111 protein-coding genes and 7 tRNA genes (2 of these 118 only partly in view) are annotated in these 115343 nt (G+C 55.8%); 59 read left to right on the top strand and 59 right to left on the bottom strand.

Annotated elements, in window-relative coordinates; genetic code table 11:
- Nucleotides 1-516, bottom strand: the 5' end (the start) of a protein-coding gene (locus KSY55_RS04325; RefSeq protein ID WP_270201604.1) for an MFS transporter. Its footprint begins 789 nt before the window's first position; 516 of the gene's 1305 nt are visible here — the first part of the coding sequence; it begins with the start codon at nucleotides 514-516; the stop codon falls past the left edge of the window.
- Between the two features lie 121 nt (nucleotides 517-637).
- Nucleotides 638-2125, bottom strand: a complete 1488-nt coding sequence (gene thrC / locus KSY55_RS04320; protein WP_034879619.1) for a threonine synthase — start codon at nucleotides 2123-2125, stop codon at nucleotides 638-640.
- Between the two features lie 261 nt (nucleotides 2126-2386).
- Here thrC and glyA point away from each other — a divergent pair, with 261 nt between their 5' ends.
- The 41 genes from glyA (at nucleotide 2387) to KSY55_RS04115 (ending at nucleotide 41924) form a co-directional block, all read left to right on the top strand.
- Nucleotides 2387-3694, top strand: a complete 1308-nt coding sequence (gene glyA, locus KSY55_RS04315; protein WP_217749507.1) for a serine hydroxymethyltransferase — start codon at nucleotides 2387-2389, stop codon at nucleotides 3692-3694.
- A 153-nt stretch (nucleotides 3695-3847) separates the two neighbouring features.
- Nucleotides 3848-5161 (top strand): glutamate-5-semialdehyde dehydrogenase, encoded by a 1314-nt coding sequence (locus tag KSY55_RS04310; protein ID WP_117661177.1) that lies wholly within the window; start codon nucleotides 3848-3850, stop codon nucleotides 5159-5161.
- 38 nt (nucleotides 5162-5199) lie between these two features.
- The gene (locus KSY55_RS04305; protein WP_254881843.1) at nucleotides 5200-5739 is read left to right on the top strand and encodes a phosphoribosylglycinamide synthetase; all 540 of its coding nucleotides are present in this window, start codon (nucleotides 5200-5202) and stop codon (nucleotides 5737-5739) included.
- Nucleotides 5740-5753: 14 nt separating this feature from the next.
- On the top strand, nucleotides 5754-6482 hold the full coding sequence (gene nadD, locus KSY55_RS04300; RefSeq protein ID WP_047749747.1) for a nicotinate-nucleotide adenylyltransferase: 729 nt from the start codon (nucleotides 5754-5756) through the stop codon (nucleotides 6480-6482).
- Between the two features lie 90 nt (nucleotides 6483-6572).
- Entirely contained in the window at nucleotides 6573-7595 is a 1023-nt protein-coding gene (locus KSY55_RS04295; protein ID WP_033524032.1) for a ribose-phosphate diphosphokinase, read from the top strand.
- Between the two features lie 212 nt (nucleotides 7596-7807).
- Nucleotides 7808-7878: transfer RNA gene (locus KSY55_RS04290), tRNA-Gln, on the top strand.
- 423 nt (nucleotides 7879-8301) lie between these two features.
- Nucleotides 8302-8955 (top strand): hypothetical protein, encoded by a 654-nt coding sequence (locus KSY55_RS04285; RefSeq protein WP_004222253.1) that lies wholly within the window; start codon nucleotides 8302-8304, stop codon nucleotides 8953-8955.
- Nucleotides 8956-9058: 103 nt separating this feature from the next.
- Nucleotides 9059-11104, top strand: coding sequence for a long-chain fatty acid--CoA ligase (locus tag KSY55_RS04280; protein WP_055063427.1), 2046 nt, complete (start codon nucleotides 9059-9061; stop codon nucleotides 11102-11104).
- Between the two features lie 2 nt (nucleotides 11105-11106).
- Nucleotides 11107-11592, top strand: a complete 486-nt coding sequence (def, locus tag KSY55_RS04275) for a peptide deformylase (RefSeq protein WP_022244823.1) — start codon at nucleotides 11107-11109, stop codon at nucleotides 11590-11592.
- Nucleotides 11593-11853: 261 nt separating this feature from the next.
- Nucleotides 11854-12678 (top strand): 30S ribosomal protein S2, encoded by an 825-nt coding sequence (gene rpsB / locus KSY55_RS04270; protein ID WP_080789383.1) that lies wholly within the window; start codon nucleotides 11854-11856, stop codon nucleotides 12676-12678.
- 75 nt (nucleotides 12679-12753) lie between these two features.
- Nucleotides 12754-13605: a translation elongation factor Ts gene (gene tsf, locus KSY55_RS04265; RefSeq protein WP_004222246.1), complete on the top strand. Its 852-nt coding sequence runs from the start codon at nucleotides 12754-12756 to the stop codon at nucleotides 13603-13605.
- Between the two features lie 185 nt (nucleotides 13606-13790).
- Nucleotides 13791-14540 (top strand): UMP kinase, encoded by a 750-nt coding sequence (gene pyrH, locus KSY55_RS04260; protein ID WP_004222244.1) that lies wholly within the window; start codon nucleotides 13791-13793, stop codon nucleotides 14538-14540.
- Between the two features lie 50 nt (nucleotides 14541-14590).
- Nucleotides 14591-15145, top strand: coding sequence for a ribosome recycling factor (gene frr, locus KSY55_RS04255; RefSeq protein WP_022244820.1), 555 nt, complete (start codon nucleotides 14591-14593; stop codon nucleotides 15143-15145).
- 51 nt (nucleotides 15146-15196) lie between these two features.
- Nucleotides 15197-16183 carry a phosphatidate cytidylyltransferase gene (locus KSY55_RS04250; RefSeq protein WP_022244819.1) on the top strand — a complete coding sequence of 329 codons (987 nt, stop codon included), beginning with the start codon at nucleotides 15197-15199 and terminating at the stop codon, nucleotides 16181-16183.
- A gap of 17 nt (nucleotides 16184-16200) precedes the next feature.
- The gene (gene rlmN / locus KSY55_RS04245; RefSeq protein ID WP_004222239.1) at nucleotides 16201-17382 is read left to right on the top strand and encodes a 23S rRNA (adenine(2503)-C(2))-methyltransferase RlmN; all 1182 of its coding nucleotides are present in this window, start codon (nucleotides 16201-16203) and stop codon (nucleotides 17380-17382) included.
- Nucleotides 17383-17501: 119 nt separating this feature from the next.
- The gene (hisF, locus tag KSY55_RS04240) at nucleotides 17502-18272 is read left to right on the top strand and encodes an imidazole glycerol phosphate synthase subunit HisF (RefSeq protein WP_004222237.1); all 771 of its coding nucleotides are present in this window, start codon (nucleotides 17502-17504) and stop codon (nucleotides 18270-18272) included.
- 68 nt (nucleotides 18273-18340) lie between these two features.
- Nucleotides 18341-18748, top strand: a complete 408-nt coding sequence (hisI, locus tag KSY55_RS04235) for a phosphoribosyl-AMP cyclohydrolase (protein ID WP_117658938.1) — start codon at nucleotides 18341-18343, stop codon at nucleotides 18746-18748.
- A complete protein-coding gene (gene trpE / locus KSY55_RS04230; protein ID WP_065437793.1) occupies nucleotides 18745-20301 on the top strand; it encodes an anthranilate synthase component I in 1557 nt (518 codons plus the stop codon). The genes hisI and trpE overlap by 4 nt, the downstream gene beginning before the upstream one ends.
- Before the next feature lie 45 nt (nucleotides 20302-20346).
- Nucleotides 20347-22440: a bifunctional indole-3-glycerol phosphate synthase/tryptophan synthase subunit beta gene (locus KSY55_RS04225; RefSeq protein ID WP_004222232.1), complete on the top strand. Its 2094-nt coding sequence runs from the start codon at nucleotides 20347-20349 to the stop codon at nucleotides 22438-22440.
- 17 nt (nucleotides 22441-22457) lie between these two features.
- Nucleotides 22458-23339 (top strand): tryptophan synthase subunit alpha, encoded by an 882-nt coding sequence (trpA, locus tag KSY55_RS04220; RefSeq protein ID WP_065437794.1) that lies wholly within the window; start codon nucleotides 22458-22460, stop codon nucleotides 23337-23339.
- A gap of 64 nt (nucleotides 23340-23403) precedes the next feature.
- A complete protein-coding gene (lgt, locus tag KSY55_RS04215) occupies nucleotides 23404-24417 on the top strand; it encodes a prolipoprotein diacylglyceryl transferase (RefSeq protein ID WP_022244818.1) in 1014 nt (337 codons plus the stop codon).
- A gap of 34 nt (nucleotides 24418-24451) precedes the next feature.
- Nucleotides 24452-25117, top strand: a complete 666-nt coding sequence (rpe, locus tag KSY55_RS04210; RefSeq protein WP_022244817.1) for a ribulose-phosphate 3-epimerase — start codon at nucleotides 24452-24454, stop codon at nucleotides 25115-25117.
- Nucleotides 25118-25149: 32 nt separating this feature from the next.
- Nucleotides 25150-25413 (top strand): phosphoribosyl-ATP diphosphatase, encoded by a 264-nt coding sequence (locus tag KSY55_RS04205; protein WP_004222214.1) that lies wholly within the window; start codon nucleotides 25150-25152, stop codon nucleotides 25411-25413.
- A gap of 45 nt (nucleotides 25414-25458) precedes the next feature.
- Complete coding sequence (gene hisG / locus KSY55_RS04200; RefSeq protein WP_004222211.1) at nucleotides 25459-26310, top strand: ATP phosphoribosyltransferase; 852 nt, start codon at nucleotides 25459-25461, stop codon at nucleotides 26308-26310.
- A gap of 13 nt (nucleotides 26311-26323) precedes the next feature.
- Nucleotides 26324-26926: a CDP-alcohol phosphatidyltransferase family protein gene (locus KSY55_RS04195; RefSeq protein WP_055063422.1), complete on the top strand. Its 603-nt coding sequence runs from the start codon at nucleotides 26324-26326 to the stop codon at nucleotides 26924-26926.
- A gap of 5 nt (nucleotides 26927-26931) precedes the next feature.
- Nucleotides 26932-27903, top strand: a complete 972-nt coding sequence (locus tag KSY55_RS04190; protein ID WP_117611969.1) for a DUF881 domain-containing protein — start codon at nucleotides 26932-26934, stop codon at nucleotides 27901-27903.
- The gene (locus KSY55_RS04185; RefSeq protein WP_004222200.1) at nucleotides 27903-28235 is read left to right on the top strand and encodes a small basic family protein; all 333 of its coding nucleotides are present in this window, start codon (nucleotides 27903-27905) and stop codon (nucleotides 28233-28235) included. Before KSY55_RS04190 ends, KSY55_RS04185 begins: the two co-directional genes overlap by 1 nt.
- 6 nt (nucleotides 28236-28241) lie before the next feature.
- Nucleotides 28242-29069 carry a DUF881 domain-containing protein gene (locus KSY55_RS04180; protein WP_004222198.1) on the top strand — a complete coding sequence of 276 codons (828 nt, stop codon included), beginning with the start codon at nucleotides 28242-28244 and terminating at the stop codon, nucleotides 29067-29069.
- A 156-nt stretch (nucleotides 29070-29225) separates the two neighbouring features.
- Nucleotides 29226-31259: a threonine--tRNA ligase gene (gene thrS / locus KSY55_RS04175; protein ID WP_004222196.1), complete on the top strand. Its 2034-nt coding sequence runs from the start codon at nucleotides 29226-29228 to the stop codon at nucleotides 31257-31259.
- A 108-nt stretch (nucleotides 31260-31367) separates the two neighbouring features.
- Nucleotides 31368-32030, top strand: coding sequence for a phosphatidylinositol phosphate synthase (pgsA, locus tag KSY55_RS04170; protein ID WP_004222193.1), 663 nt, complete (start codon nucleotides 31368-31370; stop codon nucleotides 32028-32030).
- Nucleotides 32031-32145: 115 nt separating this feature from the next.
- Nucleotides 32146-32901, top strand: coding sequence for a YebC/PmpR family DNA-binding transcriptional regulator (locus tag KSY55_RS04165; RefSeq protein ID WP_004222191.1), 756 nt, complete (start codon nucleotides 32146-32148; stop codon nucleotides 32899-32901).
- 6 nt (nucleotides 32902-32907) lie between these two features.
- Nucleotides 32908-33489, top strand: a complete 582-nt coding sequence (gene ruvC / locus KSY55_RS04160) for a crossover junction endodeoxyribonuclease RuvC (RefSeq protein WP_022244816.1) — start codon at nucleotides 32908-32910, stop codon at nucleotides 33487-33489.
- A gap of 44 nt (nucleotides 33490-33533) precedes the next feature.
- Nucleotides 33534-34151 (top strand): Holliday junction branch migration protein RuvA, encoded by a 618-nt coding sequence (ruvA, locus tag KSY55_RS04155; protein ID WP_004222187.1) that lies wholly within the window; start codon nucleotides 33534-33536, stop codon nucleotides 34149-34151.
- An 11-nt stretch (nucleotides 34152-34162) separates the two neighbouring features.
- Nucleotides 34163-35236 (top strand): Holliday junction branch migration DNA helicase RuvB, encoded by a 1074-nt coding sequence (gene ruvB, locus KSY55_RS04150; protein ID WP_022244815.1) that lies wholly within the window; start codon nucleotides 34163-34165, stop codon nucleotides 35234-35236.
- A 65-nt stretch (nucleotides 35237-35301) separates the two neighbouring features.
- Nucleotides 35302-35694: a preprotein translocase subunit YajC gene (yajC, locus tag KSY55_RS04145; RefSeq protein ID WP_004222184.1), complete on the top strand. Its 393-nt coding sequence runs from the start codon at nucleotides 35302-35304 to the stop codon at nucleotides 35692-35694.
- A 116-nt stretch (nucleotides 35695-35810) separates the two neighbouring features.
- Nucleotides 35811-36392: an adenine phosphoribosyltransferase gene (locus KSY55_RS04140; protein ID WP_022244813.1), complete on the top strand. Its 582-nt coding sequence runs from the start codon at nucleotides 35811-35813 to the stop codon at nucleotides 36390-36392.
- A gap of 50 nt (nucleotides 36393-36442) precedes the next feature.
- A complete protein-coding gene (sucC, locus tag KSY55_RS04135) occupies nucleotides 36443-37636 on the top strand; it encodes an ADP-forming succinate--CoA ligase subunit beta (protein ID WP_117649180.1) in 1194 nt (397 codons plus the stop codon).
- A 1-nt stretch (nucleotide 37637) separates the two neighbouring features.
- Nucleotides 37638-38561: a succinate--CoA ligase subunit alpha gene (gene sucD / locus KSY55_RS04130; RefSeq protein WP_022244812.1), complete on the top strand. Its 924-nt coding sequence runs from the start codon at nucleotides 37638-37640 to the stop codon at nucleotides 38559-38561.
- Complete coding sequence (locus KSY55_RS04125; protein WP_004222174.1) at nucleotides 38558-39946, top strand: DUF6350 family protein; 1389 nt, start codon at nucleotides 38558-38560, stop codon at nucleotides 39944-39946. The genes sucD and KSY55_RS04125 overlap by 4 nt, the downstream gene beginning before the upstream one ends.
- The gene (purH, locus tag KSY55_RS04120; protein ID WP_022244810.1) at nucleotides 39894-41522 is read left to right on the top strand and encodes a bifunctional phosphoribosylaminoimidazolecarboxamide formyltransferase/IMP cyclohydrolase; all 1629 of its coding nucleotides are present in this window, start codon (nucleotides 39894-39896) and stop codon (nucleotides 41520-41522) included. The genes KSY55_RS04125 and purH overlap by 53 nt, the downstream gene beginning before the upstream one ends.
- A 120-nt stretch (nucleotides 41523-41642) precedes the next feature.
- Complete coding sequence (locus tag KSY55_RS04115; RefSeq protein ID WP_022244809.1) at nucleotides 41643-41924, top strand: hypothetical protein; 282 nt, start codon at nucleotides 41643-41645, stop codon at nucleotides 41922-41924.
- On the opposite strand, the gene KSY55_RS04110 is transcribed toward KSY55_RS04115, so the two are convergent.
- A complete protein-coding gene (locus KSY55_RS04110) occupies nucleotides 41841-42779 on the bottom strand; it encodes an MIP/aquaporin family protein (protein WP_065434648.1) in 939 nt (312 codons plus the stop codon). The two genes, KSY55_RS04115 and KSY55_RS04110, sit on opposite strands and share 84 nt — an antisense overlap.
- Before the next feature lie 110 nt (nucleotides 42780-42889).
- On the opposite strand from KSY55_RS04110, the gene KSY55_RS04105 reads away from it, so the two are divergent.
- Together KSY55_RS04105 and der are read left to right on the top strand one after the other, a co-directional pair.
- The gene (locus tag KSY55_RS04105; RefSeq protein WP_004222165.1) at nucleotides 42890-43663 is read left to right on the top strand and encodes a pseudouridine synthase; all 774 of its coding nucleotides are present in this window, start codon (nucleotides 42890-42892) and stop codon (nucleotides 43661-43663) included.
- Nucleotides 43660-45789 (top strand): bifunctional cytidylate kinase/GTPase Der, encoded by a 2130-nt coding sequence (gene der / locus KSY55_RS04100; protein ID WP_004222162.1) that lies wholly within the window; start codon nucleotides 43660-43662, stop codon nucleotides 45787-45789. Before KSY55_RS04105 ends, der begins: the two co-directional genes overlap by 4 nt.
- 103 nt (nucleotides 45790-45892) lie before the next feature.
- Here der and KSY55_RS04095 read toward each other — a convergent pair whose 3' ends face one another.
- Together KSY55_RS04095 and KSY55_RS04090 are read right to left on the bottom strand one after the other, a co-directional pair.
- On the bottom strand, nucleotides 45893-46297 hold the full coding sequence (locus tag KSY55_RS04095) for a hypothetical protein (protein ID WP_004222161.1): 405 nt from the start codon (nucleotides 46295-46297) through the stop codon (nucleotides 45893-45895).
- Between the two features lie 87 nt (nucleotides 46298-46384).
- Nucleotides 46385-46461, bottom strand: a tRNA-Pro gene (locus tag KSY55_RS04090).
- Nucleotides 46462-46718: 257 nt separating this feature from the next.
- On the opposite strand from KSY55_RS04090, the gene KSY55_RS04085 reads away from it, so the two are divergent.
- The 6 genes from KSY55_RS04085 to KSY55_RS04060 all read left to right on the top strand — a co-directional run bounded on the left by KSY55_RS04085 (nucleotide 46719) and on the right by KSY55_RS04060 (nucleotide 54399).
- A complete protein-coding gene (locus tag KSY55_RS04085) occupies nucleotides 46719-48113 on the top strand; it encodes a UTP--glucose-1-phosphate uridylyltransferase (protein WP_182281510.1) in 1395 nt (464 codons plus the stop codon).
- 146 nt (nucleotides 48114-48259) lie between these two features.
- Nucleotides 48260-50170 (top strand): YafY family protein, encoded by a 1911-nt coding sequence (locus KSY55_RS04080; protein WP_004222154.1) that lies wholly within the window; start codon nucleotides 48260-48262, stop codon nucleotides 50168-50170.
- A 13-nt stretch (nucleotides 50171-50183) separates the two neighbouring features.
- Nucleotides 50184-50501, top strand: a complete 318-nt coding sequence (locus KSY55_RS04075; RefSeq protein ID WP_022244805.1) for a hypothetical protein — start codon at nucleotides 50184-50186, stop codon at nucleotides 50499-50501.
- Between the two features lie 20 nt (nucleotides 50502-50521).
- On the top strand, nucleotides 50522-53122 hold the full coding sequence (locus KSY55_RS04070; RefSeq protein ID WP_004222150.1) for an RNA helicase: 2601 nt from the start codon (nucleotides 50522-50524) through the stop codon (nucleotides 53120-53122).
- Between the two features lie 95 nt (nucleotides 53123-53217).
- On the top strand, nucleotides 53218-53565 hold the full coding sequence (locus KSY55_RS04065) for an RNA polymerase-binding protein RbpA (RefSeq protein ID WP_004222148.1): 348 nt from the start codon (nucleotides 53218-53220) through the stop codon (nucleotides 53563-53565).
- 111 nt (nucleotides 53566-53676) lie between these two features.
- Nucleotides 53677-54399: an HAD hydrolase-like protein gene (locus KSY55_RS04060; protein WP_004222146.1), complete on the top strand. Its 723-nt coding sequence runs from the start codon at nucleotides 53677-53679 to the stop codon at nucleotides 54397-54399.
- Between the two features lie 351 nt (nucleotides 54400-54750).
- Here the strand turns inward: KSY55_RS04060 and KSY55_RS04055 are convergent, their stop codons facing one another.
- From KSY55_RS04055 to KSY55_RS04005, 11 genes are all read right to left on the bottom strand, one after another.
- Nucleotides 54751-55119, bottom strand: a complete 369-nt coding sequence (locus tag KSY55_RS04055; protein WP_004222143.1) for a hypothetical protein — start codon at nucleotides 55117-55119, stop codon at nucleotides 54751-54753.
- Nucleotides 55120-55224: 105 nt separating this feature from the next.
- The gene (locus KSY55_RS04050; RefSeq protein ID WP_004222140.1) at nucleotides 55225-55848 is read right to left on the bottom strand and encodes a MerR family transcriptional regulator; all 624 of its coding nucleotides are present in this window, start codon (nucleotides 55846-55848) and stop codon (nucleotides 55225-55227) included.
- A 98-nt stretch (nucleotides 55849-55946) separates the two neighbouring features.
- Nucleotides 55947-56387, bottom strand: coding sequence for an FHA domain-containing protein (locus tag KSY55_RS04045; RefSeq protein ID WP_033524029.1), 441 nt, complete (start codon nucleotides 56385-56387; stop codon nucleotides 55947-55949).
- Nucleotides 56388-56469: 82 nt separating this feature from the next.
- Nucleotides 56470-56661, bottom strand: coding sequence for a hypothetical protein (locus KSY55_RS04040; RefSeq protein ID WP_033524028.1), 192 nt, complete (start codon nucleotides 56659-56661; stop codon nucleotides 56470-56472).
- A 106-nt stretch (nucleotides 56662-56767) separates the two neighbouring features.
- Nucleotides 56768-56932: a hypothetical protein gene (locus KSY55_RS04035; protein WP_004222131.1), complete on the bottom strand. Its 165-nt coding sequence runs from the start codon at nucleotides 56930-56932 to the stop codon at nucleotides 56768-56770.
- A 107-nt stretch (nucleotides 56933-57039) separates the two neighbouring features.
- Nucleotides 57040-57204: a hypothetical protein gene (locus KSY55_RS04030; RefSeq protein WP_155114913.1), complete on the bottom strand. Its 165-nt coding sequence runs from the start codon at nucleotides 57202-57204 to the stop codon at nucleotides 57040-57042.
- Between the two features lie 76 nt (nucleotides 57205-57280).
- Nucleotides 57281-57559, bottom strand: coding sequence for a hypothetical protein (locus tag KSY55_RS04025; RefSeq protein WP_118270106.1), 279 nt, complete (start codon nucleotides 57557-57559; stop codon nucleotides 57281-57283).
- A 14-nt stretch (nucleotides 57560-57573) separates the two neighbouring features.
- Nucleotides 57574-57649, bottom strand: a tRNA-Val gene (locus KSY55_RS04020).
- Between the two features lie 32 nt (nucleotides 57650-57681).
- A tRNA-Val gene (locus KSY55_RS04015) sits at nucleotides 57682-57753 on the bottom strand.
- A 39-nt stretch (nucleotides 57754-57792) separates the two neighbouring features.
- Nucleotides 57793-57863: transfer RNA gene (locus KSY55_RS04010), tRNA-Cys, on the bottom strand.
- 30 nt (nucleotides 57864-57893) lie between these two features.
- Nucleotides 57894-57966, bottom strand: a tRNA-Gly gene (locus KSY55_RS04005).
- 251 nt (nucleotides 57967-58217) lie between these two features.
- Between KSY55_RS04005 and KSY55_RS04000 the strand changes: the two genes are divergently transcribed.
- The gene (locus KSY55_RS04000) at nucleotides 58218-59042 is read left to right on the top strand and encodes a PAC2 family protein (protein WP_117501763.1); all 825 of its coding nucleotides are present in this window, start codon (nucleotides 58218-58220) and stop codon (nucleotides 59040-59042) included.
- Between the two features lie 95 nt (nucleotides 59043-59137).
- Here KSY55_RS04000 and uppP read toward each other — a convergent pair whose 3' ends face one another.
- Nucleotides 59138-60022: an undecaprenyl-diphosphatase UppP gene (gene uppP / locus KSY55_RS03995; protein ID WP_004222120.1), complete on the bottom strand. Its 885-nt coding sequence runs from the start codon at nucleotides 60020-60022 to the stop codon at nucleotides 59138-59140.
- Nucleotides 60023-60221: 199 nt separating this feature from the next.
- Here uppP and KSY55_RS03990 point away from each other — a divergent pair, with 199 nt between their 5' ends.
- On the top strand, nucleotides 60222-61013 hold the full coding sequence (locus tag KSY55_RS03990; RefSeq protein WP_004222119.1) for a fructosamine kinase family protein: 792 nt from the start codon (nucleotides 60222-60224) through the stop codon (nucleotides 61011-61013).
- A gap of 166 nt (nucleotides 61014-61179) precedes the next feature.
- Here the strand turns inward: KSY55_RS03990 and dnaJ are convergent, their stop codons facing one another.
- Nucleotides 61180-62328 carry a molecular chaperone DnaJ gene (dnaJ, locus tag KSY55_RS03985; RefSeq protein ID WP_217749508.1) on the bottom strand — a complete coding sequence of 383 codons (1149 nt, stop codon included), beginning with the start codon at nucleotides 62326-62328 and terminating at the stop codon, nucleotides 61180-61182.
- A 53-nt stretch (nucleotides 62329-62381) separates the two neighbouring features.
- A complete protein-coding gene (hrcA, locus tag KSY55_RS03980) occupies nucleotides 62382-63515 on the bottom strand; it encodes a heat-inducible transcriptional repressor HrcA (protein WP_217749509.1) in 1134 nt (377 codons plus the stop codon).
- A 392-nt stretch (nucleotides 63516-63907) separates the two neighbouring features.
- Here hrcA and tkt point away from each other — a divergent pair, with 392 nt between their 5' ends.
- Nucleotides 63908-66016, top strand: a complete 2109-nt coding sequence (gene tkt / locus KSY55_RS03975; protein ID WP_004222111.1) for a transketolase — start codon at nucleotides 63908-63910, stop codon at nucleotides 66014-66016.
- Between the two features lie 92 nt (nucleotides 66017-66108).
- A complete protein-coding gene (gene tal / locus KSY55_RS03970; RefSeq protein WP_004222108.1) occupies nucleotides 66109-67212 on the top strand; it encodes a transaldolase in 1104 nt (367 codons plus the stop codon).
- A 90-nt stretch (nucleotides 67213-67302) separates the two neighbouring features.
- On the opposite strand, the gene KSY55_RS03965 is transcribed toward tal, so the two are convergent.
- The 22 genes from KSY55_RS03965 to KSY55_RS03865 form a co-directional block, all read right to left on the bottom strand.
- The gene (locus KSY55_RS03965) at nucleotides 67303-67563 is read right to left on the bottom strand and encodes a hypothetical protein (RefSeq protein WP_022245507.1); all 261 of its coding nucleotides are present in this window, start codon (nucleotides 67561-67563) and stop codon (nucleotides 67303-67305) included.
- Nucleotides 67553-67873 (bottom strand): AAA family ATPase, encoded by a 321-nt coding sequence (locus tag KSY55_RS03960; protein ID WP_055063413.1) that lies wholly within the window; start codon nucleotides 67871-67873, stop codon nucleotides 67553-67555. The genes KSY55_RS03965 and KSY55_RS03960 overlap by 11 nt, the downstream gene beginning before the upstream one ends.
- A gap of 38 nt (nucleotides 67874-67911) precedes the next feature.
- Entirely contained in the window at nucleotides 67912-68529 is a 618-nt protein-coding gene (pnuC, locus tag KSY55_RS03955) for a nicotinamide riboside transporter PnuC (protein WP_004222097.1), read from the bottom strand.
- Between the two features lie 17 nt (nucleotides 68530-68546).
- Nucleotides 68547-68717: a hypothetical protein gene (locus tag KSY55_RS03950; RefSeq protein ID WP_155114912.1), complete on the bottom strand. Its 171-nt coding sequence runs from the start codon at nucleotides 68715-68717 to the stop codon at nucleotides 68547-68549.
- 155 nt (nucleotides 68718-68872) lie between these two features.
- A complete protein-coding gene (locus KSY55_RS03945; protein ID WP_004222092.1) occupies nucleotides 68873-70408 on the bottom strand; it encodes an aminotransferase class I/II-fold pyridoxal phosphate-dependent enzyme in 1536 nt (511 codons plus the stop codon).
- Nucleotides 70409-70576: 168 nt separating this feature from the next.
- Entirely contained in the window at nucleotides 70577-71389 is an 813-nt protein-coding gene (locus KSY55_RS03940) for an HAD family hydrolase (protein WP_047749610.1), read from the bottom strand.
- 134 nt (nucleotides 71390-71523) lie between these two features.
- On the bottom strand, nucleotides 71524-71772 hold the full coding sequence (gene secG, locus KSY55_RS03935) for a preprotein translocase subunit SecG (protein ID WP_004222089.1): 249 nt from the start codon (nucleotides 71770-71772) through the stop codon (nucleotides 71524-71526).
- A 124-nt stretch (nucleotides 71773-71896) separates the two neighbouring features.
- Nucleotides 71897-72691: a triose-phosphate isomerase gene (gene tpiA / locus KSY55_RS03930; protein ID WP_004222087.1), complete on the bottom strand. Its 795-nt coding sequence runs from the start codon at nucleotides 72689-72691 to the stop codon at nucleotides 71897-71899.
- Nucleotides 72692-72819: 128 nt separating this feature from the next.
- Nucleotides 72820-74025 carry a phosphoglycerate kinase gene (pgk, locus tag KSY55_RS03925; RefSeq protein WP_004222084.1) on the bottom strand — a complete coding sequence of 402 codons (1206 nt, stop codon included), beginning with the start codon at nucleotides 74023-74025 and terminating at the stop codon, nucleotides 72820-72822.
- A gap of 129 nt (nucleotides 74026-74154) precedes the next feature.
- Entirely contained in the window at nucleotides 74155-75105 is a 951-nt protein-coding gene (gene whiA, locus KSY55_RS03920) for a DNA-binding protein WhiA (protein ID WP_004222082.1), read from the bottom strand.
- Nucleotides 75106-75254: 149 nt separating this feature from the next.
- Nucleotides 75255-76187 carry an RNase adapter RapZ gene (gene rapZ, locus KSY55_RS03915; protein ID WP_004222080.1) on the bottom strand — a complete coding sequence of 311 codons (933 nt, stop codon included), beginning with the start codon at nucleotides 76185-76187 and terminating at the stop codon, nucleotides 75255-75257.
- Complete coding sequence (locus KSY55_RS03910; protein WP_004222076.1) at nucleotides 76187-77131, bottom strand: shikimate dehydrogenase; 945 nt, start codon at nucleotides 77129-77131, stop codon at nucleotides 76187-76189. Before KSY55_RS03910 ends, rapZ begins: the two co-directional genes overlap by 1 nt.
- Before the next feature lie 66 nt (nucleotides 77132-77197).
- Complete coding sequence (gene uvrC / locus KSY55_RS03905) at nucleotides 77198-79507, bottom strand: excinuclease ABC subunit UvrC (RefSeq protein WP_072043412.1); 2310 nt, start codon at nucleotides 79505-79507, stop codon at nucleotides 77198-77200.
- Nucleotides 79504-82491: an excinuclease ABC subunit UvrA gene (uvrA, locus tag KSY55_RS03900; RefSeq protein ID WP_217749510.1), complete on the bottom strand. Its 2988-nt coding sequence runs from the start codon at nucleotides 82489-82491 to the stop codon at nucleotides 79504-79506. The genes uvrC and uvrA overlap by 4 nt, the downstream gene beginning before the upstream one ends.
- A gap of 79 nt (nucleotides 82492-82570) precedes the next feature.
- Nucleotides 82571-83266, bottom strand: coding sequence for a DUF2220 domain-containing protein (locus tag KSY55_RS09080; protein WP_333491351.1), 696 nt, complete (start codon nucleotides 83264-83266; stop codon nucleotides 82571-82573).
- Nucleotides 83267-83330: 64 nt separating this feature from the next.
- Entirely contained in the window at nucleotides 83331-83774 is a 444-nt protein-coding gene (locus tag KSY55_RS09075; RefSeq protein ID WP_254881844.1) for a DUF3322 domain-containing protein, read from the bottom strand.
- A gap of 3 nt (nucleotides 83775-83777) precedes the next feature.
- Complete coding sequence (locus KSY55_RS03890) at nucleotides 83778-87236, bottom strand: ATP-binding protein (protein ID WP_217749511.1); 3459 nt, start codon at nucleotides 87234-87236, stop codon at nucleotides 83778-83780.
- Entirely contained in the window at nucleotides 87236-88018 is a 783-nt protein-coding gene (locus KSY55_RS03885; RefSeq protein WP_118249971.1) for a DUF4194 domain-containing protein, read from the bottom strand. Before KSY55_RS03885 ends, KSY55_RS03890 begins: the two co-directional genes overlap by 1 nt.
- Before the next feature lie 2 nt (nucleotides 88019-88020).
- Nucleotides 88021-89517, bottom strand: coding sequence for a DUF3375 domain-containing protein (locus KSY55_RS03880; RefSeq protein WP_055063408.1), 1497 nt, complete (start codon nucleotides 89515-89517; stop codon nucleotides 88021-88023).
- Nucleotides 89518-90031: 514 nt separating this feature from the next.
- Nucleotides 90032-90107, bottom strand: a tRNA-Gly gene (locus KSY55_RS03875).
- 315 nt (nucleotides 90108-90422) lie between these two features.
- Nucleotides 90423-90800 (bottom strand): MGMT family protein, encoded by a 378-nt coding sequence (locus KSY55_RS03870; RefSeq protein WP_004222051.1) that lies wholly within the window; start codon nucleotides 90798-90800, stop codon nucleotides 90423-90425.
- A gap of 23 nt (nucleotides 90801-90823) precedes the next feature.
- A complete protein-coding gene (locus KSY55_RS03865; RefSeq protein ID WP_034879635.1) occupies nucleotides 90824-91429 on the bottom strand; it encodes an isochorismatase family protein in 606 nt (201 codons plus the stop codon).
- A gap of 226 nt (nucleotides 91430-91655) precedes the next feature.
- On the opposite strand from KSY55_RS03865, the gene KSY55_RS03860 reads away from it, so the two are divergent.
- Both KSY55_RS03860 and KSY55_RS03855 read left to right on the top strand, forming a co-directional pair.
- Entirely contained in the window at nucleotides 91656-93257 is a 1602-nt protein-coding gene (locus KSY55_RS03860; protein WP_004222045.1) for an ABC-F family ATP-binding cassette domain-containing protein, read from the top strand.
- A gap of 349 nt (nucleotides 93258-93606) precedes the next feature.
- Entirely contained in the window at nucleotides 93607-94557 is a 951-nt protein-coding gene (locus KSY55_RS03855) for a CBS domain-containing protein (RefSeq protein ID WP_217749512.1), read from the top strand.
- 124 nt (nucleotides 94558-94681) lie between these two features.
- On the opposite strand, the gene KSY55_RS03850 is transcribed toward KSY55_RS03855, so the two are convergent.
- The 5 genes from KSY55_RS03850 to KSY55_RS03830 all read right to left on the bottom strand — a co-directional run bounded on the left by KSY55_RS03850 (nucleotide 94682) and on the right by KSY55_RS03830 (nucleotide 99927).
- On the bottom strand, nucleotides 94682-96100 hold the full coding sequence (locus KSY55_RS03850; RefSeq protein WP_217749513.1) for an aminopeptidase C: 1419 nt from the start codon (nucleotides 96098-96100) through the stop codon (nucleotides 94682-94684).
- The gene (locus tag KSY55_RS03845; protein WP_217749514.1) at nucleotides 96093-96869 is read right to left on the bottom strand and encodes a MazG nucleotide pyrophosphohydrolase domain-containing protein; all 777 of its coding nucleotides are present in this window, start codon (nucleotides 96867-96869) and stop codon (nucleotides 96093-96095) included. Before KSY55_RS03845 ends, KSY55_RS03850 begins: the two co-directional genes overlap by 8 nt.
- Nucleotides 96870-97014: 145 nt before the next feature.
- Nucleotides 97015-97935 (bottom strand): hypothetical protein, encoded by a 921-nt coding sequence (locus KSY55_RS03840; RefSeq protein ID WP_118284324.1) that lies wholly within the window; start codon nucleotides 97933-97935, stop codon nucleotides 97015-97017.
- Entirely contained in the window at nucleotides 97916-99019 is a 1104-nt protein-coding gene (locus tag KSY55_RS03835; protein WP_118284325.1) for a hypothetical protein, read from the bottom strand. The genes KSY55_RS03840 and KSY55_RS03835 overlap by 20 nt, the downstream gene beginning before the upstream one ends.
- A gap of 200 nt (nucleotides 99020-99219) precedes the next feature.
- Nucleotides 99220-99927: a hypothetical protein gene (locus KSY55_RS03830; protein WP_118284326.1), complete on the bottom strand. Its 708-nt coding sequence runs from the start codon at nucleotides 99925-99927 to the stop codon at nucleotides 99220-99222.
- A gap of 236 nt (nucleotides 99928-100163) precedes the next feature.
- Here KSY55_RS03830 and KSY55_RS03825 point away from each other — a divergent pair, with 236 nt between their 5' ends.
- Entirely contained in the window at nucleotides 100164-100346 is a 183-nt protein-coding gene (locus KSY55_RS03825; RefSeq protein ID WP_004222028.1) for a hypothetical protein, read from the top strand.
- Nucleotides 100347-100403: 57 nt separating this feature from the next.
- Here the strand turns inward: KSY55_RS03825 and KSY55_RS03820 are convergent, their stop codons facing one another.
- Nucleotides 100404-101432: a cation diffusion facilitator family transporter gene (locus KSY55_RS03820; RefSeq protein WP_118284327.1), complete on the bottom strand. Its 1029-nt coding sequence runs from the start codon at nucleotides 101430-101432 to the stop codon at nucleotides 100404-100406.
- Between the two features lie 96 nt (nucleotides 101433-101528).
- Complete coding sequence (locus tag KSY55_RS03815) at nucleotides 101529-101981, bottom strand: GtrA family protein (RefSeq protein ID WP_117662445.1); 453 nt, start codon at nucleotides 101979-101981, stop codon at nucleotides 101529-101531.
- Between the two features lie 148 nt (nucleotides 101982-102129).
- Between KSY55_RS03815 and KSY55_RS03810 the strand changes: the two genes are divergently transcribed.
- Nucleotides 102130-103260: a 5-methyltetrahydropteroyltriglutamate--homocysteine S-methyltransferase gene (locus KSY55_RS03810; protein WP_217749515.1), complete on the top strand. Its 1131-nt coding sequence runs from the start codon at nucleotides 102130-102132 to the stop codon at nucleotides 103258-103260.
- Nucleotides 103261-103373: 113 nt separating this feature from the next.
- Here the strand turns inward: KSY55_RS03810 and KSY55_RS03805 are convergent, their stop codons facing one another.
- From KSY55_RS03805 to KSY55_RS03795, 3 genes are read right to left on the bottom strand one after another with little or no spacing between them, the layout of a single operon-like run.
- Nucleotides 103374-104141 (bottom strand): carboxymuconolactone decarboxylase family protein, encoded by a 768-nt coding sequence (locus tag KSY55_RS03805; protein WP_065437811.1) that lies wholly within the window; start codon nucleotides 104139-104141, stop codon nucleotides 103374-103376.
- Between the two features lie 51 nt (nucleotides 104142-104192).
- On the bottom strand, nucleotides 104193-105239 hold the full coding sequence (locus KSY55_RS03800) for a zinc-dependent alcohol dehydrogenase family protein (protein ID WP_004222018.1): 1047 nt from the start codon (nucleotides 105237-105239) through the stop codon (nucleotides 104193-104195).
- Nucleotides 105240-105297: 58 nt separating this feature from the next.
- A complete protein-coding gene (locus tag KSY55_RS03795; protein ID WP_118269815.1) occupies nucleotides 105298-105762 on the bottom strand; it encodes a MerR family transcriptional regulator in 465 nt (154 codons plus the stop codon).
- A 440-nt stretch (nucleotides 105763-106202) separates the two neighbouring features.
- Here KSY55_RS03795 and KSY55_RS03790 point away from each other — a divergent pair, with 440 nt between their 5' ends.
- Entirely contained in the window at nucleotides 106203-106892 is a 690-nt protein-coding gene (locus KSY55_RS03790; RefSeq protein WP_004222014.1) for an ECF transporter S component, read from the top strand.
- 162 nt (nucleotides 106893-107054) lie between these two features.
- Here the strand turns inward: KSY55_RS03790 and bsh are convergent, their stop codons facing one another.
- Both bsh and KSY55_RS09070 read right to left on the bottom strand, forming a co-directional pair.
- Nucleotides 107055-108005, bottom strand: coding sequence for a choloylglycine hydrolase (bsh, locus tag KSY55_RS03785; protein ID WP_117656592.1), 951 nt, complete (start codon nucleotides 108003-108005; stop codon nucleotides 107055-107057).
- Nucleotides 108006-108324: 319 nt separating this feature from the next.
- Complete coding sequence (locus KSY55_RS09070) at nucleotides 108325-109065, bottom strand: YoaP domain-containing protein (protein ID WP_055063396.1); 741 nt, start codon at nucleotides 109063-109065, stop codon at nucleotides 108325-108327.
- Nucleotides 109066-109402: 337 nt separating this feature from the next.
- Here KSY55_RS09070 and KSY55_RS03775 point away from each other — a divergent pair, with 337 nt between their 5' ends.
- Nucleotides 109403-110338 carry a tyrosine-type recombinase/integrase gene (locus tag KSY55_RS03775; RefSeq protein ID WP_007056118.1) on the top strand — a complete coding sequence of 312 codons (936 nt, stop codon included), beginning with the start codon at nucleotides 109403-109405 and terminating at the stop codon, nucleotides 110336-110338.
- Nucleotides 110339-110394: 56 nt separating this feature from the next.
- Here the strand turns inward: KSY55_RS03775 and KSY55_RS03770 are convergent, their stop codons facing one another.
- The 6 genes from KSY55_RS03770 to KSY55_RS03745 form a co-directional block, all read right to left on the bottom strand.
- The gene (locus KSY55_RS03770; protein WP_007052694.1) at nucleotides 110395-110721 is read right to left on the bottom strand and encodes a hypothetical protein; all 327 of its coding nucleotides are present in this window, start codon (nucleotides 110719-110721) and stop codon (nucleotides 110395-110397) included.
- Nucleotides 110722-110739: 18 nt separating this feature from the next.
- A complete protein-coding gene (locus tag KSY55_RS03765) occupies nucleotides 110740-111696 on the bottom strand; it encodes a nucleotidyl transferase AbiEii/AbiGii toxin family protein (protein ID WP_007054360.1) in 957 nt (318 codons plus the stop codon).
- Nucleotides 111680-112231 (bottom strand): type IV toxin-antitoxin system AbiEi family antitoxin, encoded by a 552-nt coding sequence (locus KSY55_RS03760; RefSeq protein WP_007052696.1) that lies wholly within the window; start codon nucleotides 112229-112231, stop codon nucleotides 111680-111682. The genes KSY55_RS03765 and KSY55_RS03760 overlap by 17 nt, the downstream gene beginning before the upstream one ends.
- Before the next feature lie 73 nt (nucleotides 112232-112304).
- Nucleotides 112305-113210 (bottom strand): Fic family protein, encoded by a 906-nt coding sequence (locus KSY55_RS03755; RefSeq protein ID WP_007057623.1) that lies wholly within the window; start codon nucleotides 113208-113210, stop codon nucleotides 112305-112307.
- Between the two features lie 161 nt (nucleotides 113211-113371).
- Nucleotides 113372-114406, bottom strand: a complete 1035-nt coding sequence (locus KSY55_RS03750; RefSeq protein WP_117726563.1) for a hypothetical protein — start codon at nucleotides 114404-114406, stop codon at nucleotides 113372-113374.
- A 39-nt stretch (nucleotides 114407-114445) separates the two neighbouring features.
- Nucleotides 114446-115343, bottom strand: the 3' end of a protein-coding gene (locus tag KSY55_RS03745; protein WP_065438643.1) for a hypothetical protein. The gene runs 920 nt beyond the window's last position; the window shows 898 of its 1818 coding nt (coding positions 921-1818); its start codon lies beyond the right edge, outside the window — the gene reads right to left on this strand; its stop codon occupies nucleotides 114446-114448.

The raw sequence follows: 115343 nt of genomic DNA, 5'->3' as shown, positions 1-115343 counted from the left end.
CAGCGCGTTCATCGTGCCATACAATCCCATGCCGGCACCCATATGCCGGATCGGCAGCAAAAGCGACATCCACGTGGCCAGGCAGACCGAGCAGCATGCGAAACCAACGCCGTTGATCACGCGAGCCATGATGAGCATGATGGGGGAGTTTGCGAAATAGTACAGCAGTCCGGCGGCGAAATAGAGCACCGTGCCAACCGCCACAAGTGTGCGCTTGCTGGTTTTGTCGGAAAGATTGCCTGCGATAGGGCGGCAGAACAGTGAGATGAAACTCATCGACCCGGCCACCGCACCCATCAGCATGCCGTCCGCGCCCAACGATTCCGCATATCCGGCAACGATCGGATTGGCAAGCATATTGCTCGACATGAAACAGAACGTCGCAAGCATGACCAACGCCATATCACGGGTGATGAGACGATCATGCTTACGCCGGGGCTGTTCGGGCTGGTTCGATTGTTGTGCCGGTTGCTTCTGTCGTACCGATTCAGATGCGGGTATCGTTGGTGCTGTCATGCTCGTTCGCCTCCGAGCATGCAACTGTAGCAGCCTTGACGAAAAACGGCCGTCCACATATTGCGGACGGCCGATGGAGATGGCTTTAACGATGTGAAAGTATGCTTCGCTTACAGAGTTTTTACAGAGCTTTGGCGGCCTGCTCGACAAAACCTTCCATACCGTCGATGTCAACGACATGGTCGAAACGCACGTCGGCGGTCTCCAAACCGCGCAACGCGGCCGGAGCGGTAGTGCCGGTCGCCTCGGCAAGCACGTCCATGCATTCGAAATCCGTGCCGGAAGCATCCAAACCCAAGGACTCGTTGACCACGCGCGGGAACTTGTACGGGCTGGCGGTGCTCAGCAGCACGCGCGGCGTCAGCGGATCGCGAGGCATCTGCTGCATCACGTAATAACCGCACGCGGTATGCGGGTCGATCACATAATGGTTCTTGTTCCAGCAATCCGCGATCATCTCACGCACCTGATCCTCATCGGCCCAGCCGGTGCCGAACAGGGAACGAATCTTGGCCAGCATCGGTTCGGGAACCTCATAGGCGCCCCACTGGTTCAAATCGTTCATCAGCATGGCGATCAGACGAGTGTCCTTGTCGGACATGTAATACAGCATGCGTTCCAGATTCGAGGAGATAAGAATGTCCATCGACGGGGAAATCGTCTGATAGAACGGACGCTGACGGTTATACGTGCCGGAAGTCAGGAAATCGAACAGCACATTGTTCTTATCGGACGCAACAACCAGATGCTTGACCGGCAAGCCTAACAGCTTCGCATAATATCCGGCGAGAATATCGCCGAAATTACCGGTCGGCACCACAAACTCGACCTCATCACCGACATTGATGACCTGCTGTTCGAGCAGCTGCGCGTAAGCGGAGAAATAATAGACGACCTGCGGCACCAAACGTCCCACATTGATCGAATTTGCGGAAGACAGTACCACATGCGAATCGGAAGCCAAACGATTGGCAAGCTCACGATCACCGAAAATGCGTTTGACAGCGGACTGAGCGTCATCGAAATTGCCCTTCACCGCGCAGACATTCACATTCGAACCAGCCTGCGTGCTCATCTGCAGTTCCTGTACCTGGCTAACCTTGCCTTCCGGATAGAACACGGTGATGCCTGTGCCCTCGGCATCCGCGAAACCAGCGAGCGCCGCCTTGCCGGTGTCTCCGGAGGTGGCTGTCACGATCATGATTTTCTCGTTGCCGTCGCCGCCGGCCGGGGTGGTGCGTGCCATGAAACGCGGCAGGATCTGCAATGCGACATCTTTGAATGCGGAGGTCGGGCCGTTAAACAGTTCCATCACGTAGTCATCGCCGAGCGGCTTGACCGGGGTGATCTTTTCGTCGGACCATTGCGCGCCGTACGCTTCATCGATGCATGCCTTGAGTTCGGTTTCGGAGAAGTCGGGCAGCAGCACGCTCAGCACGTCGAATGCGATCTGCTGGTAGGACTTGCCTGCGAGAGATGCGACGTCTACGTGGGTTTCGCCCAGTGAGTCGGTTACGAACAGGCCGCCGTCGTCGGCGATGCCTTTGCGTATGGCTTGCTTGGAGGTGAGTGAATCGGTGGTGCTGCGAGTGCTGTGGAACGTGGTCACTGGATTTCCTTAGCAATAGAACGGACAATGAACGTCAAACAATATTGAGTGTAGCGTTATGGGCGGGAAGAAGCGTGTTTGGCGTCCGTGGAATGGGACGATGCGTGTTTATGGGTGGTGATTGTTTCCTGCTTGTTTCGTGATTGCTTCCATGTTTCGAAACGCCCTATTCCCTCATGCGATTTGTGCACGTACACTTCATCGTTAAGCCTGCACGTTCGTACGGGCAACGTATTTATCCTCCAAGCCAAGGAGAGCTCAATGACCGCATCGCCTCTCGCGCAAACTCCGAACGACATGTTCAACGCGCCTATCGCCGAAGCAGACCCCGAAATCGCCGAGGTACTCAACGCTGAGTTGTCTCGACAGCAGAACGGCTTGGAGATGATCGCCTCCGAAAACTTCGTGCCGCGTGCCGTGCTTCAGGCTCAGGGTTCCGTGCTGACCAACAAGTATGCCGAAGGCTATCCGGGACGCCGCTACTATGGTGGCTGCGAGCAGGTTGACAAGATCGAAACCATTGCCCGTGAGCGTGCCAAGAGCCTGTTTGGCGCCGAATACGTCAACGTGCAGCCTCACTCCGGCGCACAGGCCAATGCAGCCGTCTACCAGGCGCTCGTCAAGCCGGGCGACACCGTGCTCGGTCTTGCCCTCGACCATGGCGGACATCTCACCCACGGCATGAAAATCAACTTCTCCGGACGTTTCTACCATGCCGAAGCCTACGGAGTCAATCCTGAAACCTTCCGCATCGATCCTGAAATCATCCGCCAGCGCGCGCTTGAAACCCACCCGGCCATGATCATCGGCGGCTGGAGCGCCTACCCGCGTATCGAAGACTTCAAGGCCATGAAGGAAATCGCCGACGAAGTCGGAGCCAAGTTCTGGGTTGATATGGCACACTTCGCGGGCCTTGTCGCAGCCGGACTGCACCCGAGCCCGGTCCCGTACGCCGATGTCGTATCCTCCACGGCTCACAAGACTCTTGGCGGTCCGCGTTCCGGTTTCATTCTCGCCAAGCAGGACTATGCCAAGAAGCTCAACTCCGCGGTCTTCCCGGGTCAGCAGGGCGGTCCGCTCATGCACGTCATCGCAGGCAAGGCCGTCGCGTTCAAGGTCGCAGCCTCTCCGGAGTTCAAGGACCGCATGCAGCGCACCCTCGACGGTGCCAAGATCCTCGCCGAACGCCTCATGTCCGACGATGTCAAGAACAACGGCATCAGCGTCCTCACCGGCGGCACCGACGTCCACCTCGTCATGGTTGATCTGCGCAACAGCGAAATGGACGGCCAGCAGGGCGAAGACCTCCTCGCCCAGTGCGGCATCACCATCAACCGCAACACCGTTCCGTTCGATCCGCGTCCGGCAAGCGTGGCTTCCGGTCTGCGCATCGGCACCAGCGCCCTCGCCACCCGCGGCTTCGGCAACAAGGAATACGAAGAGGTCGCCGACATCATCGGAACCGCACTCGCAGCAGGCAAGGATGCCGACGTGGAAGCCCTCAGGGCTCGCGTCGACAAGTTCGCCGAAGACTTCCCGCTGTATCCGGGTCTCGATCAGATCCACTGATTCCATGTCGAAGAACGGTTGATCGAGAACGGTTTCGGATATAAATCTCTGAGGACACGTGACGTGCGAAATCGCGCCCTGTTTCCGATGCTACGACGAAATAATGGTCGAAGCTACGGAACAAGGCGCGATTTCGCGCTAATCTAGGAAACTATGACGAACCCACAGACCCAATCCAACGCCATGGAGCCCGATGTGCTCAACGAGGTGTGCGCCAAAGCCGACGCCGCCCGAATCGCGCAAGCGCAACTTGCCCAAACCAACACGCAGCGTAAAAACGAACTTCTCAACGCCATCGCTGACGCACTCGACGCGCGCGCCAATGAAATCGCGGAAGCCAACGCCATCGACATGCAGAAATCCGCCGAACATGGCATGGACGCAGGCAAACTCGACCGGCTCAAATTTGACGTACCCCGCGTCAACGCAGCCGCACAAGGTGTGCGCCACGTAGCCACCCTACAGGATCCGATCGGTGAAATCGTGCGCGGATACCACCTCGACAACGGTCTGCGACTCGAACAAACCCGCGTGCCCATCGGCGTGCTCGGCATGATCTACGAAGCACGACCCAACGTCACCGTCGACGTCGCGTCACTCTGCATCAAATCAGGCAACGCGGCACTCCTCAGAGGAGGACACGCGGCCGAACGCACCAACGCAGCCACCCTCAACATCATCGCCGACGTATTGCACGAACACGGATATGATGCCGCACTCATCGCTTCCGTCGACGAATACGGGCGTCAAGGCGCCAACGCCATGATGCAGGCCCAAGGCCACATCGACCTGCTTATTCCACGAGGGGGAGCGGGCCTCATCCAAGCCGTCGTGCAAAACTCCAAAGTACCCGTCATCGAAACCGGAGCGGGCAACGTACACATCTACGTCGACCGAACCGGCGACCAAAACAAAGCCATCCCCATCATTCTCAACGCCAAAACGCAACGCGTCGGTGTCTGCAACGCCACTGAAAAACTCCTCGTGCACAGTGACATCGCCGAAGCGTTCCTTCCGCAAATCGCCACAGCGCTTGCCACAGCCGACGTCGAAGTGCATGCCGACGAACAGGCCTACGAGATCATCGACAAAACCGGTATTGACGGGGTGAAACTGATACATGCCACTGAGGAAGACTGGGATACCGAGTATCTCGCGTTGAAGATCGGTGTCAAAGTGGTCGACTCACTCGACGAGGCCATCAGCCACATTAACCGCCACTCCACAGGGCATACCGAATCCATTATCGCCGAAGACTATTCGGCCATTGAGGAATTCACCTCACGCATCGACTCGGCGGTGGTGATGGTCAACGCGTCCACGCGTTTCACAGATGGGGGAGTGTTCGGCTTCGGCGCGGAACTTGGTATCTCCACGCAAAAAATGCATGCACGCGGGCCCATGGGACTACGCGAAATGACCACGACCAAGTGGATCGGCTACGGAACAGGCCAGGTACGGGCATGAACGAACACAACAATAATGACGGCCAGATGGAGGAAACAATGACTGACGCTAAGGACCCATGGAATGCGGATCTCAATGACCCCTATCTGGGATTGAAGCTCGCATCCGAACGATTAAGCATCGTGCGATACGTGTTTCTCGTGCAGATCGAGGACGGCATCGCATCGGCGGCACAGCGTGCTTCACTCGAATACGCCGACGCGGTGCTGATCGGTTGGCCGGAAGTCGATGCCGAAGACGTGGTGGAACTCGACGAAGAGAAGCTTAAAAGCGTCGATGAGCAGATGCGGCTCATGGAACAGTACATCGCCAAATTCAGCGCCATGGAGCGCGAACAGGATATTGACGGCATGACCGATACGCTGATTCGCGTCACCGAACGTGTGGCGGAAGTGCGTCGCGCCTATCAGCCGGACTTCCCTCTGCCGACTTTCGCGGAGATCAGGCGCGTCGTGCAGGACGAGTGGGATGAGGATATGGGCAAAATCGACCCGGACAACGCATCGCCAACGGCAGACAGCATCGGCCGTGAGACCGCGGACGCCGATCAGGAACAAAAAAACGAGGATGCCTCATGACCGGCCCGAAACGCATGCGGCCCGAATCCGCCGAAGCCGATTCCGAACTTGCCATCAGCTATGTGGTGGAACCGGAACGGCGCATGTCCGACCTTTCCGTGGAATCAGCAGGTTCCGCGGTGGCCACAGGCCGACGTTCAGCACGCGGCAACTGGCATAGCAGGCCTCGCATCGGCATCATGGGCGGCACGTTCGACCCCATCCACAACGGCCACTTGGTGGCGGCCTCAGAAGTGTCGTGGGTGTACGACCTCGACGAAGTGATCTTCGTGCCGACGGGACGCCCCGTATTCAAACTCGACAAGAACGTCACCAACGCGGAAGACCGGTATCTCATGACGGTCATCGCCACCGCGTCCAATCCGAAATTCACCGTATCACGCGTGGACATCGACCGTCCGGGAGTCACCTATACCATCGACACGTTGCGAGACATCCGTGCGCAACATCCCGACGCGGAACTCTTCTTCATCACCGGAGCTGACGCGGTCGCGGAAATCATGCAATGGAAAGACGCCGACAAAATGTGGGATCTGGCCCACTTCGTGGCCGTGACCCGCCCCGGGTACTCATCGCCGGAAGGGGTGAAACTGCCGGAAGGCAAGGTCGATACGTTGGAAATACCGGCACTGGCGATTTCCTCGACCGATGTGCGGCGACGTGCGGAGCATGGGGAGCCTGTTTGGTACCTCGTACCGGACGGCGTGGTGCAATATATTGGCAAGCACGGACTGTACCGGTAAATTTCAGGTGAACACGCGCGGGTGAGACGGTCTGCGCAGATGGTTAATATGGGTCACGTCCACTTGACGCGAAAACAGACGTTTGGAGACATGGTGAGCGCAATCCTTGAAGGAAAGCCGGATAAAAACCTTATCCTTGTCACAGGCAGAACACATCCGAAACTGGCGGCGGAAGTCGCCGAACAACTTGGCATTGATGTTCTGGAAACCACAGCATACGACTTCGCCAACGGCGAAATGTACGTGCGCTACACCGAATCCGTGCGTGGCGCGGACGTGTTCGTACTGCAAAGCCACGCAGCCCCGATCAACCAATCGATTATGGAACAGCTCATCATGATTGATGCGCTCAAGCGTGCATCCGCGCGTTCCATCACCGCGGTCTGCCCACTGCTTGGCTACTCGCGCCAAGACAAGAAGCATCGCGGCCGCGAGCCCATTTCCTGCCGTCTCATGTTCGACCTGCTGAAGACCGCAGGTGCCGACCGCATCATGAGTGTCGACCTGCATGCGGCGCAGTCCCAAGGCTTCTTCGACGGTCCTGTCGACCACCTTATCGCTATGCCGGTGCTGGTCGACTACATTCGCGACCGTTTCTCCAACCAGCTTGACAATGTTGCCGTCGTCTCTCCGGATGCGGGCCGCATTCGTGTTGCGGAGCAGTGGGCGCAGCGTCTTGGCGGTGGTCCGCTCGCATTCGTCCACAAGACGCGTGACATCACCCGTCCGAACCAAGCGGTCGCCAACCGAGTCGTGGGCGATGTCGAAGGTAAGGACTGCGTGCTCGTCGACGATCTCATCGATACCGCCGGAACCATTGCCGGTGCATGCAGCGTGCTTAAGGATGCCGGTGCCAAGTCGGTGACTGTCGTCGCCACACATGGCGTGCTGTCTGGTCCCGCCGTCGAACGTTTGAAGAACAGCGGAGCCCGCGAAGTCGTGCTTACCGACACCGTGCCGATTCCTGAAGAGAAGCGTTGGGACGGTTTGACCGTGCTGTCGATCGCGCCGCTGCTGGCCAGCGCCATCCGTGCTGTGTTCGAAGACGGCTCTGTGGCTGAGTTGTTCGACACATATCCGGAGCATCACGGACAGGGCTTCTTGTTCGCCTGATGACGCGTTGCGCGGGCATGCTTAGCGTACGTTCCGCATGTTTGTGGGGTAACTCCCATATCAGTGAAGCGAGTACCGTTGTTTAAGGTGCGCATAACACTTTTTGTGCGCCTTAAACAACGTTTTTTATTAGTGCGACACGTCGAGACACGCGGTGTTGGCGACATGTGGCATAATAGACACTTGGCGGTAACCGCAAGGTTTTCCGCCATTCCCCCATGGTGTAATGGCAGCACACGGGTCTTTGGAACCCTTTGTCTTGGTTCGAGTCCAGGTGGGGGAGCCCATTCTCAGACGGCTCTGCGGCGAATGCCGCAGAGCCAATTTTTTTTATTTTTCTTGAGCGCACTTAGAGGAGTGTATGCCCGGTAACATAACTTTATGTGAGCATATACGAACAAACATGATCATTATCTTTCAGTGAAGGCTAATGCCGTTCATTTTTACTAAGCGTTTTTGAGACGAACTTAGGGTTTTTCGCCAAAGAAGGATTCTCTTTGCTTTTTCAACGATATGCCACCTTTTTTGTAATGTTTTAGGGGTATAAAATTTATCTTTAGGGTGTTCTAAAGTGTTTGAAATATCTGAAGTTATCCACTTATCCACAAGAATCAAATGTCAACTTGACGGGGGATGGCTTTTGTGCCTTAATGGTTCTTACACCCCCTCTCAACGATGAGTCGGGCGAATAAGAAAGGGATTCATCATGGATGATTCATGTGAAAATGATGTTCCGCCGCCGGAGGCTAACGAGCCCTTCTCGGAGGTTCCACCTTCTGACCAGGGATCAGCGGCCAATGCGAAGCGCGCTGATAAAAGTGGGAAGAAACGCGAGGGAGAAAACCTGACAGAGTGGGAAAGGATATCTCTTGAGCTTGGCAGAAAGCCGGTTTTCGATTACGATAAAACGCTTCCCTCGTATGATGGGTTTCTTAATTCAGATCTTTTCGGCAGGAAAATACCATTCCATTACATCCAGATAATGCCTGGGCCGTGCGATGCTGAATTTGCCTACTCCATGAACATGTTCGCGGCGCAGTTGATCTGCAATGTTGTCGATATCTTCCGTGGCAGGCAGAAAGAAGCACGCGTGGAAAGGGTATTGAGCGAGGCCTGCATGAGAAAGCTGAGAAATGCCTCCGCTCAGATCGCAGCACAGATGAAGAAGGATGTGAGGATATACGCGCAGTTGGGTCTGCTTCCGATCACCGTATATTACGTTGACAGCTGGTTGGTCTCTCCGACATGCTTCGAAAGCACCGTGCTGATGGGCATTGGAGGACGAAGGCTGTGCAGCAATTTGAAGTGCGTCCTCAAGGGATCTGCTTGGAAGTGCGAAGTCGCTGATTTCGGCGTGTGACGTATAACAAGTAACCATTCAAAACCCTTGGAATTGGCTGAATTCAGCCGTTTTCAAGGGTTTTCAGCGTGCCTTGAGCATACTGCAACTACTATAGGGACTCATGTTGAGAGAATTTGTACCGGAACCTGCGTATAGCACTACGGATGAGGATACCGTTTTCGCACTGCTCTCCAGACGCGCTAAACGTGATCCTGATGATCTCATCGCCCAATGGCAGGACGACGAGACTCGTCGATGGCATGACGTTACGGCGGGGGAGATGCTTGAGCGTGTGCGCGCGGTTGCGAAAGGTCTTCTTGGCCTAGGGGTCAAGGCCGGAAGCATGGTAGTCATCTATTCGCCTACCTGCTACGAATGGGGAGTCATCGATTTTGCCTGCGCCGCAATCGGCGCGGTAAGCGTGCCCGTGTATGAAACCGATTCCGCCAGGCAGGCCGCGTCCATCATCGAAGAGGTGGATCCGATCATCGCCTTTGCCGGTGATTTCGCGCATACACAAACGCTTGAACAGATTCGCGATGAGCACAGCAGCCTGCGCTACGTCTTCAACTTCAAGGCGGATGGTCTTGATGCCGTTGCTGATTTTGGAGAAGGTGTCGGCGAGGACACGCTCGATCAGGTGATTTCCAGGGTCAAGGCCGATGACATGCTCACCATTGTGTACACGTCTGGTTCCACTGGCAAGCCCAAGGGAGCGATGCTGTCTCACCGGAATTTCACGCATATCGTGCTGAACGGCTACATCATTCTCGATGAAATGCTATATCAGCCGAATCGTCTGATGTTGTTCCTGCCGTTGGCGCACTGCTTCGCTCGCTATATTCAGTATGTTGCGATTGGCGGGCAGGGGGTGGTCGGCTATCTGCCCGGAGCCAAGCATCTGCTTGCCGATCTGCGTAGCTTCAAGCCGACCTATCTGCTGGGAGTTCCCCGTGTGTTCGAGAAAGTGTATAACGCGGCTTCGCAAAAGGCCGGAGCGGGTATTCGTGGAAGAGTGTTCGCCAAGGCTTTCGATCATTTTGTGCAATGGTCGAAGGACGAGCAGGAAACCGGACGCCATTCCATTGTGGCTCGTGCCGAACATTCGTTCTTTATGTCTGTCGTAGGCAAATCCATTCGTTCTGCTTTGGGTCCGAACATGAGATATCTGGCTTGTGGCGGCGCTCCTTTGAACGTCGATCTCGCCCATTTCTTCAACGGTATGGATGGCATTACCTTCATTCAGGGCTATGGCATGACGGAAACCGCCGCTCCCATGATTGTCAACTGGCAGGACGCCAACCGCGTCGGTTCCGTAGGCAAGCCCGGGCCGGGCATGGGCGTGCGCACCGATGACGACGGCGAACTGCAGGTGATGGGCCCCAACGTGTTCCTTGGCTACTACAAGAAGCCGGAGCTGACAGCCGATGTCAAGATGGCTGATGGCTGGCTGAAGACCGGCGATTTGGGAACCATCGACGACGACGGATTCGTGTACATTACGGGTCGCAAGAAGGATATCATCATTACGGCCGGCGGTAAGAACGTCAGTCCGGCACCTATGGAAGATGTCATCAACACTTGCCCGATCGTGTCGCATGGTGTGGTGGTCGGTGATGGCAAGCCGTTCATCGGAGCTTTGATTGAGCTTGATCAGGAGATGGTTCGTTCCTGGCTTGCACAGCAGGGACTTGATAGCAACATGCCCATGGAGCAGATCGCGAAGAACGATGCCGTGCGCGCATTCATTCAGCAGTATGTCGAAAAGGCGAATGCGAATGTCTCTCGTGCTGAATCCGTTCGCAAGTTCGAAATCCTCGACGAGGAGTTCAGCCAGGAGAAGGGCACTCTGACGGCGAGCCTGAAAGTTGTCAGGCCGAAGGTGCTTAAGCGGTACGAAAATGTCATCGACAATGTGCTGTATGCGCCGAAGCCATCCAACAAACCGCTGCCAAAGACGGTGCAGATTCTTGACCGAACCACCGAAACGGTCAAGCAGGCTTCCGAATCCATGCGTCAGGCTTCCGAATCCGTAAGTCCGAAGGTTCGGCAGGCATTTGATACCATGCAGGAGAAAATTAAGAAGCAGACCGAAGACGCTGGCGAGTTCCAAACGCCGGAAGACTCATCGGAAACTGAGGAAACAACCATGAACGAGGAGCGATAATCTTGGCAATTCGTGAGATTCGAGTCGTACCTGATCCGGTGCTACGTACCCCCTGTGATCCTATCAAGGAAATTACGCCGGCCGTGCGTCATCTGGTACAGGATCTGCTTGATACCGTTGACGATCCAGGAAGGGCTGGCTTGTCAGCTAATCAGATTGGCGTGAATCTGAGGGCATTTTCCTATAACATCAACGGCAAGATCGGGTATGTGCTCAACCCTGTCCTCGAAGAGACCAGCGGTGAACAATACGGAGATGAGGGATGCCTGTCTGTGCCGGGATTGTGGTACAAGACCCGTCGCGCTGATTACGCTCGTGTGCGTGGCATCGATTTGGAAGGCAAGACGGTCGTGCTGGAAGGTCGTGGCATTATGGGCCGCATGTTGCAGCATGAAACCGATCACTTGAACGGTCATGTCTATCTTGATCGTTTGGAGAAAGAGGAACGCCGAGAGGCGATGCGCTACATGCGCAATCACCACAAGTGATTGTTCGCATCTCACCGATATGACGACTTGGGGTCACGTCTTTGCGAAAAGACGTGACCCCATGGTATTTTATGCCTTGTGTGCCATCCGGCGAAGGGCTTTGTCGTGAAAGTCCTGAGCCACCCAATATTGTCAACCGGCATACAACCAATTCGCGTCATGTTCGCGACGACCTGTGTCGGTCGGCCGACGCCGCAAGGCTTTGGCTGCACGCAGGAACGCATGACCAGGCAAGAACCGACAGAAAGAGGTAGTAATACCATGGCTCAGATCAATATGAGCGACATGCTGAAGGCAGGCCTGCACTTCGGCCACCAGACCCGTCGTTGGAATCCGAAGATGAAGCAGTTCATCCTCACCCAGCGCAACGGCATCCACATCATCAACCTGTTCAAGTCGCTCGACATGATCGACAAGGCCTACGACTTCATCAAGGCTACCGTCGCTCACAACGGCACCGTGCTGTTCGTCGGCACCAAGAAGCAGGCTCAGGAAGCCGTTTCCAATCAGGCTGTCCGCGTGAACATGCCGTACGTTTCCGAGCGTTGGCTCGGCGGTATGCTGACCAACTTCCAGACCGTGTCCAAGCGCGTCTCCCGTCTCAAGGAACTCGAAGAGATGGACTTCACCGACGTGCGTGGTTCCGGTCTGACCAAGAAGGAACTGCTGCTTCTCGAGCGCGAGAAGGACAAGCTGGCTAAGCAGCTGGGCGGTATCCGCAACATGAACCGTACTCCGTCCGCCATGTTCGTGGTTGACGTTAACAAGGAAGCTTTGGCCGTTGAGGAAGCTCACAAGCTGGGCATTCCGGTCGTTGCCATCGTCGACACCAACGCTGATCCGGAGTCCGTCGAGTACCCGATCGCAGCCAACGATGACGCCATCCGCGGCATCGAACTGCTGACCAGCCTCATGGCTGACGCAGTGGCCGAAGGCCTGCTGGAGCGTTCCGGCAAGGCCGCTAAGGCTGAGGGCGAGACCGAGCAGCCGATGGCCGCTTGGGAGAAGGAGCTCCTCACTGAGGGCGCTCCGGCCGCCGATGCACCGGCTGAAGCCGAAGCTGAAGGCGAAGCCAAGGCTGAGTGAAAATATCCACTATGATGGGAGGTGTTGTGCCTCCCATCATATGGGGCATCACTATTTTTCAGAGGAGACAAATCAATGGCAGCAATCACTGCAGCTCTGATCAAGCAGGTGCGCGAGGAAACTGGCGCCGGCATGATGGACGTTAAGAAGGCTCTGACCGAGGCTGAGGGTGACGTGGCTCGCGCCAAGGAAATCATCCGCGCCAAGGGCATCCAGGCCGCTGGCAAGCGCGAAGGTCGCAAGGCTCAGGAAGGCACCATCGCCTCCCAGGTCGTGGAATCCGCCAATGGCCAGACCGGTTACGCCGTCGAACTGAATTCCGAGACCGACTTCGTGGCCAAGACTCCGAAGTTCGTGGAGTTCGCTGACAGCGTGCTCGAAGACGCCGTCAAAGCCGAGGCCGCTTCTGTGGACGAAGTGCTGGCAGCCGCTTCCGGCGAAGCCACCGTGAAGGAAGCCGTCGAAGAGGCGGCCGCTCTGTTCGGTGAGCACGTCAAGGTCGGCCAGTTCGCCAAGGTCGAGGGTCCACACGTTGAGATCTACGCCCACAAGAAGTCCGCTGAGATGCCGCCGAGCATCGTGGCCATGATCGCCACCGATGAGGCCGGCGCTGCTGTGGCTCACGAAGCCGCTCTGCAGATTTCCGCAATGGGTGCCCAGTGGCTGACCCGCGAGGACGTTCCGGCCGATGTGGTCGAGTCCGAGCGCCGCGTGGCCACCGAGAAGTCCTTGGCCGAAGGCAAGCCGGAGAAGATCGTTCCGAAGATCGTGGAAGGCCGTCTCAATGCCTTCTACAAGGAGAACGTCCTGCTCGAGCAGTCCTATGTCAAGGATCCGTCCAAGACCGTTGGCGACCTGTTCAAGGAAGTCGGCGGCGCAGCCGTGGCTTTCGCTCGTGTCGAGGTCGGCAAGGGCGAGGCTGAGTGAATTCGGCTTCAATGGTGAATCCGTGCGTTAGACGCTAGAGATTCCATGAGGTTGGCCATCATCCACAGGGTGATGGCCAACTTTGTTTTCTTCTCGACGCTGTGTCGTTGCGGTGTGGTGTCTGTGTTTGCCGATACTCTTGAGAGCGGTAAATTTCGTGAGTTCTCGGGCAAGAAAGGCTTTTCATGACTGGCGAAAACACTGGTGATAATCCACGCAGAGTGCTGCTCAAACTATCCGGAGAGGCGTTTGGCGGCGGCAAAGTCGGCATTGACACGTCCGTCATCCGCCGTATCGCTGAGGAAATCGTTCCCGCGGTGCAGCAGGGCGTTCAGGTCGCCATCGTCGTCGGAGGCGGCAACTTCTTCCGCGGCGCGGAACTTCAACAGGCTGGAATCGACCGCTCCCGCGGCGATTATATGGGCATGCTGGGCACGGTGATGAATTGCCTCGCTCTGCAGGACTTCTTGGAGCAGGAGGGACAGGCCACGCGCGTGCAGACCGCCATCACCATGGGTCAGGTCGCCGAGCCGTACATTCCGCTCAAGGCCATTCGTCATCTGGAGAAGGGCCGTGTCGTGATTTTCGGCGCTGGTGCCGGTATGCCGTATTTCTCCACTGACACTGTGTCCATTCAGCGTTCTTTGGAAATCCATTGCGATGAGGTGCTGATGGGCAAGAACGGCGTGGACGGCGTTTATACCGCCGATCCTCGTAAGGACGAGAACGCCAAGCGTTTCGCCACATTGAGCTATAATCGTGCCCTCGTCGACAATCTCGCCGTTATGGATGCATCCGCGCTTTCCATGGCCCGCGACAACAAGCAGCGCATCCGTGTTTTCGGGCTCGAAGGCAATGGCAATGTGACCCGCGCCCTTCTCGGTGAGGAAATCGGAACTATGGTTTCCACCGCGGAGTCCACACTCGCTGAATAACGACATTCAACGTCGAATATCGATCAAACAACCAACAACAAGGAGTACAAATGGCAACTATTGTCGAACAGGCCAAGGCACAGATGGCCAAGTCCGTGGAATCCACCAAGGAGAACTTCTCCGGCATTCGTACCGGCCGCGCAAATCCGGCGCTGCTCAACGGTATCACCGTTGATTATTATGGAGCTCCGACCCCGCTGAAGGCCATCGCCACCATCGGCGTGCCGGAACCGCGTACCCTGTCCGTCACTCCGTTTGACGCGTCCCAGGCCAATGCCGTCGAGAAGGCGTTGCGTGATTCCGATCTGGGCGCCAGCCCGCGTCGCGACGGCAACGTCATTCGCCTGACCATGCCGGAGCTGACCGAGGAACGTCGCAAGGAATATGTCAAACTCGCCAAGGGCAAGGCGGAAGATGGCAAGGTCGCAGTGCGCAACATCCGACGCAAGGCCAAGGAATCCCTTGACAAGGCCATCAAGGACGGCGAGATGGGTGAGGACGAGGGCGATCGTCTGCTCAAGGAGCTCGACAAGATCACCAAGCAGACCACTGATGAACTTGATACCCTGCTCGAAGCCAAGCAGAAGGAGATCATGGAGGTCTGAGAGACCTTCATCTCCTGAAAAGAATCGACGCACAGCCAGACAGGGAACATGATGGAACATCAGGAACAGCTCGAAAAAGAAACCGAAGAGGCCATCAACGCCATCAACAAGAAGACGGGGCGTAATATGCCGCAGGCCATCGCCACAGGGGCGGTGCTCGTCATCCTCATCTTGGCGTGTCTGCTGATCAGCATTGACTTGTTCGTCTATCTGGTTGTGCTGTTCATGGTGCTTGCCCTTTGGGAGCTGCGCGTCGATTTCGCCACTGCGGGACTTCATATTCCCGTGGCGGTGTTGTGGGTATGTTCGGCGGCGACGTTGCTGTCCACCTATTACAGCGAACGTCATATCGTCGCCATGACGGTATGCGTGCTGGTGTCTTTGGTGGTCGTAGCGATCGCCGCCAGCGCTAAAGTGACGTTCGGCAGCCGCATCTCTCTGGCCGTGGCGGATAAGCTTTCCCACACCGATGCAGGCGCAAGACTTGAATCCTCCTTCAACCATGAGCAGGGAGAGGTAAGCCATAGCAGGCTGAGCCATGTCGCGGTCTCCATGTTCACCGTGCTGTACATTCCGCTTCTGGCTTCCTGCCTCATCATGCCGTTGACATTCAATGATCATCCCGTCGCGCATGCTATTATGATGGTATTCATGCCCGCGTTGAGCGATACCGGTGGTTTGTTCGCCGGGGCATGGCTGGGCAAGCACAAGCTAAGCCCCCGCATTTCGCCGAAGAAATCGTGGGAGGGTCTTGCAGGTTCCATTCTGTTCTCCATGATCGGATCTTTTGCCGTGATGTTCTGCACGTACGGGTCGGATGTGTGGATTTCCCGCTGGTGGGTCCCTGTCGTGGCCGGTTTCATGATCGGCATCGCCGGAACGTTTGGCGATTTGTGCGCATCCATGTTGAAGCGAGATATCGGCATCAAGGACATGGGACACCTGCTTAAGGGACACGGTGGCGTGATGGATCGTGTGGATTCCATTCTGCTGTGCGCGCCGTTCGTGTGCGTGCTGCTGTGGGCAACTGGAATGTGAGAAAGGCAAACACAAGCATGAGCGACTCCGTGAATTCCACGAAGGATTTGCCGGAAACCGGTATTACTCCAGGAGGCACTACCGGTGCCTTCCGCGACGTGCTTTCCAAAGATCATGCGCGTCGAGGCAAGCCGCCGCTGCATTTTGCTGATATGACTGAAGACGAACGTATCGCGAAAGCCAAGGATCTTGGACTTCCGAAATTCAGAGTCAAGCAGCTTGCCAATCATTACTATGGGCATTTCGACGTCGCTGCCGAAGAGTTCTCTGACTTTCCTGCAGCGAAACGAGCCGAAGCCGCAGAGGCGTTTTTCCCAACGCTCATTACCGAAGTGACCCGTCAAGTGGCCGATGAGGGCACTACTATCAAAACGCTATGGCGTCTGTTCGACGGTTCTCTTATTGAGTCCGTGCTCATGCGGTATCCCACCCGCACCACCTTATGCATTTCCAGCCAGGTAGGCTGTGGAATGGGCTGCCCGTTCTGTGCCACAGGTCAATTGGGTCTGACGAGAAACATGTCGGCAGGCGAAATTCTGGAACAGGTTCGTGTGGCCGCGAAAGCCATGCACGACGGCGAAGTCGCTGGTGGTCTCGGGCGCCTGAGCAACATCGTGTTCATGGGCATGGGCGAACCTATGGGCAATTACAAGTCCGTATTGAGCGCTGTACGCCAAATCAGCGCCATGCCACCTGAAGGTTTCGGCATTTCGGCACGCAACATCACCGTCTCCACGGTCGGTGTGGTACCAGGTATCAAGAAACTCACGGCAGAAGGCATTCCGGTGCGTTTGGCCGTGTCCTTGCACGCTCCGAGCGATGAGTTGCGAGACGAGCTCGTTCCAATGAACAAGCGTTTCAATACTACGCAGGTGCTTGATGCGGCACATGACTATTACTTGGCTTCGAAACGTCGCGTAAGCATCGAATATGCTCTGATGCGCGGTATCAATGATCAAGCCGAGCATGCCAAATTACTTGCTAAGCGATTGAACCATTACGGTGACAATTGGGCTCATGTCAATCCGATTCCGCTCAATCCCATCGAAGGATCGAAATGGACCGCTTCGAAGCCTGAGGATGAACAGCAGTTCCTTGATATCCTTCATAAAGCAGGCATTACTGCGACGTTGCGAGACACACGCGGGCAGGATATCGATGGTGCATGCGGGCAGCTCGCAGCTAAGGAACAAGATTAGATTTCAAGGAAAGATGCTTGTTCTGTCCGCTACTCGGACTTCCGACGAACATGCGTAACGTAAAACGGTTACTCTTGCATTCGTTGCACACATGATTATGCGCGAAGGAGTAAAACAGCATGTCACTGGCAGTCCGAGTCATTCCATGTCTTGATGTTGATGCGGGACGAGTAGTCAAGGGCGTGCATTTCGAGAATCTTCGCGATGCCGGCGATCCGGTTGAACTTGCCGCGGAATACTACCGTCAGGGTGCCGACGAACTGACTTTCCTCGATGTGACCGCTTCGAGCTCGCATCGGCAGACCATGGTCGATGTGGTGAGTCGAACTGCCGAACAGATTTTCATCCCATTGACCGTGGGTGGAGGCGTACGTGCCCCTGAAGATGTGGATTCTCTGCTGCGTTGCGGAGCTGACAAGGTAGGAGTCAACACTGCGGCCATCAATGATCCGACGCTGATTGGCCGTGTCGCAGAACGATTCGGCAACCAAGTGCTCGTATTATCCGTCGATGCACGCCGTGAGCAGGGCGAGCGACACACTCAGTCGGGCTTTGAAGTAACCACCATGGGAGGCCGCAAATCCACCGGCATTGACGCTATCTGGTGGGTCAAGCGTGCTCAGGAGTTGGGCGCGGGGGAGATCCTGCTGAATTCCATGGACGCGGATGGTACCCAACAGGGTTTTGACTTGGAAATGATTAAAGCCGTGCGTAAGGAAGTGAAGATTCCGATCATCGCTTCCGGAGGTGCGGGCAAGGCTGCCGATTTCCCCCCGGCGATCGAAGCCGGAGCGGATGCCGTGTTGGCCGCGTCGATCTTCCATTACGGCAAAGTCACCATCGGCGAAGTCAAGGATGCCATCAAGGCCGCCGGCTATACCGTGCGATGAAAGCCGAAAACCGCAAAACAGGCGAATAACGTAATCAATAATCGAAGAAACAAATCAATAACACCATCATGACCAACGAAGCATACGACAACAGCACTATTCTTGACCCACGAATCGCAGAACGTCTCAAGAGGGACGATAAAGGACTGGTGGCAGCCGTCATCCAGCAATTCGACACCAAAGAAGTGCTGATGGTCGGCTACATGAACGACGAAGCCATACGACGCACCCTGACGACCGGTCGCGTCACGTTCTGGTCGAGGTCCAGGCAGGAGTACTGGCGCAAGGGAGACACTTCCGGACATGCCCAGTATGTGAAGTCCTTCGCACTGGATTGCGATGGGGATGCCATTCTGGTTGAAGTCGATCAAGTGGGAGCGGCCTGCCATACCGGCAAACGATCCTGCTTCGAAGAAGGCGGGCAACTGCCCGTGGTCGTAGGATACCGTACCAAGGAACAGGAGGGCCAGCGATGAGTGAATGCAGCGTACAAGCACTCAAGTGGGGCGCCACCTGGCCGAGTCGCGAACAATTCCACGAATTGGCTGATCAGGGATATCGTGTGATTCCGATTGTGCGCCGACTTCTGGCTGATTCGTTGACTCCTGTCGGATTCTATGAACGCCTTGCTGCAGGACGTTCCGGCACATTCATTCTTGAATCCGCGGAATTTGGCGGCACGTGGAACAGATACAGCTTCATCGGTGTGAATTCCATGGCTCAGTTGCGTTCCAACAACGGCAAGGCCGATTGGTTGGGTCAGGTTCCCGCAGGCGTGCCTACCGAAGGCGATGTGATGGAAGTCGCGCATGCTGCGCTGAAAACACTGAAAGCGCCGCATGTCGAAGGACTGCCGAACCTGACCAGTGGTCTGGTCGGTACCGTCGGTTGGGATGCGATTCGCCATTGGGAACCGACCTTGCGTGCCGAGGCGCCGAACGAGACCGGGCAGCCGGAAACAGTTCTGGCATTGGCCACGGATATTGCTGTGGTCGACCATGTGTCCGGATCGGTATGGATGATCGCCAATGCGGTGAACGTAGACGATCGATCCACCCGTGCCGATGCGGCATACGACGAGGCGGTGGCGCGATTGGATGATATGCAGCGTAAGGCCGCCACGCCTGTCGAAGGTGAAGCTCGCGTCAATGTGTTGGATGAGACCATTAGCCAGCCCGAGCTTCGTTTCCGTACGGAGAAGAGCGATTATGAGCGTTCCGTTGAAATCGCCAAGCAGCACATCATCGATGGTGACGTGTTCCAGGTGGTCATTTCCCAGCGTCTTGACATTGATTCGCCAGCCGATCCATTCGACGTGTACCGCGTGCTTCGTACGCTCAACCCCAGCCCATACATGTATTTCATGTCGTTGACCGATGCGCAGGGGCGTGACTTCAACGTTATTGGATCCAGCCCGGAAACGCTGATCAAAGTGGACAATGGCCATGCCATGACCTTCCCGATTGCCGGTTCGAGGCCTCGTGGCACCACTATTGAGGAAGACGAGCAACTTGCCAAGGATCTGCTTGCCGATCCAAAAGAACGTAGCGAACACATCATGCTCGTTGATCTTTCCCGCAATGATCTGAGCCGTGTATGTCTTCCGGAAAGCGTGGAAGTCGTATCCTTGATGGATATCAAACGATTCAGCCACATTATGCACATCTGTTCGACCGTTACCGGGCGAGTTAACCCCGACATGACGTCGTTCGATGTGTTCACGTCGGCATTCCCAGCCGGAACGCTTTCCGGTGCGCCAAAACCACGTGCCATTGAAATCATCGACGAGCTTGAGCCCGCAGATCGTGGCATTTATGGCGGCACTGTCGGCTATTTCGATTTTTCAGGCAACCTCGATATGGCAATCGCCATTCGAACGGCATTCATCCGCGACCATGAAGCGAGCGTGCAGGCCGGAGCCGGAATCGTACTTGATTCCGTGCCGGCCAGTGAGTGGCAGGAGACTCGCAACAAGGCCGAGGCCAGCGTCGAAGCGGTGCAGATCGCCTCGCAGCTTCGCCAGTTGTGAGTCAAATCAAGCTAACCAATCGAGTAAAATGCTGAAAGGAACACCATGTCTGTACTCGATGAACTGGTGGCGGGAGCTGTCGAAGACCAACGAGCACGTGAACAGAACATTTCCCTTGATGAGGTGAAGCGTCAGACATTCGAAGCGCCGGCCCCTATTGATGCGCGACAGTGGCTGAAAAAAGCGGATGGCATTCCGGTGATCGCGGAGATTAAAAGGGCTTCGCCATCGAAAGGGCACCTTAGCGACATTCCTGATCCTGCCGCATTGGCCAGGGAATACGAAAAAGGAGGTGCCAGCGCGATTTCCGTGCTGACCGAAGGTCGTCGATTCCTTGGATCGCTTGATGATTTCGATAAGGTCCGTGCAGCCGTGAAAATTCCAGTGTTGCGCAAGGATTTCATTGTCACGGAATACCAGATTTGGGAGGCACGGGCGCATGGCGCCGATTTGGTGCTGCTGATTGTTGCCGCGTTGGATGACGACAAGCTCAAGTCTTTGCTTGAACTGGCGCATAGCCTCAATATGACGGTGCTGGTCGAAACGCACACTCGCGAGGAGATTCAGCGCGCGATCAATGCCGGAGCGCGAGTCATCGGCATCAATGCACGAAATCTCAAGGATCTCAAGGTCGATGTGAACAAATACAACGAGCTTGCCGCCGATTTGCCGGACGATGTGATCCGCGTAGCGGAATCTGGAGTGTTCGGATCGGTGGAACTTGAGGATTATGCCCGCGCCGGAGCCGACGCGGTGCTGGTTGGCGAAGGTGTCGCAACCGCATCCAACCATGAACAGGCTGTGGAGCGACTAGTAAAGGCAGGAGCAAGAGTGAAAGCATCCGAACAAACCCCGTTGGCAAGTCATGAAGGACCGTATTTCGGTCAGTTCGGTGGACGCTATGTGCCGGAAGCGCTGATTACAGCGCTTGACGAGCTTGAACGTGTCTACGAGGAAGCCAAGGCTGATCCGGAATTTCATAAGGAACTGGCTCGATTGAACCAGCAGTATGTCGGTCGTCCGTCACCGTTGACCGATGCGCCGCGCTTTGCCGAGCGTCTGAGGGAAAAGACTGGTCTTGACGCCCGCGTGTTCCTCAAGCGTGAGGATTTGAACCACACTGGCGCGCACAAGATCAACAATGCACTCGGTCAGGCCCTGCTGGTCAAGCGCATGGGCAAGACTCGGGTCATTGCTGAAACCGGTGCAGGTCAGCACGGTGTCGCCACCGCTACGGTGTGCGCCATGCTTGGACTGAAGTGCCGTATCTACATGGGCCAAATCGATGCGCGTCGTCAGGCCCTGAACGTTGCACGTATGCGCATGCTTGGTGCGGAAGTCGTGGAAGTCACCTTGGGCGATCACATCCTTAAGGACGCCATCAACGAGGCTCTTCGTGACTGGGTTACCAATGTAAAAGACACTCACTACCTGCTGGGCACTGTTGCCGGTCCGCATCCATTCCCGGCTATGGTGCGCGATTTCCAGAAGATCATCGGCGAGGAAGCTAAGCAGCAGCTTCAGGATTGGTATGGTATCGATCACCCGGATGCGGTTTGTGCATGCGTCGGTGGCGGTTCCAATGCCATCGGCATCATGAATGCGTTCCTTGATGACGAACGCGTGAACCTGTACGGCTATGAGGCAGGCGGCAATGGTCCGGAATCCGGACGCCATGCCATTCGCTTCGCACCGGGAACCGGTGAACTGGGTATGTTCCAAGGTGCCAAGAGCTATCTTCTTGAGAATTCCGAAGGCCAGACCCTCGATACGTATTCCATCTCCGCTGGTTTGGACTACGCCTCTGTGGGCCCGGAGCACGCATGGCTCAAGGAAATCGGACGTGTCAATTATTCTTGGGCGACCGATGAGGAAGCCATGAGCGCTTTCAAGGATCTCTGCGAGACCGAAGGCATTATTCCGGCGATCGAAAGTTCCCATGCCGTTGCAGGCGCATACAAGGCGGCTGAGGATCTCAAGGCCAAGGGATATGAGCATCCGGTCATGATCATCAACATTTCCGGTCGTGGGGACAAGGATATGAACACTGCCGGCAAATGGTTCGGTTATCTGACCGACGAGCAAGCCAAAGCGCTCGAAGCCAATGGAGCCCAGGGCAATAACGCGGACGGCGAGTGAAAGAAGGAGTATCCATTATGACGAACGCAACAGTAACCACGCCGTCCGGGCAGCCTCTCGGCATCAGCCATAAGCCGAGTCCGACGGAAGCCATGTTCGATGAATTCAAAGCGGCGAACAAGCCTGCATTCATCGGTTATCTTCCATATGGATTCCCTGATTCTGACTATTCGTTGAAAGCATTCCGCACCATGGTTGAGCATGGCGTCGATGCCGTCGAGATTGGTCTGCCGTATTCCGATCCGGTTATGGATGGTCCCGTCATCCAAGCGGCTTCGCAGATCGCCATTGACAACGGCGAGAAAATCGCGAACGTGTTCAAAGCCGTCGAAACCGTGGCCAACGCCGGGGGAGTCCCTCTGGTGATGAGCTATTGGAACCTCATCTACCATTACGGCGTGGAACGTTTCGCACGCGATTTTGAAAATGCCGGTGGCGCCGGCCTGATTACTCCGGATCTCATTCCAGACGAGGCAGGTGAATGGATCGAAGCTTCGGACCGTCATGGACTTGACCGAATCTTCCTCGTGTCCCCGGACTCCACCGACAGCCGTTTGAAGGTCGTGGCAGGCAACGCTCGCGGCTTCGTCTATGCGGCAGCCCGTATGGGCGTCACTGGCGAACGCTCCACCATCGATGCTTCTCCGGAAGAGTTGGTGGCACGCACGCGCAATGCCGGCGCGAAGAACGTCTGCGTTGGCATCGGCGTTTCCACCGCCGAACAAGGCGCGAGAGTCGGCTCATACGCTGATGGCGTCATCGTCGGATCCGCATTGGTGCACACCATGCTTGACGAATCCGGGAAAAACGCAGTCGATGAGGCCACGGGTCTCAAGGCGTTGGCCGCCAAAGCCGAAGAGCTTGCGGACGGCGTCCATAACGCGCGTGTCGCAAAGTAAACCATTCTGACGATTTCGGTGGTCCACGCACCATATCGGATGCGTGGACTACCATCAGGAAACCATGACACTTGCATACATTCCATCGCCAACGATTTCGCAGTTTTCCATCGGTCCAGTAACGATTCATATCTATGCGTTGTGCATTTTGATGGGAATCGTCCTTGCAGTATGGATAACCACCACACGTTGGAAAAAGTTGGGTGGCAATTTCGACCAAGTGCTTGATATCACTCTGGTCAGCGTGCCTGCGGGCATTATCGGCGCACGACTTTATCACATCATCACCACGCCTGAACGTTTCTTCGGACCGGATGGCGACTGGGCGGAAATGTTCCGCATTTGGAATGGCGGACTTGGCATCTGGGGCGGCGTGCTGTTCGGAGCGCTGGCCGCATGGGCATGGTGCCGTCATAAGCACTATCCAATGGCCTTGCTGGCTGACGCCATCGCTCCGGGCCTGTTGGTAGCGCAGGCTGTTGGGCGTTTGGGCAACTGGTTCAACCAGGAACTGTATGGCGCTCCGACAACGCTTCCATGGGGTTTGAAACTCAACATGGAAGGCACTGCCATCGGGCATAGCGAACAGTGCTATGACGGAGCCACATGCCCGAGTGGCACGCTGTTCCATCCGACGTTCTTGTACGAGATGATCTGGAACCTCATCGGCGCCGCGATTATCGTATACATCGGTTCCAAAGCCATGAAGAAACTCAAGGCAGGTTCCCTGTTTGCCGTGTACATCATGTGGTACACCCTGGGACGCACTTGGATTGAATCCCTGCGTATCGATTATGCGCACGAATTCTTGGGCGTGCGCATCAATGTGTGGGTCTCCATGGCGGTGTTCGTGCTCGGCGCGGTGTCATTCATCGTCGTGCAGCAAATGGGCAAAGACACTGACCTGTTGGCGGAGAAGCTTCGTACCGTCACCGAAATCGAGCAGCGTCTTGAAAACGGTGAATCGGAGGATTCTTCGGATTCCGTGGTGTCTTTCCCCGAGCAAACGGTTGATGAAATCAAAACCAACGATGCCGAAACTGTCTCGAATACCGACAAGCAGCCCGGCATCAAATAACAGCAAGTCGATTACCTTTCATAGAATAAGAGCCATGACTATTCAAATCGCACCAAGCATCCTGTCCGCTGATTTCTGCAACCTTGAGCGCGACCTCAAGGCCATCTCCAATGCAGATCTCGTTCACGTCGACGTGATGGATCATCATTTCGTTCCGAATCTGACCTTGGGCGAGCCGATTGTGGCTCGTATCTGCGAAGTCACCGATCTTCCGGTCGACGTGCATCTGATGATCGAGGACCCGGATCGTTGGGCACCCGAATATGCCAAGTTGGGCGCTGCATCCGTAAGCTTCCACATGGGGGCAACCCACGCTCCGGTGCGTCTGGCGCGCCAGCTGCGCGAGATGGGTTGCAAGGCTTGCTTCGCGGTGCGTCCGGCCGAACCTGTCGAGCCGATTTTCGATATTCTCGACGAATTCGACATGATTCTTATCATGACCGTCGAGCCCGGCTTCGGTGGCCAGAAGTTCCTTGACAACCAGATGGCCAAGGTACGTCGTCTGCGTGACGAGATTACCCGTCGCGGCCTCGCCACCAAGATTCAGGTCGATGGCGGTGTCAGCCCGAAGACCGCGCACATTGTAGCCGAGGCCGGTGCCGACGTACTGGTCGCAGGTTCCGCCGTGTATGGTGCCGAGGATCCTGCGGAAGCCATTGATTCCATCCGTGAGAAGGCTGAAGCCGCATTCAAGGCCTGAACCTACCAATATTTCGAGGATAGATACGAATAATGAAGACTTTTGAATCCCTCTTTGCTGAATTGAGCGAGAAGGCCGCAGCCAAGCAGGCTGGCTCGCTGACTGTCGACGAACTGGGCAAGGGCACGCATTTCATCGGCAAGAAGATTGTCGAAGAGGCGGGCGAAACCTGGATCGCAGCTGAGTACGAAGGCGCCGATCGTACTGCGGAAGAGATGAGCCAGCTCATCTACCATCTGCAGGTCATGATGATCGACCGAGGCATCACACTCGAAGACATCTACAAGAATCTGTGAGTTTTTGGCCGTGCCATAGGAGGCGTGGCCTTTTTGGGAGGGAAAATGCTGAGAATCGCCGTGCCCAACAAGGGCATGCTGTCCGAACCTGCATGGAACATGCTGGCCGAGGCCGGCTATCGCCTGAGGAGCAATCCGCGTCAGCTGGTTGTGGAGGATCCCGACAATGACGTGGAGCTGTTCTACCTGCGTCCGCTCGATATCGCTGTCTACGTTGGCCGAGGCACCATCGACGTCGGCATTACCGGTCATGATCTGCTGCTCAACTCCGGTACGGATGCCAAGGAGCATATGGAGCTTGGCTTTGGCGCTTCAACGTTCCGTTTTGCAGCCCCCAATGATTCTCCGATTAGCAAGCTCGAAGATATCGAAGGCAAGCGCGTCGCCACCAGTTTCGACAAGCTTGTGCATGATTATCTGGCTGAGCATGGCATCAACGCTGAAACCGTACACCTTGATGGTGCCGTCGAATCGTCAGTGCAACTCGGTGTGGCTGATTTGATCGCCGACGTGGTATCCACGGGCACCACGCTCCGTAACGCCGGCCTGCGTATTTTCGCGGAACCGCTGTTGCATTCTGAAGCTGTGCTCATTCGTTCCCCGCGTCTTGCTGAAGATGATGATCGTTTGACGATTCTTAGCCGTCGTCTGCAGGGCGTGCTCACTGCTCAGCGTTACGTGCTCATGGATTACGATATTCCAGTCGAGAAGGTTTCCGCGGCTGTGGACATCACGCCTGGATTCGAAAGCCCGACGGTTTCCCCGCTTCATGACAAGCAGTGGGCGGCCGTGCGTGTCGTTGTGCCGAAGGCCAAGGTCAACCAACTCATGGACCAGTTGTATGAAGTTGGTGCTCGTGGCATAATCGTCACCGCTTTGCAGGCCTCGAGAATGTAATATTGCTCGAAGTATGAGCAAACTGATTATCAAAAAACAGTACAGTCCGGAACCGCGGGATATCTATTTCACGGTTCCGAACCTTATCAGCCTGTTGCGAATCATTTCGATTCCCTTCATCTCGGTATTGGTCTCTCGCCATGAGATGGTGCTTGCATTGATTGTGCTTGCGCTGTCGGCGGTGTCCGATGGCTTGGATGGTCTGATTGCACGCTCGTTCAATCAGGTGAGCAAAATCGGGCAGATCCTCGATCCTATTGCAGACAGATTATTGATTTTCTGCAGTATTCTCGCGCTTGGAGTCGCTGACATCATTCCATGGTGGATGCTGATCGTCGTCGGATTGCGAGATTTGATCATGGCGATTCTTGTACTGGTTTTGGCGCAGCGTGATTACGGTCCGCTGCCGGTGCATTTCGTTGGAAAAGCAGGCACCGCCATGCTGATGATTGCCATTGTCGCCTTGATTTTCGCAGATATCTGGTCTAATTCGGCTACGGATACTTTGCATTTGTGTGGTCTCGCCACCGGCATATGGGGTGTGGGATTGTACTGGCTTGCCGGCTATATTTACATACGTCAGGGAATCCAGCTTCTGAAGAACGATAAGGATTGACTCACATGATGCATGATGCTCCGGAACGTGCGTCGTTCCCGGTGTCTCCGGAGAATACGCCTACGAAGCGGCGCGCCGTTTTCTCGGCGTCCTTCGCCGGGCTGACTTCGCATCATGTGCAGCCTGATATCGTGACATCCACTTCGCGCAGAAGGCGGAATCTGGATGATGACTCATTGCGGCTTATTGACGATTTGACCAATCGTCCGATGGACGTGATGTACACGGACTCGAGGTTGGCCACCAAAACTCCGTCATTGTTTTCGGTCTGGTTCACCCGGGTTTTGGTATTCCTTATCTGCATTGCCGTAGGCACGGCGGGAAGCGTGTTCGTCCGACAGCTGAGTACCGATCCACGTAAGGAAGTACGCAAGCAACTGTCAAGTCAGTTATCTGATCAAACGAAAAACGTCGAAACCCTCACCAAAGACGTGAACGCGCTGCGAGCCCGGGTTGAGGAGGAATCGAAATCCGTGTCGAACTGGTCTCTGAACCAGACCATACAGGATGACGAAATGGTCAATGGCGTACTTCCTGTGCAAGGCGAAGGCATCACGCTCACCATCGCCAATCCAATATCGGTGAGCGGAGACAACGCGGATTCGTCACTGTCAAGGGAAAACGGCAGCCAAGTCCGTGTGGTCACGGATTCCGATCTGCAGGTGCTTGTCTCGCTGCTTTGGCAGTCCGGTGCGGAGGCGATCGCCATTAACGGGTATCGTCTCGGTGTGCAGACTTCCATACGAACGGCAGGGACGACGATCCTTATCGGCGTCAATTCCGTGCAAAGCCCCTATCGCATCGAGGCGATCGGCAATTCCAGTGCGCTTGCCAATGCGGTGAGCAAGAAAACGCAAAAACGTTTGTACGATGATTTCAAAGAAGCCGGTATCTATCCGCAGGTGAGCAGAAGCAAATCGATTACGCTGGAAGCGGCGGTGACCGGCGAAGTGACATATGCAAGGAAGGTCAAGTAATGGCAGCGGTCTTGGGACTTATCATAGGCGTGGTCATTGGCGTGTTCGTCCGGCCGGACATTCCCATTGCGCTTCAGCCGTATCTGCCGATTATGGTGCTGGCGGCGCTCGATGCGCTGCTCGGTGCCGCCCGAGCCTATTTTCAGCGTAGCTTTTCCGATAAGGTCTTCGTGATTTCCTTCTTCTCGAATGTTATTACGGCAACATTGTTGGTTTTCCTAGGCAACCAGCTTGGCGTCGGTTCCCAGCTGCAGACTGCGGTCATCGTCGTGCTCGGCATTCGAATCTTCACCAATGTGTCATCCATCCGACGTTTCATCTTCAAGGGATGACGGCGTATGAGCAGACGCAACGATGCCAACAAGGATGTACTCTCCAAGATCCACGAGCAGATCGTCAAAGACCAAAACAACGACAGCACCCAAACCGGATCGTTTCCTGTGGTCAGGCGCAAACCGAAGAGGGTTTCGCTGAATGCGAAGGCCACTCGCGCGCGCCTGTATTCAAGCGTGCTCGTAACCGTGCTTTGCGCGTTGCTGGGCTTCAGCTACGCTATCCAGCTGAACAACACGACCTCCACATATGAGACGATGAGCGAGGACGAGCTGACCAAGCTTATTAGCGAAACGAGTACGCAGGTGCAAAAGCTCGAACAGCGTAAAAGCGAACTATCCAATCAGCTTGACTCTCTGAAGGATACCGCCGACAAGAACGAGAAGGCAGCGGAAATCGCCAGGCAGAACGCTGAATCGAATGGCATTCTTTCCGGGCGTTTACCAGTATCCGGCGAAGGCGTGGTCATCCGTATTTCCAAAGGATCAAAGCGAGATATTGACGCGTCGATTTTATTCACCCTACTTGAGGAACTACGCAATAGCGGCGCGGAAGTCATTGAAATCAACGATATTCGCGTGATTACCAGTACATACATCAGCGATACGGCGGACGGTCTCGATTGCGACGGTACGAATATCAAGGCGCCGTTCATCATCAGGGCGATTGGAGACAGCGACAATCTGCAGAACGCGGTCAATCTCGCTGGAGGCGTCGGTTCACGTTTGAAAGTGAAATACGGAGCCACCGTGTCGATCGTGCCATCCGATAAGGTGGAGATCACGTCGACACGAAGCGCGCCACAATACACGTACGCGCATGTCGTCGAATAGCATCAAATACGATCCGTTAAAATATAATCGCGCTGTAGCATGCTGTTCACTCTTTCAGCGTGCCGATGTCTGCACTCAACCCTATCTTGTTCATCGTTGACATACAGTCCAGGCCTGCACATTAGTACCGCGGACCCCGATAGCAAAGGACAACTCATGGCTGAACAGACCATCTCCATTACACTCAACGGCGAAGCGAAGGAGGTGGCAGCAGATCAGACTGGCGTCCAGCTCTTCGCGGAAGACAAGAATATCATCGCAGTGCGTCTTAACGGCGAACCCCGCGACCTGTATACCGAACTGCACGACGGCGACGTCGTGGAACCGATTGCATTGGACAGCGAAGATGGCCTGGCCATCATGCGTCACTCCGCAACCCACGTTATGGCACAGGCCGTGCAGGAGATCCGTCCTGATGCCAAGCTCGGCGTCGGCCCGGTCATCAAAGACGGTTTCTATTACGATTTCGATGTCGAGACTCCGTTCACTCCTGACGATCTTAAAGAGATCGAAAAGCGCATGCAGCGCATTATCAAGTCCTCCCAGTCCTTCCGCCGCCGCGTGGTGACCGAAGAGGAGGCTCTGGCAGAAGAGTCCGATCAGCCGTACAAGATTGAACTCATCAAAGACAAGGAAGCCCACCTCGATCCAGAAGCCGCCACCGAAATCAGCGGCAAGGAACTGAGCTTCTACGACAACGTCGACCGTGACGGCAATGTGGTGTGGAAGGATCTGTGCCGCGGACCACACCTGCCGAACACTCGCTATATCAAGGCGTTCAAGATCGAGCGTTCTGCAGCCGCATACTGGCGCGGAAGCGAAGCCAATCCGATGCTGCAGCGCATCTATGGCGCGGCTTTCGCCACTAAGGAGGACCTCAAGGCATATCAAACCCGCCTTGAGGAGGCCGCCAAGCGTGACCACCGCAAGCTCGGCGCGGAAATGGATCTGTTCTCCTTCCCGGACGAGATCGGTCCGGGCTTGGCTGTGTTCCATCCGAAGGGCGCCGCTGTGATCAACGCGATGGAGGATTACTCCCGCGAAATGCATCGCAAGCACCACTACAGCTTCGTGCAGACTCCGCACATCACCAAGGGCGGTCTGTATGAGACTTCCGGCCACCTGCATTGGTACAAGGATGGCATGTATCCGGCAATGCGTTTGGACGAGGAAAAGGATGAGAACGGCAACGTCGTCAAGCAGGGCTTCGACTACTACCTGAAGCCGATGAACTGCCCGATGCACAATCTGATCTTCAAATCCCGTCAGCGTTCCTACCGTGAGTTGCCGTTGCGTCTGTTTGAATTCGGCACGGTGTACCGCTACGAAAAGTCCGGCGAAGTGCATGGTCTGACCCGTGTGCGCGGCTTGACTCAAGACGATTCCCACATCTACTGCACCCGCGAGCAGATGAAGGACGAGCTGAAGAACCTGCTGACCTTCGTGCTTGGTCTGTTGAAGGACTTTGGTTTGGACGACTTCTATCTGGAGCTGTCCACCAAGGATCCGCACAAGTACGTCGGCTCCGACGAAATCTGGGAAGAGGCCACCAATACGTTGGCTGAAGTCGCCAAGGAATCCGGACTTGAACTGGTTGACGATCCATGCGGCGCAGCCTTCTATGGTCCGAAGATCTCCGTGCAGGCTCGCGATGCCATCGGCCGTACGTGGCAGGTGTCCACCATCCAGCTTGACTTCAACCTTCCGGAACGTTTCGGCTTGGAGTACATCGCTGCCGATGGCACCCACCAGCGTCCGGTGATGATTCACCGTGCACTGTTCGGCTCCATTGAGCGTTTCTTCGCCGTGTTGCTGGAGCATTATGCCGGTGCTTTCCCGGCGTGGCTCGCTCCTGTCCAGGTGCTTGGCGTGCCCGTTGCCGACGAATTCGCCCCACACCTGCAGCAGTTCATTGCCAGCTTGGAAGAGGAGACGGTTCGTTGCGAAATCGACATGTCCGATGATCGTTTCGGCAAGAAGATCCGTAACGCTTCCAAGTCGAAGGTGCCGTTCATCCTCATCGTCGGCGAGGAAGACATGAACAACAACGCGGTGAGCTTCCGCTTCCGTGACGGCAGCCAGCTCAACGGTGTGCCGGTCGATGAGGCCAAGGCGCAGATCATGACCGTGCTGAAGAAGCGCGTTCAGGTCAACAACGTCGACGATTTCAAGGCCGCCATCGCAGACTGATCTGATTCGTTCACGTTCGGTCGCATACGGTTATGAATTATGGGGGCGTGCAAGCATCACATACTGACGCTTGCACGCCCTTTTGCTTTCCGAAGAACAGGAATTCGCATGTTAGAACATCTCCGTGCACCATTCAAAAGACTTATCGAGCCATTCGCCAAGGCACTGGTATCCCTTGGCCTGACAGCGAATGCGGTGACGGTTATTGGCGCTATTGGAACCATTGTGGTGGCTTTCGCCACTGGCATTACGGGATGGTTGTTCGCCGGAGCGGTGGTGCTGACGTTGCTGGTGCTCGCCGATTCCCTGGATGGCTCAATTGCGGCACTGACCACGGGAGGCACCCAATTCGGTGCTTTTTTGGATTCCACATTGGATCGTATCGCTGATTGGGCATTGCTTGCCGGAGTGGTCATCTTCTTCATCCTGCATGCCGATTGGTGGTATGACATCAACCGGTCAAGCCCGGATTGCATTAGTTGGATTGGTATCGCCGCAGCCATGGTGTCGATGATGACGTCGTTCGTGACGTCGTATGCGCGCGCCCGTGCCGAATCCGTCGGTTTCGAAGTGAAAAACGGCATTGCAACGCGTGCCGACAGATTGGTCATCATTCTGGTGGGCATGGCGATTACCGGGCTCACGCACCAAGGGTTATGGCTGGCCATCGCCATGGTATTGCTTGCGGTTTTGGGACTCATTACCGTATTCCAACGCATTCTTGAGGCTCGTTGCCAGATGGCCGTCGGTCATAAGACGTATCAGTTGTGAACCGGCTGCATGAAACGGCCGTTGACGCGCCTGACATACGTATGTCGGGCGCTTTGTCTTAGAACCGCTTTAGAATCGTTTCGTTTGAAACATCCGCAACCTGCCTAGGAGCATTATGTCAGGTCATTCCAAGTGGGCGACCACCAAGCACAAGAAGGCCGCCATCGACGCAAAGCGTGGCAAGCTGTTCGCCAAGCTGATCAAGAACATCGAGATCGCAGCACGTATGGGTGGTGGCGATCCTGACGGCAACCCGTCCCTGTACGACGCCATCTACAAGGCCAAGAAGGCTTCCATGCCTGCCGATAACATCAAGCGCGCAGTTAAGCGTGGCTCTGGTGAAGAAGCCGGCGGTGCCAACTATGAAGATATCGTCTATGAGGGTTACGCTCCCGCAGGCGTCGGTCTGATCATTGAATGCCTTACCGATAACCGTAACCGTGCGGCCGCCGAAGTGCGTTCCACCCTGACCAAGGGCAATGGCTCTTTGGCTACCTCCGGTTCCGTGAGCTTCAACTTCGAGCGCAAGGGCCAGATCATCGTTCCGGCCGAGGGCGTCGATTTTGATGATCTGTTTGAGAAGGCCGCAGAAGCTGGCGCTGAAGATGTTACGGACGACGGCGACGTGTTCACTGTCGTCACCGGTCCGTCCGAGATGATCGACGTTCGTAAGGCCCTTCAGGACGCTGGATTCGATTATGATTCCGCTGATCTGGTCATGATGCCGAAGAACGAGGTCGAATTGACTCTCGAAGATGCCCAGAAGGTGTCCAAGCTGATCGACAACCTCGATGATCTGGACGACGTGCAGAACATCTACTCCAACTGGACCGCCTCTGACGAGGTCATGGCTCAGCTTGACGAGGAGTAATCAAGCGTGATTATTCTTGGCGTCGACCCCGGGCTGACTCGCTGCGGGGTCGGCGTGATCGAAGCCGGCGCATACCGCCGGCTTTCTTTTATTCATGTGGACGTGGTACGTTCCGATCCGAAAATGTCGCAGGACTTACGTCTGTTAGCCATCTATAACGGTTTGGTGGAAAAGATCGAACGGTTCGCACCGGATACGGTGTCCATCGAGCGTGTGTTTGCACAGGAGAATCGCAACACCGTACTGGGGACTGCACAGGCCGCCGGACTGGCCATGCTGGCTGCGGCCCAGAGGGGCATTCCCGTCGCCTTGCATACGCCCACTGAATCAAAAATGGCGATTACCGGCAACGGCAAGGCCGAAAAGATTCAGATGGAACGCATGGTCGCCCGTATTCTGGGGCTCAATACCTTGCCTAAGCCCGCCGATGCCGCCGATGCGTTGGCTATAGCGATTTGTCATGCGCTTCGCCCCGCAGGCGCGTTACAGGGGGGAGAGCGTGAACAACACTTGACCGATGCACAGCGTCAATGGGCTCTGGCCTCACAGAAGGCGGCGCGACAACGCGGCGTCCGTAGGGGAATGTAGACTATCGAACAGATGTTCTACAGTTGTATGCGGGAGGTGACGGCATGATAGGCATGTTGCATGGCCAGGTCGATTTCATTGACGCCGCTTCGGCGATTATTGAGGTCGGGGGAGTGGGATATGAGACCCGTATGCCTTCGGCGGATTTGGCGTCCATGCACGCTGGGCAGACGGTGAAGGTATACACGTCATTGAATGTTTCGCAGGATGCGATTACATTGTATGGGTTTTCCTCGCTTGCTTCGAAACGCATGTTTTTGCAATTACAGAAGGTCAGCGGAATTGGTCCGAAAGTCGCGCTTTCCTTGCTTTCGACGTTGCCTCCGGAACGTTTGGCGAAAGCTGTGGCGGACGGGGATGCCACCGCGCTGGCGAAGGCGCCTGGTCTAGGCAAGAAGGGTGCGCAGAAGATTATTCTCGAACTCAAGGGGTCCATCGATCTCAGTCAGATCGAGGGGGCTTCCAAAGAGGTTCGTTCTGCGGAAGATGCCGGTTCGGAACAGGTCGTGGAAGGTCTGATGTCACTAGGGTGGCGTCAGCAGGATGCCTTGCATGCCGTGCAGACAGTCTGCGAGAGCAATCATATCAATGTTCCATTGAGGGACGATGATGTGCCCCGCGTGCTCAAACTTGCATTGGCTTCTCTTGACCGAGGTAGGTGAAACGCATCATCATGACGAACGACGTCGCATTCGAACAGTCGAATACCGGTGCCAATGAGGAATCGCTTCGCATGGTTTCCGCGTCGCCTGTCGGCAACGAGCCGGTAAGCGATGAGGAACTGCGTCCTCACGTCCTCGATGGTTTTATTGGACAGCCAAGACTCAAGGCGCAATTGCAGCTGTTTTTGGATGCTGCCCGTAAACGTGACGTTCCCCCTGACCACATCCTGCTGGCGGGGCCTCCGGGCTTGGGGAAAACCACGTTGGCCATGATTGTAGCCAACGAGCTTGGAGTGCCGATTCGAGTCACTTCCGGACCTGCTATCCAGCATGCTGGTGATTTGGCCTCGATTCTAAGCTCCCTTGACGCAGGGGAGGTGCTGTTCATCGACGAGATCCACCGCCTTCCACGGGCGGCCGAGGAGCTGCTGTATATCGCCATGGAGGATTTCCGTGTTGATGTGATGGTGGGCAAGGGGCCGGGTGCTTCCTCCATTCCCCTTACTTTGCCGAGATTCACGGTGATTGGCGCCACCACTCGCGAAGGCATGCTGCCATCACCGTTGAGGGCTCGTTTTGGTTTTACCGCGCATCTTGACTTTTATCCGCATGAGGAGCTTGAAAAGCTCATCGAACGATCCTCTTCGGTGCTGGGCATCAGTCTCGAAGAGGGAGCGGCCCATCAGCTTGCCATGCGTTCAAGGGGCACGCCGCGTATCGCCAACCGATTGCTTCGCCGCGTAAGGGATTGGGCCATTGTGCACGATTTAGAAACTGTGCATCCGGACGATGTCAAGGAGGCGTTGGCACTGTACCAGATTGATACCGAGGGCTTGGATCGTTTGGATATTGCGGTATTGAAAGCCATTGTCACCAATTTCAACGGCGGTCCGGTCGGTCTGAACAACCTGTCGGCCATGGTCGGTGAGGAATCGGAGACCGTGGAAACGGTGTGCGAGCCGTATCTGGTCCGAGAAGGATTCCTTGTGCGCACCCCAAAAGGGCGTGTGGCGACGCGCAAGGCATGGGATCATCTCGGCTTGACTTCTGACGAATCTCAGGTTGATGTCAGCAAGCTAGCTTAGACTCGGTGTTCTGGACATAGAGTCCTGTTCGAGCGTCCATCCCAAGGAGTTGTGCTTTGGATTACATGTTTCTTATCGTCATCATTGTCGTCATGTTTGGCATGATGTTCTGGCAGTCCAAGAAGGCTAAGCAGCAGCAGGCCGAGCGTCAGGATTTCCGTGCCAACCTGCAGCCGGGCACTGAGGTCATCACCATTGGTGGTGTGATCGGCAAGGTTGTTTCCGTCGATACCGAATACGAGGAGATCGTCATCGATTCCGAAGGCTCTCAGATTCGTTTCGGTTTCAACGCCATCAGCCGCGAATACGTGCGTCCTGCGTACGTACACGACGATGAGGTCGATGAAAACGGTAATCCTCTTTCCACCGATTCTACAGACGAAGATCAGGCTGCTCAGGAGCCGATTGAAGGCGAAATCGAAGCGGCGCAGACTGAGACCGAGCAGAAGAACAGCTGACAAGCTCATTAAGGCATCGGCGAAAATCTCATTTTTGAGGTTTTCGCCGATTTTATTCCTGACGGAAACCTATAATGCAAAGTGCCGTAGCACTACAAAAGAAGGACAATACAGTCATGGCATCGTCGGATATTACCGTTTCCGGTCTTAGCAAGATTGGAAACGAAAACGCCGAGTACCTTGTTTCAAAGATTCGCACCATTCCGGGATTCCCCAAGGAAGGTATTCTTTTTCGTGATTTCATGCCTGTTCTGGCAGATGCGCGTGCCTTCGGATTGCTACTTGACGCACTCGAAGCCGCGTTGCCGGTCGCTGCCGATGAATTCGATATCATCGCAGGTTTGGAAGCCCGCGGATTCCTTTTTGGTCCTGCGTTGGCAGCGCGCCTGGGCAAGGGCTTCATCGCAGTGCGCAAGGCTGGCAAGCTTCCTCCGGAAACCGTTAGCGAAAGCTATGACCTTGAATATGGGCAGGCCACCGTCGAAATCGAGACGAATATCGTGCATGAGGGATCTCGTGTGCTTGTCGTTGATGATCTGATTGCCACTGGAGGAACAGCGCGTGCGGCTGCTTCGTTGATCGAAAAGTGTGGCGGCACGGTGGCAGGTTTCAGCTTCGTCATGGAGCTTGTCGGCATTGGTGGCATGGCATCGCTGGGAGACTGCCCGACAAGTTCACTGATCACCATGCCTGCGTGAGTTAAGTACATTCTTCGTAAATAACCAATAGCATCAAGGGAAAAGAATCCATGGATCTCTATGAGTACCAGGCTAGGGAACTGCTTGAAGAGCAGGGTATTCCAACGCCTAAGGCAGTGTTCGCGCAGAACTCTCACGAAGTGGCTGAGGCTGCCGAGCAGATTGGCTACCCCAACGTGATTAAGGCTCAGGTGAAGATTGGCCACCGCGGTCAGGCTGGTGGCGTCAAGCTGGCGAAGAATCGTGATGAGGCCATTCTTGCATCCGAAGACATCCTGCCGATGACCATTCACAAGCACAAGGTCAGCGGCGTGTTGGTGGCCGAGGCAAAGAACATTCTTCACGAGTATTATGTCTCTATTTCCGTGGACCGTTCGTCTCGCGATTTTGACGTGCTCGCTACTGCGAATGGTGGAACCGAGGTCGAGGAGATCGCCAAGGAACACCCGGAATCTGTGAAGCGTCTGCATATCGACGCTCTGGAGGATTTCGATATCGAGGCTGCGACCAAGATGGCGGAAAGCATTGGCTTCTATCATGCCGACGTCAACCAGGCAGCACAGATTCTGCTGAAGATGTGGCAGTGCTTCAAAGAGAACGACGCCACGCTTGTGGAAATCAATCCGCTTGCCAAGATCGGCGATCCGGATGACGAGTCTTCCAAGACATTGTGCGCCCTGGACGCCAAGATTTCTTTAGATGACAATGCTGCGTTCCGTCATGATGGCTGGAAGCGCTTCTCTGACCCAGTGCATGTGGATCCGTTTGAGCAGAAGGCGCGAGAGCATGGTCTGCACTATGTGCACCTTCAGGGTTCCGTCGGTGTCATTGGCAACGGTGCTGGTTTGGTGATGAGCTCACTTGACGCGGTTTCCGGAGCTGGAGAAGATCAGGGCACCAATGTCAAACCGGCAAACTTCCTTGATATCGGTGGTGGTGCGTCCGCCGAAGTGATGTGCGGCAGTTTGGAGATCGTGCTGTCCGACCCGCAAGTCGAATCGGTGTTGATCAACGTGTACGGTGGCATCACATCCTGCGAGCAAGTTGCCAAGGGCATTCTGGAAGCCCTTGACAAGCTTGGCAGTTCCAAGCCTCTGGTAGTCCGTTTCGACGGCAACGCGGCGGCAGAAGGTCTACATATTCTGGCTCAGGCCGATCGTGTCAATCTGCATGTTGCACAGACCATGGAAGAAGCCGCACAGCAGGCCGCGCGTCTTGCGGCCAATGGCAAGGAGGTTCGCTGAAATGACGCTTTTCATTGAGGATGGCGCACCTGTCATCGTGCAGGGTATGACCGGACATCAGGGCATGACCCATACCGCCCGCATGCTGAAGGCCGGCACCAATATCGTCGGCGGCGTCAACGCCCGCAAGGCCGGCCAGGAAGTCAATTTCCCCGCGGCCAAAGACGGCGAGGATGTTACGTTGCGTGTGTTCGGCAATTGCGCCGAAGCCGTGGAAGTCACCGGCGCCCAAGCGAGCGTCGTGTTCGTGCCGCCGCGTTTCGCCAAGGATGCCGTGGTCGAAGCCATTGAAGCCGGCATCAAGCTGATTGTTGTCATCACCGAAGGCATTCCTGTTGCCGATAGCGCGTACTTTGTTGAACTCGCATTGCGCAAGGATGTGCGTATTGTCGGTCCGAACTGCCCTGGTCTGCTTACCCTGCCTTCTACGGAAGGTGTGAATGGTTGCAATCTTGGCATTATTCCGGACGGCATCGTCTCCCGTGGACCTTTGGGTTTGGTGTCTAAGTCCGGTACGCTCACCTATCAACTGATGGGAGAGTTGTCTGACATTGGTTTTACCGCATGTTTGGGTGCTGGCGGCGACCCTATCGTCGGCACTACGTTGCAGGAGGCGCTTGAGGCGTTCGAAAACGATGATGCCACCAAGGCTGTCGTGATGATCGGTGAAATCGGCGGTAGTGCCGAACAGGATGCGGCCAAGTGGGCATCCGAGCATATGACCAAGCCGGTTGTCGCCTATATTGCAGGCTTCACCGCGCCGGAAGGCAAGCAGATGGGCCACGCTGGTGCCATCGTTTCCGGAGGCAAGGGAACTGCGCAAGATAAGAAGGAAGCGCTCGAAGCCGTGGGTATTCGTGTCGGACGCACTCCGGGGCAGACCGCTGAAATCATGCGCGAGGTGCTCGCTTCCAAGTCGATATGATGGCGAACCTGAAGTATTGGTTGAAGGGGCTTGCCGTGGCGGCATTGTCCATGGTCGTCTATGCCGGTGCCCTAGGCTGCTACATTGCGCTGATGCTTCTGGTTATTTCCATGGAAGAAGGCGGCGACAATCTCTCCGCCTTCTCTGTTTCCTTGACCGAGGCGGTTGTGCTTCTCAGCCAAGGGAACGGTTTCAAAACCGGATCCATCACTTTGACGATTATGCCGTTGCTGCTTACGGTTTTGCTGATCGCTCTTATCGCATCGCTCGCCAAACGCGTCGGAACGAGTCTGTCCGGATGCGTGGCAGGAACCATAGGCTGGGTGTTGATCAATGTGTTCTTCGCCAATAGCCTTGACATCAAACTCGTTGATACGACGGGCGTGGTTGCTGTGAAAACAGCGATCGTCTTTGTACTTGGCTATGCCATTGCCGCGATTCCCGAATCACCACTGACCAAACGAGATTTGGATTGGATCAGCGAGCATGTTTCGTCTCCGGTCCGTAAAACCGTCACCATTGGTGTTGCCTTGGGTGTGCTGTTGATCACGGTCTATCTGGTCATTGGACTGATTGTGGTCTTGTACTGGGCATTCAGCAACCAGTCGGCCATGGTGAAGTTGTATGAGCTATCGGGAATGCAGAACGGTTCTCGCATCCTCACCACGATCGCCATGATCGCTTGGATTCCAAATATCGCGATTTGGGCTATTTCCTGGGTATTCGGGGCCGGTTTTTCGATTGGCGATCTAGCGGAATTCACCATGTGGAGCGGTCAGGGGTCGGCATTGCCGTCTCTGCCGATATTCGGTTTGCTTCCTCAAGCGATTGAAACGAATTGGATTCGGATCGCGTTGATGTGCGTTCCTTTGGCTTTAGCTTGTGCCGCGGGCATGGTGGTCATGCTGTTCAACAAGGGCTTTCATATCAGAGTAGGCAACTCCGATCAGCAGATTGATGTCAAGAGGGTAGTGCTTGGCTTTGCCTATCCAGCGGGAGCGTTCTGCATTTCCTGCACCGTTGTATCGGTATGTTCGAGTCTGCTTTTTGCCATCTCCAGTGGAGCGTTGGGCTCAAAACATCTTGCGCACATCGGCGTCGACGTGATTTCATCGACCCGTAAGATTGGACAGCCTACTGCCGTGGGACTGTTTTCGTCATGGCTGCTGACTTTGGTGGCCGTATCCATGTTTTTTGGAATACGCTGGATAGTAAAGCGTGTCCGCGAGAGCAGGAGTGGTGCGTCCACTGCGGCTCTTGAATCAGATAATCGTGAGGTCGCCAATGCGGCCCGCACAGTGACCTCAACCATCAATAACAAGGAGGATCAGGGTGACAACAACGAATCGACCGATACGGCGAGCTCTGGTATCGGTCTTCCATAAGGAAGGCATCGAGGTTCTTGCCGAAGCGTTCATCAAGGCCGGCACTGAAGTGGTTTCCACTGGTTCCACTGCGAAGCGTCTTGCGGAACTTGGCGTCAAGGTGACGGAAGTCTCGGAAGTAACCGGCTTTCCGGAGTGCCTTGACGGTCGCGTCAAAACCCTCGACCCGCATATCCACGCGGGCATTCTCGCTGACATGACCAATGAGGACCACGCGGCACAGCTGGAAAAGTTCGGCATCAAGCCGTTCGATCTGGTGGTCGTCAACCTGTATCCATTCGCCGATACGGTTCGTTCTGGCGCGGATGAGGCTGCCACCATCGAGAAGATCGACATCGGTGGTCCGTCCATGGTTCGCGGTGCGGCCAAGAACAGCGCCACTGTGGCCATCATCACCGATCCGAACGATTACGCACTGGTAGCTGCGCGCATCGAAAACGGAGAGGGCTTCTCTCTCGAAGAACGTCGTTGGCTGGCCGGCAAGGCGTTCGCCCATACTGCCGCCTACGATGCCACCATTAACGAGTGGACTGCAAAGCACTGGCCGAAGCCTTTGACCGTTGAGCAGCCAACCGCCGAAGACGAGCCGGAAGTGAATGAGACCAAGTTCCCGGCCGCATTCACTCGTACTTGGGACCGTGCCCACGTGCTGCGTTACGGTGAGAATCCCCACCAGCAGGCCGCGCTGTATCTGGATCCGCTGAACCAGGATGGTTTCGCGCATGCCGAACAGCTCGGTGGCAAGCCGATGAGCTACAACAACTATGTTGATGCTGATGCTGCTTGGCGTGCCGTATGGGATTTTGCTCCCCAGATTGCCGTCGCCGTGGTCAAGCACAACAATCCGTGCGGCCTCGCCGTTGGCGCCACTGTTGCGGAAGCGCACAAGAAGGCACATGCCTGTGATCCGATGAGCGCCTATGGCGGTGTGATCGCCGCGAACAGCAAGGTCACCATGGAAATGGCGGAAAGCGTCCGCCCGATTTTCACCGAGGTGATTGTTGCTCCCGACTATGATGCCGACGCTCTCGAACTGCTGCAGACCAAGAAAAAGAACCTACGCATTCTGAAGGTTTCCGAGCCGCCGAAGTCCAAGACGCAGTTCCGTCAGATCGACGGCGGTCTGTTGGTGCAGTCCACGGATCTTATCGATGCTCCGGGCGACGATCCGAACGCTTGGAAACTGGTTTCCGGCGAGCCTGCTGATGAGCAGACCGTCAAGGATCTGGTTTTCGCTTGGCGGGCCATCCGCTGTGTCAAGTCGAACGCTATCCTGATCGCCCACGATCAGGCCACTGTTGGCATTGGCATGGGTCAGGTGAATCGTGTCGATTCCGCGAACCTGTCCGTCGAACGCGCCAACACGCTGGCTGATGGCGCAAACCGCACCAAGGGCGCTGTCGCTGCATCCGACGCGTTCTTCCCATTCGCGGATGGTGCGGAAATTCTCATCAATGCAGGCGTTAAGGCTATCGTTCAGCCGGGCGGTTCCATTCGCGACGAGGAAGTGTTCGAAGCGGCTCGTAAGGCCGGCGTCACCATGTATGTGACCGGCACCCGTCACTTCTTCCACTGATACGCCGCCTCTCATGTGAGGGTATTGGTCAACGTGGCGTCCGATTCCGTATTGGTTTCGGACGCCACGTTTTATTATGATTACGGTTGTTGTACAGCAAGCAAGATGAAAGGCCCCGGAATGAGCCATCCTTACGTTTCCGAAGATCATGAGGGCAAACCGTGGTTCGAATGGATCGTCGCCGCGGTAGTGATTGTTGCGACGGTGCTTGCGGTCGCAGGATATACAAAAGCCGCCACCGCTGCGATTGCGGTGACGGCCATAGCGACTGGACTGGTCAGACTGGCATTGCGTGAGCGCAGTCCATGGAAGGTTCGGTCAGTTGCTTTCGACGCTTTCATCGGCATTGGCTTGGGCGTAGGACTGTTCATCCTGCTCACCATCGTTCCCGTCGGCAACTGACGCTTCGCCAAGAACGGTATTGCCTTCGACCTCATCGATTGTCTCGACAGTATCCGGCACGTTCTTCTTCGTACCAATCATGCCGGCGACGATGACGACGAGAGCAACAACTGCAGCGGCAAGAACAGGGCAAATCCAGAAGACCCACAGCTGTTGCAGCGGCTCTTCATTCAGTCCTTGATTCTGTGCGAAAATGGCAATGCCCGTGGCACGTGCCGGATTCAGTGCGGCTCCGGTCACCGGATAGGTGATAGCGGTGCCGATGCCGTAGGCAAGGCCCATGGCAACGGCGTGGTTTGTTTTGGACTCGCCGTGTCCGTCCGTGGTGCGCAGTGCGGAGGCAACGATAATGATACCTGCGACGACTTCAACGGCGATGGCCAGAGTGATGCCGAGGGTCACTCCATAATTGCCGAGGGTGGAGTAGGAGACGGAATTCTTATCGAAACCGTTGACCGTTGGTGTCATCCAGATCTTGAATGTCACCTGCTCGGAAGTCGGCAGAAGGAACCGGATAGCGGCACCCGCGCCGATACCGCCGAGCACTTGGGCAATGATGTACAGAATGCCATCAAGCACGTGGGTTTTGCCAGTGAGCATGGCGGCGACGGATACGGCCGGATTGAACTGTGCTCCGGAAATGGAACCGAAGATTACGGTGACGGCGGCGTATACGATGCCCGTCAACAGGGCGATGAACGCCATGTTAATGCCATACACCGCGGAACCAAGCGAGCAGATCGCATAAATCGCGAAGCAAATGATGAAGCTTCCCACAAGTTCCGCTCCGACACGAAGTGTCAACGGCTTGCTTTGTTCTTCCTTGGTTATGGGCGTTGCTTCAACAGCAGTCATAGTCTTTCCTCTGTCATATAGTGGACAAGTTGCGATTTTGGGAAATCGCCAAACGACTGCCATAGTACCAGCAGTCCCTATAAGTATTATCCGGCCACGTTGGGAGAACGATGCCAAACGCATATTCCCGCGCCGCGAAGGCGCACACACACGATAATGAAGGTATCCGTCTGCAGAAGCTTCTTGCTCAGGCAGGATTCGGATCCCGTCGCAAATGTGAAGAGATCATTACTGAAGGACGTGTCGAAATCGACGGCGAGCTTGTTACCGAATTGGGCACTCGCGTCGATCCGAAACATCAGGAAGTCCGTGTGGACGGCTCCCGTGTTCGCGTGAATCCCAATCATGTCACGCTCGCTTTGAACAAGCCGAAGCGTGTGCTGAGCGCCATGGAGGATCCGAAGGGACGCTACACCCTGAGCGATATCGTCGGCGACAAGTATGACCGTATTTTCCACATGGGCCGTCTGGATTATGATTCCGAAGGCCTGATTCTCATGACGAACGATGGCGAGCTCAGCCAGCACGTCATGCACCCCAAGTACGAGGTTGAGAAGACCTACATCGCCACGTTGGAAGGTCGCATCAGCGGTCAGGTGTGCCGCCGACTGGTCACTACAGGCGTGCAGCTCGACGATGGTTGGATCAAGCTCGACCGTTGCGCGATTCTTGATGCCAGCCGCGACAGCACGCTGGTCAAGGTTGTGCTGCATTCCGGCAAGAACCGTATCGTCCGTCGCATTTTCGGTTCGATCGGATTCCCGGTCAAGCGTCTGGTACGCACCCAGATCGGCCCGATTAAGCTTGGCGATCTGAAATCCGGATCGTACCGTGTGCTTTCGCAGACCGAGGTGCGTTCCCTGTCCAAGGCGGTGGGCCTGTGATTCGTGTAGCGATTGATGGACCTGCGGGTGTCGGCAAGTCTTCCACATCCAAGGCGTTGGCCAAATATTACGGTTTCGCTTACCTCGATACCGGTGCCATGTATCGTGCCTGCGCATGGTGGTGCATGAACAAGGGCATTGACCTTGACGCGGAGACGATCGATGAACAACTGGTCACCGAAACCGTGGGAGAGTTCTTTACCGAAGGTCATTTCGACATCAGCGTCGATCCAGACGATTCGAAGGTATATGCCGACGGCGAAGACATCAGCGACGTTATTCGTTCCTCCGAAGTGTCATCCCATGTGTCCAAGGTGTCGAACATCATTCCCGTCCGTCACGTGCTGATTGCCGCTCAACGCGCGTACATCGCACGCGAAGCTGCGTCTGACTCTTTTTCTGAGGGTGCCGGAGTGGTCGCCGAAGGCCGTGACATCACTACGGTTGTTGCGCCGGATGCTGAAGTGCGTGTGTTGCTCACCGCCCGTGAAGAGGTGCGACAGGCTCGTCGTTCCGGTCAGTCAACTGATGGTGTCGGATCAGAAAATGTTGCGGCGCGAGATGCAGCTGATTCCAAGGTCACGAATTTCACATCTGCCGCGGAAGGCGTGCTGACCGTCGATAATTCCGATTTGAATTTCGGCGAAACGCTTGATGTGCTTGTGCGCATTGTCGACGATGCCATCGAAGAGCAGCAGTATCGCCAGTACGCTTCCAATCTTGACGATTATGAGTTGGATGAGGGCGATGAAGGACTGATCGATGGATCGTCGTTCGTTGGCGGCGAACGCCGGTCCGGCCCGAAGCCGGTTGGCGTGCTTGCCGTCGTTGGGCGCCCTAATGTCGGCAAGTCCACGCTGGTGAACCGTATTCTCGGCCGTCGCGCTGCTGTGGTGGAAGACACTCCCGGCGTGACTCGAGACCGTGTGAGCTACGATGCCGAATGGGCCGGCACCGATTTCAAGCTGGTTGATACCGGTGGCTGGGAAGCCGACGTCGAAGGTATCGAATCCGCCATCGCATCCCAGGCGCAGATCGCCGTTCAGCTTGCAGACGCTGTGGTGCTTGTGGTGGATGGCCAGGTTGGTCTTACCAACACCGACGAGCGCATTGTCAAGATGCTGCGCGCCTCCGGCAAGCCGGTCACGCTGGCGGTGAACAAGGTTGATGATCGTGAGAGCGAATATTTGACCGCTGAATTCTGGAAGATGGGCTTGGGGGAGCCGTATGGCATTTCCGCCATGCACGGTCGCGGTATTGGCGAACTGCTTGACGCTGCCTTGGATTCGTTGAAGAAGGCTGAGAAAACATCCGGTTTCCTTACTCCGTCCCATTTGCGCCGTGTGGCGTTGGTCGGTCGACCGAACGTCGGCAAGTCGTCTTTGCTGAATCAGCTGGCTCACGAGGAACGTACTGTGGTCAATGATTTGGCAGGTACCACTCGCGATCCAGTCGATGAAGTGGTGACGGTTGATGGGGAGGATTGGCTGTTCATCGACACTGCAGGCATCAAGCGTCGCCTGCATAAGCTGTCTGGTGCCGAATATTTCTCATCCTTGCGTACCCAGGCCGCGATTGAGCGTTCGGAACTTGCGCTGGTGCTGTTTGATGCTTCCCAACCGATTTCCGATCAGGATTTGAAGGTGATGAGCCAAGCAGTGGACGCCGGTCGATGCATCGTTTTGGTGTTCAACAAGTGGGATTTGATGGATGATTTCGACCGTCAGCGAATGGAACGCTTGTGGAAGACAGAATTCGACCGTGTAACGTGGGCTCAGCGCGTGAATCTGTCGGCTAAAACCGGATGGCATACGAACCGTCTGGCCAGAGCCATGCGTGGAGCGCTGGAATCATGGGACAAGCGTATTCCGACCGGTAAGCTCAATGCGTTCTTGGGTAAAATCCAAGCCGCCCATCCGCATCCACTGCGTGGAGGCAAGCAGCCGCGTATCTTGTTCGCGACGCAGGCTTCGACGCGTCCACCGCGTTTCGTGATTTTCGCTACCGGCTTCCTTGAGCATGGTTACCGCCGATACATCGAACGTTGCCTGCGCGAGGAATTCGGTTTTGAAGGTTCCCCGATTCAGATTTCGGTGAATATTCGAGAGAAGAAGAAACGCAAGTAAGTTTCTATGGATGGTGGCCGCACACCATTCCTTGGGTGTGCGGCCACCATCCATATTTGCTAGATCAGTGCACGCCAATCATGCGTGACTCATTGTCACATGCTTAAAACAGCGGCTGTTCCTCAGTATCCCGTTGACGTAGATATCCGCTGATCGCACGCCGCGCGAGCGAACTCAAGGATATGCCTTCCTCGGACGCGCGCTCCCGTGCCATCTTGCCGATGGCATAGGGGAGTTTGATTTTCCATTCGTCTCCGAGCTGTTCTCGACCGTCGGTGTTCTTCGGTCTTCGTCCAGGGCGGACGGTGTCCGTGGTCTCATTCAGATCGTCGCATTCAAGCGCCTTGCGCGTCAGTTCGGTAAGGGTGATGCCATCATGCTTCGCCCGCTCCCTGGCCGCTACGCCAAGTTCCCGGGACAGACGTATCTTCCACTCATCCTCAAGCTCGGATGAGTCAAACACGTGGGCAAAGCCGTCAACGTCGTCAAACTGTGGCTGGGCGTCCATCGACTTCAAGACAATCACCCCTTACCTGCATGCGTAAGACTGACATCCTAAAAAGAAAACCCGAAATCGCATGAATTCGGGTTTTTCTGGTCGGACCAGCGGGATTTGAACCCGCGACCCCTTGACCCCCAGTCAAGTGCGCTACCAAACTGCGCTATGGTCCGAACGATGCAAAAAGCACCGAGTACGAAACATAGCACAACCTGCTCTATTTTTCAAATTCATCGTGTCGCACGATTCGCGAAACATGATAAAAGAGTTCTTGGGATGTCATTTTCGTCAAGAATTTTCCCTTTTTGCCACCAAAAGCCCCCGTCATGGGAATTTTGTCGTAGTATTGCCTAGGTACGATGAGAACAGGACGCCCGCACGAAAGGGAAAGACATTGACTGAGGACGCATTTGAACATTCCGCCGCAAAGATGCGGGACAACGGGATGACCGATATGGCCATTGCGCAATTCAAACGACTGTACGAGGTTTGGCGCAGTGAGGAAGCAAGCACATGGATCCGTGAGGATGATGTTGAGCCTCTGGTGGGAGTGCCTAGCTTCCATGATGTCTACGAGACCATCAACCATGACAAAGCCGTCGATGCTTTTGCCAAAACCGCGTTCCTCAAACTTAATGGTGGCCTCGGCACGTCCATGGGCTTGGATTGCGCCAAGTCCTTGCTGCCAGTGCGTCGCCATAAGGCACGTCAGATGCGCTTCATCGACATCATCATCGGTCAGGTGCTGACTGCACGCACTCGTCTGGGTGTGGAACTGCCATTGACGTTGATGAACTCCTTCCGCACGTCGAATGACACCATGAAGGTGCTGCGTGCCAACAAAAAGTTCCATCAAGAGGACATTCCTCTGGAAATCGTGCAGCATCAGGAACCGAAAATCGGTGCGGAAACCGGTCTTCCTGTCAGCTTCCCGGCAAATCCGGAACTTGAATGGTGCCCGCCAGGCCATGGCGACCTGTTCTCCACCATTTGGGAATCCGGCCTATTGGACGTCCTCGAGGAGAAGGGCTTCAAATACCTGTTCATCTCGAATTCCGACAATCTCGGCGCACGTCCTTCGCGCACGCTGGCGCAGCACTTCGAAAATACCGGTGCGCCATTCATGATCGAGGTCGCAAAACGTACTCCAGCTGATCGCAAGGGCGGGCATATCGTGCGGGACAAGGCGACCGGCCGCTTGATGTTGCGTGAGATGAGCCAGGTGCATCCGGACGATAAGGATGATGCGCAGAACATCGAAAAGCATCCGTATTTTAACACGAACAGCATCTGGGTGCGTATCGACGCTCTGAAGGCCAAGCTGTCCGCATATGGTGGCGTGCTTCCTCTTCCGGTGATTCGCAATAACAAGACCGTCGATCCGACCGATCCGACGAGCGAGCCGGTCATCCAGCTGGAAACAGCCATGGGAGCGGCGGTGACGTTGTTCGACGGGGCTACCTGCGTATGCGTTGACCGTATGCGTTTCCTGCCGGTGAAAACCACCGACGATTTGTTTATCATGCGATCCGATCGATTCCATCTGACGGACCAGTACGAGATGGAAGATGGCAATTACGTCTTCCCGGATGTTCACTTGGATGCGCGGTATTACAAGAACATCCATGATTTCGATACGAGATTCCCTTATGGCGTTCCGTCGCTTGCCGCGGCCAATTCCGTCGACATCGATGGTGACTGGACCTTCGGCAGGGACGTGATACTGTTCGGTGACGCGCGGCTGACCGACACAAGTGAGCCGAGTTATGTTCCGAATGGCGAATACGTTGGCCCGCAAGGTGTTGAGCCTGATGATTGGGTCTGATTCGAGGGGTAGCCTCAACACGAAAAACTGTATTTTTTCGTAAAATAGACACAATCTGAACGAAAACCCTCTATCATAGAGAGGTGTGTGCAGAGCCTGAACCGGCTAGGCACTTAAGATGAAACGTTAACGAGACGTGAGGACTAATGGCAGAGGGCAGTAACGGAAGGCGTCGTTTCTCCGACAAATGGGGCAAGCACGAACTTGATGTATTGGCTGTGCTTTCCTCAGCTTTCCCGCAATGGCTCACTTCCCGTCAGATTGCCCAGCGTGTGAAGGCGTATGCCGATTCCTATGGGGAGCTGGCTGATCAGGCGGCGAAGGCGGCTTTTGCCAAGCAATTCCAGCGTGACCGTGCCAAGCTTGCGGCCATGGGCATCGCCATCGAATCGAGGCAGCCTGAGTATTCATCTAAGTCGGAAGGCCAGGATTTCGCATCCTATCGTCTGCAGCTTGGAGATGAGCCTCGCGTTCGTCTGCTGTTCGGCGACGAGGATTTGCCGATTCTTGCCGCGGCCAACTATCTGGCCCGTTCCATGTCGATTTCCTCAGCTCCCGCACATGAGACGCAGCATACGTCCCGTACCGCGCCTCGCGTCCCTCAGACTCCGACTCCAGGGCTTGGTCTTGATTCCATCGCTCCGGGTCTGGGAACGCAATCCATTCCCGACGAATTGGTCAAGGTCGTTGACCAGCGTCGTTTCGCGGCGACTGTAGATGTTGACGGCGAGCATTTGAACGTCGCCTACACCGATTCCGATGATCTGGCCATGTTCGTGCTTTCTCATCCGGGTGCTTCCATCGTCAGTCCTCAGGAGGCTGTCGACGCGTTCAACCGCCGTTTGAATGCCGCCACGCAGTTCGTGCCTGCCGACGAATCCACAGGAGGCGATAGCTCCACTGTCACAGCCATGGAAATCAACCGCAACAGCGCTGACGACGATGCAGAGGAGTGCAAGGGGCGTCCGAAGAAGAATTCCGCATTCCAGACGGGTAGTGAAGTCGACCGTCGTCTGCGTCTGATGCTGTTCCTTTCGGCGCACCTCGGCGAAGAATATTCGCTTGAGGAACTTGCGGAACGTTTCATTGGCAAACCGAAGTCCGATGACGAGCTGAAGAAGTTCGTCAATGTCATTCATAAAGACATCAACACGCTAACTACGGTTTCCGACGATGGTGAGATGGCAGGAAGCCAGTTCTTTGACATCGACTGGTCGTTGCTTGACGCTGAAGGCATTGTTTCCGCCACGAATTCGCTTGGGCTGGAACGCTTGGCAGGTATCTCCCAGCAGTATTTGAGCATGCTTACCGCATCGGTGAGCTATCTTGCGCATTCGTCGTTGCTGCCGGACAAGTTGCGTGAACAGGCTGAATCGTTGTACAGCCGTCTTCGTCAACATGTTGAGCCGGGGGACATGCCTTGGCTGAGTCTGACCGGTTATGAGATGGAGCCGCGTAATTTCTCCATTGTGAAGAGCGCGATCTCCAAGAGCTTGCTGCTTGACATGGAATATACGGATGGCGCCGGAAGGACCCAGCGTAAGCTTGTCGCGCCAGATAAGATCTTCGTCGATGAGGGAGTCTTCTACGTTGCCGTATGGACTGACGTCGCTGCCGCTGCACCGGCTGACAAAGCTAAGTACGTGAAGAAAGACACCACGATCAACAAGGCCACAGGAAAGCCTCGCATCTGGCAGGTGCTTCGCATTTCCCGCATTGAAAAGGCCGAACTGGTTGAACCCACCGCGAAAATCGACATTCCCGACGTTCCCGCATCCGAATTGCGCAAATGGAGCTTCGATAATGGAACTCCAGCTGTGTTCGTCACCAATCAGGATGATCTGTCATTTATTGACGGGCTGTCGGGAGCAACAGTCGAAAAGTGCGGAGAGGGCGAGAAGGTGCATCTGATCGTCTCGTCCGATTCTTGGTATGTCGCATTCTGTATTTCCCACGCACGGCATATCACTGCCGTAGCTCCCGAAACGTTGCGTACCATGATTGTCGCCCGTGCCCAGCATGAGCTGAGCATTGGCGATCGTGAGAATGAAGGCTGACGGGGGAGAGACTATGCCTTGGTGGATTTGGCTGTTGCTCGCTCTGTTCATGCTTGCAATGGTTGTTTCCGGAGTCGTCTACGCATGTTTACACGGCTATCGAGCATTCAAGGACGTGGCGAAGCTGGGTGAACGGACGGCAAAACGAATCGAGGCGATGGGCAAACCATTGCCCCAAAACAACGAGAATGAAGCGCCTTTCTTTACCAGACCTTTAAAGGATGCTGCAGATCGTTATGCGGATGCCCATGCCGGAGTCATTGAGAGGCATGAAGCGAAGCGAAGCCGTCATGCTCAACAGTGGGCACAATGGCGTCATTGTAACGATTGACCCAACCATATTAAGGAATCATGACCCATCATCGTCGCCGTAATAACGGTATTGACCCGTCGAAAATCAATGAGACCGTGGAGTTGTCTCCCGCGCAACGGTATGCCGCATTCAAACAAACGCAGGCCAAGCAGCGCACGGTTGCGGCCGAATTCGCAAGATCCATGCCATTCGAGCTTGACGAATTCCAGATGCAAGCCAACGATGCGTTGGAGGCTGGCGATAATGTGCTCGTGGCAGCCCCTACGGGAGCAGGCAAGACTGTCGCAGCCGATTTCGCCATCTATCTGGCGCAGACGCGGAATGTCAAAGCCTTTTATACCACGCCGATCAAAGCGCTGAGCAACCAGAAATACCATGATCTGGTCGACCAGTATGGAACGGATAAGGTCGGATTGCTGACCGGAGACACGTCCATCAACTCTGAGGCGGATATTGTGGTCATGACCACGGAAGTGTTGCGCAATATGCTGTATGAGCATTCCGTGACGCTTGAAGCGCTTCGTTATGTGATCCTTGACGAAGTGCACTATCTTGCTGACCGTTTCCGAGGGCCGGTCTGGGAAGAAGTCATTATCCACTTGCCGAAAAACGTGAACATCATAGGTCTTTCCGCGACGGTTTCCAATGTCGAGGATTTTTCCGAATGGATCGAATCTGTTCGTGGCAAAACCACGTTGGTCATGTCGGAACAGCGTCCGGTACCGTTGGAGCAGCACGTGCTCGTACAGGCAGATGACCATACCGAACCAGAACTCATCGACCTATATCGGCGTGACGCCAATGGCGAACAGACGGTCAAACTCAATGCGCAGCTGATAAACAGACTTGATCAGCTTGATCGTCAGGCGGAACGGCGCAAGGGCGAGCGACGTCCTGATAAGCGTAGGGCCAAAGGTAAAGGTGGACGATGGGACGATCGCCCGCATAAGGTCGAACGCCATACGCCTCGACGCTGGGCGGTTGTGGACGAGTTGAATTTTCTTGACATGCTGCCGGGAATCTACTTCATTTTTTCAAGAAACGGTTGCGATCAAGCGGTTGACCAATGCATCAACGCAGGCTTGGAACTCACCACCAGCGACGAAGTGCAACAAATCAGACGGATCGTCGATGAGATGGTCGAAGGCCAGTTGAGCCAAGAAGACTTGAAAGCGCTGCATTTCTCGCAATTTCGTTTCGCCCTGGAAGAAGGGTTCGCTCCGCATCATGCGGGAATGGTCGCATTGTTCCGCCAGATTGTCGAACGCTTGTTTGAAGAAGGCTTGGTTAAAATGGTCTTCGCCACGGAAACGCTGGCTTTGGGCATTAACATGCCCGCACGGTGTGTGGTGGTTGAAAAGCTTGAGAAATTCGACGGCACCGGGCATGTTGGGTTGACTCCCGGCGAGTTTACCCAGTTGACCGGTCGTGCGGGACGACGTGGCATCGACACCATCGGACATGCCGTTGTGGTGGACCACCATGGTTTTGTTCCCGCCACTGCGGCCGCCTTGTCCAGCAAACGAGTGTATCCGCTTCACTCAAGCTTCAGACCGACCTTCAATATGGCTGTCAATCTATTGAATTCCAGCGACTATGAAACAGCTCGCGTTACGCTTGACCACTCCTTTGCGCAATGGGAAGCCAACGAGTCGGCATGGCAGCTTGAAGCACAGATGGAAACCTTATGCAAGGCTCTGGAAGGATACGAGCAGGCTTTCCAGTGTGAATTCGGCGATTTCAAAAAATTCATGCGTTTGCGGATGCGTTTGAGTGATTTGGAGAAGAACGAACGTCGCAAACTCAAGCATGAGGTGTTCCGTACGCAGAAGGAACGCAGCCAGGCGTTTATGGATCTTGACAAACGCATCAAGAAACTCAGAGAAGAAGACCGCGACCATCCATGCCGTAAATGCCCTGATGTGCAGAAGCACTTGAAATGGGGACATCGTTGGGCTCGTGAGATGCGCGAGTTGGAACGGGTACAGCATCGTTACGATTCGCGAACCGGTTCCGTGGCACGTCAGTTTGATCATATTTGCGCTGTGCTTTCCAATCTCGGCTATCTTCAGCCGGTACGGGAATCCGCGGGCCATGGTGATTATCAGCTCACGGAACGTGGCCAGCTGTTGCGGCATTTGTACAGCGAGCTTGATCTAGTATTGGCGCAGGCGATTGACGATGGCGCATTTGACGGGTTGAACGCCTGTGAATTGGCCAGCGTCGTCGCATCGTTGGTGTTCGAAGCCCGCAGGGGAGGCGGGGGAGAGCCGCGTCGTTACCCTGGAGGCATTCAAGGGAACGTCGCCGTGTGCGCAGCGCAGCTTAAGGGCGTCCATGCGTCGATTGCCATGTTATGTGAGGATCACATGCTTGAGGAGCCTCGCCAACTCGATTTTGGCATCACCGATATCGTCTACGATTGGGCGCAAGGTGAAAGCCTGTCGCAGGTGCTGTACGGCACCGATCTGACGGGCGGCGATTTCGTGCGTAACGGCAAACGGCTTGCCGACGTGCTTCAGCAGATAGCCGTGGCTGGACCGTATCTTGCGGATCGTGCCGAAACGTTGGCGCCAGTCGCAAAACAGGCGTACGATCGCATCAATCGTGGCATCGTCGCATACTCCGGCGTCGACTAAAATCGAACATCAAGCAGACGAATAAGGAATAAAAGACACGTCCGAACTATTCTGTAGCTTAGACAGAGCAGACAATCCAAGGAGGCAAAGGCAATATGGCAGAACGCAGCCTGCGAGGCATGAGCATCGGCGCAAAGTCGTTGGAATCTGATGACAATGTGGATTTCGCGGCGCGAAACGACGTCGCATATGTGTGCCCAAAGGGACACCGCACGATTCTGCCGTTCGCTGAAGGCGCGGAGGTTCCGGAGGAATGGGAGTGCCGGTGCGGCATGACCGCGCATCGTGAAGGCGACGAGGATCGTGAGGCCGACGAGATTTCCAAGCCGACCCGTACACACTGGGACATGCTATTGGAACGCCGTACTGAAGACGAGCTGAAGACGTTGCTTGAAAAGCGTCTGCAGATGCATCGCGACGGCTGGTTTCCAGACTACGAGTAACCAGTAGTTGAACGACACTTGAACTGCATGCCCGGTCAGTAAGACCGGGCATAATTGTTATCTGAACAGTTCACATTGCATCGAGCATTTAACAAGGAGTGCATTAATCTCATGTCCGAGAAGACCAAGCAACCCAAGAAAGTCGTTCTGCTTGACCTTGACGGCACATTGACCAAGTCTGATCCGGGCATCATTGGTTGTGTGGTGAAGGTATTTGAGGAACTGGGGTATCCAGTGCCTGATGATGAGGAGTTGCAGCGATTCATTGGTCCTGCAATTGTCGAGTCGTTGCAGCGCAATAATATTCCGGACGACTTACTCGATGAGGGCATTGCCATCTACCGCAGGTATTATGCGCAGGAAGCGGTGTTCGATGATCCGAATAATCCGGGTCAAAAGGTTCCGGGCCGTTTGAACAATACCATTTATGACGGTATCCCAGAACAGTTGGCCAAACTGCGTGCTGACGGATACTACTTGGCGATCGCAAGCTGCAAGCCGCAGTATCAGTGCATTCCGATTTGCGAGCATTTCCATTTGGACACCATGGTCAACGGCATTTACGGTGCCAGCGAAGATAATTCGCGTCTCGACAAAGATCAGGTTATTCAATGGGCGTTCGACCACATTGGGTTTGACGAAGCCGCTGGCGATAAGGCGCTCATGGTCGGTGACCGTTGGACCGATGCTGACGGAGCCAAAGCGTGCGGTCTGGATTGCTTGGGATGCGGCTGGGGTTATGCCGAGCCTGGCGAGCTGAAAGAACATGGCGCGTATAAGGTGATCGATTCGGTTAGTGAGCTTGCGCAAACCATCGAAGACTATTTCGCCTGATAGATAACGGCTGATGCACGAGCGGATCATCTTGTGCATAAAGACAAAGAAACCCCTGGGTATGCATGCCAGCGATGACATTTGCATACCTGGGGTTTTGAGAGATCGCGTACATCTCAAATACCCCCTGCACCTGCTCCCACTTTTGTCCGATAATGTATGTTATGTCAGAAAAGCTACAGCAGTTTTCGACTGACGCTCTTTTCTGTACATAACATCGGTGGGTTATGCCAGCACGTCCCTTTCGGGACTTTGCTCGACATAACCCACCGGCATGATGGATGGTGCGTCCTCGCTTCGCTGGACGTTTTTCCACACGGCTGCGTTTTCGCTTCGATGGATGTCTTTTGGCTAGTCCTTAATGGCTTGGCTGAGTTTTCTTTCCATTTCGCTTTTCATGCCGTTTCGGGCCTGCAGATACATAAACACCAGTTCCGTGGCGATGAGCATAACCATCAGTGCTGCCGACGGCCAACCAACCTGTTCGTAGAAATGCTGAAATTTCAAGGAAAAGCTGGGTTTGAACATCGTATATATCGGATACGGCAGAGCTCCGATGATCAGCGATGTGAAATGCAATCCGACAATTGACCAGCGTACCGGATATACGTCACTCTTGGTTTTTGAGAAGATATTTCCTCGAATTGCAGTAATCGAACAAATGTTCAACGATATGACCGCTGCGACAATCCACAGCAATGCCGGCAGAATATCAAACATGTATTGCTCCCCTGTTGTATGTCTGTCTGTACATATCTATCTCATATCAACGACTCGTACATCCGTCTTAGTCCGCATCAACCATACGGCATGCATTCTGGTATGTTACAGTGACGCGGCGGCGCGTGTCTGATGTTGCGCCTCGAAGTTCTTTCTCATGCGCATTGCAGTGATATCGTCAACAGGTCGGTTTCCACCCATCATGGAAGGCATGGTGGTCAGATCGACGTATTCCTCGTGGGCAAGAGTCTCTCTGATCTGCTTCCATAAAGATCCCACCGATACGCCGAATACCGCCCGACCGCTTTGCAACAACGCCACCATTTGCTCACTATCCGTACATTCGTGCACTTGCTGACCGTCGCACATAATCGTGATATTCTCAAGTTGTTCCGCGGTACGCTGCGTCAGAAAACTGATGGCAGTCGTCACATTTTGCAGATTGATGCCCGCGTCAAGCAGTCTTTTCGACACAGCAAGGATCACCACGTCCTTGAACGAGTACAGCCTGCGCGAACCGGATCCATGCGACGGCGTGATGGAAGGTTCCACGATTTGTCTGCGAGCCCAATAGTCAAGTTGACGATAAGTGATGCCTGCTACTTTTGAAGCCACCGTACCCTTGTAGCCGCGCGTCACCGGCTGAGTGCCGGTCGCGGGGAATAACTCCCCCTGCACCGCAGTCGACACATGCAGACGCAACCGCGTTGTTGGCTCTGCTTCGTTCATCACGCTCTCCTACGACATCTACAATAACGCCCATGAGCATTCGTGCGAAGCTCATGGGCGCGAAGCTGTTGTACACAGTCTATCCCGCATAACGTGGATCAACCGGCAATGACGGCTTTATTGTCGAAATAAACCAGACGGAACTTGCCAAGAATAATCTCATCGCCATTCTTGAGCTCCTGCTGATCAACACGCTGGCGGTTCACATAGGTGCCGTTCAAGCTGCCCGCATCAATAACGGAATACCTGCCGTCAGACCTGCGGAACACCGCATGGGCGCGGGAAACCGTGGAATCATCCAAAAGAATGTCCGCTCTTGGATCACGGCCGACGGTAATCTCATCCTCGTCAAGAAGATACCGCGACCCCGACACCGCTCCCCTAGTCGAGATCAGCAATGCCGTGCCATCGGCAAGACGCATGATGGTTTCAAGGTCCTCTTTCGTCAGAGGACGGTCTCCGGTGGAAGTCACCGGTACGGTTATTGCAGGAAGGCCAATGATGGTCGTTTCACCTGCGCTTGGAATCGGATCAGTCATAGTCGCCATTCTAGTCATTACCCTTGCAAATAGCCGGTATTGAGACCGGCATGGTCACGAATCATACACCGTAAAGTGGGTCTTATCCCTCAGTCTTGTCGATAATTGACACGAACTGGTCGTTTGGCAACATGTCATCATAGCTGCGCCAACGGCGTTCCAGCTCACGATTCGCCTCGTCATGCTGCTGTTTGCCGAGCCTGGCATAAGCCTTCAACTCGTTCGGCCCCATGTCTTTGACCGGCTGATTGAGATTCAATGCTTCGTCACTCACAAGCTGCCATTGTAGCCGTACACCTTGAAAGAACACGGAAAAAGCCCGGATAGTGTGTATTCCGGACTTAAAACTGTATTCGAAGTTATATTCGCGGGGATTGATTTCAGCGCTGCTCGTCGATCATTTCCCGCAATGCCTTGTTGCAGACGGCTCTTCTTGAATTAGGAGCATCGCCGGAGTGAATGGCCTCGGCCACCGCGTCGCTCTGCTGCGTCATCTTATAGTCTTCTCCCTGCGTGGACTCGATCTGGGATTTATCCGCACCCATGTATTTCACTGCATAGGAGTTGGTTGCAGCTCCAATCAAGTTGCCCGCGACAGGCGGACCCGCGGTTCCGCAGCGCGCCCAGATTTCCCTGTGAGACAACTCATGCCTTACAACAGCATCAAAATAGGCCGTACAAGATCCTCATCCTTCAGGAACTGGTTCTCATAATTCTGGAATTCGTCGATGCCTGCCTGAACGAGATCATCAGGTTCATCGGTGCTGGAAGACATTTGATACCATCCAATATCAACCGATTCTTTGTAGTCAGTCAAAATCACCATATACTGGTGAACATAATCACCGCCCTCCTCTGTTGCAGGAACGTTGGCCTTGTCGAAAATCGTTCCATCATGGATGGTATCCGAACCATTTGTCGTAGGTGGTCAGAACGAGATTCTCGTACTCCTGATACAACGGACGATCCTGCACGTAATAGATTTCGCCTGTGGCCGGCAGTCCCAGCTTACCTCTGAGATCCTGCTCGACTTTTTGATTGATGTTGCGTTGCCTGGAAGTATAGGCGCCATGAATCGCTATGGCGCCCAAACCCAACACCACGCGCCACCCGTTTCCGACATGCCGCACGAAACGGCGGAAACCCAACGAAACCAACAAAAAAGGCGGCACGACGTGCCGCCCGATGGTGGGTGATATAGGAATCGAACCTATGACCCCTTCCGTGTGAAGGAAGTGCGCTAGCCGCTGCGCCAATCACCCGATGATGGGTTATATAGGAACTCACGTTCCAGTGGGCGATACAAGATTCGAACTTGTGACCCCTTCCGTGTCAGGGAAGTGCGCTACCTCTGCGCCAACCGCCCGGGTCATGCGTCGCACTCGCACACGTCAAGCACAACAAGAGGTGGGTACGAGAGTCGAACTCGTCTATACGGCTTTGCAGGCCGCTGCCTAACCGCTTGGCTAACCCACCCTAAAGGTCGATAATCAATCGGAACCTTAGAGCGGACAACGGGACTCGAACCCGCGGTCTCAACCTTGGCAAGGTTGCGCTTTACCAACTAAGCTATGTCCGCATGTTCTCCGCAGTACTACTGCCTGAGCACGAGTATCTACTATATCCGCATTCTCAAAATTTGCAAGTCCGCGTGTCGTGTTCGTGTTTTGCTGTTTTCAAAGGGCTTTTATCTACCGAAAAAGGTTTTGAGCTTTCTTGACATTCGGGTATTTTGAGATGCTGTTGTCTAGATCGGGATGCCCTGCTCGTCACATTCACCGATGGCGGAAGCGTGTTTGCGGAAATATGATTTCGTTATACATTTAAAGCATGTGTGAGGAGACGAAAAAACGCGAGACAATAATGATCTCCGCGTTTGAGGGGTGGAATGACGCCTGCCAGGCTGCGACGAACGTCATACGGCATCTTGTGTCGCGATATGATTCACAGGAGGTGCATCATATCGACAATGAGGGTTTCTACGACTATCAGGTAGCCCGTCCGATGATTTGCTCGGTACAAGGTCGTAAACGAATCATCTGGCCACAGACCACGTTCTATGACATTGCAGTCTCCCCCTCGCTGCATTTTCTCGCTCAGATCGCCCCCGAGCCAAATTATCGTTGGGAGGAATACTGCAGGCAGACGTTGCGCATCGCAGAAGACTACGATGTGAGCGGTATCGTCACGCTTGGATCCATGTTCGACGATTGCCCCCACACCAGGCCTTTGCCGCTTGACATTTCCAGAAATGACTGCGAAAGCGAACCCGACAAGGAATATAACGGCCCTGTGGGCATCCCCAACATTCTTGACGCATTTGCGGCGGACGCAGGATTTCATACCACATCCATGTGGGTGTCCGTACCCCATTACTGTGCGAATACCGAGTGCTTGCAGGGCACGCTGGAATTGGTTCGCGCATTGTCTCTTTTACTTGAGCATCCGCTGACTGAAGGTGATTTGAACAGAAAAGCCGCCGAATGGCGCAAGGCTGCCGACGAGATTGTCGAGCAGACGCATGCCGGCGATTATCTTGCCTGTCTGGAACGCGACTACGATTTGAACGCTCAAGCGCAACGTATCGCGTCGAATGGCATGCCCGCTTGCGAAGAGCTGATTCGTGAGGCTGAATCGTTCTTGCGTGGCAATTAAGTTGTGATTGGCGATAAGCAGTGAATATATAAGTCGGGCCGACCATCGCAGGATGATCGGCCCGACTTTTTTGTTATTCGATTATCGAATTAGATTCACGCTGCAGCTGCGGCTTCCAGCGGCGAAAGCACGCCGGTAATCAGCAGCAATGCCACGACGATCGCCAAGCCGATGCGGTAGATGGCGAATGCCTTGTACGAGAAGGTGGAAACAAACTTCAGGAAGCCGATGATCACCACGTAGCCGACCACAAATGCCACGATGGCTGCGGCAATGGTAGGACCCCAGCCGGGGAACATACCGGCATCCCCCGCGGCAACGTCCTTGACGGCCGATACGGCTTCCAGAATGCCTGCGCCGAACACGGCAGGAATGGCCATGAGGAAGCTCACTCGAACGGCTGCCTCACGGGTGTATCCCATGGCGCGTCCAAAGGTGATGGTGCCCCCAGAACGGGAAACGCCGGGAATCAATGCGAGCATCTGGCCGATGCCGAAGATCAGCGCATCCTTCCAGGTCATTTCCTTCATGGTCTTGACCTGCTTGGAACGGGCGTCGACCACCCACAGCAGCACGCCGAACAATGCAAGTACGGTGACGGTGATCCACAGATTACGCAGTGACCCTTCGATCGCATGCTTGAACAGCAGGCCGGCAATCAGAATCGGCATCGTGCCGAGGATGATGAACCAGCCCATCTGCGTGTCTGGATTGTGCGCTCCCATACGGCTTTTGAAATCCTTGCCTTCTTTGCCGAACAGGGAGCCGAACCATGCTCCAAGAATGCGGATGATGTCATGTCGGAAATACAAAATCACGGCAAGCTCGGTGCCGATCTGGATGATTGCGGTGAACGCGGCGCCCGGATCGGATCCCAGCATCAAATCGCCGATAATGCGAATATGCGCGCTGGAAGAAACTGGCAGGTACTCGGTCAATGCCTGCACCAGACCAAGGAAAATCGCTTGGAAGAAATTCATGAACCCTCTTTTATATGTATCAATGGTTTCGTCTGCTTTTCCGCATCCAAGACTAGCGAGAGGGGTCTAATTTTTCGCTATGGATCCTTGAGTTGTCTCAAACCATGCACACAATGGTGCCAAAACCCATCGGAGCTTCACTAACGATTCCATAAGGTCTCGCAAATGTGGCGGATCATGCAAGGAAAGGTCGGGCAGCATGAGCAAATATCGCAAGAGCAGGGCATTCAGTCCTGAAGGTTTCTTCGAATGCGAGGGCCGTGGCCTGCAGTGGCTTGGCGAAGCGCAATCCAAAGGCGGGCCACGTGTGGTAGACGTGTACGACTGGGGCAAGGATTATCTCAACATTGAACGAGTGAACGCCTGTGGTCCGACTTTGCAGGCCGCGCATGATTTCGGCGCTGCTCTCGCACGTATGCATGATGCCGGAGCCGATTACTTTGGATCTGCCCCAGCCGGATATACGGGAACTTGTTATTTCGGCCCCTTGCAGGATCCCGTTCCCATGGACGCAGGCGAATGGGATGATGTGGCGACATATTTGGCCGAAGGCAGGCTCCGTCCGATGGTACAGCTTGGTATGAAGCGCCGTGAACTCACTGATTACGATATGGAACTGACTGAGGCCGTCATTGAAGCGTTGCCTGAAATACTGGGCAAGGCGGCCAATGACAAGCCAGCACGAGTGCACGGCGATCTGTGGAGCGGCAATGTCATGTGGTCGGCCGATTCCGGATCCGTGGAAGCGGTGCTGATCGACCCAGCCGCGCACGGCGGGCATCGTGAAGAGGATCTCGCCATGCTTGACCTATTCGGCATGTCGTACTTGCGGGACATTCTCGACGGATACCAGTCCGTACATCCGCTGAAAGCAGGATGGCAGGAGCGCACCACATTGTGGCAGCTCTACCCCATCGCAGGCCACTGCGTGTTCTTCGGCGGTGGCTATGTGAACCAGTATCGCGCTATGTGCCGGTCATTGCTCAAATAAACACATAGATATGCCTAATGATTGGCTGTTGTAGGCGTGAGGCAATCCGCTTGCTACAGCAGAAACATTGACAAAATAGCCGGTTGCTTCGTTTTTGAAGCAACCGGCTATTTGATATGCGATCTAACGTTTTCTCATCGGATGTACGACATGAGGATAGGGAAATTCAGCGCAGTGCATCCTTCAGCTTGGAGAAGAAGCCCTTCTTCGTTCCGGAAGTCGGGCGTGCGCTTACCGCAACATGTTGGGCATCTGTGTCATGCTTTTCGGCAAACCGTTCCATCAAGGCACGCTCGTCGTCAGTGAGCTTTGTCGGAATCTTCACTGCGATATGCGCCACCAGATCGCCACGCTCGCTCTTGTTGTTAAGATGCGTGACGCCCAGATTCTTCAAGGTCACAGTGTCGTCAGGCTGGCTTCCTGCAGGCACTCTCACAGACTGCTTGCCATCGAACGTGTCGATTTCCAGATCATGCCCCAGTACGGCCCAGCTCATCGGCACTTGGATCCAGCAGTGCAAATCATCATCGTCACGAGTGAAGGTGTCATCCTGAGCGATGCGGATGTCGACATACAGGTCGCCGGCAACACCGCCGTTTTCACCCACCTCGCCCTGATTAGCGAGACGCAGACGGGTATTGTTCGCCACGCCGGCAGGCACGGACACGCCGACATTACGGGTGATACGCACACGACCATGACCAAGGCAGGACGGACACGGATTTTCGATAACGGTACCATGTCCCTCGCAACGCTCGCATGGAGCGGTGGTCATCATCTGGCCAAGCATGGTGCGCACCACGCGCTGTGCGTAGCCCTGACCATGGCAGTCGGGGCACTGTGCCGGCTGGGTACCTTTCTGGCAGCCGGTGCCGGCGCATTCCTGGCACAGACCGAACGTTTTGATTTCAACATGTGCGGTGTCGCCGAACACCGCAGTCTTCAAGTCGATGGTCACTGTGGCCAGTGCATCGCGTCCCGGCTGTGTACGAGGGGTCGGACCGCCGTTGCCACCGCCGAAAGCACCTCCGGTGAACATGTTGAAAATGTCACCCATGTCGCCGAATCCGCCGCTGAATCCGCCATGCATGCCGCCGGCGTTCGGATCGTTCGGGTCCACGCCGGCGTCGAACATCTGACGCTTCTGTGGATCGGACAACACTTCGTAGGCGTTATTGACTTCCTTGAATTTGTCTTCGAATTCCGGACCTGCGATATCGGGATGATATTTGCGGCTCATCTTTCGATAAGCTTTTTTGATCTCGTCGTCGCTTGCGGAGCGGTCTACGCCCAGCACTTCGTAATAGTCCGTCACGGTTGTTCTTTCTCCCTATTGCTTTTCGCGTGTCATTGTGCCATAAGGCGGGGTCAGCTGTTGTTTTGGTTTTCGTCGTGAGCCACGAATGCGGTCAGATATCTGGCAACGGCACGCACTGCTGCCATGGTCGCCGCATAGTCCATATGCGTCGGTCCTATGGATCCGACGAAGGCGATGGGCTCGGTGGAATCCTGCGCTGCAGTGGTGTGATTGCTTGTCTCTCTCCCCTGCTCCTCCGCAGTTTCGCCTTTTGTTACGTCGTCAGCGGTTGCCGAGGTTCGACCGTACCCGCTGGTCACCACGGATGCATGCAGCAGACCGGGCGTGTGCGTTTCGGAGCCGATGGCCACTCCGACTCCATCGGATTGCGTGGTTTCGCTCAACGCGCTCATGAGTTTCATGAGCACGACTTGCTCTTCCAGCGCATCGAACAATGGTGCAAGATCGGCCACGGCACGCTGGTGCGCGAGTCGTGAGGTTCCTGCCATATAGAGTTCGCTCGCGCGCTCGTCGTCGGCCATGCCATCGAAAGCTTGAGCAAGCGTTTCCGCCAGTTTACTGATGGGGCGGTATTCCTTGCGGGATGACATCTGCCTGACACAGTCCGCGGTTCGTGTCAAAGAAACGCTGGCACACTGCGCGTTGATTTCGTTGACCAGATGCGACAGCACTGTGGTGTCCGGCAACTCGGAAACGTTGAGTATATGTTGCGCCACTCGGCCGGTGTCAGTGATGACGACGGCCAACAGGGTGTTGATTGATACGGGAACGATTTCGATATGCCGTAATGTCGATTTCGCCAACGACGGGGCCGCCACAACCGCGACCTGACCGGTGATCTGTGCCAGAAGGCGGGCTGCGCGCTGCAAGGTGTCCTGCAGATTGACGGATCCCGACAGAAAACTGTTGATGCCACGGCGTTGCGCTTCAGACATCGGCACCACTGTGGCCAAGCGGTCCACGAAGTATCGGTACCCTTTTTCCGTTGGTATGCGCCCTGCCGACGTATGGGGTTGAATAAGATATCCCTCATCTTCCAAGGCGGCCATATCATTACGGACGGTGGCCGAGCTGACGCCCAGATCATGATCTTTGGTCAAGGTGGTCGAACCGACTGGCTCCTGCGAGCGAATATAGTCCTCGACGACGGCACGCAGCACCAACATACGTCTTGACTGCGTCATGCGTGCCTCCTCTTTATGTATACACGATACGATTCAGCGGGAGCCGGTTTTCGGAATATCTGCGATATTAGGAGAAACCGTCTTCCGTAAATACTTCTCCCATTGTATTAGCACTCGCGAGGCGCGAGTGCTAATACGTTCGCTTCCAGAGTACTCGTTTCTCGTTTTTCCCGATAGCAATCTCCCGAAATGCTCGTCATACCACCAATCGAACAGAGCAATCGCACGAGAATGTTAACTGTGAGCGTTAACAGAACACAAACTACCAAAACACGCCAAAAATCCACCACAACGTCACCTCACATCGCTACTATGGAAAACGCAATGTGAGGGCGTCGAGCGCTCGGCACAAGCCGGATACGCGGCCCGACCAATTGGAAGGAAAGTAATCCATGACCGAATTCAAGGAGACCGAGCTGGACGAGCGCGCCATCAAGATGGCCAAGGTCCTGTCGGCCGACGCGGTTGAGCGTGCGGGACACGGCCACCCGGGTTCCCCCGTCTCCCTGGCGCCTATCGCCTACACTCTGTACCAGCATTTCATCAAGCATGATCCGAACGATCCCAATTGGGAAGGTCGCGACCGCTTCATCCTTTCTGGCGGTCATGCTTCCCTCACCCAGTACGTCCAGCTGTACTTCTCCGGCTACGGCCTGACTCTGGATGACCTGAAGAACTTCCGCGGCGGTGCTGACACCCGTACCCCGGGTCACCCGGAATATGGTCTGACCCCGGGCATCGAAATGACCACTGGTCCGCTGGGCCAGGGCTTCGCTTCCGCCATTGGTTTCGCCTATGGCCAGCGTTTCCAGCGTGGTCTGCTTGATCCGGAAGCTCCGGCAGGCGAATCCCCGTTCGACCACAACATCTGGGTCATCTGCGGCGAAGGCGATATCGAAGAAGGTATCTCTGGCGAAGCTGCCTCCCTCGCTGCCAACCAGCAGCTGGGCAACCTGACCGTCATCTTCGATGCCAACCGCATCCAGATCGAAGGCGACACCAATCTGGTTCTGGCTGAGGACGTGCTCAAGCGCTTCCAGGCCTACGGCTGGTACACCGACGAGTTCAGCTTCATCCAGCCTGACGGCTCCTACAAGGAGGACGTCGAGGGTCTGGCCGACACCATCGCCAAGGCTCGCGAGGCCGCTCCGAACCAGCCGAAGCTCATCAAGGTCGATACCCTGATCGCATGGCCGACCCCGGGCAAGACCAATGATCCGTCCTCTCACGGCTCCAAGCTGGGCGCCGAAGCCGTCGCAGGCCTCAAGGAACTGCTTGGCTACGATCCGGAAGAGTCCTTCCATGTCGACGAAGAGGCTCTGGCTCACGCACGCAAGGTTGCCGAGCGCGGCCTCGAAGCCCACAAGGAATGGGACGAGAAGTACAACGCATGGCGCAAGGCCAACCCAGACAACGCTGCCCTGTATGACCGCCTCAAGGCCGGCGAACTGCCGGAGGGCTTCGACAAGGCCATCGATGACCTCGAGGCTACCTTCGAAGTCGGCAAGGGCGTTGCAACCCGTGGCGCTTCCGGTTCCGTGCTGAACGCCATCGCCGCTGTCATGCCGGAACTCTGGGGCGGCTCCGCCGACCTCGGTGGCTCCAACAAGACCGATCTTAAGGGCGCTGCCACCTTCGCTCCTGCCGAGTGCGCCACCAAGCAGTGGCCGGTCTGCAGCCCGTACGGCCGTCAGCTGCACTTCGGCGTGCGCGAGTTCACCATGGGTACCATCACCAACGGCATCCTGCTGGGCTCCCATACCCGTCCGTTCGGTGGCACCTTCTTCATGTTCTCCGACTACGAGCGTTCCGCTGTGCGTCTGGCCGCCCTCATGCAGATTCCGAACCTGTATGTGTGGTCCCACGACTCCGTCGCCGTCGGCGAAGATGGTCCGACCCACCAGCCGGTGGAGCACCTGGCTTCCTTCCGTGCCATCCCGCAGCTTGAGGTCGTCCGCCCGGCCGACGCTTACGAGACCGCCGAAGCCTACCGTTACTTCTTCGAGAAGAAGAACACTCTGCCTGCAGCCATGGTGCTGACCCGCCAGGGCGTTCCGGTTCTTGCCGAAACCGCTGAGAAGGCCAAGGACGGCGTCAAGAAGGGCGCTTACGTGCTTGTCGACACCGAGGGCACCCCTGACGTCATTATCATGGCCACCGGTTCCGAAGTGCAGTGGGCCGTCTCCGCAGCCAAGACCCTGGCTGGTGAAGGCATTAAGGCTCGCGTTGTGTCCGCTCCGTCCCTCGAATGGTTCGAGGAGCAGGACGCCGAGTACAAGGAAGCTGTGCTTCCGGCCTCCGTCAAGGCTCGTGTCTCCGTCGAGGCTGGCGTTGCCATGCCGTGGTACAAGTACCTCGGCTCCTACGGCAAGCCGGTTTCCATCGAGCAGTTCGGCCTGCAGGGCGACGGTGCTCAGAACATGATCGACCTGGGCATCACCGCCGAGCATGTTGTCGAAGCCGCCAAGGCCTCCATTGCGGAAGTCGAAGCCGCCAAGTGATTCGACGGGGAGGGGCATGATGCATGTGCCTCTCCCCTTTTACCGCACAATAAATAAAGATTTGATCCAAAAAGGTATCAAGGAGAAAAACAATGACTGAAGCAACTCAGCGCACCTCTGACTCCGGTGTCTCGATCTGGCTGGACGATCTGTCCCGCACCCGTATCGAATCCGGCAACCTGCAGGAGCTCATCAAGGACAAGAACGTCGTTGGCGTCACCACCAACCCGTCCATCTTCCAGAAGGCTCTGAGCCAGGTCGGCCCGTACGATGCACAGCTCAAGGAGCTCGGCAAGGTTGACGTTGAGACCGCTATCCGCGAGCTCACCACCACCGACGTGCGCAACGCCACCGACATCTTCCGTGAGATCGCCGAAGCCACCGATTTCGTCGATGGCCGCGTTTCCATCGAAGTTGATCCGCGTCTGGCCCACGAGACCGAAGCCACCGAGCAGCAGGCTGTCGAGCTCTGGGAGAAGGTCAACCGTCCGAACGCCATGATCAAGATCCCGGCAACCCTCGAAGGCCTGCCGGCAATCACTGCAACCCTGGCCAAGGGCATCTCCGTCAACGTCACCCTGATCTTCTCGCTCGAGCGTTACGAGCAGGTCATCGATGCCTTCATCGAAGGCATCGCTCAGGCTGACGCCAACGGCCATGACCTGAAGCACATCGGTTCCGTCGCTTCCTTCTTCGTGTCCCGCGTGGACACCGCCGTCGACAACAAGCTTGAGGAGATCGGCTCCGATGAGGCCAAGGCTCTCGAGGGCAAGGCCGCTATCGCCAACGCTCGCCTCGCTTACGAGCTGTTCGAGAACAAGTTCGCCAACGATCCGCGTTGGGCTGCTCTCGAAGCCAAGGGCGCCAAGAAGCAGCGTCCGCTGTGGGCCTCCACCGGCACTAAGAACCCGGCCTATTCCGATTGCGTCTACGTTGACGAGCTCGTTGCCCCGCTCATCGTGAACACCATGCCGGAGAAGACCCTGAACGCTCTCGCCGATCACGGCAACGGCGCTCCGACCATCAAGGGTACCTACGAAGAGTCCCACGCCATCATGGCCAAGCTCGCTGAGCTGGGCATCGACTTCAAGGCTGTCACCGACAAGCTGGAAGCCGACGGCGTCGCTTCCTTCATCAAGTCCTGGGATTCCGTCCTTACTGACGTCCAGGCTGGCATCGACCGCGTCAACGGCTGAGCTTCTTGCTTAAGTGTTAGCGATCTAAGCTAAGGATCCCCCCCCTGCCAGAATTCTGGCAGGGGGTTTCTGCTATTGCTCTACATGTTTTCAGCTTATTCCGGTACGAGGCGTAAAACCAGTGGCCTGGCGGATCGCTTGAATCGCCTGCGTTTTGCGCCCTTCAAAAGTTGGATTGTCAAGCGTCACCACACGGTCGGCATACGGTGACTCCTGAATGACGCGTACCAAAGTCTCATGGAACCGATACCGATCCGAAGCCCACCGCATTGCACGGAACCCATCATCCACATATTCGGTGATCGGAGGAATCAGCAACACCAGATCAGGCTTCTCCTGTTCAATCACCATATCGAATGTCGGCTTGCAGCTTGGCGTTCTCATCGGCCGGCAGATAGCGTTCCGCATAGACACGCGTAACCATGGCATCAGTATCAAGAAAAACGATGCCATGATTGGCATGCGATGCTATTGCATGCTCGTTCTGAGAGAACTTGGAAAGAATCAGCCGCTCGTAATCGAAAGCGGTAAGTTCATCATCGTCAACATTGCAGGCTTCCTCAAATTCACGGGCATACTCGACCGCGATCGGAGCATCATACAATTTCGACAAGCGTGTCACCAATGTGGTTTTGCCGACGGAAGCCGGCCCAACAACCAATATGATCGTTGTGAACTCGCGACGGAACGATTGATTGATCAGCGGCCACCATTTGCGATTATGCTTTCCGTGCAAATACTTGATTGCAGATCATCCGATACGGCCATAGTGCTGCTCTTGTGGAACCAGACCCATGCGCCGTAAAAACCGTTGGCCAACATGACCACCTGAAGAACGAACATCGACATGGCGCCAGGACCTCCGGCGGAAAGCTGGTTGAACCAGATAACCACCTTGATCACGTCAAGAATAATCCATGCGACCCACTGGCTGCGGTAGCCGTATGTCATGAGAATCTGTCCGACGATACCAAGCGGCAGCAGCGTGCCGTCAAGCCGAACCTGTACACCGCCAGTATGGCTCGACACGAATACCACAATCAGATAGATCACGATGGTTGCGATGACGGCGAGAATGCCTTGCCACCATGTGAACATGCGGGCATTGACTTCCTCATACTCGTTTTTTTCCTGACGATCAAGCTGGCGCTGCCACACCCATACGCCGACGAACTGCATGGTGACGTAGAAGATCTGAGCGAAGATGTCTCCGACGAGATGGTTCATGATGGCAACGATCAGCCAAGTGGCGCAACCGATGAAGCCCCACAGATAGTTGGTCAGTCGCCCACGGTCGACGAGAATGAGATTGAACACGATGCATAGGCCGGAAATCAGACCAATTCAACCTGCCGCGGAAAATCTTTGGACACGAAGAATGACACCAACTGCGCCAACAGCATGACCGCGATCAGGACAAACTCCCCCGGCTTGAAGTCAGTCAGCTCGCGGAACACACGCTTCGGATTGACGACGTTGCCGATTCCTTTGAGCAAATCGTTCACAATATCCCCTTTCACAATGAAACGATGGCTCGGCCCTAAGGCCGGAGCCATCGTAGCCCTACTTATGGTCAGTATGACTATAAGTATTTGGGGACGGAGTGTCGCGATGCTGCGCGTACTTCACACCATGAAAGCCCTTCAAGCAATCAAGGTCATCATGCCTGATGATATGTGCTCAAGAAATCACCGATCTCACTTACGGTTTCCTTTAACATCGTGATACGTGGCAGATATACCACCCTGAAATGATCCGGATTCTGCCAGTTGAATGCACCGCCATGACTGATCAGAATATGCTTGTCATGCAGAAGATCCAACGCAAACTGCTCGTCGGAGTGAATATTGAACTTCTTGACGTTCAGCTTCGGGAAGATATAGAACGCCGCTTTCGGCTTAACTGCGGTAACGCCGGGAATTTCATTGAGCATCTGATAGACCAGTTCGCGCTGCTCGTACACACGGCCACCTGGCTTGATGTAATCCTTGACGCTCTGATGCCCGCCCAAAGCGGTCTGTACCACCGACTGAGCTGGGACATTCGAGCACATACGCATGTTCGCCAGCATGTTCAAGCCCTCGATGTAATCCTTCGCAATACGCTTGTTGCCGGAAAGTATCATCCATCCAATGCGATATCCGGCAATCATATGCGACTTCGACAGACCGGAGAACGTTACACAGAACAGGTCCGGAGCCAGCGATGCGATAGAAATATGCTCCAGTCCATCCATGACCAAACGATCGTAAATCTCATCGGAGAAAATAATGAGCTGATGTTCTCGGGCAATGTCGACGATTTGTTGCAGCAGTTCCTTTGGATAAAGCGCTCCGGTCGGATTATTTGGATTGATGATGACAATTGCCTTGGTCTTATCCGTGATTTTAGAGCGGATATCGTCGATATCGGGATACCATTCGGATCCCTCATCACAGATGTAATGCACGGCGGTACCGCCAGCCAAATTCACGCAGGCGGTCCACAGAGGATAGTCCGGCGAAGGCACCAGCACCTCGTCGCCATCATCCAGCAACGCGGACAGCGACAGGTTGATGAGCTCGCTGACGCCATTGCCGGTGAAGATATCATCGATGGAGACGTTCGGAATATTCTTGAGCTGTGCATACTGCATGATGGCTTTGCGTGCCGAGAACAGACCCTTGGACGGTGAATATCCTTCGGTTTCAGGGAGCTGTTGCGCCATATCATACACGACTTCATCCGGAGTCCGGAATCCGAATGGCGCAGGATTGCCGATATTGAGTTTCAGAATATGCGTTCCCGCGGCTTCCATGCGTGCTGCCTCGTCCGCCACCGGACCACGAACGTCGTAGAGCACATTGTCGAGCTTATGAGATTTCGTAAAGGTGCGCATAGTCTTTCCTTCTGTTGATTGCGCTGATGCAGGATTGCTATCATGTTGGGCTTCATCAGACTTGATTGCGGGCAAGGTGGCGACGTTCTGCTCCATGGGAACGTCCTTTCCCATCAGCCAGTCCTCATTGACCTGCAGAAAAGCCGCAAGAAAATGGGCGATATCGGCACGCGGCACGGTTTTGCCGCTCACGTACTGACTCATATGACTTTTGCCAAGTTTGATATTGAACTTCTCAGCAGCATGCACAAAGTCAATTTGTTTGACATTGCGGAACGCCATAGCGACGTTCAACCGGTTGGAGAACGATTCCGCCATACTAGTCCTTTCAGTTCAATTTTCATCAAGCGCTAGTTCAAATCCTAACACAAACCAACTAACGAAATTGCGGAAGTTCAATATCAAATGTAACTATTTCGCATCCTTTTGCGACAAAAGTTCAATTCACGAAGTTCAACTCATGTAACTCTTGAATATCACGAGACATCACAGCAGATTATCTTCAATCCACTGCGCCACACCGTCATCATTATTAGATGGACAGATTTCATCTGCGATGTTCAACACATCCGGATTGGCGTTCGCCACCGCCACTCCCCTGCCGGATTTACGTAGCATGGCAATGTCGACCAAATCGTCACCGAATGAGACGGTATTGCTCATCGGCGTCTCAAAATGTTCTGCCAGCAAATCCAACGCATGCTCCTTGTTGGCTTGAGGATTCATCAACATCCACAGCGATCCCTCAGAGATATGTACGTCAAAATCGTTGGGCACAAGAGAACCGACCTGATTCCGCTGCTCATCGTTAGGGAAGATAATGAGCTTATCGGCGATGCCTTCAGGAACATCGTCGAAGTCAGTGTATCGCCAGGTCTGTGTTTTCCAATATTTCGTAACATCGAAATTGGTGTATCTCACATCATCCATGACAATGCCGACTTCCATACCGGGCAGTTCATTCAACAGATTCTTGCAGACTTCGCATGCTCGCTGTGAGGAGAATCCGATTTTCTTGAGATGGCCGTCTTCCGGCAGCATCGGCGAAGTGAGCATTTCATAATTTGATGAGGCTGGATTGAAATCGATCAATGCTCCATTGAGATAGGCAACGGCATCAACCGGCAGTTTTTCCACGAACGAAAAGCCTGTGCTGACCGGACGTGCCGTTTCCACAACGAAGGTCACGCCATTATCGTGCATGCGGTTAATCACATCGATGGAACGTTGTGTAAGAAAACGTTCCTCGAACGTTTCGCCATCATGCAGCAAAGTACCGTCCAAATCCGCGACGACCATCGTGGTTTCTTGGGTTTTCTCGATTTTCAAAGACGTCAAATCAATCCTTAGCTCGTATGTTGTAGACAATACTACGATAAAAAACACTTCGGCCCATGACTGTAATCCAGTCATGGGCCGAAGCAAAAAGCCAATCAGATGAGATCGAACTTCGTCATCAGACCGAGGGCAATGATGATGGCAACCCACAGCACCGCGATGATGACGGTCCAACGATTCAGGTTCTTTTCCGCGACACCGGAAGAACCCGCATTCTGGGTGAGACCGCCGCCGAACATATCGGACAGACCGCCGCCCTTACCCTTGTGCATCAGAATCAACAGGGTGAGCAAGAGGCTGAAAATAACAAGAATAATCTGCAGCACAAGCTTGACGATGGCCATAGCGGACACGAGTGAACCTCCAGTTCGTAAACACTGCTGTTAACAATAGCGCAAGGTATTGAGAAAATCGAATAATGACCACACCTTGAAAGGCCAACTCGATAAAAACATTACTCCGCGAGCATCATACTGTCGCATTCATGGTGAGCTGGCAGATTCTGGTGAGCTCATCCACGTTCAGCGCGGCGCCGCCGATAAGGAATCCATCCACATCGGGCTCGCCAATCAATTCTTCGGCGTTCTTTGAGGAGACGGAGCCACCATACAGAATGCGCACGGACTCTCCTACATGCGTGCCGAAAGTTTCAGCCAAATCATCCCGAATCGCCTTGGCCGCGTCCTGAGCGGATTGTGGAGTGGCCACCATTCCGGAGCCGATGGCCCATATCGGCTCATACGCCACAATCAGACGCGACGCTTCCTCGTCGGAAAGATCGCGTGTGACGTCATGCACCTGCCCCACGGCGAAATCAAGCTCAATGCCTTTGCGACGTTCCTCGTAGCTTTCGCCGACGCAAAGAATCGGCTGCATTCCGGCCGCCAAAACAGCGCGTACCTGATCCACGATGTTCGCATCATCTTCCGGATGGTACTTTCGTCGTTCGGAATGTCCGACAATCACATACGAACAGCCGAGGTGGGCGATCATATCGGCAGACACATCTCCAGTGAACGCGCCCTGCGATGTTACGGAAACAGCCTGTGCGCCGTAGTGAATCTTCAAATTGTCGGATTCGACCAACACCTGCACGCTGCGTAACGATGTGAAGGACGGCATCAATGCGATTTCACAATGGCGGTAGTCGAAATGGATGTCACGAAGTTTCCATGCGAGCTGCTGAACGAAATAGGTGGCTTCAAGATGGTCGAAGTTCATCTTCCAATTGCCGGCGACCAGTGGAATTCGTTGCGATGCCATGTGTTTGCCTGCCTCCGTTCTTATTTCATTCAGTGTTCGTACGCCGTGGTTTCGGGTTAGTGAAAACAAGAGGTGCTCCCCCACCTTTTTTGTTGATAAGGGAGCACCTCCGGTTATGCGTTAAGCAATCAGTCGAGCACCTTCAGGCCCGGCAGTTCCTTACCCTCGAGGAACTCGAGGGAGGCACCGCCACCGGTGGAGATGTGCGAGAAGCCATCCTCCGGGAAGCCGAGGTTACGCACTGCGGAAGCGGAATCACCGCCGCCGACGATGGTGAACGCACCAGCTGCGGTAGCGTCGACCAGACCCTGGGCCACGGCCTCGGTGCCGGCAGCGAAAGCCGGAACCTCGAACACGCCCATCGGGCCGTTCCAAACGACGGTCTTGGAATCCACGATCTTGTCGTGGAAGAGCTTCTGGGAATCCGGACCGATGTCCAGACCCATCTTGTCAGCCGGAATGGCGTCGGCAGCCACGACTTCCGGAGCGATGTCCTCATCGGACTTCGGGAAGACCGGGTTCACCACGATATCGGTCGGCAACACGAGTTCGACGCCGTTCTGCTCAGCGCGCTCGATGTAGCCCTTGACGGTCTCGACCTGATCCTCTTCCAGCAGGGAGGTGCCGACCTCAAGGCCCTTGGCCTTGAGGAAGGTGTAAACCATGCCGCCGCCAATGACCAGACGGTTGGCCTTGTCGAGCAGGTTTTCGATCACACCGAGCTTGTCGGAGACCTTGGAACCGCCGAGCACGACGGTCAGCGGGCGTTCCGGCTCAACGGTAGCGCGGGACAGAGCCTTGACTTCCTTCTCGACCAGCAGGCCGGCAGCAGCCGGAAGATCGGCAGCAACGTCGTAATTGGAGCCCTGTGCGCGGTGCACGACGCCGAAGCCATCGGATACGAACGCTTCGCCGAGCGCAGCAATCTTCTTGGCATAAGCGGCGCGCTCCTCCGGATCCTTGCTGGTTTCTTCCGGGTTGTAACGCACGTTCTGCAGCAGAACGACATCGCCGTCGCCCATTGCGGCGACCTTGGCCTGGGCATCCTCACCATAGGTGTCTTCAGCCAGCGGGACCTCGATGCCGAGCAGCTCGCCGAGACGAGCAGCGACCGGGGCAAGGGACAGTTCCGGAACGACCTTGCCCTTCGGACGGCCGAGGTGAGCCATCAGAATGACCTTCGCGCCTTCTTCGCGCAGGGCCTTAATGGTCGGCAGAGCGGCCTTGATACGACCGTCATCGGTGATCGTGGTGCCGTCCAGCGGAACGTTGAAATCGGCGCGAACGAGAACGCGCTTGCCCTTGAGATCTCCAAGATCCTTGAGTGTCTTCATGTATATCCTTTCCTAGCCGCTTGTAAGCGTGGAATGGCCATATTGCCATTTACGAATAATACAAGCCCAAACGAACAAAAACACCATACTGTTCGAAAACAGGCATGGTGTTTTGCATAAAAGATTCAATCAAGCCGACTGGCGGCGCGCCTTTTCGGTTTTCTCGGCGAGCTGCAGAAGTCGACGGATGCGGCCCGCGATGGCATCCTTGGTGATTGGTGGATCGGCCAAACGTCCCAGCTGTTCCAGCGACGCATCAGCATGGTCGAGACGAAGCTGGCCGGCCGATTTGAGGTTGTCTGGAATGTCATCTCCAAGAATCTCAAACGCCTGACGAACCTTGTCGCATGCTTCCGCAGCCGCCTTGGCGCTGCGACGCATGTTGGCGTCGTCGAAGTTGGCCAGACGGTTGGCTTTGCCCCGAGCTTCGCCGTCGGAACGCTTTCCGGTCCACTCGCGTGCGGAGCGCGGCGCACCCATAAGAATGAGCATACGTTCGATGGCGTCGGGATCGCGCAGGGTGACGCGTTCGGAGCTGCGTAGCTTACGCGGCTTGGCGGTGATGCCCAGACGCCGTGCGGTGGAGACCAGTGCCAGAGCGGCCTCATGGTTCGGGCACACGATTTCAAGATAGCTGGCCTTGCCTGGATCGGACAGACGTCCGTTGGCGAGGAACGCGCCGCGCCATGCGGACTTGATCTGCGCGATTTTGCCGTTGATGATATCGCTTGGAAGACCAAGCACCATGTTCTTGGTGTAACGGCTGTACAGGCCGGTCTGCAGCACGAGCGCCGTACTGCCCTTCGGCACGCGAATCACATAACGCTGCACGGTGCCGGTTGGCGTCTGCCTAGAGACAGGAGTAAGCGTGGCTTCATGACCATACAGGTTCTTGATGGTGTCCTGCAGCCAAGCAGCCGCATCTTGGGAGTCGAGCTGCACCTGCACGAGAATGTGGTGATCCACCGAGTGCAAACCATTGCCGAATCGAATCATCGCTGTCGCCTGCGCCTTTTTGGCGATCGGCAGTTCGTTATCGATTGCGGCCAGCTCGCTTTTGACGTCATCCAGAAGAGCCAAGAGCCAACCTCCTACCTTGCTGTTCTTCCCTAAATTTCAGGCGAGTCGCGGAATCATTCCGCACTGCCACGGCTTACTGTGATACCGAATATCTTGGACAATCACAGCCAGGTTTCTTTACATATGGACACTATTCTCTCATAATACGGTCATTTTTCCGCTGACCGCTTATCCAGCTCGCGTGCGGAAACGGAAACCGACAACCCCCTCGCACGCAGTCGCTTAGCCAAAGCCTCACTCATCGCGACAGAACGATGCTGGCCTCCGGTGCAACCAATCGCAATAGTCACATAATGCTTATCTTCCTGCGCATATCCTTCAATCGCAATCGAAAGCGCCTTTTCATACGAGTCGAGGAAGTCCGCGGCCCCTTCGCTGGAAAGTACGTAATCACTCACCTCTTTGTCGCGTCCGGTCAGCGAGCGAAGCCTGGGAACCCAAAATGGATTCGGCAGGAATCTCACGTCGGCCACAAAGTCGGCGTCGATGGGAATACCGTATTTGAAACCGAAACTGAAGATGTGCACGGAAACCGTGGTCGGACCGGATCCGAGCATGGCCTCATATAATTTCGTGGACAGCTGATGGATACTCAATGATGACGTGTCGATAACGATGTCCGCACGTTCTTTGAGATTCTCAAGCAGATCTCGTTCCTCGAGAATGCCGTCAATCAGTCGATTGCCCTGCTGCAACGGATGAGGCCTGCGTACGGATTCATATCGTTTGATCAGCACCTCGTTGCTGGCATCAAGGAACAGGATACGCGTTTTCACACCAAGATCGTCCAGATGGCTGAGCACCGCGGACAGGTCATCGAAATAGTCGCGGGAACGCACGTCGACAACAGCGGCGAGTTTGTGAATATTGGATCCCGTGGTCATCATGTCCACCAAGGGCACCAGCAGTTTTGGAGGCATGTTGTCAACCACATACCAACCCATGTCTTCAATGCTGTCGGCAGCATGCGAACGGCCCGCACCGCTCATGCCGGTGATCAGCAATACTTCAAAACCTTCAGCCGGCGAAGGGGCGCTGGCATGCGTGCCATTCGCCTGTACGTCGATGTCTTTCTGTGCCATCACAGAGCCTCCTCAAGCGCGATGCGCATGGCTTGTTCCAAACGCGCGGTGCAATCCTGATCAACCATACCGCTCGGCGGATCGTCATCCCAGATTCCCGTCATCAACCAGACCTGCACCATGGCCTGATACAACAGCATCTGCTCGCCGCCAATGGCGATTCCTCCCTGTTGGCGCCATGCCTGCATCAGCTTGGTAGGGCGTGGGTCATATACGACGTCGAGCAATGTTCCATGCATGCGCACACCTGGCATTCTCAATGATTCGGCAATACCGTCCGCAGCCAATCCGGGAATGGTGTTTATCGCCACATCAGCCTGGCGCAACGCTTCGATGGCGTGGTCCATGCCGACAATGCTGATCGGCTGTTCCGATGGCATATACCGTTCGGCAAGTGGCTTGAGATCGGCGTTCTTCTCAGGATGGCGAGCCACAACGATGACATGTCCGATCGCAGACATCTCCACGCATGCCGCTAACGCCGACGTTGCGGTGTTGCCGTTGCCGATGATCACGGCCGTTCCCGAACGGTCCGTCTTCGGCGTTATCGCACGTGTCTGATACGAGTGTTCGAAAGCGAGTTCGATGCCGCGTACGTCCGTGTTATATAGCCTGATGAAGGGGATGTTCGAATTGCCATTGACGCAGGTTTTGGTCCAATCAAACACCGCGGTATTGGCAACCATAAGCTCTTTGGCCCATGTATTGCACGGTGTTCCGTATGGCTGGATCGTTTTCTTCAATGGCATGGTCAGGCTGAGTCCCGACCAGGTCGGATCAAGCGATTCAAGAAAGCCCTCAAGATCAGGCTCGCCCACCTCATGCTTGTCGTACGACCAGTCGTCAAGATGCAACGCGTGATAAGCGGCATTGTGCAGCACCGGAGACAATGAATGTGCGATGGGCTTGCCCAGAACCGCGCACCGGTGGTTGACCTCGGTCATATTCCCTCCCTATATATTCACCGTCATCATGCTAGCAATCCGATTGTCTTTTTTCGCTACCCAATCTTATTCCATTTCATCTTTCGGACTATTCGACGAAATGGCATTTTCCGTCGACGGTTGCCCGTCGTGGGCGTGCAACGCTTGGTAAATGGCTGCGGCTTTGGCTTTTCCGACGCCTTTGACCTGCTCGAAATCCTCGACATCCGCCTCACGCATGGCACGAACCGAGCCGAAATGGCTCAGTAGGCGCTTCTGGTATGCCTCGCCGACGCCTGGAATATCGTCCAAGGCGGAACGCAACGCGCCTTTCCTTCTGGTCTGACGATGATAGGTGATGGCAAAACGATGCGATTCGTCGCGGACGCGTTGCAGTAGATACATGCCTTCGGATTGACGTTTGAGAATGATCGGATAGTCGTCATCCGGCACCCACACCTCTTCCAAACGTTTTGCCAATCCGCACACGGCCACGTCATCCACACCGCAATCCTCAAGCGCCTTCGCGGCCGCCATGACCTGCGGTTTGCCGCCATCGACCACCACCAGATTAGGCTTGTATGCGAAATGATGCCGATTGGTGTTCTGCTGGACAGTCGGTTCATGAGTCTGGTCACCATGCTCGGATGCCCGACGTTCATTATCCATGCTTTCGCCGGAGTCACCGGCGATATTGCCATGTTGGAATCGTCGCGTCAGCGTCTCGTACAATGCGCTCAAATCGTCGAGTGCACCCTGTCCGTCCGCTCCGCGAATGGCGAAACGACGATATTCGGACTTTTTGGCAATCGCGTCCTCGAATACCACCATGGAAGCGACCTGGAACGCTCCGCCGACGGTATTGGAAATGTCGTAGCATTCGATGCGCAATGGAGCCTGTTCAAGTCCCAAAGCCTTGGCAACATCATTCATGGCTGTGCTGCGGGCGCCCATATCGCTGATGCGACTCATCTTGCTGCGCTGCATTGCCTGCTTGGCATTATCGTTGGCACGGTCCAGAAGCTGTCTCTTATCCCCTCTGCTGGCCACGCGAATGCTCACGGCACCACCGCGCAATCCGCTAAGCCATGATTCAAGCTCTTCACGCCGGGCCGGCTCGATGGGAACAATCACCTCGCGCGGCACCGGAGAGATAGGAGCCAACAAATCCGCACGACCGGTCTGATCCTGCCGCTCGTTACGTTCCCTGGTAGCTTGCGCGCGTGCCACCGCATCGGTCGCCGTCACGATTTGCGTCGATCCGATGGCATTGCGTTGTTCGGTGACAACAGTCGACTGCGAAGCCCTAATCGTCTCCCCTGCGGTTTCCGAATACACCTGCACAATAAGGTCGGCAATCAGCTCCTCATCCGTCACATCCTCAACCCGTTCCACACTCCAATTGCGTTCACCTCGGATGGAACCGGCACGCACGTAAAACGCGTGCACGGAAGCTTCCAGCTCGTCCGAATCGACGCCGAAGAAATCCGCATCGACATCGGAATCGAACACCACGGCATTCTGCTCAACCACTGTGGATAGCATCTGGATCTGATCGCGCAACCGAGCCGCTTTCTCGAACTCCAACTCGTCGCTGGCCTCCTTCATTTCACGCGTGAGCTGTGCGATATACGATTTGCCGATGCGACCGGTTAATACGCCAATAAGCTGTTCGCACATCTTCCGGTGTTCCTCGACGCTGATACGTCCAATGCAAGGGGCCGAACATTTGCCGATGGACGCAAGCAAACATGGACGATGAGTGATTTCCGCCTTATGATAAACGTTCTGCGAACAGGTGCGCACAGGAAAAGTCTTGAGGAGACGGTCGAGACTGTGACGCAGATCCCATACTTTGGCGTACGGGCCGAAATATCTTGTATCGCGGCGTTTGCGGCTTCTGGTCACCCACACCCGCGGCACGCGTTCACCGGATGAGATCGCCAGATACGGATAGGTTTTGTCGTCGCGGAACACAACGTTGAATCGTGGGTCAAACTCTTTGATCCACGTGTATTCCAACGTCAATGACTCAAGTTCGGTACCAACGACCGTCCATTCCAGGTTGCGGGCCGTCAATACCATGGTTTGAGTGCGGGGATGCAGCTGATACAACGGTTGGAAATAATTGGTCAAACGGTTGCGCAGGTTTTTCGCCTTGCCTACGTAAATGACCCTGCCTTCACCATCTCGCCACTTGTATACGCCCGGCTGCGCCGGAATGTCGGATGTTTTCGGACGAAACAGGTCACGTGAATCCCCCAGCAGAGGCGCGCCGTTCTTGTTTACGTCTTTGCCGGGAGAATCATCACCACCGACACTGAAACCGTCGCCGTTCAACTGTTCGGCGGTTTTGCGCCAAACCTCCTGGCTGTGCCGCTCGATGGGTGCGCTCACAGCATGCCCTTAAGGAACTTGCCGGTCCAAGACTGTTCGCATTGAGCCACCTGTTCCGGCGTACCTTCGGTAACGATGGTGCCGCCTCCGTCACCGCCTTCCGGCCCAAGGTCGATGATCCAATCGGCCGACTTGACCACATCGAGATTGTGTTCAATGACAATAACGGTATTGCCCTTATCCACCAATCCCTGCAAGACAAGCAGCAGTTTGCGCACATCTTCAAAATGCAAACCCGTGGTAGGTTCGTCAAGAATATACACGGTTTTGCCCGTAGACCTTCGCTGCAACTCGGTCGCAAGCTTCACACGCTGCGATTCGCCGCCGGAAAGCGTTGGAGCAGGCTGTCCGAGTCGGATATACCCAAGTCCGACCTGCACAAGCGTGTCGAGATAGCGGGAGATGGAGGGATACGCTTTGAAGAACTGGGCAGCCTCTTCGATCGGCATGCCAAGCACGTCGGCAACGGATTTGCCATTGTATTTCACCTCCAACGTTTCGCGGTTGTAGCGTTTGCCATGGCATTCCTCACAGTCCACATACACGTCCGGCAGGAAGTTCATTTCGATCTTCAAAGTGCCGTCGCCATGGCATGCTTCGCACCGGCCACCCTTGACATTGAACGAGAACCGCCCCGGACCGTATCCACGGACTTGCGCTTCAGGGGTTTTGGCGAACAGCGTGCGGATCTTATCCCATACTCCGGTATAGGTGGCCGGATTGGAACGCGGAGTGCGTCCGATCGGATTCTGGTCAACGTGGATCACTTTGTCGCACTGGCCCACACCTTCCACACGGGTATGCTTGCCGGGCACGATGCGCGCACCGTTGAGTTTGTCGGCAAGCACCGGGTACAGAATCTGATTGACCAAAGTGGATTTACCGGAACCCGAAACACCCGTCACGCAAGTGAATACTCCCAGTGGGAAGTTGACCGTCAAATCCTTCAGATTGTTTTCGCGGGCTCCAACCACGCGCAACTGCTTGGTCTTACGTACTTTGCGACGGGACTGCGGGACCTCGATCTTTCGGCGGCCGGCAATGTAGTCGCCCGTAACCGAACGCGGAGCGTCAACGAGCTTTTTCGCGGGACCGGAATAGATCACTTCGCCGCCATGCTCGCCAGCTCCAGGTCCGATGTCAATAACCCAATCAGCGTTTTTGATAGTGTCTTCGTCATGCTCCACAACGATCAGCGTGTTGCCAAGATCGCGCAGATGATGCAGAGTGGTGATCAGCCGCTCATTGTCACGCTGGTGCAAACCGATGGATGGTTCGTCGAGCACATACATCACGCCCACCAAACCGGAACCGATCTGGGTCGCCAAACGAATACGTTGCGCCTCGCCGCCAGACAAGGTTTTGGCGGCACGAGACAGTGTCAGATAGTTCAGTCCGACGTCGTTGAGGAATCCAAGACGGGCACGAATCTCCTTCAACACCTCGCCGGCGATCTGCGCGGCCGACCCTTCAAGCTGCAAGCCGTCCATCCATGCGAGGCTTGTCTCAGCGGACATGTCGCACACATCGGCAATGGATTCCCCGCCAACGGTCACCGCCAGCACTTCCGGACGAAGCCTACGGCCTTGGCATGCCTGACAAGGTACTTCACGCATATACGATTCGTAATACTGCTTCATCTGATCGGAGTCGGTCTCGTCATGCCTACGCATCAGCGTACGCACCACGCCTTCGAAACCGGTGGAATATTCGCGCATACGACCCCAACGGTTACGATACGAGACCTGCACCTTGAAATCACGCCCATACATAATGGCTTGACGGGCCTCTTCCGGAAGATCCTTCCAAGGGGTGTCGAGATCGAAACCCATCTCATCGCCGAGCCCCTCAAGCACATGGCGATAATATTCGCCGGTGCCTTTGGTCATGCCCCACGGTTCGATGGCGTTCTCATTCAGTGTCTTGCTGGGATCGGGAATCACCAGTTCCGGATCAATCTCCAGCTTGTATCCGATGCCCGTGCATACCGGGCAGGCACCGTACGGGGCGTTGAACGAGAACGTGCGCGGCTCAATCTCATCAAGTTCAAGCTGATGCCCGTTCGGGCATGCGCGTTTTTCGGAAAAAGGCTTACGGCGGTCAGGATCCTTCTCATCCAAATCCACAAAATCGGCCACCACGATACCCTTGGCGAGCTTCAATGCGGTTTCAATGGAATCGGTCAGACGCTGACGGATGCCGTCCTTGACCACCAGTCGATCCACCACCACTTCGATGGTGTGCTTTTTCTGCTTGGTGAGTTTGATGTCGTCGGACAGCTGCTTCATTTCGCCGTCAATCAGCGCTCGTGCGTAGCCGTCGCCCCGCAAGAGTTCAAGCAGATCCTCGAACTCGCCCTTACGCCCACGGACGACCGGCGCGAGAATCTGGAATCGTGTGCGCTCCGGATACTGCAGCAACGCGTCCACCATCTGTTGCGGCGTCTGTGCGCTGACCAACGCGCCGCATTCCGGGCAATGCGGAATGCCAGTGCGGGCAAACAGCAATCTCAGATAGTCGTAAATCTCGGTAATCGTGCCGACAGTCGAACGTGGATTGCGGTTCGTGGTCTTCTGATCGATCGACACCGCAGGGCTCAAACCTTCGATGAAATCGACGTCGGGCTTGTCCATTTGCCCCAGGAACTGCCTTGCGTACGCCGACAGCGACTCCACATATCTGCGTTGGCCTTCGGCGAATAACGTATCGAAGGCGAGCGAGGATTTGCCGGAGCCCGACAGTCCGGTGAACACCACCATGCGATTGCGCGGAAACTCAAGATCCACGTTCTTCAGATTATGCTCGCGAGCGCCTTGGATGGTGATTTTGAGGTCGTTGGGCAGGTGCTTGAGGTCGGCTGTAAGTGAACCGTTTTTCGTTTTGAGAGGGGCTTTTTTGATTTCTCTTGCGAGGAATGCGTCGCTGGTGAGTATGCGTTCGACTATGATTTCGCCGCTTGCTGCGTTGGTGTGTTTGGTTGCCACGGCTTGCCTCCGCTGGTGGTTGTTCTTTGTTCTAGTTGTTTAGGATACCTCATTTTTATTGTGATTTCGAACAGGTGTTCTATTTGTGGTGTGTTGTGTTCCATTGGTGTTGGTTGTGGAGTATTGTCATTGCGTCGTTGATGGGGATGCGTTCTTGTTCGATTCGTAGGTAGGTTGTGTTTTTCCCGGTGCAGAGTTGTTCGTATAAGTTTCTTTCGTGTTGTGTGAGTCCTGGTGTTGGTTTGGGGTCGCGTGTTTTGAGGGGTTGTTTTTTTGTGTCGAGTTTGGTGCCGTATGGTTCGTATGTTTTGTATGCTGTGCTGTCCATGAGTATGGAGTCGCAGGTGATGCCGGTTTGTCGTAGTTCGGAGAGTATTTCGAGGCCGTCTGCGTCTATGTCTCCCCAGTAGATGATGTGGGGTGTGGTTGTGATCCAAGGTAGTAGTGTTTTGATTCGGGTTGCCGCGTGTCCGCTGCCGAATATGCAGATGGCGTGTTCTGTTGTGGGTATGGCTTGGTAGGTGTCTTTGTTTTCCACGATGATGATGTGGGTGATGTCGTGTGGCGCGCCGTCTGTCCATGGTTGTGTCACGATGAGGTCTGGTTGGTTGTGGTGTTGTGTGTCGAGGAGTCGGAGTCGGATTTCTCCGTGGCGGTCGTTGAGGGCTAGTTGTTCTCGTTTGAGGAGTTTGCAGATTGCTTTGCAGCGGTTTGATGTTGTTTTGCCTAGCCATTTTGCGCTGAATCCGGGGATGGGGACCATGCGTGGGGTCATGTTTTCGGTGTTGTGGTTGGCGAAGTAGTGTGCGGCTTGTATGACGAGGTTGAAGTCGGTGTCGTCATGGTTTTTGAGGATTTTGGCGATGTTTTATGGAGGTGTTGGAGTCGAGGTTGAATTGGTTGGTGATGGTGTGTGCGCGTTGGTGTTCGCGTTGGTAGAGTTTGCGTGTTTGTGGTGTGGTGATGTTGAGGGCCGTGTTGAGGTCGGGTATGGTTACCGAGTCGATGAGTTGGCTGGTTTGTCGGACGATTCCGTTGGAGATGATTTTGGTTTTTTCGCTGGTTTCGCAGTGGTGTTGTTGTGCCCAGTTGCGGATGGCTTCGTCTTGGGCACGGATGTGCGTGTAGTGGGCTTCGAGTTCGGCTTGTTTGGGTAGTCGGATGGTTTTGCGCAATGGCCAGGAGGTGTTGGCGTCATACATGTGCTTGGTGAGATAGTCGGTGACGTATCCGTTGAGTTGGCTGTGGATGTCGCTGTTGGTGGTGCTTCTGGCCGTTGCCATGGGTTATGCCTCCGTTGTTGGTTTCGCGGGTGCGGTGGTGGGCTGTGTTTCGTCCTGTGTGATGGTTTCGCTGTCGAGTTCCTGTAGGTATGAGTTGTCGGTGGATGGGTCTTTGTATGCGACGTATGCTCTGTTGGCGACGTTGAGGATTTCCGCGGTTTTGCTTTCCGGGGCGGAGACGATGATTTGGAAGCCGAGTCGGGGTAATACGGCGAGCGCGCGTTTGGTGTAGCGGCCGTCGGCTTTGATGAGTGCTTCGTCGAGGAAGAGCGTGGTGTAGGTGGGGCGTGCGGTGAGGTCGCCGCCGAGGAGGTAGATGAGGGCTGCGCCGTAGACGAATGAGGTGAGTTCTTGGAGGGCTCCGCCGGATTTTCCGCCGGTGGAGCTGATGCGTTCGTCGGGGGCGTTGTCGTGGTGCACGATTGCGTAGAATGAGCTGCGTACGCGTGGGTCGAGGTTGCGTGCGCCGTATGCTTTGATGCCGTTGGTGTCGTGTATTTTGTCGAGTTCGTTGTGCAGTCTGTTCACGAATGTTTCGCAGTTGTTGAATGCGTTGCGTGTTTCCGTGGGATTGTCGCTTGCGTTGCGCGTCCAGTCTTCCAGTTTTGACAGGATGCGGCTGAGGGTTGTTTCGAATTGTCGGTCGATTGGGCTGAAGGTCACGTCGAGTGATAGTCTGCCGCCTTGTGGGCCGAATTGTTGTCCTTTGAGCATGCTGTTGATGCGGTTGAGTTGTTCTTTGATGTTTTCTTCGTCGGTGCGTAGCGCACGGTTGAGCTGTTGGAAGCTCATGTAGAGTTTTTTGACGCTGTTGGCGTATTCTTCGTCGGTTGCGGCGCGGGTGACGAGCATGTTGAGTTCGTCGAGTTCGTCGAGGAAGTATCGATAGTCTTCCACGCTTGCCATGACGGTGTTGTCGTCTGTGGAGTGGTTTTTGAGGTAGTCGTCCATGATGCGTTCCGTGTCGGCGCGCAGTTGGTTGGATCTGGCGTCGATTTCTTGGATTCGTGTGCGTGCGATGCGTACGATGTTGCGTAGCGCGCGCGTGTGGAATGGTGTTTCGCTTTCATGGTCGAAGAGGCCTGCGATGAGTTTTGGCCGGTCTTGCGCGCGTACGGATGCGCCGAAGCAGTTCTCGTATGCGTCGGCGAGTAGGTTCGATACCATGCTGGATAGTGTGGCGTCGTCGAATTCGTCGTTGCCGTAGGCGTCGAGCCATGCTTGTTCGGCTTGGACGGCGTGTTGGGCCTTGTCGAGGTCGTCTTCGGCTTGGTACTGGTTTCTGTTTTCGGCGGTGGCCTGTTGGTTGAGCTGTTTCAGTTCGGTTTGCAGTTGGCCGAGTTCCGGGTCGTTTTCGATGCGTTCGATCTGCCTGCGGATTCGCGTTTCCTGTTCCCGTAGTCCGTTCACGTCGATTTTGCTCCATGGCATGTCGGCTACGATTCGTGCGAGCTCGTGCTCGTCTTGCAGCAGGCTGATGGCGTTGGACATTTGTTCGCTTCGACGGTCGGCGTTCTGCAACGCCTGCTCCGCCTTGTCGAGTTGGTTTTTCAGTTCGGCCAGGTATTGTTCGTTCATGAAGCCGATGACCTGGTGTAGTCCTTTGCTGCCGTGGAATCCACGGTCGCCGGATTTGATTTGTCCGTCGGCCTGCACTTGTCGTTCGTCATGGTTCATGTCGTCGATGGCGTGCACGCAACGCGCGTCGAACCGTGGCGACGTCGTCTGGTTTTTCAGCCATCCGGCGAACGGAGAGTCCTCCCGGTATTGCAGTTTCGATGACATCCAGCCTTCGCTGGCGGAGGATTCGTATTGCATGCCGGTGTCGATGAACCGCCACGTGCGTCGTGTCATGAGTTTCGGGTCGATGGCGCTGATTTTCGCCGCGAATCCTTGCTCGTGGCGTTTGTCGACGAGGATGGTCTGCGCGATGGGCGCGTAGGTGACGTTCATTGCCAGACGCCACTGTTCGTCCTGTTCGTTCACGTCCATCAGTTCGGCCACATACGGCAGTTCGGACGCGTCCAATCCGGTCGCCCGCATGATAAGCGTGCGCGCGTCGTCCATGTCATCGCTGATGCGCGTCCTGTGCGTGAGTTTGCGCTGATAGTCCCGTCGTAGGCTGTCACGGTCGCGCTGGCGGTCGTGACGCTCCCCTACCAGCTGCTGGAATCTGTCGTTCGCGTCCTTCAACCGTTCCTCGTATGTGTCGAGCGTTTCGGCGAGCATGGCGCGTTTGGCGTCCCATGTCTGCTCGCTGTCGGGAAGCCTGCCTTCGACCTGTTCGAATCGTTCGGCTATGACATGACGTTGCCTGCTCGCCTCGTCGATGTCCTGGCGCACGCGTTGAAGATCCTTGCCGAGCTGCTGCAGACTGCCGCCGTCGATGCCTTGGATACGTTCCTTGACGGCGTCGATTCGCGTGTTGAGCTCGCCGACGCGCTGCATCGCCCGATCGATGGCCTCCTGCGACTCCTTGACCTTGCGCTGCGCGGCCGGCAGACCAGCGCGCACTTCGCTGGCCATGCGCGAGCGCGCCCATGCGGACAGTGTTGCGTTGCCATGTTCGCTGTCGGGGTTGATGGGTTCGTATTCGCGTCGTTCGTTGGTTTGCTTTGCGTATTCGCCGTAGCGTGTCTGGATGTTTTGCAGGATGGCGACGCGGGCCATTTTGTCTTCCATGCTGTGGAAGTTTTCGTTGAACCGGTTGTAGTCGTCGACGGTTTCGTGGGCGAGGCGGATGGATTCGGGTATGTCGAGCACGCCTTGCTTGAAGATGTCGTCGAGTTTTGAGGGGGCGTCCGCCGATTGTATTTTGTGCAGGAGGCGGCAGGCGTCGGCGCTTAGGCCCATGTCCTGCCAGATGGAGGCGTGGAATGCCGCGGCGTTGGTGTGCGTGGTGCATTCCGGATAGGTTTTTTCGAACATGGACCGGGTGAATGGTGTGTTGCGGTACTGGTCCATGAGTCGTGGGTCGATGGTTCGGTTCCAGGTGATGTAGCGGCGGCGTAGTCCGTCTTGTCCGTCTCCGGCGTTCAGGTAGAGGAATTTGCCGCAGGAGAGCAGTCCTCCGTCGGTTTTGTTCACGTAGGTGTCGACGATTGCGCCCCAGATGTTCTGTGGGGTGCCGTCGGCGTCTTTGCCGCGCAGGAAGATCGGCGTTTCGCCGTTTTCGCTATCGCTTACGCCGATCATGCCACGCAGGTAGGTGTAGTCGTTGCGTTCCGAACGTCCGGAGTTCGACGCCTTGTTGTAGGGGGTTCCGGATGGGTAGAGGAGTGAGATTTGCGCGTCGACGAGTGTGGATTTGCCTGATTCGCTGGCGCCGGCGAGCAGGGTCACCGGCATGGTTTCGTCCATGGATGGGCGGAATTCGTGCCAGCCGCCGTATGAGCCCCAGTTGACGATTTGTCGGCTTTGTAGCATCCACTTGTCGGAAACGATCTTCATGCCGTCTGCCATCAGTGTTCCTCCTCGTCGAAACGGTTGTCGTCGGTGTTGAAATCGAATGCGTCTTGTTCTATGTCTTCCATGGGCCTGTCGTCCGGGCCGGCGTCGGTGCGGCCGTCGGCGGATGCGTTCTCGTCCGTGGTTTCGGATCCGAGCCACTGGTCGGCGAGGCCGCGGTCGAGCACCATGGGCACCAGTGGCGTGAGGACGTACATGTCGTCGTCTTCGATCGGCGCGAGATACCCGTAGGTGCGCATGCGTGAGATGATGGACGTGATTTTCTTCGCAGTGCCTTCCTCGTCGTTGCTGGCGGTGAGGAATCCCGCGCCGGTGGCGAGCAATGCGCGGATGTCGTCGAAGCTGATAAGCCAGTCGCATGGTTCGGCGTTCTGGTTTTCGTATTCCAACGCTTTGATGCGTAGCGCGGCAAGCGTGGCGGCCTCCTCGCGGGTGAGGCTCATACGTGTTTTCAACGAACGGATGCATGTCTCCGAGTCGGTGACCGGCGACGCGTACATGATGCGGTATTTCGTGTTGTCGACCAGTCTGAGCATGTCGTTGTTGAGCGAACGTTCCACGACCTCACGGTTCTCGCAGGCGAGGTCATACAGGCTGCCGTCGATGTAGCGTTCGCGTTTGAGCGCGATCGCGGCCATGCGCGCTTCGACGGGCATGTCGCCGGTGTCGCCGTTGAACAGCGCGGTCGAGGCCTGCTGGCTGCCGGCCTCTTCCAATACCGGCTCCCCTTCTGTCAGGATCGTTTCCTCGATGTTGGCTTCGATATAGTCCGTCATGCTTATCTCTCCTCGATGATGTCGTCGAGCGTCGTTTCGGTGGTGAGAATGGGTTTGGTGCGCCATACGCGTTCGCTGCCGTCGATCGATATGCAGCGCCATGTCACGTATGACGAGTCGTCCTGCGTGCGCAGGGCGCTGAGGAAGCCGACCAGTTCGCTTTCCCTCCGTTCGGCTTTCGGCAGCTGGTTGAAGCTTGCCGCGAGGTCCACGAACATGCCGTCCGATGTCGTCACCGGATTGCTGCGGATAAGCCTGATCATGCGCGTCAGCCGTGGCCCGCATATTTCGACCATGTTCTTGAGGTCCGGCGCTTCGATGGTCGCCGCTGGGGCGTCGTTCAGGCTGGATGATGCGGCGCGCGCCATTGATCTGGCCGGACGAGATGGCAATGTCGGGAATTTCGCCTGCCCGGCGTCCGTATGGTAGGGCCGGCTTTGGTCATTGGGATGGGCTTTGGCTTCGGCGCTGGTCTTTGCGAACAGCTGGTTGAGTTTGGCGAGCATGGTCCGGTAGCTCGTGTCGGTCTGCTGGCGTACGAGACGGCTGACCGCCTCGTCGGACGTGCGGATCTGCCGGCGCACGTCCTCGATGCCTTCATAGATGCGTTTGAGTTCGGAACGCACCTGGTTGAGCAGCACGCTCGGCTCGCCATCCAAATAGGGGTTTCTGGCGATGTCCCGCACCGCGTCGTCGATCTCGCGCCGGCCTTCGTCGGTGACGATGACTTGGAACGCGTCTTCGAAACGACGTCCGCTGTCGGATTCGCGGAACGCGCGTCGGTATTCGTCATGGTATGCGGTGAGGATGCTTTCCACGCTCATGGCGCCGGCCTGCATGCGCCGTCGGAGCGCGTCGCCGTTGTCCCGTTCGGAAAGGGCGAGCTCGCGCAGGTCGATGGGCACTCCTCGCAGAGTGTTGTGAATCACGCCGATGATGTCGCCGACCTGTTCGGACGTGAGCTTTTCCAAGGCCTCGCTATGTTCCAGCTCGTCGATTTCCTTCTGCCGTTCCTCGATGTCCCTCTTCAGCAGGCGGATGCGTTCGCGCGGATCGGCGGTCAACTGCATGCGAGCATGCTCGATTTCCATGATGATGCTGTTGGCCTGCGCGCCGGACAGCGCTTTCGTGGTGTCCTCAAGCCGGTCGAGCGCTTCGATGGCACGGTGCGCTCGCGCTGTGAGACGGTACAGGTAGCGGTGCGAGGCCACATCCATGGAATTGGCGAGCCAGGCGTAGTCACCTTCCCCTTCGCGGGCGAGGTCAAGCAGGACCGAATGCGCGGCCTCGCGCGCAGTCTGCCCGTCTTTCAGCGTGTAATCGCCGGTTTCGATGAGCCGGTTGAGACTGCGTGCGAACCGTTCTTCGACGATTTCGCGCGGCAGCTCCCCCGTCAGCGGGTCGAACGTAGAACGCAACAACGCGACGTACAGCATGGAATTGTTACGCAGCAGCAACCGTAGGACACCGGTTTCGTATACGGGTCGAAGCCGTTCCATCTCCCGTCTGATCTCAGCCAACAATACGCCTTTCCATGTGTTCGATGCCTTGGCGGCAAGTCTCCATTCTAAACGAAAACAAGGAAAAGACGCCGCAGTTACAGTACGAATGCGACGTCTTTTCCTGTCATGGAAGAGGGAACCCGGCCCCATCTAATTTCCGGCTAGATGCTCATGCTCATAAGCTGGGCCGCATACTCCTCTACGAGTTCGCTGTCCCGTTCCGTCCACTCGTGGCTGGCGGAATCGTCCGGCACGAAAATAATGTCGCTGTTCTCGTTCATTTGTTTTACCTCCGTCCGTTCCGCTCTCCCCCGGCATCGTTGCCTGTTTTGGCGGAACTTCTCCTAGCCTCTCGCATGGATTATCTCTTTTCAAGAGAACGTTCACATTGTGGTCAAACGTTTTCTCAACAGAGGAGGATTCCAGTTCGGATTTCGGTCGGGATGAATTGAGGATGACGCCCGGATTTGCGGTCGGATATGAAAAAAGCTTCCTTCCGGAAGCTTTCGAATGGAGCGGACAACGGGACTCGAACCCGCGGTCTCAACCTTGGCAAGGTTGCGCTTTACCAACTAAGCTATGTCCGCAAGTTGTTTCCACCGTGGTGGGCAACGAGTAGAAAATATACATGAAGCATGCCAACTCCGCAAATCGCGGCGTGTCGCGCTATTTTCCAACGACTTAAGCCGATGTTATGCCATGGTTCGCGGAGCCGGTGCCAACGATACAACCGGCATTCCGACCGATATCGCCCCTGGTGCGTCCTGTTGCCACATGCCTTGCCGTTCCACCTTTGCGTCCCCGTTGCTTTCTTCGCCTTATGGCAGGCACCCATTATCCAACCACGGCGGATAAAGCAAATGTCGTTGGGGGCGTAAGCGGTTGACACGGATTGAAAGCGACTAGGCGTCCCACTGACAACGGGCGAGATCGACTCGCAGTCCGGAAGCTCCGGCGTTCGAGTCTTTCATCTTGCCTGACTCGCTTAGTTCGGGCATACCTTTCGGAGAGATGAAGACAACGCCTTCCTCTTCGAGCAGAAGCCGCTGTCTTTCCGGACCGCCGAACGCGAATCCGGGTGCCAACGAGCCGTCTCGGAACACCACACGATGACATGGAATCACACCCGGCTCAGGATTCGAATGCAGGGCATAGCCGACAAAACGCGCGTTGCGTGGCGCTCCGGCCAAAGCCGCAACCTGCCCATAGGTGGCGACTTTACCCTTCGGAATGCGCCGCACCACCTCATAAACACGCCTGCTGAACAATCCCTTCTCCATTCGTTGTCCCATTCCTCAAGAAACTAGTCGAGGATGACGCCGGCGGAGAGCATTTGCTGGCGGGCTGCGATGCCGAGTTCTTCACTGACCGGTTCGGTCAGGTTTTCGATGACATGCACTTCAAGTCCAAGCTTACGGGCGTCCAGCGCGGTTTCCTTGACACAGTGCGATTCGGCCAAGCCAACCACGTCGACGCATTCGATACCCGCGGATTCCAATGCAACGGCAAGCGTACGCCCTGTAGCCATGTCAGAGGCGACCTGTTCGCGGGAAGGAATCGAATCCGTATTATCCTCGTATCCTTCGAACCCCGAATATGACGGCGAATACTGTCCCTTCTTGAAATGATGCTCTACATGCAGCGCGGCGATCGCTGGATGAAGTTCGGCGCCGGGAGTGCCGGCCTTGCCGTGCACGGGCCACGTATCCACATAGTCGGGTTGCTCCGACCAGTGTGAGCCGGGCTCGATATGCCAATCCTGCGTGGTTGCGATGTATTCGTACTCGCCGCGGTGCGCATTCACGTAATCCGCGATACGTTCCGCGACGGCATTGCCACCGGCTACACCCAGTTCGCCGCCTTCGCAAAATGTCGGCTGCACATCCACAATGATCAAAGCTTTCTTCATGTTTGCTCCCTTCCGAATTTGCCTGCTCACCAGAATAATCTGATTGTTACGCTTCCGCGCAATCTATTCCATTTGCGATTGCGTACCACGCGGTGGGATTCACGTGGTTACAGGCGTTCGGTATGATGTTCGATTGGCGTTTGGCCTTATGAAATGATGGGCAGGCCGTTATGTGCGGCACAGCCAGTTTGGAACGACAGTAACGAAAGTGCAGAGGTGTTGAGGCATGGCAATTGAAGCGCAGGAGCTTGAGATTCAGATCGGCGCGCGCACGTTGCTGCATCCCACGAATTTCCACGTCGCCAAGGGCGACAAGATCGGTCTGGTCGGACGTAACGGCGCCGGCAAGACCACGCTCACCCGCGTGATCACCGGCGACATGCTGCCCACCGCCGGCAAAGTGCGTGTATCGGGCAAGCTCGGCTATCTGCCGCAGGACACGCATGCTGCCGATCCGGAACAGACCGCGCTCGACCGCATGATGAGCGCGCGAGACATCGCTTCCATCATCAGTCGTATCCGCAAGGCTGAAAAGGAGATGACCGATCCGGATCCGGACGTCATGACCCGAGCGATGAACCGTTACGACAAGGCTATGCAGGATTTCGAAAAGGCCGGCGGCTATGCGGCTCAGTCCGAAGCGACCGCAATGGCGGCAAGCCTTGGCCTGCCGCAGGAGGTTATGGGCCAGCAATTGGGTACGCTTTCCGGTGGTCAACGCCGTCGTATCGAATTGGCCCGCATTCTGTTCTCTGATGCGGACACACTAATCCTTGACGAACCGACCAACCATTTGGACGCCGACTCCATCGAATGGTTACGCGGATACCTGAAGAAATACGAGGGTGGATTCCTGGTCATCTCCCACTCCACCGAACTGTTGGACGAAGTGGTGAACAAGGTATGGCATCTGGATGCGCAACTCGGACAGATCGACATGTATTCCCTCGGTTGGAAAGCCTACCTGCATCAGCGCGTGGTTGATGAGGAACGTCGCCGTCGCGAACGTGAAGTGGCCGAGAAGAAGGCGGAACGCCTCATGCAGCAGGGTATCCGCCTGCATGCGAAGGCGACCAAGGCCGTGGCCGCACAGAACATGATGCGTCGTGCGGAGAAACTTCTCGAGAACACGTCCGAAGCGCAAAAGCAGGAGAAAGTGGCGGATATCCGGTTCCCGGAGCCGGCTCCGTGCGGTCGCACGCCGATCATGGCGAAGGACGTTTCGAAAGCCTATGGTTCGAACATTGTATTCGCCGGCGTGAATCTGGCTATTGACAAGGGCTCGCGTGTGGTGATTTTGGGATACAACGGTGCCGGTAAGACCACCACCCTGCGTCTGCTCGCGCATTTGGAAGAGCCGGACACCGGTTCCGTGGACTACGGTCACGGCTGCAAAATCGGCTATTTCGCGCAGGAACATGACACGCTTGACCTGAATGCCACAGTGTTGGAAAACCTCATTCATGTGGCTCCGGAACTGAATGATACGCAGGCGCGTTCGATTCTCGGCTCGTTCCTGTTTTCGGGCGATGATGCGTTGAAGCCGGCTCGCGTGCTTTCCGGTGGTGAGAAAACTCGACTGGCGTTGGCTACTTTGGTGACCAGCCGTGCGAACGTGCTGCTGCTCGACGAACCGACCAACAATCTTGATCCGGCCTCACGAGATGAGATCCTCAAGGCCATCGCCAAGTATGAAGGTGCCATTGTGCTCGTCACCCACGATGAGGGTGCGGTGCAGGCATTGAACCCGGAACGTGTGCTGCTCATGCCCGACGGCGACGAAGACCTATGGAACGATTCCTATCTGGAATTGGTCGCCGAAGAGTAAGCCGAGTAATTCGAGTTTTATTCGGATTGTATTTATGCCGGACGCGAAAACGTCCGGCTTTTTCTTTCCACATGCGTTTCGAGCACGTTCGGTATTTCCGTATTTGTCTTGGGGTCTGCGAACAATCTGTGATTTGCAAGCGGCCCCGACTCATGAATCGCATCTTGCATGCCCATTGAGGGCTTGAGTCGATTCGTTTGCCAGGAAGTCGCCATTGCGATCGTCCGAACCTTTTCGGATTTCGTTATGCGCCCCCTAGCCTTCCGCGCTCCTGTTGGAACATGACGTGCGGAACAGACCAGAGGGGCCGATGCAGCAACACATCGAACGCATAGCGAAAGGAAGTTCCATGCCACGTAACGGCAAGGAGGGCATTCTCTTCAGTTTCATCATGTCCGCGATCATGATTTATGTGATGGCGGCACTCAATTACGGCGTACGTATCGGTGACGTCGGTGCGGCGGCGTGGAGCTACGCATTGTTCAACTGGCCGTTGGCCTACGTGGTCGGCATGATTTGCGATTTGTGCATCTGCACGCCAAGCTCCCGCGCGATTATGAATACATTCTGCGCAGCAACCGACCGTGCGGTATGGAAAGGCATCACGGTCAAATTCCTCATGGTGGTGCTGATGACCGTATTCGGCGCCATCATGGCATTCGGTTTCACATTCGGCGCGTTCACGGGATTCTGGCGCATGTTCCCCAATTTCACCATCGCGTTGCCGATTCAGATGCTGATCGTCGCACCATTGTCCGGCAAGATAGTTCACGCCATCGGCGATGCCGCCGGATGGAACAAGTCCGCGCAACAGCATGTTCCCGCTTTGGATGTCAAGACCGTTGCCGATGTGATGCAGCATGACGTTTACACGGTAGCCTCGGATGCCGAGGTACGTGACGCAGTGCGCATGATGTTGGAAAAGAACATCAGCGGCATGCCTATCGTCGATGACGAACGCCACGTGGTCGGCTTCATCTCCGATAGCGACGTACTGTGCCGCTTCGCACAAGACAACGCGCCGGTTTCCGACATTTCCACGCTGGTCACTGGCATGGCCCGCGGCGAATTCCCGGAACTGTCTCACGCAGAACTGCTTGATATGAACGTCATGGTTATTGCCGCAAAGCCGGCCGTCACCGTGCAATCGGATGCCAATATCGCGCAAGTCTGCCAGATGTTCGGCTATCAACAGTACAAGAAAGTGCCGGTGGTTGAACAAGGCAAGCTCGTGGGCGTCGTCAACCGTGGACGCCTCACCCGCCGTTCCTTCGAAGCATGCCTTGGTACTGCCGAATAGCAATTAAATAATAACTAAATACTGCAATAAGTGGAGGGCGCCGAATCTGTCAATCGACGCCCTCCACTGTTTATCTCATTCCTTATTGCAATCAAACCGAATCATGCGCGATATGCGCAAGCCTTCACCGGCTTCGCTTGGTGAGCGGCTCCCAAGGTTCAAGCTCGACCGGCTGATCGGCCAGTATTTCGCGCGTAGCCTCATCGAGATACTCCTTGCGAATGATCAGTTCGGTAACATAACGGTCGAACCAAGCATCGGACGCCACATAATAGCCATCCTGACCATTATCCTTGCCCCAACTGTTCTCCACCTTCCAACGGTTTGGACGCCCGTCAGCATCCAAATTCACGCCAGTCAACGTCATGGCATGATTGCTTGGGCAATCGCCATACTCCAATCCCTTGGCCTTGTCGAACGTGAATTCCGTACCGAAAAGCTGGTCAACGCGCACGGTATCGCAATCAAAATAGCCATCGCCACGCAACGAGAACTGCATGCAATCACAAGCGAACCAAATCGGATGACCACCACTGATCTGGTCCACAGCAGCCTTCTTGAACACGTCAAGAGGCACGTTCGCAAACTCCATATCACCCGCTTCCGCCACATTGGCGGAAAAACGAATACGATACCGCTTGCCAAACGGACGACTCTCCATCGGCACATTGCATAACGTGACCAGATCGTTCACATCCACCGGCACGTACTTCTTATAAAACTCCATCGGAGTGATACCGAATTCACGAATCTGCGGACGCTCATCCTTACCGGTTTTCGCAGCCTTTTCAGACGGCCCCTCCCCCGTGGTTTTCTTCTTGCCGTCATCCTCGTCATCGCTCATACGCGCAAGAAAATCAAAACGCTCCGGAGGCTCACCCAACGCGATCGCACACATGCGATACACCGTAGCCATATCCGCATTCTTCAACGCACGCAACTCATCCAACGACGTTCCAGCCGCATGACGGTCACGCAAATCGGACGCGAACTCACGTAGCTTCGTATTCAAATACTGCTTGAACGCATCCGAACTCTTCGAATTAGCCGACTCCGGATAAGCACTCTTCGTCACCAAACCATACTTGTTCACCAAATCAGCGAACATCTGCCACCAACCACCATCATCGGCCGGACCATAATTAATCGCCTCGAACACACGACTATCCAACGGCTCATCCAACGTGGCAAGCACATTCTCCAAATACGTGTTCGACTTCTCCATCGTATCCCAGAAAAACAGGTAGGTTTCCGAAAACTCGAAATCCTCCAAATTCCAACGATGCATCAACTCATAACGCAACGTATTAAGCGCCGCAAACATCCAACAACGCCCCGAACTACGCTGATTGGTGATACTCCCCTGCTTCAGCTCGATGGAGAAATCATTCTGCAGCACGCGCTCGCCCTTATAGTCGGTGGCTGCGGCGAGCACACCGGATGATACTGCCGCGTTGGCTGCCACCAGATTGGCGCGGTCAGCGTTGAAGTCTGTGGAATACTGTTTGAGCAGCGCAGGGTCGAGTGCTTTGACGTCACTCATGGTTCATGGTCCTTTCGATATGTTCGATTTCGGATTCTATGTCGCGCAGGCGGCAACGCAGGTCGGATTCCACGTCTACGCCGTCACGTTGCGCTTTGCGGATGATGGCGATGATTTCGTCAGCGTAAGGATGATCGCCATCATGCTGTTCGTCCATTTGACTTGCGCTTGTTGTGAATGCTGTTTCAAGCTGATCGCAATACTGCGATTTGTGTACTCTCGATACGATTTTCGTGGCGCGCGGCAATGCGCCTTGCGCGTGGGAGATGCCTTCGAGCATGGACTTGCGATGCTTTTCTTTCTGTTTCATCGCTTCCCACAGTTTCAACGTATCTTGCGCATTTTCCGGTGCTGGCACGGAAGCGTCGGTAGCGTCGTCTGATTGGAAGACGTGCGGATGTCGGGTGATGAGCTTGTCGACGAGACGATTGCACACTTCGTCGATGCCGAACGGATCCTGCGCATCCACGGCACACACTTGCGCTTGGAAAACGGATTGCAGCAGCATGTCGCCGAGTTCTTCACGCATGTTGTCGCGATCGTTCGTTTCCACGGCGTCGATGTATTCGTAGGTTTCTTCCAACAGTGGTTTAAGCAGGCTTGTATTGGTCTGCTCGCCGTCCCAAGGGCATCCGCCTGGTTCGTGCAGAATGCGTACGACCTGCTTGACACGGTCCAACGCGCTAGGCGCATCGCGTACAGGGGCAAGTTTCAAACAGTGTTCGAATTCTTCGGGCAACTGATAATCATCATGTGCGGCTTCAGTCATGCCACTGATTCTTCTCGCATGTGCCGACCATGCGATCGTAACCGTTAATGGGCAGATTCCTCCACCCACTGGAGAATTTGGTGCGCTCATGTGCTCGTCAGCGGGAAGAATCTTCCAGTAGCTGGAAGATTCGGGACGCTCACAGTCACCTCAGCGTGCTGGTGATCTGGTCGACGGTTTCGCCGTCTTTGCGTGCGACGGGCTGGAGGATGGTTTCGTCCTCGGATGCGTAGTAGTAGCCTTCGGCGGTGACTTCGGTATCACCGTTCCATGTGTTGTGGGTGGTGCCGTCCACGCCGGCCCAGCGGAGCGTGCTGGTGCCGGTCACGTTCTCGCTGATCGAGCTGCCGTTACGGCTGGTGGTGACCGTGTCCGCCACGTTCTGCGTGTCGCCGGCCTTGGTGGTCGTGCCGGATGCCTTCGTGGCCACGCTCAGCGTGTAGTTCGGCGGGGCGGGCTGGTATTTGTCGAGCACGATCACGACGATGCTGCGGGTCGAGTCGACATGGCGTTCCATGATCTTGTCGACGCTGTTCGACGGATCGTCGCTGAAGCCATCGCCGGTGTGATAAGACTGAGATCCAGCGTAGTTGTAAGTGTTCGATGCGACGTACTTGTACCAGTTGTCCTTCCATATCTTCGCGTCGTAGACGCCGGACCCGTTCCACACGCTGGTGGTGGACCCGTTGCCGGACGCCGCGCCCACGGCCACGACGCGGCAGTCGCCGTCGCCCTCGCCCGGATGCCTCTGGCGGAAGCCGGCCACGCATTCCGCGTTCGCGTCGCTCAACGCCTTGGCGGCCTTGCCGGCCGAATCGTCCATGCGCACGCCCCGCGCGGCCATGGCGCGGCTCACGCTGTTCAGGTCCGTCGCGGAACCCCACGACCCCGTCGCGTCGTCCTTGTAGGCCCAGAACTGCGCGGCCGAGCCGCCGCCACCCGTGCCTCCCTGGTCTCCGCCGCCGCCACCGGCGTAGGCGGTGCCCGCGGTCAGGCCTCCGGCCAACGTCGCCGTGGCGGCGAGCAGGGCCAGCGTCTTCCTTCCGTTACTGTTCTTGGAACCCAATGTTCCGTCTCCTTTCAGAGATCCATCTGCAGATGTCCGACCCCACCCATGGTGGGGTCGGACAGCAGAACAAATCCCGTCCGAACACTTCACATGACCGGCCGTCGACAAACGTCGATATCGGATTCGTTTCCGTCATCCACCTGCTATGCAACCACGGTTTCTGGCGTGTCGGGTTGGACATTTTCCCGGAAGGCTGCGGATACGAAAAAGGGACCCCGAAGGGTCCCTTGAGAAGAAGAGTCATCCAAATCAGTGGTGAATCAATCCATCGCTTGAGGGCGGAGGGCAGTCTGTCGTGCATCCGAGACCTCCGCTGCTTGGAACGAAGTCCGGCACGCTGCTGGAACCGCCGCCACTCGATGTCGAACCGTCTGAATACGAGGGCGTGTACGACTGTTGGGGAGCCGAATACGACTGCTGCGCATACGACTGCGCCTGCTGCGCAGGCTGCCGCCGCTTCGGCGGCGGCCTGCGCGGCGGCCTCCTCCTCAGTCTTGCGTTGCGCCTCCTCGTCCGCCTTCGTCTTCGCCGTCACCGAGTCGTTGACCTTCTTCGACGCGGCCGCGATCTTGTCCGCATCCCTGGCCTTGACTGCCTTGGACAGTTCGTCGCGCGTCGCCACATCGGCGACCTTGCCGTCCGAATCCTTCAACAACCGTTCCGCATCGGAAACGGTCTTCTCCAGTTTCGAATCGTTCACGGCCTTCACCGCTTCTTCCAAGCTCTTCTCGTGTTTCCCGTACCAGCCGGTGTTCTTTTCAATCAGGCTGGTCTTCGACTCGTAATCCGCCTTCGAATCGGCCACGCAGGCGACCACGTCAGGCTCGTTCGCCTTCAACGCTTCGGCCAACGCATCCACGGTCTTCGCATCCGCCACCTGCTTCACGGTGATCTGGGAGGCTGTGGCCGCGTCGCCATCCACCAGCCCGGAATACGAGTCCGCCGCCTTGCGGTAGCTTTCCGACGCTTCCACACACGCCTGTCTCGCCTCGGCCAGCTCATGGTTCGCGTAGGTCTTCCAAACGAACCAGCCGCCACCAGCCAGCACAGCCACGGCCGCGACCGAAGCCACGGCGATCACAGCAGGCTTTCTGCTCTTCTTCTTGTTTTCAGTTACATTCTTTAACCCGGCATCGCTTATATTCGGGTTGGAAACTTCAGATAGTTTTCCCTGCATACTTGTGCTTTCGATGAGTTATGTCACATACGTTTTAGGAAAAGGCGGATGGGAATCGTTCGTTCCCATCCGCACATCATTTTCTAGGATTTTATGTCAAAAACCTACTTGGCGTGGCGTGCCATAAGACCGTAACGGCCGTCACCACGACGCTTCAGCATGAGCGTGGCTCCGGCGGTACCGGCGGCCATAATGGTAAACACGGCGGTCTCCATCACGTCCACGCCCGTGTCGCCAAGCTTGGCCTGCGTGGAGGTCTTCACGGCCGCCCTGTTCGCACTGTCCGCACTGTCCGGAGTATCAACCGTGATGGTCGTATCCTTCGACGGGGTGACAACCTTGTGGGCCTTGTCGTACGCGTCCTGCGCGGATTCCGCGTCGGACTTCGCCGTGGCCAATGCGGTTTCGGCTGTCTTCAGCGTGGCGTTCACTTCAGCCAGAGCAGCCTGGGCGGCATCCACATCGGCCTGCGCGTCAGCCGCCGACTGGGCGGCATCCTTCTTAGCCGACTGGGCGGCATCCAGTTCGGACTGCGCCGCATTCGTGGCCGGGTCGGAAGCATACGCATCATCCACCTTGGATTGAGCGTCCTGCACATTCTGCTGGGCATTATCATAAGCGGTCTGGGATTCGGATACGGCCGTGTTGGCCTTGTCGAGCGCATCCTTCGTCGGATCGGCCGACTGGGTCTGGCCCACCGTCGGATCGGCGGCCGTCTCATCTGCCATGGCGGGCGCGGCCATACCGGCCACCTCGGTCAAGCCTGCGATGGTCGCAACGGCCAGTTTCTTCGGATTCTCCATATTCTCCATTTTCTCCATCCTGTCTCCCGGAGCGTTATGACAGGGGCGCATGCGTCCCCGAATGCACCACCCACCCTACCACTTTAGGGGGGGGTAAGTGTGTCTCGCATCTCGAGATAAACAAACCAATCGCATCCGAGACATACCTCCACCTAGACGCCTTTGCTTCAAGAAAACGGGTTTTACGATCTATTAGATATGGGGGTAATCCATTAGATTAGAGGAATCATACGAAAGGAAATGTAATGAGCTATAGCATTGAGCAGTTCATACTGGATAGCGGCATTACTCGCGCCGAGGTTGATGAGGCTAAAGCTCGGATGTTGGAAAGGATGCATATGTATGGGCTCAAGGAGACGCATAACAAGAAAGCACATGAAAAGGAGGAGCTGGCACTCCGAACTCATCGGAATGCCAGCTCCTCCTGAAAACCGTATCGTCGCCTCATACTCTACGTCTCATAACCATAGGTACACCGCACACCACTACGAGACGATTTTGTGGTCGGCGCGGTAGAGGTCGGGCTCTACGTAGATTTCGAAACGGAACCACGGCAGCGCGGTACGCACGCTTCGTTCGATTTTGTTCACGGTTTCAACATCGTAATCGCGGTCGAGCTTGCTGGTCTGCACCTTGACGCACAGCAGAATGTCATCCTCGGACATATGCACGGTCTGCATATTCAGCAGTCGTTCCACACCAGACGTTGAAATAACAGCCTGCTCAATCTTCTTGCGCGTATCCGAATCGACGGCCTCACCAATCAACAGCGAACCGGATTTGAACATGAGCAGCAACGATCCCGCAATCAATACAAGACCAACCATCAAACCGCCGAATGCATCAAATATCTCATTATCAAACAGAATCGCAAGACCGATGCCAGCCCCTGCGAATGCCAAGCCGATCAAAGCAAGCGTGTCTTCCATAATGACGGACGCAAGCTCCGCCGACTTGGTACGCCTCCAAAAACGGAACACACCCATATGGGCCACACCCGTGCGCTCCATACGCTCGTTCGCTTCCTTGATGCTTTGATGCAGGCCGTAGCCTTCCAAACAAGCGCTGATAAACACCACGATAAACGCCACCAGCAGTTCCATCTGGTTGACGTCACGCAGTGCGGGGTCTTCGGCAATGGCGAACAATTTCTTCACCGCCTCCGAAGTGGAGAAGAAACCACCGACGAAAAACAGCAGCGTCGCCACTACGAACGAAGCGAGATATTTGGCGCGGTACAGACCGAACGGATGATCGCCGTCCGTCTTATGCTTGGAGAAGCGACCGCCTGCCATGAGCACGATTTCGTTGGAACAGTCGGCGATGGAATGCACCGATTCGGAAAGCATCGCGGACGATCCGGTAAAGAACGCCGCAGCGAGCTTGGCGATGGCCACACCAATGTTGGCTCCGAGCGCCGCTTTTACGGCCGCTCCTTGATGTTCTGCCTCCTGTTGGCGAATATCGTTCGGATTGCTCGTACTACTGTCGTTGGAATCTTGCGATTCGTTCATTGCCTTTCCATTTCTTTCTGGAGTTAATACAAGACATATTCAATCATACATAGGGTGCTGTCATAGGGTGCCACCCGGATTGACACGCTTGCAGGTTCAGCGAAAAATCACTTCCTTGCACAGCGGATAGCCCCACGCGAACTGACATGCCATAGTCAGGAACTTCACCAACACCGCATTCCATCCGAATGCGGAAGGCAGCCATGCCAGCATGATCGAACCGAACAGGTAATTCCAAACCCACAGCAGCATGAACAAAGCCACGCTACGGCCGAAATTGCTGGACGATTTGAACGTGACATTGCGGTTCATCAGGCAGTTGTACGAAGCCGACAGCACGATGGCCACGCCGTTCGCGATGGCGGATGGTACGGAAAGCACATGCAGCAAGGTGAACGATCCGAATTCCACAATGGTTTGCGTTGCCGACACCAACAGATATTTGCCGAGCGTTTTCGGCTTTTTCGATGATTCCTGATTGGAGGATTTCGGATTATCCGACGTACCACTTTGCGCTGCCATTGCCTGCCGCCCGGTCCCATCACTCATATCACCCCCCCCCCCGAATCATATGTCGTTCAATCGCAAAACACTATAATGCGCCCGTCTCATATTCCCGACGTAATCGTGCATTTTTCTGAAGGATTGACTAGTCTTCCCTAGGTATTTTCACTGACAGCACAACAAGGAGCATCCAATGACGTATTCCCAGAACGCGCCGTTCCGCGCCGACGTGGTCGGCTCATACCTGCGTCCGGCAGAACTTAAGCAGGCTCGCGCCGATTTCGCAGCAGGCAAGATTGACGAGGCCGCACTCAAGGCCGTGGAAGATAATGCCATTACCGAACTGGTCGCCAAGCAGAAGGCCGCCGGTCTGCACGTCATCACCGACGGTGAATTCCGCCGTGGCTGGTGGCATCTCGACTGCATGTGGGGCTTCGCCGGCGTGGAAAAGGTGTCGATGGACAAGGGCTATTTCTTCCACGATGAGGAGACCCGCGCCGAATCCGCACGCCTGACCAGCAAGATCGCCTTCGACCCGGCCCACCCGTTCGTTGAGCATTTCAAGTTCATCAAGCAGTTCGAAGACGACACCGCCATTGCACGCCAGACCATTCCGGCTCCGGCACAGCTGTATGCGGAACTGTTCCGCCCGGAGAACATCGCTTCCGTGCACGAGTTCTACGGCGACACCCAGAAGGATTACGACGAGCTTGCCGACGACAACGCCAAGGCCTTCCATGGTCTGATCATGGCATTGTATGAGGCCGGCTGCCGCAATGTTCAGCTGGATGACTGCACGTGGGGCATGTTCTGTGATCCGAACTTCAACCAGCATTACACCGCCGATGAGTTCGCCGCCATGCAGGAACAGTATGCCGCCATGAACAACGCCGCCATCGAGGATCTGCCAGAGGATCTGGTGATCACCACGCACGACTGCCGTGGCAATTACCACTCCACGTGGGCTTCCGCCGGCGGATACGCCACTGTGGCCGACGTGCTTTTCGGCAAGGAAAACGTCGCCGCCTACTACCTGGAGTTCGACGATGATCGTTCCGGCGACTTCGAGCCGCTCGCCAAGGTTTCCGGAGATAAGAAGGTTGTGCTCGGTCTGATCACTTCCAAGAAGCCGGAACTTGAGGATCCGGAAGTGATCAAGGCTCGCATTGCCGAAGCGGCCCAGTATGTGCCGCTTGACCGCTTGTGCCTGTCCACCCAGTGCGGTTTCGCGTCCACCGAAGAAGGCAACAAGCTTACCGAAGAGCAGCAGTGGGCCAAGATCGCGCTCGTGCGGTCCGTCGCCAAGGACGTATGGGGCGAGTGATGCTCGCACACGCGTAGCGCGCTTGTAAAAAACATATAAGGGGCTGTTTGCCAATCCAATCGTGACTGGCAAACAGCCCCTTTCGTACTGAAGCGAACGAAATCCTACCGCAATCAGCCTTGCATCTGCTCCGCTGCATCGTTGATGCAACGAATCGCATTCAGCGTACGCGGATACCCGATATACGGCATGCACTGCGAAATAACGGCAATCAGAAATGCCTTCTCATTGCCTACGCCCATATTGGCCTTCGCATGAGACGTCAGCTGCGGCTCGCAACCGCCCTGCGCGGCAAGGAAGCACAACGTGATCATTTCACGCTCACGCGTGCTCAAGCCACCGCGCGTGTAGTAGTCGCCGAAGCAGTTGCAGGCAAGCCACTTGTTGATGTGTCGCGTATCTTCGGGGCCGGATTGCGTGAATCCACGCATTCCTTCACCGAAGATTTCGATCTGCTTGTCTTCGCCCGCCCTGGCACGCGTTTCCGGCGTGGTGGTGCCTTGCGGTTCAAGCGGAAGATGCACGTTGGCCGCGCCGAGGAAGTTGTTGAGTCTCTTCAGGAACGGCAGGGCTTTGCCGAAACCACAGTATGCGGTCGCCTGATACACCATTTCCTTGATGGCGATGGACGACAATCCGGTTTCGTAGGCCACCGGCAGCATCATTTCGAAAGCATCCAAGCCTTGGCATCCGACCAGCACGGCAAGAATGGCCAAAGAGCGGGTTTTGTCATCCAAATCAGGATGATTTGCTCCCGGTTCGTTCACCACTTCGTCATAAGCGAAATTCGAGAAGAATTCAATGAATTCCGGATCGGTTTGCGACAATGTCCTGTCATTATTCCAGAACGAATTCATCCGTTTGTGCAGCTCTTCAAACAAGATTTGCTTCCTTTCGTTTGATTTGCGCTTATTCTATCGTCGGTATATTGCTCAGACCTCACTGATGCGCAGCAGCGACTTTACGGTGCGGCGCTCGTCCATGGCCGCGTACGCTTCCTGAATATCGTCGAGCGTGTATTCGGAGGTGTAGACGATGCCGGGATTGATGTTGCCGTCGAGCACTTCCTTGAGCAGTCGCTGCAGATCGTACGTGCGCACCGGTGCCGGACCGCCGCGCAGACCAACGTTGCGGTAGAACAGTCCTGGAATATCGGCTTCCACGCCGTGCGGCAAGCCAACGCGCCCGACTACAGCGCCCGCACGCGCAACCTTCATGGCAGTGTCGTTCGACAATGCGGACCCTACGCATTCAAGCACGGCGTCGGCACCGTAACCATCAGTCATTTCCAGTACCTTGGCTACAGCCTCGTCGCCACGTTCCTCCACGAAATCGGTGGCACCGAATTCGCGTGCGATACGTTGGCGGTCGGCATGGCGGCTCATGGAAATGATGCGGGTGGCGCCCATCAGCTTGGCGGACAGCACTCCGCACAGGCCGACCGCACCGTCGCCGAACACGACTGCGGTGTCTCCCGGCTTGATTTCGGCGGAAGCAGCCGCATGGTAACCGGTCGACATCACGTCAGAGAGGGTGAGCAGCGATGCGAGCATTTCGTCGGAGAAGCTCTTCGCGTCGCCCGGAACGACCACCAGCGTGCCATCGGCCTCGGGAACGCGCAGGTATTCCGCCTGACAGCCCAATCCCTCGTCTCCGAAATATCCGCCGTGGGGGCAGCTGGATTCGAAACCGGCCTTGCATACCGGGCACTTGCCGCAGCTGAACGGGAACGGTACGATCACGAAATCGCCCGGCTTGGCCACGGTCACGTCGTCGCCGATCTGCTCGACCACGCCGATGGCCTCATGTCCGGCCTGAGTGTTGGGTTCCTTGCTGCCGTCGCGGTAGAACCACAGGTCGGATCCGCACACGCATGCGCGTACCACGCGGATGATGGCGTCTCCCCCATCGATGATGGTCGGTTCGGCATGCTCTTCGCATGCCATCTGCTTGACTCCCTTGAAGATCGCTGCCTTCATGAGTTGCTCCTTTGTTATACGAATTGAATTAAGGTAACGTCTGCGATGACGCCTCGACTTATGCGTCAGCCTTGCTACGAATCTGTTTTTTCACTGTTTCGATGACATCGTGGTTTTCCTCCAGAAGTCGTTGCGCTTCGTCGTCATGGCCTTCCGCCACGGCACGCCAATACAATGTTTTAAGGGAAACATAGGCTTGCTGCATGCGGATGCTTTCGGCTTTTGCGGCCAAACGCAACGCCTGCGCGTCCAGTAGCGCCATTTGCCTGCGCGCACCTTCGGTTCCGTCGAAACGGTTTTTCAGATACTCGCGCATGGCGTCAAGCGGCATGCCAGTCGCAGACAAGCAGGAAATAGTGACCAACGATTGAATGTCTTCGTCGGTGTAGGCGCGATGGCCAGAACTTGGGTCACGTGCGATCGGGGCAATGATACCGATTTGCTCGTAGTAGCGCAAAGTGGATTCGGGAAGTCCGGAAATCATGGATGCTTCACGAATCGTATGCCATGTTGCAGTGCTCATACCCTGCACTGTAAAAACTTAAAGTGCTTGAAGTCTAATTGGCGTGTTGCATGCTATCTCATAGCAAAAGAACATGTAATCCTGACAATTAGCTAAGTTGCGTCTGCAAAGCGTAACTTACGTGTTCATCGTAAGGAACATCAGACCACGCTGTTTTGGACGAATGCCACCTCACAACAAAAAGCTCTTATGCTGCTGAGTTGAACGAAATCGTGCGGATTAGATGTACTGGACTGGACCGTACGCCCGGATTTGGAATATTTGTAACGATATTTTGGATACAGGGAAATCCATGATGCGTATTCGGCAAACAACACGTCGTATAATACCTTTCGTCGTTCCTGCCCGAGCCGCGCAGGTCGAGGAACGGCCCACGGCGACTGCCGCGATCTCCGACTCACGGTGCACGGCATCGACCAACGCAAGGATTCATTATCATTATGGCGAAGCCATTCTCTAAAACCGTTATTCATAATACAGACGCGAAGCTGTCGAAGCAGGTAAGGCAGCCTTTGAAAACAAACCAAGGAATACACAAGGCCCTCACATGGCGTGTGGTCGATATCGCGGTCGGCGCGGCGGTCGGCGTGATGTCGGGAGTGATGTTTTGGGTGTTCGACGGCCTGTCGTATGGTCTTTTTCCGTTGATGACTTTGATTCTTCCTGGTTCAGCGGCGCTACTTCATGCTTTGTTCTACTTCCCCGCCACGCTGGGCTCTCTGATCGTGCGCAAGCCGGGAGCTTCGGCCTACGTGCTTTTGGTCGCATCGTTCGTCGAGGTGGTACTCGGCACGAAATACAGTGTGAGCCTGGTGGTAATCGCATTGCTGCAGGCGGCAGCCGCAGAAGCGGTATTCGCACTGTTCCGCTACCGTCGTTGGACGCTCGGCGTCACCATTCTGTCTGCTTTGGCGATTGGAATCGTCTACAACTTCTACCTGCTGTTCTTCTACTATCAGGCATTCACGTTCTTCAGCCCGCGAGGCATCATCGGCACTATTTGCGAGCTGCTTAGCGCGGTGGCATTCGCCGGTTTCGGTTCCTGGGGAATGTATTGCGCTTTACGTAAGTCAGGTGTTCTGTCGCGATTCGCTTCCTCGCATAAGGAACATAACGAAGAAAACGCCTGAAAGTACGTTTGACAGCATGCCTCGACCATTTTAATTTTTTTAATCAAATCTCATCAGTTTTACTGATTAAAAGGACGCAACGCCGGCTGCGACGTTGCGTCCTTTTATGCCATCGCACATAGTGCGATTACTGCGGAATCTTCGAACTCGAAATTCCCGGAATCAATCGGCGGTGATCAGCTCGCTCGAATCCATGTCGAAGTCGGACATGGCAAACGAGCGGATCGCCGGATCCTCATACGTGTTCATGTAATACGTGTTAGTCTTTCCGGAATAACCGCTGGTGAACAGCGTGCGCTCGAACTGGCCGTTGCCCATCTTGGACATGCCTTCAACCATCTGTACGGAGGCCAGCGTGTGGAACAGACGAGACACATTGGCGGCCTCGTTGTTCTGCTGTGGATAGTGCGTGTTGGTGTAGGCGACACGTACGAAACGCGACGGCGAACTCACGTCACCGGGAATGCCGTGCATGCTCACGCCGGCACCCCATGCGCTCAGTTCCGCCTTGCCCCAAGTGGTCGGCTCCGCCATTTCGTTGCTCACGCACATGTAGTTGCGCAGGTTTTCCATATGGAAGTCGAAGGTCGGTTGATTGGTGAGCACATCCACATCGTCATGATGAACATGCATGCCATCAGCCATCTGCTCGATGACGATGCTACGGGTGCCATCGCCAATGAACCAGTGCAGCAAGGACTCCTGCTGGCCGGGCACGACCTGCGAAACGAGCGTCACGTCCTTCAACGCCTCTTCGACTTCGTCGACACTGTCGAAATTGCGTGCCACCCACAGCGGGAATTCGAAAGTGGCGACGTTTTCGGTTCCCTCGACCGGTTCGTGCGCGAAGGAGGCGTATCCGGGGAAGTTCAATCCGGCGACGGCCAAGCCGTGCTCGTTGGCGCAATCGAAATACATGGGACGATCGGCCATAACCACGCCCACGCCGATCACCGCATTCGGCTCGCTCTTGCCTTTGGCCCCATACGCATAGTCATACCGGTAGCCTCGCGGAGTGACCAGAATGGTCTCGCCGTAGGAGAAGCTCCAGTCGAGATTACGGCCGAAATATGTGTTTCCCTCATCGTCGGAGAAACGAACACCAGTGCACATATGGACTCCCTTCCATGATTTGCCGTGTTTTTCTTGCTTGCGTGTTCATGGTAAACGCCGTTTGCTGGGAAAATCTTAAGTTTTGCCCGTGGAAGAACCTAGTCTGGATATCTACGCATTCTACGACGACCGTGATCCGCTGGATCCTCGCAACCGATAGCAGAGTCTCCGTCAAACGCGCAAATTCGAGGTCTCCTGCATGCGTGTTAGAGAATAGCCCGCCTCCCGAGTCCCCAAAACACCCACCCGCTGGAACAATCCGTACGCCAACTGCCTTCTTGGCGGGAAGGTTCCCCCAGTGGGTGGAAGATTCAGGACGTTACAAGCCGGCCAATGCCAGAAACTTTTTGTCGGACTGGATGCCTTGGGTGAGGAATTTGCCGTCCCTAAACAACGCATACGTGGTGACCGGCGCGGGCGTACGTTGGGCGGTCTCTTTATCGGTGATATGAATCGTTTTGAATGGAATATTGTGCTCTTCCGCCGTTTGCCGCACCCGCGGAACCCAATAGCATGTAAACGGGCATTGATCGGTGTAGTAGAGCACGAACCCGTCTTCGTCCACCGCGGGATGCTTGGCGCATTCCTTGAATTTCGGCAGCTCCGCATTCTCTTCAAAAGGCAGGGCCATGAGATTGATGCCGCAATCAGATATGTCGGTCACTTCGAAACCCTTGTAGGACAGAAACTTCGGATCGGCAAGGAACTCTCGTTTGCGACCCTCGGCTGAGAGAATGCAAATGCCTTTGCGCCCCTGCTCTTTGGCGTCTCGGATGCATTCGCTCAGCAGATTACCGGAATGTCCATGACCTTTCAAAGAACCGGCCACCCATAGACAGTTGATATAGATCCACCCGTCCGCATCGATCGGCACCCATGCGTTTTCCGCCGGAATATATTCGATGAAGCATTTGCCTCGTTCCTCGCTACGATAGAAGACGAGACCTTCGTTGAAACGCTGCTTGAGCCACTCTTTTTTCGCAAGGCTTTGCTTGCCGGACATGGCACAGCAGATATGTTCCTTGTCGATGTTCTCTTCAGTGATGTGGATGTAGCTCATTTTTCCTGCACCTCTGAGTCGGGGATGCTGTATGGGCATCTTCGTTGATTCCTCGAATATGACAAAAGCCCTTGATTTCCAAGGGCTTTCAAATGGCTCCTGCGACTGGGCTTGAACCAGTGACCGTCCGATATACGGTTCTGGCTCGCAGCCGTAGGGCTTTTTGCAACAGGAGTAGACAATACACCAGCCTTGCTGTTCCTTCAAATCGGCGTGTCATCGCGCATGTTCGCCTTGCAGCTGGTTTTCCGAAGAGCATCGGCCAGAAACGCGCAATAGTATTCCTTGGGAAGTGATGAAGAAGTCACTTCCCTTTTCTATGCGCTTAAGGAGCCCCATGAGGTATTGGAACGACAACAGGAAGAGCTGCGAACACGTCGAGCCACGGGAGGATTGGAAAGAATCCATTGAGAAATGGATCGACTGGATGGACGCCATCGGACGCACGAACGACACCCTGCGCACCCGCTGGTACCAGATCGTTCGATTCTCCAAAGCCGTCGATAAAAGCATCACCGACGTGACCGAAGACGACCTCATATTCTACCTAGCCGGCATGGGAACCGAAGGCAGACGCGGAGTACGCAGCTGCGTCAAGGTCTTCTACCAATGGAGCATGAAGCGAGGGCTCGCCCGCCGCAATCCGGCGGACGAAGTGCCCACCGTGCCCATGACCCTTCCGTCCGGCTGCATCTGTCCCGAGGAGAACATCGAACAAGGACTCGCATCACCCGACGAGAACGCGCGGCTGGCCGTCATGCTGGGCGCGTTCTGCGGCCTGCGCCGCATCGAAATGACCAGAATCAACCTGAAGACCGATCTGGAGGAGAACGCCGAGGGCATGGTGCTCCACGTCCACGGCAAGGGCAACAAGGAGCGGATGCTTCCCGTGCCGGCAAAGCTCGCTTCGGCATTGCGGAAACGCACCGGCGTATGGCTGTTCCCCGGAGACGTGCAGGGACACTGCGGCGTCGATTACGTGGCGAAGAGGATCAAGACGGTAACCGGATACCCGTCGCACAGCCTGCGCCGTAGGTTCGCCACATGCGTCTACTACAGGAACGGCTGCAACATCGTGCTTGTCAGCCGTATGCTGGGGCACGCCAACATCGCCACCACCATGCGTTACATCGGCCTCGTGCAGGACGAAATGCGCAACGCCGTGGAATCCACCACCCGCACCGACATGAGACTGACCATGCCCATGAACCAGGTCGTCGGAACAGCCGGCAGCGTCGCCACCTATTCCCTTAGCACCGCGAGGATCGGATGAACAAACGGTATACGCCAACATGCTTCTTTGCGCATATTGGCGTATACCAACACCGCTCACCGAGTGTTCCCGAGACTGGAAAGCGGCAACGCGGCTATGTCTATCCCCAGCGCATCGGCTGCGGAGAACACCGCTTCAATCGGGGCTTCGCCCCGCTGGAGCAGAGCATCGGCAAACCGGGGATCGATACCGGCCTGGGAGGCAAGGTCGTCGGCGTTCCAGGAATGGTTCGCGGTCTCTTCACGGAAGGCGGCTGCGATATCCGATTCGGTGCGGGCGAAAAGAGTCCGGCGTTCACGCGGCGCTTGGAAACGGCTGAGGTAACGCGCGTACTCCAATTGCGCCTTTGTCGGCTCAGGCAAGTTATAGTCCAGATTCGACATCGCAGACCTCCTTAGCGTTCAGCGGGTTGGACTGGAGTCGTTCGACGCACCGAAAATAGGGAATCCGGGAACCGCATCGGCCGACGATGGAGTGCCTGGAGTGCCGTACAACGTCCCGATCTGTTCGATCGCCCATGCGCTCCAACGTGGGGATTCGACCGTGGATGTCATCAGGCCGGCGGGGAGGAACCGGCGCATCTCGTCGGCGAAGGCATCCGAGCCGATCACATCGGCGACCCCCGCCACGCGATCAGCACGGTCTGCCCAAAGTCCTTCTTCGCCGTAATCAGATGATTTCAATTCCGCAAGCTCCATCGCCCGTCGGGAATCGACGTCGCCTCTCGACGCCAACCAGCACATGTCCCACAGGTCGCGTCGCCGCAGGTGCGATGCGCAGGCATAGGAGAGCAGCTTGTCGGCAAGAATCTCGGTGGGGCTTTCCACATCGAGGATGATCTGACCCGACAAGGCCGGGAACATCGGATAGTTGACCAAGGCGGGACGATGCTGCGGCTCGTACGCGGGAATCGATGCCACCTCCAGCTTGATTGTCTGGCTCGGCAGATCCTTGCGCTGACCGGCCGTGCGAATCGCTATACGCCATCTGCGCGTCAGCCCATCGGCGTCGGGTCTCGGCTCCTTGACCCGGACCGTCACATCATCGCCCATCCCCGAGAGCGAATCGGAGATGCAGGAGCCAAGCCCTTTAAGGGTGTCCATGTCGAACGAGGTGCCGCCGGCAAAATCAAGGTCCTCGCTGTACCTTGGGGACCCGTGGCACAGGCGCAGACTCGTGCCGCCCTGGAACACCAGCGAGGAGAAGAAACCCTCGCGCATCATGGCATCCAGGATTCGATAATGCAGAAGTTCCTTCTCGACCACGGGAAGCAGATTGCCCATGCCCTCGCCCCCGGCCAAGACGATCCCGGCCGCCATAGCCTTGTAGTCATAGGTGCCGTCAGCTCCAGTCATCATCGTCCTCCAATTCGTCCATGTCCACCAGATCGAGGTTGCGTCCGACGGCCTTCAGGTCACGATACGCCCACTGTTTCGACGCGAGCGGCGTCAGTCCGTCATCGCGGGCGATCAGGTTCGGCAGGATGCGACTCCAGCTGAGCTTGCAGTGCGTGAACTCGATCACCCCGTACGCGGTGCGGAACTCGCCCTCACGGCCCGTGGTCATGAACGTGACCCTATCCACCGGAATCTGGCTGATCACGTTCCAGCGCGACAGAGCGCTTTCGAGGCTTTCCCACACCAGCTCGCCGGAACGCAACCGCTTTGCGACCTGATGAAGTGTCCCCTCGCCGAGATGGGAGGAATACGCGAACACGTAGACGCCACGGGCGGCACGGACCAACGCCTTCGCCGATACCAGGCTGGACAGGGTTCGGTTCAGTTTCTGCCCCTGCTCACCCAGCACGACGGCCAGTTCGTTCTTGCAATACACGTAGCACGAGTACTTGGCATCCATCTCGCGCAGCTGATCAATCGCCTCGCTCCTCTTCATGCATATAAGTGTACATGAATATATGTAAAAACGCATATTCATGTACACCTATCACAATCCTGAAGCGTTCCAATCAGAGGGAACGCCCTCGTGCCGGACCGTCTTCGAGACCAATCCCGTCGATGGCGTTTTCCGAGAAAGGGTTCTCTCTTAATCTGCCGACGATTTCCGCTACGGCGCGCTCTTCCTGATCAACGCATTGGACAAGCTGGGAAATGAACGGCTTGGGATCGCCGTCAACCTGCCATGCTTCCAGACTTTTCCCATAGCTGCGGCCGGCATCATGTTTGATTGCTACGGGCCGGTAGCCGGCAGCCATGAGCATGAGATTCAGAATCTGTCGCCCGGTTCGTCCGTTGCCGTCCGTGAATGGATGGATGTTCTCGAACATCGCGTGGAATCCGGCAGCTTTGAGGATCGGGTGGTCTTTGGAACCGTTCACCGCGTCCACGAGCGCTTCCATGTCCTCGTAGATTTCAAGTGGGTCGGCGGTCTTCACTCGGGTGGCGGTGATCCTTGCCTGGTAGCCGTAGGGGCGGAACCGACCCCTGAGCGCGGGCTGCATGTCCAATGCGGTGACTTCATGCAGCTTTTGGATCATCTCGACACTCAGCGTCCGCTCCTCTTCAGCGAATCGTTCCGCATAGGCCATGCCATCCGCAACGCCACGGGCAGCGAAGATGTATCTTGCCGGCGAGTCGGTCGGCACGAACTCGCCCTCCAACACCAGTTCGGTGTCCTCAAGCGTCAACGTGGATCCCTCGATCGCGTTGGAGTTGTAGACATAGCGGGCCATCCATTCCTTACGGTAATCCTCAAGCGCTGACTGCTCCACCCCATCCAAAGGAAACATCTGCCTGAACCGTTCTCGGGCGGCATCGGAACGACGAAGCAAGTCGGACACCTCCGCGTCCCGCTCCAGAGAGTCCAAGAGAGGAGGAAGGTTTCGGATTTTCTCAGTCAGCGCTGGATTCGGCATATCGGCTCCTTAATCGATGCTTCCATAAGTCTACAAGCGCAGGCGCGTCACATGGACAGTCCGACGATTTTCTTGCCTTCGAGAAAGTCCTGGAAAAAGGCCGTGGAATCATCGTTGTCGTCCGATGATTCCATGGCCCTTATCCGTGTCGTTTCTTACGTTCACCGGGTCATGCCGTATGACGATGACTGTTCGAGGTTCAACGGGTCGGCCGGATCGCATGCGCCGGCGGAAAGCTCGTCTTTTTCTTGTTTCGCCGGTGTCGGTTCGGGCATCGCGGCGAGCTTGTCGAACGTGTTGAGGAACGCGCCTATCTCGCGGTCGCTGCTGATGGGGTCCATGCCCCTGGCCTTCGTCAGGGCGCGTATGAAGTCGAGGTGATTGTCCGCGAACGCGCCGAAACGTTCGAAATCACCGCCCTTGATGCTGGTCGTGTCCTGCTCGTACAGGCTCGTATATTCGTCGCCCATGCGTTCGGCGAAGTCCCTCACCCTGGCATCGATGTCCCATTCGATGGGCGGGCATCCGAACGCGAGTTCCACGTACCGGGGTTCCACGGCCAGGCCCCGATCGGTTTTCAGGTCGTTCCAGAAGCGGTCCACGGATTCCTTGCCGCCGTCGTAGTGGCGGCCTGCGGCGTCGAACGGTTCGCCAGCCCATGCCTGTTCGTAGGATTCCAATGCCTCGCATCCCTGGTCGGTGAGCTGGCGTATCTCCACCTCCACACTGCCGTCGTGGTGGTGGCCGCGCATCTTCAGGATTCCGTTCTCGTCCCAGATGTGGTCGATCTCGCAGTCCTTGAACGGGGAATCATCGCCGTTCATCAGATCATCGAAGGTCTCGAACGAGGATATGCCCGTGCGTTCGCCGTCCCATCGGCCTATGCTTCCGAACGCGATCAGCGGGTTGCCTCCCATCGGGTTCCTGTACGAGGAGAGCGCCGACTGGGATCCATTGAAGAAATCACGCAGAGCGCCGGTCTCCATCCTGTAATCGGTTTGACGGGATTCGTCCGCGAAGGCATCGAACGTGATCGACGTGCCGCTCTCCTCGTACAGCCGCCACAGGCTGTCGGCGCGGGTGCTGTGTTCACGGTAATACGGGTCCCCGTATTGCGGGTCGTAGTCGTCAGCGTTGTAGATGTACCGTTTGCGGGGTTCGGGATCCCGAATCTCGTCGATCCAATTCATGTCCATCGTGTGCTCCTTGGTTCTGTTCGTCGTTGCCGTACGGCGTCAGTGGCCGTGTGTCGTTTCCATGCCGTCATCCAACGCGAGGTCGAGCCCTGCGGTCTCAGGAGACGTTTCCTGTGGGTCGGCCCAGCCGACGGCGAGGTCCAGCGCGCCGCGCAACGCCTGGCCGGAAAGCCGGTACGTCCAGGAATCGTTTGCCTCGTAAGGGAAGGATTCGCCGGACACGATGCCGCGCTCGTCATGCAGGCTCACGTCGAACGCTCCGGGTTTGGCCGTGATCAGCGCATGACGGGCGGAACCGGGAACCGAGACCTCCAGCACCTTTCTGCCGTCGGGAGACCCGGTGGCGGTGAATTTGATATCGGGGTGGTGCGCGAGGCTGTAGGAAGCGTTGGACTCACACGCCAGCGGGACCGTATCTCCCAGCCCGCTGTCTGCGGCCAGCTGCTGTGGGCTGTAATCCATGCCCTGCGTGTAGTCGATGGGCTGCGCGTCGGTGTAGAAGCATCCGCCGCCATCGTCCGCGTCGATCAGGTCGCCCACGAGCCGGTCCAGGCGTGCGGGGTCGTCCCATGCGCTCACGAGTCTGGCGGGTTCGGCCTGGTTCTTCCATGCCATGTAGCGGTCGCGTTGGTCGCCGCAGATGCCGTCGAATGATTCCTGGGAGATGAACGTGCCGCCGTCCAATTGGTAGCATTCCCCGTCCGGGTCCAACGCGCGCTCCTTGAACTCCTTTTCGGCGGCGGCGTACAGGCGCTTGTCGAGCGGTTCCATGGCCGCGTCGATGCCCGCCATCATCTCGTCCACGTGTTGCCGCATGTCGGGCTGGCTCGTTTTCCACCATGCCTGCAAGTCGGCGAGCACGTCGGCGGCGTTCTCCCGTTCGCACACGTCGAGCAGGTCATCGTCGTAATTTTCCACCGTCCAGGAGTAGAAATCC

This window comes from Bifidobacterium sp. MSK.13.1, from assembly GCF_019131435.1.
Classification (GTDB): Bacteria; Actinomycetota; Actinomycetes; order Actinomycetales; family Bifidobacteriaceae; genus Bifidobacterium; species Bifidobacterium pseudocatenulatum.
The sequence above is the reverse complement of the archived record's forward strand: the minus strand, read 5'-3'. Positions and strand labels throughout refer to the sequence as shown.

What these genes read in the sequence shown, in the direction of transcription:
- KSY55_RS03885 (WP_118249971.1), bottom strand. Translation starts at nt 88,018, where the DNA reads ATGACGGACTATATCGAAGCCAACATCGAGGAAACGATCCTGACAGAA.
- KSY55_RS04185 (WP_004222200.1), top strand. Translation starts at nt 27,903, where the DNA reads ATGGCAGCGGTCTTGGGACTTATCATAGGCGTGGTCATTGGCGTGTTC.
- nadD (WP_047749747.1), top strand. Translation starts at nt 5,754, where the DNA reads ATGCGGCCCGAATCCGCCGAAGCCGATTCCGAACTTGCCATCAGCTAT.
- KSY55_RS03945 (WP_004222092.1), bottom strand. Translation starts at nt 70,408, where the DNA reads ATGGCGGAATCGTTCTCCAACCGGTTGAACGTCGCTATGGCGTTCCGC.
- KSY55_RS04070 (WP_004222150.1), top strand. Translation starts at nt 50,522, where the DNA reads ATGACCCATCATCGTCGCCGTAATAACGGTATTGACCCGTCGAAAATC.
- rlmN (WP_004222239.1), top strand. Translation starts at nt 16,201, where the DNA reads ATGAGCGACTCCGTGAATTCCACGAAGGATTTGCCGGAAACCGGTATT.
- hrcA (WP_217749509.1), bottom strand. Translation starts at nt 63,515, where the DNA reads ATGACGCAGTCAAGACGTATGTTGGTGCTGCGTGCCGTCGTCGAGGAC.
- KSY55_RS04190 (WP_117611969.1), top strand. Translation starts at nt 26,932, where the DNA reads ATGATGCATGATGCTCCGGAACGTGCGTCGTTCCCGGTGTCTCCGGAG.
- lgt (WP_022244818.1), top strand. Translation starts at nt 23,404, where the DNA reads ATGACACTTGCATACATTCCATCGCCAACGATTTCGCAGTTTTCCATC.
- KSY55_RS09080 (WP_333491351.1), bottom strand. Translation starts at nt 83,266, where the DNA reads ATGACCCCACGCATGGTCCCCATCCCCGGATTCAGCGCAAAATGGCTA.
- KSY55_RS03800 (WP_004222018.1), bottom strand. Translation starts at nt 105,239, where the DNA reads ATGAAGGCAGCGATCTTCAAGGGAGTCAAGCAGATGGCATGCGAAGAG.
- KSY55_RS03755 (WP_007057623.1), bottom strand. Translation starts at nt 113,210, where the DNA reads ATGCCGAATCCAGCGCTGACTGAGAAAATCCGAAACCTTCCTCCTCTC.
- bsh (WP_117656592.1), bottom strand. Translation starts at nt 108,005, where the DNA reads ATGTGCACTGGTGTTCGTTTCTCCGACGATGAGGGAAACACATATTTC.
- KSY55_RS03770 (WP_007052694.1), bottom strand. Translation starts at nt 110,721, where the DNA reads ATGTCGAATCTGGACTATAACTTGCCTGAGCCGACAAAGGCGCAATTG.
- KSY55_RS03865 (WP_034879635.1), bottom strand. Translation starts at nt 91,429, where the DNA reads ATGAAGAAAGCTTTGATCATTGTGGATGTGCAGCCGACATTTTGCGAA.
- KSY55_RS03940 (WP_047749610.1), bottom strand. Translation starts at nt 71,389, where the DNA reads ATGGTCGTCGCGGATTTGGACGGTACTTTGCTGCATGATGGCGAAACG.
- KSY55_RS04080 (WP_004222154.1), top strand. Translation starts at nt 48,260, where the DNA reads ATGGCAGAGGGCAGTAACGGAAGGCGTCGTTTCTCCGACAAATGGGGC.
- KSY55_RS03750 (WP_117726563.1), bottom strand. Translation starts at nt 114,406, where the DNA reads ATGGACATGAATTGGATCGACGAGATTCGGGATCCCGAACCCCGCAAA.
- KSY55_RS03850 (WP_217749513.1), bottom strand. Translation starts at nt 96,100, where the DNA reads ATGAGTGACGTCAAAGCACTCGACCCTGCGCTGCTCAAACAGTATTCC.
- KSY55_RS03825 (WP_004222028.1), top strand. Translation starts at nt 100,164, where the DNA reads ATGAGCTATAGCATTGAGCAGTTCATACTGGATAGCGGCATTACTCGC.
- uppP (WP_004222120.1), bottom strand. Translation starts at nt 60,022, where the DNA reads ATGAATTTCTTCCAAGCGATTTTCCTTGGTCTGGTGCAGGCATTGACC.
- KSY55_RS04035 (WP_004222131.1), bottom strand. Translation starts at nt 56,932, where the DNA reads ATGGGTGCGGATAAATCCCAGATCGAGTCCACGCAGGGAGAAGACTAT.
- sucC (WP_117649180.1), top strand. Translation starts at nt 36,443, where the DNA reads ATGGATCTCTATGAGTACCAGGCTAGGGAACTGCTTGAAGAGCAGGGT.
- KSY55_RS03990 (WP_004222119.1), top strand. Translation starts at nt 60,222, where the DNA reads ATGAGCAAATATCGCAAGAGCAGGGCATTCAGTCCTGAAGGTTTCTTC.
- KSY55_RS04310 (WP_117661177.1), top strand. Translation starts at nt 3,848, where the DNA reads ATGACGAACCCACAGACCCAATCCAACGCCATGGAGCCCGATGTGCTC.
- trpE (WP_065437793.1), top strand. Translation starts at nt 18,745, where the DNA reads ATGAGTGAATGCAGCGTACAAGCACTCAAGTGGGGCGCCACCTGGCCG.
- KSY55_RS03870 (WP_004222051.1), bottom strand. Translation starts at nt 90,800, where the DNA reads ATGGAGAAGGGATTGTTCAGCAGGCGTGTTTATGAGGTGGTGCGGCGC.
- KSY55_RS04250 (WP_022244819.1), top strand. Translation starts at nt 15,197, where the DNA reads ATGGAACATCAGGAACAGCTCGAAAAAGAAACCGAAGAGGCCATCAAC.
- KSY55_RS04110 (WP_065434648.1), bottom strand. Translation starts at nt 42,779, where the DNA reads ATGACTGCTGTTGAAGCAACGCCCATAACCAAGGAAGAACAAAGCAAG.
- KSY55_RS03765 (WP_007054360.1), bottom strand. Translation starts at nt 111,696, where the DNA reads ATGATGACTGGAGCTGACGGCACCTATGACTACAAGGCTATGGCGGCC.
- KSY55_RS03815 (WP_117662445.1), bottom strand. Translation starts at nt 101,981, where the DNA reads ATGAGTGATGGGACCGGGCGGCAGGCAATGGCAGCGCAAAGTGGTACG.
- KSY55_RS09075 (WP_254881844.1), bottom strand. Translation starts at nt 83,774, where the DNA reads ATGGCAACGGCCAGAAGCACCACCAACAGCGACATCCACAGCCAACTC.
- KSY55_RS04280 (WP_055063427.1), top strand. Translation starts at nt 9,059, where the DNA reads ATGTTGAGAGAATTTGTACCGGAACCTGCGTATAGCACTACGGATGAG.
- ruvB (WP_022244815.1), top strand. Translation starts at nt 34,163, where the DNA reads ATGACGAACGACGTCGCATTCGAACAGTCGAATACCGGTGCCAATGAG.
- KSY55_RS04285 (WP_004222253.1), top strand. Translation starts at nt 8,302, where the DNA reads ATGGATGATTCATGTGAAAATGATGTTCCGCCGCCGGAGGCTAACGAG.
- KSY55_RS04205 (WP_004222214.1), top strand. Translation starts at nt 25,150, where the DNA reads ATGAAGACTTTTGAATCCCTCTTTGCTGAATTGAGCGAGAAGGCCGCA.
- glyA (WP_217749507.1), top strand. Translation starts at nt 2,387, where the DNA reads ATGACCGCATCGCCTCTCGCGCAAACTCCGAACGACATGTTCAACGCG.
- tkt (WP_004222111.1), top strand. Translation starts at nt 63,908, where the DNA reads ATGACCGAATTCAAGGAGACCGAGCTGGACGAGCGCGCCATCAAGATG.
- KSY55_RS04075 (WP_022244805.1), top strand. Translation starts at nt 50,184, where the DNA reads ATGCCTTGGTGGATTTGGCTGTTGCTCGCTCTGTTCATGCTTGCAATG.
- KSY55_RS04295 (WP_033524032.1), top strand. Translation starts at nt 6,573, where the DNA reads ATGGTGAGCGCAATCCTTGAAGGAAAGCCGGATAAAAACCTTATCCTT.
- rpe (WP_022244817.1), top strand. Translation starts at nt 24,452, where the DNA reads ATGACTATTCAAATCGCACCAAGCATCCTGTCCGCTGATTTCTGCAAC.
- KSY55_RS04140 (WP_022244813.1), top strand. Translation starts at nt 35,811, where the DNA reads ATGGCATCGTCGGATATTACCGTTTCCGGTCTTAGCAAGATTGGAAAC.
- pgsA (WP_004222193.1), top strand. Translation starts at nt 31,368, where the DNA reads ATGTTAGAACATCTCCGTGCACCATTCAAAAGACTTATCGAGCCATTC.
- KSY55_RS04165 (WP_004222191.1), top strand. Translation starts at nt 32,146, where the DNA reads ATGTCAGGTCATTCCAAGTGGGCGACCACCAAGCACAAGAAGGCCGCC.
- KSY55_RS04065 (WP_004222148.1), top strand. Translation starts at nt 53,218, where the DNA reads ATGGCAGAACGCAGCCTGCGAGGCATGAGCATCGGCGCAAAGTCGTTG.
- hisI (WP_117658938.1), top strand. Translation starts at nt 18,341, where the DNA reads ATGACCAACGAAGCATACGACAACAGCACTATTCTTGACCCACGAATC.
- KSY55_RS04305 (WP_254881843.1), top strand. Translation starts at nt 5,200, where the DNA reads ATGACTGACGCTAAGGACCCATGGAATGCGGATCTCAATGACCCCTAT.
- rapZ (WP_004222080.1), bottom strand. Translation starts at nt 76,187, where the DNA reads ATGGCACAGAAAGACATCGACGTACAGGCGAATGGCACGCATGCCAGC.
- KSY55_RS04045 (WP_033524029.1), bottom strand. Translation starts at nt 56,387, where the DNA reads ATGACTGATCCGATTCCAAGCGCAGGTGAAACGACCATCATTGGCCTT.
- KSY55_RS03760 (WP_007052696.1), bottom strand. Translation starts at nt 112,231, where the DNA reads ATGAAGAGGAGCGAGGCGATTGATCAGCTGCGCGAGATGGATGCCAAG.
- pgk (WP_004222084.1), bottom strand. Translation starts at nt 74,025, where the DNA reads ATGAAGACACTCAAGGATCTTGGAGATCTCAAGGGCAAGCGCGTTCTC.
- KSY55_RS03820 (WP_118284327.1), bottom strand. Translation starts at nt 101,432, where the DNA reads ATGAACGAATCGCAAGATTCCAACGACAGTAGTACGAGCAATCCGAAC.
- frr (WP_022244820.1), top strand. Translation starts at nt 14,591, where the DNA reads ATGGCAACTATTGTCGAACAGGCCAAGGCACAGATGGCCAAGTCCGTG.
- KSY55_RS04060 (WP_004222146.1), top strand. Translation starts at nt 53,677, where the DNA reads ATGTCCGAGAAGACCAAGCAACCCAAGAAAGTCGTTCTGCTTGACCTT.
- KSY55_RS04125 (WP_004222174.1), top strand. Translation starts at nt 38,558, where the DNA reads ATGATGGCGAACCTGAAGTATTGGTTGAAGGGGCTTGCCGTGGCGGCA.
- tal (WP_004222108.1), top strand. Translation starts at nt 66,109, where the DNA reads ATGACTGAAGCAACTCAGCGCACCTCTGACTCCGGTGTCTCGATCTGG.
- KSY55_RS04180 (WP_004222198.1), top strand. Translation starts at nt 28,242, where the DNA reads ATGAGCAGACGCAACGATGCCAACAAGGATGTACTCTCCAAGATCCAC.
- rpsB (WP_080789383.1), top strand. Translation starts at nt 11,854, where the DNA reads ATGGCTCAGATCAATATGAGCGACATGCTGAAGGCAGGCCTGCACTTC.
- tpiA (WP_004222087.1), bottom strand. Translation starts at nt 72,691, where the DNA reads ATGGCATCGCAACGAATTCCACTGGTCGCCGGCAATTGGAAGATGAAC.
- sucD (WP_022244812.1), top strand. Translation starts at nt 37,638, where the DNA reads ATGACGCTTTTCATTGAGGATGGCGCACCTGTCATCGTGCAGGGTATG.
- KSY55_RS03860 (WP_004222045.1), top strand. Translation starts at nt 91,656, where the DNA reads ATGGCAATTGAAGCGCAGGAGCTTGAGATTCAGATCGGCGCGCGCACG.
- trpA (WP_065437794.1), top strand. Translation starts at nt 22,458, where the DNA reads ATGACGAACGCAACAGTAACCACGCCGTCCGGGCAGCCTCTCGGCATC.
- KSY55_RS03810 (WP_217749515.1), top strand. Translation starts at nt 102,130, where the DNA reads ATGACGTATTCCCAGAACGCGCCGTTCCGCGCCGACGTGGTCGGCTCA.
- yajC (WP_004222184.1), top strand. Translation starts at nt 35,302, where the DNA reads ATGTTTCTTATCGTCATCATTGTCGTCATGTTTGGCATGATGTTCTGG.
- KSY55_RS04195 (WP_055063422.1), top strand. Translation starts at nt 26,324, where the DNA reads ATGAGCAAACTGATTATCAAAAAACAGTACAGTCCGGAACCGCGGGAT.
- ruvA (WP_004222187.1), top strand. Translation starts at nt 33,534, where the DNA reads ATGATAGGCATGTTGCATGGCCAGGTCGATTTCATTGACGCCGCTTCG.
- thrS (WP_004222196.1), top strand. Translation starts at nt 29,226, where the DNA reads ATGGCTGAACAGACCATCTCCATTACACTCAACGGCGAAGCGAAGGAG.
- KSY55_RS04085 (WP_182281510.1), top strand. Translation starts at nt 46,719, where the DNA reads ATGCGGGACAACGGGATGACCGATATGGCCATTGCGCAATTCAAACGA.
- KSY55_RS03910 (WP_004222076.1), bottom strand. Translation starts at nt 77,131, where the DNA reads ATGACCGAGGTCAACCACCGGTGCGCGGTTCTGGGCAAGCCCATCGCA.
- KSY55_RS03855 (WP_217749512.1), top strand. Translation starts at nt 93,607, where the DNA reads ATGCCACGTAACGGCAAGGAGGGCATTCTCTTCAGTTTCATCATGTCC.
- KSY55_RS04000 (WP_117501763.1), top strand. Translation starts at nt 58,218, where the DNA reads ATGTGTGAGGAGACGAAAAAACGCGAGACAATAATGATCTCCGCGTTT.
- KSY55_RS03795 (WP_118269815.1), bottom strand. Translation starts at nt 105,762, where the DNA reads ATGAGCACTGCAACATGGCATACGATTCGTGAAGCATCCATGATTTCC.
- KSY55_RS04095 (WP_004222161.1), bottom strand. Translation starts at nt 46,297, where the DNA reads ATGGACGCCCAGCCACAGTTTGACGACGTTGACGGCTTTGCCCACGTG.
- KSY55_RS03775 (WP_007056118.1), top strand. Translation starts at nt 109,403, where the DNA reads ATGAGGTATTGGAACGACAACAGGAAGAGCTGCGAACACGTCGAGCCA.
- hisF (WP_004222237.1), top strand. Translation starts at nt 17,502, where the DNA reads ATGTCACTGGCAGTCCGAGTCATTCCATGTCTTGATGTTGATGCGGGA.
- KSY55_RS04105 (WP_004222165.1), top strand. Translation starts at nt 42,890, where the DNA reads ATGCCAAACGCATATTCCCGCGCCGCGAAGGCGCACACACACGATAAT.
- tsf (WP_004222246.1), top strand. Translation starts at nt 12,754, where the DNA reads ATGGCAGCAATCACTGCAGCTCTGATCAAGCAGGTGCGCGAGGAAACT.
- KSY55_RS04055 (WP_004222143.1), bottom strand. Translation starts at nt 55,119, where the DNA reads ATGTTTGATATTCTGCCGGCATTGCTGTGGATTGTCGCAGCGGTCATA.
- pyrH (WP_004222244.1), top strand. Translation starts at nt 13,791, where the DNA reads ATGACTGGCGAAAACACTGGTGATAATCCACGCAGAGTGCTGCTCAAA.
- KSY55_RS03790 (WP_004222014.1), top strand. Translation starts at nt 106,203, where the DNA reads ATGGCGAAGCCATTCTCTAAAACCGTTATTCATAATACAGACGCGAAG.
- KSY55_RS04115 (WP_022244809.1), top strand. Translation starts at nt 41,643, where the DNA reads ATGAGCCATCCTTACGTTTCCGAAGATCATGAGGGCAAACCGTGGTTC.
- KSY55_RS03830 (WP_118284326.1), bottom strand. Translation starts at nt 99,927, where the DNA reads ATGGAGAATATGGAGAATCCGAAGAAACTGGCCGTTGCGACCATCGCA.
- KSY55_RS09070 (WP_055063396.1), bottom strand. Translation starts at nt 109,065, where the DNA reads ATGAGCTACATCCACATCACTGAAGAGAACATCGACAAGGAACATATC.
- KSY55_RS04225 (WP_004222232.1), top strand. Translation starts at nt 20,347, where the DNA reads ATGTCTGTACTCGATGAACTGGTGGCGGGAGCTGTCGAAGACCAACGA.
- KSY55_RS03965 (WP_022245507.1), bottom strand. Translation starts at nt 67,563, where the DNA reads ATGGTGATTGAACAGGAGAAGCCTGATCTGGTGTTGCTGATTCCTCCG.
- KSY55_RS04050 (WP_004222140.1), bottom strand. Translation starts at nt 55,848, where the DNA reads ATGAACGAAGCAGAGCCAACAACGCGGTTGCGTCTGCATGTGTCGACT.
- KSY55_RS03845 (WP_217749514.1), bottom strand. Translation starts at nt 96,869, where the DNA reads ATGACTGAAGCCGCACATGATGATTATCAGTTGCCCGAAGAATTCGAA.
- KSY55_RS03880 (WP_055063408.1), bottom strand. Translation starts at nt 89,517, where the DNA reads ATGGAACGGCTTCGACCCGTATACGAAACCGGTGTCCTACGGTTGCTG.
- hisG (WP_004222211.1), top strand. Translation starts at nt 25,459, where the DNA reads ATGCTGAGAATCGCCGTGCCCAACAAGGGCATGCTGTCCGAACCTGCA.
- secG (WP_004222089.1), bottom strand. Translation starts at nt 71,772, where the DNA reads ATGGCCATCGTCAAGCTTGTGCTGCAGATTATTCTTGTTATTTTCAGC.
- KSY55_RS03890 (WP_217749511.1), bottom strand. Translation starts at nt 87,236, where the DNA reads ATGGCAGACGGCATGAAGATCGTTTCCGACAAGTGGATGCTACAAAGC.